The following is a 107,656-nucleotide window of genomic DNA, read 5'->3' on the forward strand; positions in this document are numbered from 1 at the left end:
GGTCCCCATCCCCCGGCGGCACTCGAGGCGGTCTTCGGGGCCGCGTGGCCGGCGGCCACCTTCGTCACCTTCGCCTGGATGATCGCGACGCGCGCCGCGCGCGACGAACCCCGCGACACCCGACCGCGCGACGTCGTCGCCGCGGCGATCGTCGCCGACGGCCGGGTGCTGCTGGCGCAGCGGTCCCGTCCCGCCGAACTCGCCGGTCTGTGGGAACTGCCCGGCGGTCGTGTCGAGTCGGGGGAAACCCATGCGGCGGCGCTGGTTCGGGAGATCCGCGAGGAGCTCGGAGCCGAGGTCGAAGCCGGCGAGGGCGTCGGCTCCCCGGTCGCGCTGCCCGGTGTCCTGACCCTGCACGCCTACGTGGCGCGGTTGCGCTCGGGGACTCCGACCGCGCTCGAGCACCTCGACGTGCGCTGGTTCTCCGCCGACGAGCTACGACACCTCGACGCCGCCGAGATCGTCCCGGCAGATCGCGACTGGATTCCGGAGCTGTGCGCCGTCCTGGACGGCACCCGCGTCGGCGACGCCGGCTGACCGACTGCGGCGGGTGCTCCCCGAGGAGTGCCCGGAGGGCGCAACCAACCACCGCTCCCTGAGGAGCGCCCGGAGCTTGCGGAGGGCGCAACCAACCACCGCTCCCTGAGGAGCGCCCGGAGCTTGCGGAGGGCGCGTCACGAAGGGTCCTGGTGAGATGCGTCGCCAACCCTTCGTGGCTCGTCGCTAGCGCTCCTCGCACCTCAGGGAGCAGAGGGAGGTCAGAGACTTCCTCAAGCGGCGGCGTCGGCCGCCGGGGGCTCGACCGGCGGGGCCTGGTTCTTCAGGCTCGCGGCGTAGACGTCGACGTACTGCTGACCCGAGAGCTGCATCAGCTCGTACATGATCTCGTCGGTGACTGCGCGTTCGATGTAGCGGTTGCCCTCCATGCCCTCGTAGCGCGAGAAGTCCAAGGGCTTGCCGATGCGCACCGACACCCGAGTGGGTCGCGGCAGGATACTGCCCGGCGGGTTGAACTTGTGAGTGTCGATCATCGCGACGGGGATGACCGGCACCCCGGTGTCCATGGCCAGCCGGGCGAGACCGGTCTTTCCCTTGTAGAGGCGTCCGTCGGGCGATCGGGTGCCCTCGGGGTACATCCCCATCAGCTTGCCCTTGTCGAGCTGGCGGCGTGCCGCGGTGAGCGCACCCTCGGCGGCCTCGGCCCCCGACCGATCGATGGGGATCTGACCGACCGCGGTGAAGAACCAGCGCTGGAAGCCACCCTTGAGCCCCGTACCGGTGAAGTACTCGCTCTTGGCGAGGAAGTAGATGCGGCGATCCACCATCAGCGGCAGGAAGAAGCTGTCCATCACCGCGAGGTGATTGCTCGCCAGGATCGCCGGGCCGTCGGTCGGGATGTTCTCGTGTCCTTCGATCGTCGGCCGGCCGAGGACCCGCAGGATCGGACCGAGAAAGATGTACTTGAACGCCCAGTACCACATGAGAATCTCCTCGCCGCGCACACCGACCCGATGACCACCGCCGGACAACCGCGCCGCGGAGACCGCGGAACCGAGGAGTGTCCCGACGCCAAGACCTTACCCGCGTCGCACTCTACCGTCCGGACGGGACCGCTCGGGGTCTCGCCGGGAGCACTCAGAGCCCGGAGACCGGCCGTGTCTCGGGGTGCGGGTCGACCAGAGGGCGTGCGGCCGTCCGGATCGCCTGTCGCGCAACCTCGGCCGCGCCCACGACGCCGGCGGTCTCGCCGAGCTGGGTACCGCGGATACGCGCGAGCTGACGGTGTCCGGCACCGGTGACCTGGCGGGCGTAGTGCTCCCGGGCCTCGTCGAGGAACAGCCCCGACGCCGCGCCGACGCCGCCGGCCAGCACGATGAGGTCGGGGTCGAAGATGTCGGCGATCATCGCGAGCCCCTGGCCGAGCGACGTCGCGAACCGCGCGAACGCGGCCAGCGCGACGGCGTCCCCGTCGGCGGCCGCGCGGGCGACCCGACGGCCGGTCAGCGACCCGGGGTCCGCGGCGACATCGGCGGCGAGTTGGCTGCGCCCCCAGTCGCCGTCGGCGAGCAACTCGACCACGGTGTCCACGAGTGCTGTGCCGCTGCAGTACCGCTCCCAGCAGCCGCGTTTGCCACAGGCACAGGCGCGCCCGTCGGGGACGATCGTCAGATGTCCGAGTTCCGGTGCGACGCCGTAACTTCCGCGATAGATCTCCCCGTCGATCACGAACCCGGCGCCGATCCCGGTCCCGATCGCGAGGACGACGGTGTTGTGTCCACGGGCGGCCGCGCCGAACCGCCATTCGGCCACCGCGGCGGCGTTGGCGTCGTGTTCGGCGAAGACCGGGATCCCGACGCGGCGGGTCATCTCCTCGGCGACCGGCGCCTCGCGCCAGGGCAGATGCGGCGCGAACCGGACGATGCTGCGGTCGGTGGTCAGGAAGCCGGCGATCGCGAGCCCGACGGCCTTCGCGTCCCAGCGCGAGGTCAGTTCGCCGACCAACCGGTCCAGACAGTGTTCGAGCGCGGCCGCGGTCGGCGGGGTCTGCGCGCGGAGGGTGTCGAGCATCGTCCCCCGGTCGTCGACCACCGAGGCGCGCACGCTGGTGCCGCCGATGTCGATGCCGATCGTCAGGTCGCCCATCAGTTCTCCTGCCCGGGGCCGGGTCCGGGGGGCGGCGTGGCCCGCCGTGAGGCATCACCGCGTCGCGGTGTGCCGGCCTCGCGCCCGGCGGCCGGTCCGTTGAGTCGCACTGCAATCGGTTCGTACTGGCGTGGTGTCGCCGATGAGGTCGGCGACGAACGCAGCGCCTCGGCGATGGCCTCGAGTACGGCGATGACCGCCGCGATCAGCCGGGCGACCAGATCGCCGATCTCGGCGAGCAACGAGGTGATCTCCCCCGACGCCCCGGAGAGCGCATGCCCGAGCGGACCACCGTCGGCGAAAGCGGCGAAACCGGGGCGCGTCCCCGTTGCATCCGCACCACCGGCGGTGGCCGACTGCGGAGCCGGCGCGAAGAGCGCGGCCAGGTGGTCGATCTGGGCGGCCAGTCCGAGCAGCAGGTCGCGCACCGGATCGGCGGGTCCGTCGCGACGCCCGTCCGCGGACCCGTCACCGGCCTGCCGGAACGTCTCGTCGTCCGTGCCCATCGCCAACTTTCCCCTTTCCCGGCCCCGCGCGAACACCCACCCGCGTGTCTGTCGTCGGGGTCATCGGCACCGTACCCTGCCGTCTCGAACAGTGCGGTCTGGCGAACGTACCCCGCCCGGGCGGAATCATTCCACCACCGCCGTCCCACCTGGCCGTCGGGAACTGGGCGGCGCCGACGTACCGGGCCGAGGAACCAGCTCAGTTCTGCGGCCGGGGCCACACCGCCGGATCGGGGACGAAGCCGATGCCCAGGGTCGTGCCGTCCCAGTCGGCGTCGACGACCGTGCAACGTCGTAGCACCGACGGCAGCCGCACCGGATGGCGGAACCCCGCAATCGTCACCAGGAGGTCGTCTCCGCTGCGCCCGAGAGCCAGCGAATCCGGATCCGGTAGGCGCTGCGGCCACGACAACCGGTACACCGGACCAGCCGGCTTTCCGCTCACGCGCCCCTGGCCCGCCTCGACCTCGGCCGCCGCCGAACCCCGGGGGACGCCGTGCGGTGCCGGCAACGAGACCGAGAGCTTGCGGAGCCGCGCCATGCGATCGATCGCACCAGGCGATTTCTCGACCACCTCGACGACGACGGAACGCGAACCGTCGGAACCGGCGAGTTCGGCCCGCACCATGTCCGCGACCTCGGCCGCCGGTTCGGCGCCGACGCCCGCGTTGACCTGGACCGAGGCCAGCGGCAGGCCCATGAGGTCGGCGGCGGCGAGATGGTGGCCGGTGAGTCGTCGGCTTCGGTCGTCGGCGGCGAGAACGAGGTGCACCGCCACCGCATGCGGATCGGCGAACAGTTCGGCGATGTCGAGGCAGTCCCGGTCGATGGCGTCGACCGCGGCCGTCAGTTGCGCGACCATCGGACGCTCGGAAGCCATCGCGAGGCGTCGGTGACGCGGCCAGAACCGGTTGAGGGCCTGGCTGAGAACTGCTCCGCCACGGAGGAACTGGAGTGGGTCACCACACCCGGAACAGTCGACGACGATCCGCTGCCACCGGCCGCTGATCGCCTCGTCCCGGATACGGCGCAGGAGCAGGAAGTCGTCGATCCCGGGCAACGAGGTGAGCTCGGCGGCGTCGATCCCGGCCAGGGTGCCGACGCCGGGCAGGGCCGTCTTGCTGCGGCTCACGGTGTGCTCGAGCACCTCGACGAACGCCGACCATGTGCGTTCGGTGAGGTCCAGTCGGTCCAGGGTCAACAGGTGCAGGTATTTGGACACCGCGACGGGCTCGCCGGGCCGGCGGTACACCCGTGCCCAGTCGGGAACCGGCGACCAGCGGTCGACGGTGATGAGGAGCGTGTCGGATTCGGCTGCCGACAGGCCCGACCGGGGCACGGCCTTGGCCGCCCGGGAGGTGCCGGGACGCTGGGTCGCGCCGGCGGCCGCGACCGCGGAGACACCGGAACCCCCCGGCCCGAGCACGATGTGGATGGGTGTGAGATCGATCAGCCTTCGACCCTCTTCTTGAGGTCGTTCAGCGCGGCATCGGTGATCGCCTTCTCGGCTCGCCGCTTCAGCTGCCCGATCATGGGCACCTGCAGGTCGACCATGAGTTCGTAGGTCACCTTCGTCGATCCCGGGACCTGTTGGGTCAGCACGTATCGTCCGCGCTGATCCTTCTGCAGATCGCTCGACACCAGGCGCCACGACACCGCGGGGGCGTTCCGATCCCATTCGTAGGCAAGCACATACGTGTCCTGGAGGACGCCGGCGTCGAGCACGAACCGGACCTCGAGAGCGCGGCCGGCTTCATCCGTGCGCAGCACCTCGACCTCGCGGGCGGCGGTCACCCACTCCGGGTAGTGCTCGAAGTCGGCGATGACGGCGAGGATGGCGTCGGCGTCGGCGCCGATGACGATGTCGCGTTCGGTGTGGTCGGCCATCACCGCATCCCGGCCGACTCGAGACCGGCGGCGGGACCACCGACGACACGGCCCTTCTCCAGCAGTCGTTTGACCTCGAACGAGACCTCTTTGCCCGTCACGCGGCGCAGCTTGTTCTCCTCGGCCAGCACGTCGGCGCGGGTGCGGGGGTCGTCGGGCAGCGGACCGGTGGGTTCGGCGTGGAGGAAGTAGTGGAGCACGAAGCCGTCGAGGACCGCCTCGTTCCAGATCTCCATCGTCCCCGACACCGGACCCGCGACCTGCCAGCGCACGCCCTGCTCGCCCCGGTCCTCGGTGACCGCCAGACGCAGGTCCGGCCACCACCGGCGCCAGTTGGCGGGGTCGCCGATCACGGCGGTCGCCGACGGCGGCGCCGCGGCGACGAAGACCTCGTCGGCCACCTGGATGCTCGTCACGCCCACTAGCTTCACATACTCGTGTCGGCGCAGGGTAGTGCACCCGAAACCGACGTCGCGATGAGTCCGATTCCGTGTCGGGGATACGATTCGGTGACTGATGTCTACTGGAGGGTAACCACGATGGGCGAGTACAGCGTGCCCGCGAAGTTCTCGATCGGCGACGACGAGAACTGCACGAACATCATCTTCGGCCTGGCGCAGCGATCACCGCAGCACATCGTGTTCCGCCACAAGCAGGGCGACCGGTGGGAGCCGGTCACCGCCGCCGAGGCCGCCTCCCGCATCTCCGCCATCGCCAAGGGCCTGATCGCCTCCGGGGTCAACCCCGGGGACCGGGTGGCGCTGCTGTCGCGCACCCGCCTCGAGTGGAATCTCTTCGACTTCGCGATCTGGTCCGCGGGCGCGATCACCGTGCCCATCTACGATTCCTCCTCCGCCGGCCAGATCGAATGGATCATGCAGGATTCCGGTGCGGTCGCGATCGTCCTGGAGGACGACGGACATCGCGCCGAGTTCGAGTCCATCGACTCCCTGACCACGCCGGTGACCGTCTTCCAGATCGACCGCACCGACGGGCCGGGTGCCGTCGGCGAGCTCGTCGCCGCCGGTGCCGACGTCCACGACGACGAGGTCGCGGCCCGCCGGGCCACCGTCAAGGCCGCCGACCCGGCGACGCTGATCTACACCTCGGGGACCACCGGACGCCCCAAGGGCTGCGAACTCACCCACGCCAACATGCTGTCGGAGGTGCGGGCGGTCCTCGCCGGCGACATCCTCGATCAGGTCATCGCCCGCGACGAGAAGCGTCTGCTGATGTTCCTGCCCCTCGCCCACGTCCTCGCGCGCGCCATCACGCTCGTCGCGATCGAGGCCGGCGCCGAAGTCGGGCACACGAGCGACATCCCGAACCTCGTCGACGAATTCGCCGTCTTCAAACCGTCGCTCATCCTGTCCGTGCCGCGCGTGTTCGAGAAGGTCTACAACACCGCCCGCCAGAAGGCCCACGACGGCGGCAAGGGCAAGATCTTCGACGCCGCGTCCGAGACCGCGATCGCGTACTCACAGGCGAAGGAGAAGGGGCAGGTCGGACTCGCACTGAAGGTCAAGCACGGCGTCTTCGACGCGCTCGTCTACAAGAAGCTCCGGGCCGCCCTCGGCGGCGAGTGCCAGATGGCGATCTCCGGTGGCGCGCCGCTCGGCGCCCGACTGGGCCACTTCTTCTCCGGCGTCGGCGTGCCGGTGTACGAGGGCTACGGCCTCACCGAGACCACGGCCGCGTTCAGCGTGAACACGCCGTCGGCGTCGAAGATCGGCAGTGTCGGAAAACCGTTGTCGGGCAATGTCGTTCGGATCGGTGACGATGGTGAGGTGCTGTTGCGCGGCGGGGTCGTCTTCACCGAGTACTGGCAGAACCCCGAGGCGACCGCATCCGCGGTCGTCGACGGCTGGTTCCATACCGGCGACCTCGGCACCGTCGACGCCGACGGCTTCATCACCATCACCGGCCGCAAGAAGGAACTGATCGTGACCGCGGGCGGCAAGAACGTCTCCCCCGCCGGACTCGAGGACGTCATCCGCGCCAACGCCCTGATCTCGCAGGCCACCGTCGTCGGTGACGCGAAACCGTTTGTGGCAGCCCTGATCACGATCGATCCGGAAGCGTTCCCGGCGTGGAAGGAGCGCACCGGCAAGCCCGCGTCCGCGACGGTCGCCGACCTCGCCGACGACGCCGACCTGCGCGCCGAGGTCCAGTCGGCCGTCGACCTCGCCAACAAGACGGTGTCACATTCAGAGGCCATCAAGAAGTTCCGCATCCTGCCGACCGACTTCACCGAGGAGACCGGCGAGATGACGCCGACCCTCAAGGTCAAGCGCAACGTCGTCGTGGAGAAGTTCGCCGGCGACATCGAGGCGATCTACCAGCGGTGAGCTCCCCGCCTGCGCCGGTTGCTCCTCAGAGCAACTGGCGCAGGCGGGCCGCCATCTGGCTCCACTGCCAGTTCTCGACGACGTAACGCCGTCCGGCCCGGCCCATCTCGGCCGCGGCCGCGCGATCACCGAGGATCGCCAGGATCGCCAGGGCGACCGCGTCGACATCGGTCCCGTCGACGGCCGTGCCGGTGACCCCTTCCTCGATGGTCTCCGGCGCCCCACCGGACAACCCGGCGACCACGGGCACGCCCGACGCCGATGCCTCCAGGTAGACGATCCCCAGGCCTTCGACGTCCAGCCCGCGTCCCCTCGTCCGGGACGGCATCGCGAAGACGTCCGCGATGTTGTGGTACGCCGCGAGGTCGTCGGCGGGCACCGAGCCGGTGAAGATCACATGGTCGGCCACCCCGGTGTCGGCCGCGAGGTCGCGCAGGGTCTTCCCGTAGGGACCACCGCCGACGATGACCAGCGTCGCGTCGGGGATGGTGCGTCGGATCAGCGGCAGGGCGCGGATCAACACATCCTGGCCCTTGCGGGGCACCAGCCGCGACAGGCAGAGGATCGTCGGACGTTCCCCGAGGTCGAGACGTTCGCGAAACCGCTGTCGCAGCACCGGATCCGGGGCGAACCGCTCGGTGTCGACGCCGGGGGGCAGGTGTTCCAGGGCCGCGCGGGCGCCGAAGGCCGACGCGAACCGGCCGCGGGTGTATCGGCTGACGAAGGTGATCACATCGGTGTGGCGGCCGATGTGCCCGAGCACCTGCCGCGCGCCCGGCAGCATCGACCACCCGACCTCGTGACCGTGCGTGCTGGCGATGATCCGCTGGGCGCCCGCGCGACGCATCGCCGGCGCCAGCACGGCCAGCGGCGCGGCCGCGCCGAACCACACCGTCGAGATCTGTTCGCGGCGCACGATCTCCGCGGCACGCCGCGCCACGAACGGGGTGGGGAGCATGAGCGTCGTCGGGTGCCGGTACACCCGATACGGGGCGGCCGCGTCGAACTTCTCGTGCGAGTCACCACGCCAGCGCGGCGCGTAGACGACCACGTCCTCCGGCGGCAGCAGGTCCACCAGATTCTGCAGGTAGGACTGGATCCCGCCCGGACGGGGCGGAAAGTCGTTGGTGAGCAACAACGTTCGAGACATCAACGGGCCTGCACTTCGAGCCACCGCTGCCATCCCGCGACCAGTTCGGCACGCGTCAGCCCGACACTCGAGGCGATCGCCGCGTCCTGCGCCGCGGGCAGGGCGGACGCCGCGACCCCCATGTACATCTTCTTCAGCCGCGCCTCGTCGAATCGATCGGCGACGTAGGCGGCCAGCGACCACGCACTCTGATAAGCCACCTGTGAAGTCTGACCGTCCATCGCGAAGTCGGTGTCGGCGGGTGGCCCGGTCGGAACCCGACCGGCACGCACGGACGCGATCAGGTCGGGTGCGGCATCCGCGATCCTCGTGTGAGTCCCTTTGCGCCCGACGTATTCGGCCACGCCCTCGGTGATCCAGAGCGGCGCGTCGAGCGCGGTGTGAACGCGGGCCGCGACATGGGTCAACTCGTGCCGGAGAACCACCGCGAGCGTCGGTGCGGCGAGTTCCCGGGCCGCCGGGGTCAGGATGATGCGCTGTCCGGTCGCGGTGCGCTGGACCAGGTCGAGGCTGCTGAACACGGTCGCGGCCGCCGCGGTCCCGGTCGCCGCTCGACCCTCGGGTACGAGGGCGGCGAACTCGTCGTCGGTCGCCGTGGCGACCACGACGGCGCGGCGATCCCAGTCGTCGCCCCAGAAGTCACTGACGGCATCCACCGCCCCGGGCAGCTCCCGCTGCAGCGTCGCCACCGTCGAAGACGTTCGGGGATACGAGGCGACCACCGACGTGCCGCCTGCGGTCGCGGTGTCGGCCACCTGGAGTCCGGGCAGCTCCCACATCTGAGTGGGTGCGGGTTCTCCTCCCAGGGCCGTGGCGTCTCCGACGAGGCGCCAGGCCTCGCCGTAGCGGGCGACCACGAACTGGGTGCCGACGACCACCTCGGCCTCGTCGACTCCCGGGACCCCCTCACCGCCGAGCGCATAGCGCAACTCCACCGGAGCGACCCACGAGTCCGAACTCCCCCCGGCATCGAGGAGCTCCTGCAACTCACCGGGTACGAGCACCTCCGCCTCTTCGGTGGGCGCAAGCTGATAACCGAACCGTGCGAACCGCAGGGTGCCGCTGCGACCGTTCCGCGGCGTGAACCGGCTGGGCGCGAAACCCGCGGCGGCCGTGACGAATCCGTCCTTGAACGCCGGGGTGGCAGCGGTGTCGACGAGGGTGCCGATCGCGCGCACATCCCCGGAACGCACCGCTTCGGTGAGCGCGTCGAGCAACCGCGTCACGCCCGCCGCTCGATCACGCTCGTAGACGTTGACCGCGGGGCTCGACGACACGGGCGCGGCGGACGAGCCGGGCCCGCCGGGCACATCGACCGTGCCGCACGCGGTGGCAACTGCGATGACCAGAACGACCACGGCCGAGACGAGGCCGGCGCGCCCGCGCGGTGAGGTCACCGGTGGGACTAGAACCGGCGGGCAGAGTTGTACGGTCCGGCCTCGTCGAGCGGCTCGACCTTGACCGGAACGCCGAAGGTCGAGGCGTGGATGACATAGCCGTCACCGACGTACATACCGACGTGATGGGCATCGGGATAGTAGATGACCAGATCACCGGGCTTGAGATCGTTCTTCTCGACCGGCTGACCGCCGGCCATCTGCGCCTGACTCGATCGCGGGATGGTCTTGCCGGCCTGCCGGAACGCCCACACCATGAGTCCCGAGCAGTCGAACGAATTCGGTCCGGTGGCGCCCCACACGTAGGGGTCACCGATCCGGGTGAGCGCGGCGTGGGTGGCGATCAGCCCGGCGGCGGTGCCCTTGGGCACCAGTCGCGGATCGAAGTCGAAGGTCGGACCGCGCAGAGCCGCCAACTGCTTGCCGGTCATCGACTTGTAGATCGACCGGATCTGGATCGCCTGGAGCTGCAGGTCGGCTTGCTTCGTCTGAAGGTCACCACGGACCCGTTCGGCGCGGGAGACCGCCTCGGAGGCGGCCACCGCCGTGCGCTCGGCATCCTTCTTCGCGATGGCGGTCCTGGCCCGTACCTTCTTGATCGCGGTCAGGTCCACCGACGCCTGACGCGAGATCATGTCGAGTCCCGACATCTGGTCCAGGAGCGCCTGCGGGGAGTCGCTGACCATCACGGCGTACAGCCCGCTGACCCGCGCGCCCTGATAGCTGGCGCGAACGATCGCGTCGACACGATTCTGGTGCACGGCGAGCTGGGCGCGGCTGGCGTCCAGCGTCTGCTGCGCCTCGGCCGCGGCCTTCTTGGCCGCCGCCACGATGCCGCGCTGCTTGTCATACTCGATCTTCGCGTTGTGCATCGCCTCGGTGGTCTTCTCCGCGTCGATGCCCAGTTGCTTGTAGCGGTCGAGCAGCTGATCGGCCGAGCGCGCGGGCACCGCACGGGCGTCCCCGACCCCGCCGGCGACCGTCGGTGCCAGGACGGCGAACGCCGACAGCACACAGAGCGCCACCATCAGCGGGCCCGAACGCATCCTCGGCCGCGTCGCGCGACCACGCCCCTCCCCGATCAGCACGGTCTACTCACTCCCTCGTGTGTGCTCGTCGATCCCTGAGCATCCCGGTCCCCTGCACCCGTACCCCGCGTCCCGTCGACCACCCTAGGCGGCCGACCGGCCCCCGGGACTGGTTCGGGCGGATCGCAATCCACGCGATCCGCCCGTCCAGAGACCTTCGTGCTCAGTCTGTTCGTGTTCAGTTGTCGTCAGTACCGACGGATGCCCGTCAGGGTCCACTCCTTGACGGCGTCGCGCTTGACCGGCGTGCCGTAGTTGGACGAGTGGACGAACTGACCGTTGCCGACGTAGATGCCGGCGTGACCGCCACCGTTGAAGATCATGACGTCGCCGGGCTTGGCATCGGAGTACGACACCGCGCGTCCGCCGCCGAGCTGGCCGTAGCTGTCGCGCGGGATGTTCTTGCCGGCCTGCTTGTAGGACCAGTAGACGAGGCCCGAGCAGTCGAATGCGTTGGGGCCGGCGGAACCGTAGGAGTACGGCGCACCGATCTTGCTCTCGGCGGCCTTCACTGCCTTCTGACCGGCGGTCAGCTGCGGCTGGCCCAGGGGCGCGCCGCCACCCTGGGGGCGGAACTGCTGCGGGATCTGCTCCGGCGCGATACCCGGCACGGTGAACTGCCCCAGGTTGGGGATCTCGACCGTGGCTGCGGGCGACTTCTTCACAGGCGTGGCCTCAGGCGCGGGCTTGGCCTCCGGGGCCTTCGCACCGGGCAGGGCCGGGATCTCGAAAGTGCCCAGCGGGGTGTGGACCGGGGCGGCGAGAGCAGGGCCGGCGGCTGCGGCGAGCGAACCGAGTGTGATCGATCCAGCGATCACCGCCTTCTTGGCGACCGTGCTGCCACGATTGGGCTGTTCCAAACGATGTTTGGCCACGAAGCGAGTTCTCCTTCAGATCTTCCTCTACCGCCGACCGAGTTAGCTGTCGGGTTCGGGCCGGAAGAGTGGCCCTACACGTTTTTCGCGCAAGAGGTATCCACTGGACACTCATGCGTGGCAACGCGATTCACCCCGATTCGGATCGGCTTCGGCTGAGTCGCACCAGTCTGATGCGCTCCGACGATCCCGTCCGAAGGTTGTGGTTCCCCGGTTCGCCCGCGAGGGCGATTGAGCGGTGACTACTGCGGACCACTTCTGTTGAAGCGGGACGCTCCGCAAAGGTCTCAGAAAGGTTACGAAATCGGATGCGCTCTGTCCACTAGGCGACAGACAGCCAAACCTGGGCCGCTTCTCAGCCTGCCCTGAGGACAGTCACAGAGGCGCGTCGATCCGGTGCCTGAACTGCGGTTTTAGCGGATCTTGCAGATCGTGCAGCGCTGCTGGTCACCATTGCAGCAGCCTGCAGGACGTCGATGGCGAGGTCCAGCTCGGTGTCCGCGTCTGAGGTGGACGCCGTTACCGAAACTCCACCTTCGTCCGGCATATCGTCCCAGCTCGGGCCACCAAACAGCACTGTCATCATGCACCCGTCGCAAGCGACGGGACGAGCCGGGCAGCGCGCACAGTCGACGTACATAATGTGATCTCCATCTCATCTGGCGAGGGCGGGCCGCGTCGGCCCCGTTACGGGTCGGTGACCGTGAGAGCACCGCATTTCTCACGTCCAGGTGGAGACTAGGGGCGCCCACCGACAAGTCCGTCGAACAGCGATCGACACAGCAGTCACACGGGTCACACGACACACAGTCGGAGCGTCGCGGTCGTGATGTCGGTGGATCGAACTAGTGTTCGCCGGGTGACGCAGACCAGCGTGGACGGCTCGCCCGCGGGGCAGCTCACCTTCGCCGACCTGGAGGCCGCCGACCAGGGGGCCACGGGTGAGACGTCGAACGAGTTCAGCGACCGCTCGCTCTTCGAGACGACCCTCGTCGTCGTCGACCTCGAGACCACCGGGTCCGACCCGGTCCGTGACCGGATCACCGAGATCGGCGCGGTCAAGATCCGCGGCGGCGAGGTCGTCGGCGAGTTCGCCACGCTGGTCGACCCCGGCCGGCCGATCCCCCCGCAGATCGTGACCCTCACCGGCATCACCACCGCGATGCTGACCGACGCCCCCCGGATCGAGTCGGTGCTGCCGTCGTTCTTCGAGTTCGCCCGCGGCTCGATCCTGGTGGCCCACAACGCTCGTTTCGACATGGGTTTCCTTCGGCAGAACGCGATCCGGCTCCACCTGCCGTGGACGTTCAGCCTCAGCCTGTGCACGGTGACCATGGCCCGGCGCATCCTCAGCCGTGACGAGGCGCCGACGGTCAAGCTCAGCGCGCTCGCCGACCTGTTCGACGTCTCCGTGCGGCCCACCCACCGGGCGCTCGACGATGCGCGCGCCACGGTGGAGGTCTTCCACCGGCTCCTCGAGCGCGTCGGCAATCAGGGCATCGCGACCGTCGGCGACCTGACGTCGTATCTCCCGAAGACCAACCCGCGCCTGCGCGCCAAACGCGCACTCGCCGACCATGTCCCGGCCCGGCCCGGGGTGTACCTGTTCCGCGGCCCGTCGAACGAGGTCCTCTACGTGGGCACCGCGGTGGACCTCCGCCGCCGGGTCCGGTCGTACTTCAGTGGCAACGACCCGCGCCGCCGCATCGCGGAGATGGTGCTCCTCGCCCAGCGGGTCGACGTCGTGGAGTGTTCCCACGCCCTGGAGGCCGCCGTCCGCGAACTCCGGCTCCTCGGCGCGCACGCACCGGCGTACAACCGACGATCGACCCAGCCGCACAAGGGTTGGTGGGTGACCCTGACCGAGGAACGCTTCCCCCGGCTCAAGGTCAGCCGAACACCCACCGACGAGTCGATCGGCCCGGTGGGCAACCGCAACAACGCGGCGACCGTCGCCGACGTGATCTCGGCGGCCGCCGGTCTGCGCACGTGCACGACACGGCTCGGCGCGACGGGCTACCACTGGTGTCCCGAGGCCGATGGGAGGCGGCGGCCGGGGTCCTGCCGTGCGGCCACGGCGCAGCCGCAGACGGTGCCGGACTACTCTCCCCGGGTCACCGCGGCCCGCCGGCTCATGCGAGGTGAGGCCGACGAACTCCTCGACGGCCTCACCGCGCACCTCACCGACCTTGCCCAGGCCCACATGTTCGAGACCGCGGCGCGGCATCGGGACCGTCTCGCGCTCACGATCGACGCCCTCGCCCGCTGCCAGCGACTGGCCGCGCTGTGCGCGATCGCCGAGATCGTGGTCGCCCGGCCCGACGGTGAACGCGGCTGGCAGTTCGCGGTCATCCGGTACGGACGTCTCGCCGCCGCCGGACGCGCCCGACGCGGCGTCTCGCCCATGCCCGTCGTCGACGCGCTCGTCGCAGCCGCGGAGACCGTGTTACCGGCCCCCGGTCCGCTGCGGGGCGCGCCGGCCGAGGAGGTCGGCCTCGTGTACCGCTGGATGACCGAACCGGGCGCGCGCATCGTGTCGACGAGTGAGCCGGTCGCCCTGCCCGCCGGTTCCGCCGAACGCCGGCTCGGGTGGTCGCAGTCGGCGCACGACGCACGTGCGGCCAGACCCGTCGCCGACTCTCGCACACGGCAGGCGAGCTGAGGGCCACGCACCACTAGGCTGGCGGCATGATCACCGCCATCGTCCTCATCCAGGCCGACATCCACCGGATCCCGGAGACCGCCCAGGCCGTCGCCGACATCCCCGGGGTCGAAGAGGTGTACTCCTGTGCGGGCGACGTCGATCTGATCGCGAAGATCCGGGTCCGTGACCACGAACAGATCGCGACGGTCGTCACCGGCCAGATCAACCGGCTACCGGGGGTTCTCAAGAGCGCGACACACATCGCGTTCCGCAGTTACTCCAGCTCCGACGTCGAGGGTGGTTTCTCCATCGGCGAGAACTGACCCGCCGAACACTGAGCCCCACAAGGATTTCGGGGCAGCGTGACCGTCAGGCGGGCGCGGCGAGCCGGCCGCTGAGCTCAGCCCACCGCTGCAGCAGGTCGGCGGCGGCACCGTCGTCGATCGCATCGGCCGCACGCTCCTTCGCGGCGCCGAGGGCATCGGTCAGTTCCGCCGAGCTCATCGGGGCCTCCTGCTCGAACGCGACGATGGCGCCGGCCGAGTTCAGCAGCACCGCGTCCCGGACCGGGCCCGTGGTCCCGGCCAGCAACTCGCGGGCGATCGCGGCGTTGACCGTCGCGTCTCCCCCCTGCAGGGCGGAGAGTTCCACGCGCGCGATCCCCAGATCCGTCGGGTCGACGGTGAGTTCGTTCACCTGCCCGGCGACGACCTGCCAGACCGTCGACGTGGTGGTGGTCGTCAGTTCGTCGAGACCGTCGTCGCCGCGGACCACCAGCGCGGAGCCGCCGCGCTCGGCGAAAGCCCGCGCCAGAACCGGCGCCAGGTCGGCAAAGGCGCAGCCGATCAGCCCCCGGCTGGGTGTCGCCGGATTGGTCAGCGGCCCCAGCACGTTGAAGACCGTCGGGATGCCGATCTCCTTGCGCGGCGGACCGGTGAAGCGGAACGCCGGATGGAACACCGGCGCGAAGCAGAAGCCGATCCCGAGTTCTGCCACGCACTGCGCGACCGCGGCGGCATCGAGGGAGATGTCGACGCCGAGCGCCTCCAGCACATCGGCACCGCCGCTCTTCGACGACGCCGCACGGTTGCCGTGCTTGACCACCGCGACGCCCGACGCAGCGATCACGATCGACGTCATCGTGGAGATGTTCACCGTGTGCGACCGGTCGCCGCCGGTCCCCACGACGTCGACGGCCGGGCGACCGACGTCCACGAGCGTCGCGTGGTCGAGCATCGCGCGCGACAAGCCGAGGAGCTCCGCCGGTGCGGCGCCCTTCATCTTCACCCCGACGCCGAACGCGGCGATCTGGGCTCCGGTCGCACTGTCGGTCATGATCTCGTTCATCGCCCACGCGGCCTCGTCGGCGTCGAGGTCGAGGCGATCGGTGACCTTGCCGAGGATCTGCGGCCAGCTGAAGTCAGACTGTGCGGTGCTCACGGGGAGTCAGCATATTCGTGTTCAGAGCGGCGGACGCTGGAGGACGGCCCACTCGCGTGCGAATCCGCCGTGCCGCGAACCGAGGCTCGCCATCCGGGACCGTTCCTGCGACAGATGCATCGCGTCGAGCAGCTGGACCCGCGCCAGGACCAGGACCACGAGCCGATCGTCGCGCGGCGCCGGCCTCGGCCCCCAGCGTTCGTCGTCGACGGACTCGTAACCGTCGAGCGCGGCCACCGCGGCCGCGGCGGCCCGCCGGTCGGGTGGCACCTCGACGACATGCCGGAGGATCACCTCGTCCGCGGCTCGCCACGACGACGCGTCGAGCGCCACCGAACTCGCGATGGCGTCATCGTCGGACCGCGCCACCACCTCCACCCGCTCGTCCAGCGTCAGGGGACCGGCGCCGGCACGCGGGCGCAGCCGTGAGCGGAGCCGCGCCAGGCGACCCTGCTCGACGACTCGGCCGTTGAGATCACGGGGGCCGGGCGGCGCCGAACTGGACATGAACACACGGTAGCGAGCCGGGCGTCCGCCACACCCTTCCCGGACACGCCGAGGGTCACCCGATTCGGGCGCGGACCTGCGACGAGAGAAATAGTCGGGGGCAATTTCCGACCCGGGTGGCCACGGCTTACTACGAACCGTCATACTTCACTTGTGACAAGCGCTGTAGGTACCTCAGGAACAGCCATCACCTCGCGCGTGCACTCGCTGAACCGGCCCAACATGGTCAGCGTCGGCACGATCGTGTGGCTGTCCAGTGAGCTCATGTTCTTCGCTGGCCTCTTCGCGATGTATTTCGTCGCCCGTGCCAACTCCGCCGTCGGCTGGCCGCCGCCACCGACCGAGCTGAATCTCGCCCTCGCCATCCCGGTGACGACGATTCTCATCCTGTCGTCGGTGACGTGCCAGATGGGTGTCTTCGCCGCCGAGCGCGGTGACGTCTTCGGCCTCCGCCGCTGGTACGTCATCACCCTCATCATGGGAACGATCTTCGTGATCGGGCAGGCGTACGAGTACACCGTGCTGGTCGGCCACGGCACGACCCTCGCGTCGGATGCGTACGGCTCGGTCTTCTACATGACGACCGGGTTCCACGGCCTCCACGTGATCGGCGGTCTGATCGCGTTCGTGTATCTGCTCATCCGGACCAAGCTGTCGAAGTTCACGCCGGCGCAGGCAACCGCGGCCATCGTCGTCTCCTACTACTGGCATTTCGTCGACATCGTGTGGATCGGGCTGTTCGTCACGATCTACTTCATCCGATGACGCCGGCCCGTTCCACCACGACCGAGCGCAGCTCGATCTAACAACAGTCCGTCCCGCTTAGTAGAGAGTCACAGATGAGTTCATCTCCACCGCGTCCGTCGGATAGCGGCACCGAGGTCGGACCCGATGCCTCGGCCCGACGCTCCTCTGCACGCGACGCCGGCCGCCGCGCCAAGGCCCGACGCAAGCTCCGTCGGCGCGCAGGCGGCACCATCGTGCTGCTGGCCGGCCTCGTCATGGCGGGTGTGCTCGCCTCGGTGCTGACCCCCGAGCCGCAGGTCGCGGTCGCCGACGAGAGCAACGCCGCGATGATCGACGACGGTCGCAAGCTCTACGAGACCTCGTGCATCACCTGCCACGGCGCGAACCTCCAGGGCGTGCCCGAGCGCGGTCCCGCACTTCTCGGTGTCGGCGACGCCGCCGTGTACTTCCAGGTGTCGACCGGACGTATGCCGGCGGCGCGTGGTGAGGCGCAGGCCCAGCGCAAGCCGGCCAAGTTCACCACCGAGCAGATCGACCAGCTCGGCGCCTACATCCAGGCCGAGGGTGGCGGACCGCAGGTGCCGCGCAATGCCGACGGCACCGTCGCGATGGAGTCACTGCGCGGCGACAGCATCGGACGCGGCAGTGAGCTGTTCCGATTGAACTGCGCGTCGTGCCACAACTTCACCGGTCGCGGTGGCGCACTGTCCTCGGGCAAGTTCGCGCCGAACCTCGACGGGGTGAACGAGGCGCAGATCTACACCGCGATGCTGACCGGTCCGCAGAACATGCCCAAGTTCTCGAACCGTCAGCTCGATCCGGAAGAGAAGCGGGACGTGATCGCCTACGTCAAGTACGTGAGCGAGGCCAAGCCCAGTGGTGGTCTGGGCCTCGGTGGTTTCGGCCCGGTCAGTGAAGGCATGGTCATGTGGTTCGTCGGCGTCATCGCCATCGTCGCCGGCGCCATGTGGATGGGATCTCGAGCATGAGCGCGAACGACAAAGCCGTCCCGTCGCGGGACGAACTCGAACAGATGAGCACCGATGAGCTCGTCAAACTCGGCACCAATCTCGACGGCGTCGAGATCATCCACCGGTCCGAGCGTTACTCGGTGCCGGGCACCAAGGTCGAGAAGCGGGCCGAGCGTCAGGTGGCCATCTGGTTCACCGTGGCCGGCGTGTCCGCCCTCGCGTGCCTCGGGATCTTCCTGTTCAACCACTGGGAATTCGCCCTCCCGGACGATCCGAACTACTGGTGGTACACGTTCAACACGCCACTCCTCGGCGTGACGTTCGGTCTGTCGGTGTTCGCCATCGGCGTTGCGCTGATCCTCATCACCAAGAAGTTCATCCCGGCCGAGATCTCGGTTCAGGATCGTCACGACGGCGGATCGGCCGAGGTCGACAAGAAGACGATCGTCGGTCTGCTCCAGGACACCGGCGCCACGTCCACGCTGGGTCGTCGCAAGATGATCATCGGCTCTGCCGGTTTCGGTCTCGGCGCCTTCGCGGTCACCGGACTCGTGGCCTTCCTCGGCGGCTTCATCAAGAACCCGTGGGCCGAGGGCCCCGACTCGCCGCTGTGGCACTCGGGCTGGTCGCCGATCTACAACCCGCCGGAAGCGCCCAACGAGACCATCTACCTGCGGCGTGACACCGGCAACCCGTTCCAGGTCGCCCTGGTCCGGCCGGAAGATCTCGACGCCGGCGGTATGGAAACCGTGTTCCCGTGGCGTCGTTCGGACGGGTTCGGCGAGTCCGAGCACTCCCGCCATCTGCTGGAGGAGGGCCTGCACCAGGTCCGCAACCCCGTCATGCTCATCCGTCTGCGTCCCGAGGATGCGGCCCGTGCGGTCAAGCGCAAGGGTCAGGAGAGCTTCAACTACGGTGACTACTTCGCCTACACCAAGGTCTGCAGCCACCTCGGCTGCCCCGCCTCGCTCTACGAGCAGCGGAGCAACCGCATCCTGTGTCCCTGCCATCAGTCGCAGTTCGACGCCCTCGAGTACGCCAAGCCCATCTTCGGACCGGCCGCCCGTGCGCTGGCACAGCTGCCGATCACGGTGAACAACGAGGGCTACCTCGTTGCCGCAGGCGACTTCATCGAGCCCGTCGGTCCGGCATTCTGGGAGCGTAAGTCATGAGCATCGCCGAACGCCTCGGCACTCAAGCCGAAGAAGTGGACTCGCGGTATCACCTCGCCGCGGGCATGCGTCGCCAGATCAACAAGGTCTTCCCCACCCACTGGTCCTTCATGCTGGGTGAGATCGCGCTGTACAGCTTCATCATCCTGCTGGTGTCAGGCGTCTACCTGTCGCTGTTCTTCGATCCGTCGATGACGCGCGTGGTGTACGACGGCGCCTACCAGCCGCTGAACGGCGTGATGATGACCAAGGCGTACGAGACGACGCTGAACATCTCGTTCGAGGTGCGCGGCGGTCTCTTCGTCCGTCAGATCCACCACTGGGCGGCTCTGCTGTTCGCCGCGTCGATCATCATCCACATGATGCGCATCTTCTTCACCGGTGCGTTCCGACGTCCGCGTGAGGCCAACTGGATCATCGGTTGTCTCCTGCTGATCCTGGCGATGTTCGAGGGCTTCTTCGGTTACTCGCTCCCCGACGACCTCCTGTCGGGCACCGGCGTCCGCGCCGCCATGAGTGGCATCGTCCTCGGTATCCCGGTCGTCGGCACCTGGATCCACTGGGCACTGTTCGGCGGCGACTTCCCCGGCGTCATCATCATCCCGCGCCTCTACGTGCTGCACATCCTGCTCTTCCCGGGCATCATCCTGGCTCTGATCGGCGCACACCTCGCGCTGGTCTGGTACCAGAAGCACACGCAGTTCCCCGGCCCCGGCCGCACCGAGAAGAACGTCGTCGGCGTCCGCATCATGCCGGTCTTCGCTGCCAAGGCCGGCGCGATGTTCGCCTTCGTCACCGGCGTGCTGGCGATCATGTCAGGCGTCTTCCAGATCAACCCGGTCTGGAACATCGGTCCGTACAACCCGGCACAGGTGTCGGCCGGATCTCAGCCAGACATCTACATGATGTGGACCGACGGTCTGATACGTCTGTTCCCCGCGTGGGAGCTCTACCTGGGCAACTACACGGTGCCGATGTCGAACTGGGTCGTGCTGATCATGACCATCATCTTCGGCCTGATGTTCGCCTACCCGTGGATCGAGAAGAAGCTCACCGGCGACGATGCGCACCACAACCTGCTGCAGCGTCCCCGCGACACCCCGGTGCGGACGGCGATCGGCTCCATGGCGGTCTCGTTCTACATCCTGCTGACAATCGCATGTATGAACGACATCATCGCGTTCAAGTTCCACATCTCGCTGAACGCGACCACCTGGATCGGGCGTATCGGTCTGATCGTCCTGCCGCCGCTGGTCTACTTCATCGCCTACCGCTGGGCGCTCTCGTTGCAGCGCAGTGACCGCGAGGTCTTGGCACACGGTATCGAGACCGGCATCATCAAGCGGCTGCCGCAGGGTGAGTACATCGAGGTCCACCAGCCGCTCGGCCCGGTCGACAGCCATGGTCACCCGATCCCGCTCCCCTACGAGGGTGCGGCACTGCCCAAGCGGATGAACAAGCTCGGCTCCGCCGGTGCCCCGGGTACCGGTTCGATCCTCACGGCGGATCCGCCGGAGGAGCAGCTGCGGAACGTCGAACTCGAGCACGAGATCGAGGCCGGCGAGCGGAAGGCCCTCCGCGAGCTGCAGGCCAAGGGCGGCAACCCCTTCGGCGAGTAGTCGCAGGAAATCGCACGACCCACCGCGGGCCGTCGAGCACCATCTGGTGCGCGACGGTCCGCGGTTCGTTGTGCATAGTGGCCCACGTCGCCGACCGACACCGCTCCCCTCCCCCAGGGTGGCTGCCGGCGTGGGTCCGATGTGGCACGGTGTACCCCATGCACCGGTCACCTCCCCGAAGTTCCGGTCTGTCCCAGATCACCCGCGGGATGGGCACTCTCGATGCCGAGATCTACGATTCGATCGCGCGATCCCCGAGCCCGCTCCTCGACGTGACGATGCCGATGCTCACCCGGGCCGCCGACCATTCGAAGCTGTGGATGACGATCGCCGCCGGGCTCGCCGTGTCCGGCCGTCCCTCGCTGCAGCGCGGCGCCGCACGCGGACTGGTCTCGCTCGCCGTGACGAGTCTGGTCACCAACCAGGGGGCGAAGCGGATCCGCAACCGCTCGCGGCCCTCCCACGGACCGATCCCGTTGTCCCGGCGGGGTCGTCGACGCCCGACCTCCAACTCGCTGCCGTCCGGACACTCCGCCAGTGCTGCCGCCTTCGCGGTCGGTGTGGCCGTCGAAAATCCGCCCGCGGGTCTGTTGTTGTCGGCACTGGCCGGGCTCGTCGGGCTGTCCCGGGTGGCGACCGGGGCACACTACCCCGGCGACGTGGTCGCGGGGCTCGGCATCGGCGCCGTCATCGCCACGATCGGTGCCCGTGTCGTGCCGCCCATCACCGAACCGTCGCTGTCCCTGGCCGCCCCGTCGGTCGTCGATGTGGGACCCAACCCCGACGGGACCGGACTGGTCGTCGTCGTGAACCCGGGCTCCGCGGACGGACGGGGTCGCCGTGTGGTGGATGCGATCCGCACCGGGCTGCCGGCCGCCGAGATCATCGAGCTCGACGACACCGACGACATGGCAACCGTTTTCGCCGACGTGGCGGCCCGAGCGGAGATCCTGGGGGTGGCCGGCGGCGACGGCACCGTGGCGTGTGCCGCCGCTCCTGCGCTGGCCGCCGACATCCCCGTCGCGGTCTTCCCGGCCGGCACGTTCAACCACTTCGCGCGTGACATCGGTTGCGGCACGGTGGACACCACGATCGACGCGATTCGTTCGGGTTCGGCGTCCCGTGTCGACGCGATGTGGCTCAACAACTCCCGCCTGATCCTCAACACCGCGAGCATCGGCGCGCACCCCGACTTCGTCCGGGTCCGCCGGCGCCTCCAGCGGCGGATCAGCCGGCCGCTCGCGACCGCGGCGGCCGTATTGCACGTCCTCCGCAAAGACCCGCACGTCCGAATCGAGGTGGAGGGCCGTGTACTCGATGCGTCCCTGTTCCTCGTCGGCAACTCGATCTACCAGCCCACCGGATTCCTGCCGTCGCGACGCATCCGGCTCGACGACGGCCTTCTCGACGTACGGATCCTCGAGACAAGCCACCGCTGGGCGACCCTGCGACTCCTGGGTTCACTCGCGCTCGGTCGTCTTGAACGCTCTCACCTGTACCACGAGATGCAGGTCCCCGAGTTCCGCTTCACCGCGGTCGACGGCCCCGTCGCGGTCTCACACGACGGCGAGGTCGAGGAGTCGTTCTCGCAGGCCGACTTCCGCGTGGACTACCGCGTCCTGAAGGTCTTCCGGCCGGTCGGCCGGGAGCGTCCCTGACCGCTCACCGAGGGTCGCTCGGCGAAGACACGAGAGCGCCCCACCGGAGATCCGGTGGGGCGCTCTCGTGGTGCGTGCGCGGCGCCGTGCGGCGTCGGCGTCAGTGCCTGTCGCTCAGTGCTTCTCGGGGCCGACGTGGTACTCGAAGACCAGTCCCGCCGCGGTGCCCATGATGACGACGGCCGCGAAGATCGCCAGCCAGAAGTTGCCGGTCGCGAAACCGACCGCGAACGTCGAGGCGCCGAGCGCGATCAGGATGGGCCACCAGGAGTGCGGGCTGAAGAAGCCCAGCTCCCCGGCGCCGTCCTCGACCTCGGCGTCCTCGTAGTCCTCGGGACGGATCTCGACGCGTCGGGCGACGAACCGGAAGAACGTGCCCGCGATGAGCGTCAGGCCGGCCGCGAAGAACAGGCCGACGACGCCGACCCACTCGATGCCCTTGCTGGTGAACGCGGTGAAGAGGGTGTATGCGACGCCCGTCAGAAAGAAGAAGGCGGTCAGCATCTCGAAGAGGCGTGCCTCGATCTTCATCGTCAGCTCACTTCCTTGGTGCAGTTGGCGAGGGTCGGGTTGTCGGGATCACCGGTGGCACCGACGGAGCCGTCGGTCGCGCGGCGGGTGTCGAACGGCACCGTGGTCACCGCTTCGGGTGCCTGGCAGATCGACGCGAGCGCTTCCGCATTGGTGGCGCTGGGGTTCGCCTCGCGGAACCGGATGTAGCTGTCGAAGTCCTCCGGCGAGACGGCGCGGACCTCGAAGTTCATCATCGAGTGGTACGTACCGCACATCTCGGCACAGCGGCCGACGAAGGCGCCGGTCCGGTCGATCGACTTGATCTGGAAGATCGGGTCGGTCGCGTTCTGCTCGGGGAACGGGAAGACGTCGCGCTTGTAGAGGAACTCCGGCACCCAGAACGAGTGGATGACGTCGGCCGAGGCGATGTTGAACTCGATGCGCTTGCCGGTCGGCAGCACCAGGACCGGGATCTCCGACGACGAGCCGACCGTCTCGATCCGGTCGAATCTCAGGTAGTCGCGGATGTCGTCGTCACGACCACCGGCCGGACCGGGCAGCTCACCGTGCTCGCCGCCCTCGTCGCTGCCGGCGTGCTCGGTCTCGGCGCCGCTACCGGTCTGCGCCTGGATCTCGAACGGGTTGCCGTTCTGCTCGAAGCCGTTGTAGGTGGTGCCGTCGGAGAACTCGACCTGGTTGTAGCCGAACTTCCAGTTCCACTGGAACGCGGTGACGTCGACGACGACCTTGGAGTCGTTGTTCTTGCCCTCGACGTTGTTCTGCACGATGACCGTGAAGTAGAAGAGCACGGCGATGATGACGAACGGGATCGCCGTGTAGGTGAGCTCCAGCGGCACGTTGTATGCCGTCTGGCGCGGGAACACGCCCTTCTTGGCGTCGTTCGCGCGGTGGAACGTGATCGTCCAGAAGATCAGCGCCCAGACCAGGACACCCATGACCAGCGCCGCGATGACCGACCAGGTCCACAGATCGACCATCTCTTTGCCGTCGGGCGTGACGCCCTCGGGCCAACCGAAACGCATCGCCTCACTGGCGCTGCAACCCGACATCAGCAGTGCGCCGAGGCCGAGAGCGGCGACGAATCCGAGTCGCTTCATCGTCCGCGACGCTGATGAGACACGCCTCGCTCGGGGCCGTCCACCGTGTGCCAATTTCACGCCTTCCTGCTCGCTCACCGGCGCCCTCGCGCCGAGGTGAGTGCATGCCACATGACCTGCACGGGGCAAGGTCTTGCCGTGGACACACAGCAATTCTTGCACCTAGTACTACGCAGCGTAGACCAACCCGCGGAAGCTGTCGGAATCGGGGCGCGATCGGCGTCGTGTCCCCTTCCCTCGGTCCCGCACCGGCGCCCACGGGTCGCGCGCGACAGTCGCGTTCGCTCGCACGGCCCACCGCGCCACGTAGGAACTCCGCCCGCCGCTTCAGGCATACTCGGACGCGATCCGACCCGGCGTCGGAATCGTGCGTGGACTGGCAACTGAACGGAGAGAACGAGACGTGTGTGGTCTGCTCGGCCTGCTGACATCCGACGGAACGGCCGCCGATGTCGTCGAACCGGTGGCGGTGGCCTCGCACTGCATGCGGCATCGCGGACCCGACGAGCCCGGTACATGGCACGACGACGACATCGTGTTCGGGTTCAATCGCCTCTCGATCATCGACATCGAGCATTCGCATCAGCCGCTGCGCTGGGGCCCGCCCGAGAATCCCGACCGTTACGCGCTGGTGTTCAACGGCGAGATCTACAACTACCTGGAGATCCGCGCCGAGCTGGCGACGGACGAGGGGGTGCTGTTCCGGACCGAGGGTGACAGCGAGGCGATCGTCGCAGCGTTCCACCACTGGGGCCCCGACGCGGTCAAACGGCTTCGCGGCATGTTCGCCTTCGCGATCTGGGACACCGAGAACCGCTCGCTCTTCCTCGCCCGCGACCCTTTCGGCATCAAGCCGCTGTTCGTCGCGTCGGGCCCCGGCGGGCTGATCTTCGGCAGCGAGAAGAAGAGCCTGCTCGAGCTGATCGAACGCGTCGGGCTGTCGACCGAGCTCGATCCCCGCGCGATCGAGCACTACACCGTGCTGCAGTACGTCCCGGAGCCCGAGACGATCCACGCGTCGATCCGGCGGCTCGAGTCGGGCTGCCACGCGACCGCCACGCCGGGCAGTCCCCTGTCGATCCGGCGTTACTTCACCCCGCAGTTCGGTGTCCGCCCGGTCACCGAGGCCACCCGGCAGAAGCGGTACGACGAGATCGCCGACGTCCTCGCCGATTCGGTCGCCAAGCACATGCGCGCCGACGTCACGGTCGGGTCGTTCCTGTCCGGCGGCATCGATTCGACGGCCATCGCGGCGCTCGCGATCCGGCACAACCCCGACCTCATCACCTTCACCACCGGCTTCGAGCGCGAGGGCTACTCGGAGGTCGACGTCGCCGCCGAGTCCGCGGAGGCGATCGGCGCTCGGCATGTCGTGAAGGTCGTCGGGCCGTCGGAGTTCATCGAGTCGATCCCGTCGATCGTCTGGTACCTCGACGATCCGGTCGCCGACCCTGCACTCGTCCCGCTGTACTTCGTGGCAGCCGAGGCGCGCAAGCACGTCAAGGTGGTCCTGTCCGGCGAGGGCGCCGACGAGTTGCTCGGCGGCTACACGATCTACAAGGAACCGCTGTCCCTCGCCGCGTTCGACCGGCTGCCCCGTGCGCTGCGTCGTGCGGCGGGCAAGGTGTCCGAGCGGATTCCGGAGGGGACCCGCGGCAAGAGCCTGCTGCACCGCGGGTCGCTCACGCTCGAGGAGCGCTACTACGGCAACGCCCGCAGCTTCGACGACGCGCGGCTCCGCGCGGTGCTGCGCGACTACCGTCCCGAATGGACCCACACCGACGTCACCGCACCGATCTACGCGATGAGCCAGGGCTGGGACCCGGTGGCCCGCATGCAACATCTGGACCTCTTCACCTGGCTGCGCGGCGACATCCTGGTCAAGGCCGACAAGATCACCATGGCCAACTCCCTCGAGCTGCGGGTGCCGTTCCTCGACCCAGAGGTCTTCGCGATCGCCGAAGGTCTCCCCCACGACGAGAAGATCGCGCACGGCACAACGAAATACGCGTTGCGCAAGGCGCTGGAGCAGATCGTCCCGGCGCACGTCCTGCATCGCAAGAAGCTCGGCTTCCCGGTCCCCATCCGCCACTGGCTGGCCGGCACCGAGATGTTCGACTGGGCGCACGACACGATCATGCATTCGCAGACCGATCACATCTTCGCCAAGGACGCGGTTGTCGCGATGCTCAGCGAGCACCGAGAAGGCGTGGTGGACAACAGCCGTCGTCTCTGGACGGTCCTGATGTTCATGGTCTGGCACGGCATCTTCGTCGAGGGCACGATCGTTCCGGAGATCATCGACCACACCTACCCCGTGCGGGTCTGATTCCCCGACAACCGAAGCCGCCCACGAATCCGGGGCGGCTTCGGTGGCGACGGGATCAGTGCGCGAGCTTGAGACCGATGACCCCGCCGACGATCGTCACCAGGAACAGCGCCTTGAGCAGCGAAACCGGTTCCTCACCGGTGGCCATCGCATAGACGACGGTCAGCACCGCGCCGATACCGACCCACACCGCATAGGCGGTCCCGACCGGCAGATCGCGCATCGCATAGGCCAGTCCGACCATGCTGGCGACCAGCGCGACCCCGAACACGGCCGTCGGACCCAGCTTGCTGAAACCCTCCGACTTGCCCAGCGCGGTTGCCCACACGGCTTCCAGGACACCGGACACGATCAGAACGATCCACGACATGACGCTCCCTCCGGGCCGTCTTGTCGCACACCGGGTACAGCACCCCTCGTCCGGGAGTCCTCGATCGGGACTCCGTTCCAACGTCTCACGCCGGGGCGGGGGTGGCAACGTCAGACGCGTCACCACCCCGGAGAACCGGACTCAGCCGGCGAACGCCGCCTTGATCTCCGCGGCGGCCTCGGCGCCGTAGGCGCCTTCGATCCGAGCCAGGGCCGAGTCCGGGTCCCAGGCCCAGTCCTGTGTCGAGACGGTCTCCAGCACCAGCACCGCGACCATCGAGCCGACCTGTGCGGCCCGCTCGAAGTCGAGTCCGCGCGCCAGCGCGGACAGGAACCCGGCGCGGAACCCGTCGCCGACACCGGTGGGGTCGACCTTCTCCGTCTCCGGCACGACGGGGACGTGGATGCGCGTGCCGTCGCGGTCGACGATCTCGACGCCGTCCTTGCCGAGCGTCGTGACGCGCACGCCGACCATCTCCGCGACCTGCGCCTCGGACAAACCGGCTTTCTGGCGCAGCAGTCCCCACTCGTACTCGTTGGTGAACAGGTAGGCGGCGCCGTCGATGAGCGTGCGCGTCTGCTCCCCGTCGAGGCGGGCCAGCTGCTGCGACGGGTCCGCCGCGAACGGGATACCGGCGGCCCGGCACTCTTCGGTGTGGCGGATCATCCCGGCCGGATCGTCGGCCCCGATGAGGACGAGGTCGGGCGCCCCGACCTCCGCGATCACCTCGGACAGCACGATCTCGCGGCTCTCGCTCATCGCGCCGGCGTAGAACGTGGCGAGCTGGGCCATCGTCTCGTCGGTGGTGCACATGAACCGGGCGGTGTGGTGGGTCTCCGAGACCCGCACGCCGCGGCAGTCGACCCCGTTGGATTCGAGCCACTGGCGGTAGTCCTGGAAGTCGGACCCGACCGCGCCGACCAGAACGGGCGCACCGCCGAGCTGTCCCATCGCGTAGCAGATGTTGCCGCCGACACCGCCGCGTCGAACGACGAGATCCTCCACGAGGAAGCTGAGGGAGATGTGTTCGAGGTGGTCTCCGAGCAGCTGCTCGGAGAACTTGCCCGGGAACTTCATCAGATGGTCGGTTGCGATGGACCCACACACAACGATTGCCACTGGAGATCTCGACCCTTCGATTGGTTGCCCGACGGATGTACCCAGCAGGTGGTCACCTCACCCGGACAGGTGATGACGCAGACAGGTGTCCACGCTACTCACTCATCGGGATACGACACCGGCCGCACCCCAAGTGGGATGCGGCCGGTGCCGGAAGTTCGCTGACGTGTAGGTCGTCAGTTGAACGAGTCGCCGCAGGCGCAACTGCCGGTGGCGTTCGGGTTGTCGATGGTGAAGCCCTGCTTCTCGATGGTGTCGACGAAGTCGATGGTGGCTCCCTGCACGTAGGGGGCGCTCATGCGGTCGACGGCGAGGGTGACGCCACCGAAATCGGTGGTGATGTCGCCGTCGAGAGTGCGGTCGTCGAAGAAGAGCTGGTATCGCAGGCCCGCGCAACCACCCGGCTGTACGGCGATACGCAGCGCGAGGTCGTCGCGGCCCTCCTGGTCGAGCAGCGCCTTGGCCTTCGACGCGGCTGCGTCGCTGAGGATGACGCCGGTGCTCGTGGCTGTGCCCGTTTCGTTCTGCACGGTCATGGATGCTCCTGTAAGTGGTGTGGTCCCGGTGCATCGTGGCCCGATGCCGTGGTTGGGGTGTGCCCTCACGGTCGTTCGGGATTCACCCGCTCGCCGGGAGGTCGACCGGTGTGCCCGTGCGTACAACCGTACTCCTCCCCGTGGTATTCCCGTCCAGTCGGACGGGGGTTTCCGGGAGGTCGGCACCCGATTCGGCGGCACGGCGCGACGCCGAGGTCAGCCCGGACCGTCCGCCGCCCGGAAGTCGGATGCGACCGATGTCGCGAGCACGACGAGCTGGTTCTCCGCATCGTTCATCGCGACCTCGACCGATCCGGCGATGTCGACGATCGCGTACGCGGCCGCGACACCGGCCGCGCGGATCTCGTCGGGGCCCAGTGCGACCTGCCCCGCGAGGACGATCGTCGGCGCACCCGCGCCCCGGGCGCCGATCGTCGAGGCCGCGTCGTGCAGTGCGGCGACCACCTTGCCCCGGAGCGTCTGGGCGTCGAACTTCCCCTCTCCGGTGACCACGACATCGGCCGCGGCCACCTCGGCCGCCAGCCCGGTCGCCTCCGCGACGACGGTGGCACCGGACACCCGGGTACCGCCGAGCGCGAGCAGCGCCGCACCCAGACCGCCCGCGGCGCCGGCGCCGGGCTCATCGGCGACATCCCGGTCGGCGAGCGCACTCAACACCTGTGCCCAGTGGGCGAGGCGCGTCTCGAGCAGTTCGACCGTCTCCGGGTCGGCGCCCTTCTGCGGACCGAAGACGGCGGCGGCTCCCGACGGCCCGAGCAGCGGGTTCTCCACATCGGACGCCACCACCAGATCCACACCCCGGAGTCGCTCCCGGGCGCGGTCGCCGCCGCCGAGGGCTTCCACGAGGCCGGCGCCGCCATCGGTGGTCGCACTGCCGCCGAGCCCGACCACGATCCGCTCGGCCCCGCGCGCCAGCGCCGCCGCGACGAGCTCGCCGACCCCGCGGGTATCGGCTGCCGTCGCCGTACGCGGCGTCGGCGTCCCGCCCAGCTGGTGCAGACCGCACGCCTGGGCGCACTCGATGTATGCGGTCGACGCGTCGTCGAGAAGCCATCGCGCGATGACCCCCGCCCCGAGCGGACCGGACACCGGTTCGGCGATCACGGTCCCGAACCGCGAGGCGAGCACGTCGACGAAGCCGGGTCCGCCATCCGACTGCGGAGCCACGACGAGCTCGTCCCCATGCCGTGCCGCACGCCACCCCCGGGCGATCGCCCGAGCCGCGACCACTGCGGACATGGTGTCACCGAACGAATCCGGCGCGATCAGGATCCGCACCGGGATCCCGCCGTCGGCCCCGTGGGTGCTCCACCGCGCTGCGCGCCGTTCCCGGTCATGAGCACGGAGTGTAAGTGGCCGAACCCGACCCGGCAGCGCGACATCGACGCAGGACGGATCCGCGATACACCGCGCGACGCCGCGGATGCCGAGTCCGCCGGGGTGACCACCCGACAGCGACGACCACGCGTTTGTCTCGCAACATCGATCACCTAGGCTCTACAGCGTGAAGCTGCCATGGAAGAAGGACGACACCCAGGCGGATTCCGGCGACAGCTCGGTCTCCACCTACACCGCCGACGACGAGTCCGGCACCGACGTCGCGCCCTCCACCAAGGGCAGCAAGTACACCCCGGGCAAGGGTCGTCCGACGCCGTCTCGCCGACAGGCCGAGAACAAGCGACGCGGTCCCGTCGCACCGCCCCCGACGAACCGCGCCGAGGCGCGCGCCCGCAAGAAGGAACTGAAGTCCACGCTCTCCAAAGAGGAGAAGCGCGCACTCTCCGCCGAGCGCCGCGAGAAGCGGCTCCAGCAGCGCGAACGGATGATGGCCGGCGACGAGGCCTACCTGATGCCGCGCGACAAGGGCGCCTCGCGGCGCTACACCCGCGACATCGTCGACGCCCGACGCAACTTCGCCGGGCTGTTCATGCCGTTCGCGATCCTGCTGATCGTGCTGATGTTCCTGGTCCCGCAGGCGGCGGCGCTGACCAACCTGATCCTGGTCGCCTTCGTCGTGCTGATGGCGGCCGACGGGGTGATCCTGGGCCGCATGGTCAACCGGCGGGTCGCCGAACGTTTCCCCGAGTCCAGCGACGGCGGTTTCAAGCTGGGCTGGTACGCGTTCACGCGCGCGATGCAGCTGCGCAAGATGCGCGCCCCCAAGCCGATGGTCTCGCCGGGCGACGAAGTCTGATCGATGACCGATCGCGCAGTGCGCACCCTCGTCCTCGGCGGCGTGCGCTCGGGTAAATCCGCGCACGGAGAGTCGTTGCTCGACGGCCACCGTCAGATCCGCTACCTGGCCACGGGCCCGCTGACGTCCTCCGACGGGGAGTGGATGGACCGGGTCCGGCGCCATCGCGAACGCCGCGACGACCGGTACACGACGATCGAGACGACCGATCTCGGCCATGCCCTGCGCACCGCGCCCGACATCCCGGCCCTCGTCGACGACCTGGGCAACTGGCTCACCGCGCAGATCGACGCCGTCCACGGATGGACCTCGGGTTCGGAGATCGACCTGGACGGCCGGATCGACGACCTCTGCGATGCCCTGCGCGCGATGTCGGCCGACGTGGTGATCATCAGCCCGGAAGCCGGCCTCTCGCTCGTACCGCCCACCCCCGCCGGCCGGGTGTTCCAGGACCTGCTCGGGACCCTCAACGTCCGGGTCGCCGAGGTGTGCGAGCGTGTCGATCTCGTCGTCGCCGGCCGGGTCCTCAACCTCCCCGCCGGAGCACCCGCCGACGAGTCCGAAATCCCCCGTGCAACAGCCGGCGCGGACCCGACCGGCAACGCGGGCCCGGCGTCGGCCACCCCGGTTTCGGACACCCCGACGACGACTCCGCCCGCCTCCGACGACCCCATTCCGACACCGCCGAGCACGGCGGCCGCGGTGGCAACCACTTTCGGCACATCACCCGAACCTGTTGCGGGCGTAGGCGTCTCGGAGCGGCCCCGGCCCGACCCCACGGATTCCGAGGTGTTCGCGCCGATCGCGCCGCCGAACGAGGCGGTCGCGCAGGACGCGCGGAAACGGCAGGCGGTACTCACCAAGCCGCCGGGGTCGCTGGGCCGCGTCGAGGAGATCGGCGTCTGGATCGCCGCCTGCCAGGGGCAGTGTCCGCCCGCGCCACTCACCTCCCCCACCGTCGTCGTCTTCGCCGGCGATCACGGTGTCGCACGCGGCGGGGTGTCGGCGTTCCCACCCGAGGTGACCGCGCAGATGGTCGCCAACATCGCCGCGGGGGGTGCCGCGGTGAACGTGATGGCAGGCCGTGTCGGCGCCGCGGTGAAGGTCGTCGACATGTCCGTCGACGCCGACACCCCGCCGGAACTGTCACGGTACAAGGTCCGTCGCAGCAGCGAAGACCTCCGCACCACCGACACCATCAGCCTCGCCGAGGCACGCGAGGCGCTGGCCGCCGGCCGCGCCATCGCCGACGACCTCGTCGACTCGGGCACCGACCTGCTCATCGCCGGCGAGATGGGCATCGGCAACACCACCCCGGCGACCGTCCTCATCGGCGCGCTGACCCGGCGCGAGCCGGTCGAGATCGTCGGCCGCGGCACCGGCGTCGACGACGCCGGATGGATGCGGAAGACGGCCGCGATCCGAGACGGAATGCGTCGCGCGCGCAAGGTCATCCACGACCCCCTCGCGCTGCTCGCCGCCGTCGGCGGCGCCGATCTCGCCGCCACCGTCGGCTTCCTCGCCCAAGCGGCGCTGCGTCGGACGCCGGTCATTCTCGACGGCGTGGTGATCACCGCCGCGGCGATGGTCGCCAACGAACTCGCACCGGGCGCGATGCGCTGGTGGATCGCCGGACACCGATCGGTCGAACCCGCCCATCAGATCGCGCTCGACCACCTCGATCTCGTTCCGGTGCTGGACCTCTCGATGCGCCTGGGCGAAGGCAGCGGTGCCGTCCTGGCACTGCCGATCGTGCAATCCGCCGCCGACCTGCTCGGCTCGATGGCCACCTTCGACGAGGCGGGGGTGTCCGACCGGGAGGCCGAGCACGCCACCGTCGAGACGACCTGACGCCGAACCGATCCGAGATGATCTCGCCGATCCGGGCGCTGCGAACCGCGTTCAGCTGGCTCACGGTGGTACCCGTCGGTGGTCACGCAGGCGCTTCCGCACCCGACCGGGAGCTGGGAGCGGCGGTCATGGCGTCGGTCCCGGCGATCGGCGCTGCCCTGGGCGCGGCGTCGGCTGGACTGGCTTTCGGCCTCGCGCAGACCGACCTCCCGGCGCTCACGGCGGGCGTGCTGATCGTCGTGCTGCTCGGCGTCGCCACCCGGGGCATGCACCTCGACGGGCTCGCCGACACCGCGGACGGACTCGGGTGCTACGGGCCGCCCGATCGTGTCACCGAGGTCATGCGCAGCGGCACCGTCGGACCGTTCGGCGTCGCGACGCTGGTCCTCACGCTGGCCGTGCAGTCGACCGGGTTCGCCGCGCTCGCGGACGGGTCTCGTTGGTACGACCTCGCTTTCGCGATCGCCCTCGGGCGGCTCGGCGCAGTCGTCGGCACCCGGCGGTCCCTGGAACCGGCCCACCACAACGGTTTCGGCGCCCTGGTCGCGGGGACCCAGCGCACCTCGGTCGCCGCGTGGTTCGTGGTGGCCCTGCTCGCAACCGTGCCGCTCGGACTGTCCGCCCACGGAATCGACGGCGGCCACGTCGAGGTGGCCGCCGTCGTCCAGGGGTGTGCGATCGTGCTGGCCGTGACCGCCTTCGCGTGGTGGTTCACGAGGCACTGCGCCCGCCGGATGGGCGGGATGACCGGCGACGTGCTGGGCGCGACCATCGAACTCGGGGTCGCGATCGGCGTCGTCGGTCTCCTGCTCTGAGGCGTCGTGGCGCCGCTCAGCGGCGGTAGAGCTCCGTCATCCACCCGTGGGTGTCGGCGAACGTCCCGCGCTGGATGCCGGTCAGGGTGTCACGCAACGCCTGCGTCACCTCACCGGTCTCACCGTTGTTGATGGTGTAGTCCTCGCCCTCACCCTTGACCCGACCGACCGGGGTGATGACCGCGGCGGTGCCACAGGCGAACACCTCGGTGATGTCGCCCGACGCCACGCCCTTGCGCAGCTCCTCGGTGGTGATCTTGCGTTCCTCGACCTCGAAGCCGGCATCGGTGGCCAGCGTCAGCAGCGACGAACGGGTGATGCCGGGCAGCAGTGAGCCCGACAACTCGGGGGTCACCAGCCGGGCGTCGGCGCCTGAGCCGAACACGAAAAACAGATTCATGCCGCCCATCTCCTCGATGAAGCGGCGTTCGATCGCGTCGAGCCACACGACCTGGTCGCACCCCTGCTCGGTGGCCTGCCGCTGGGCGAGGAACGCGGCGGCATAGTTGCCACCGCACTTGGCGAATCCGGTGCCGCCCGGTGCCGCACGCACATACTCGGTGGACAGCCAGACACTCACCGGCTTGATCCCACCGGCGAAGTAGGCGCCCGCCGGCGAGGCGATGACCGAGTAGATGTAGCTGGAGGACGGGGCGTTGACGCCGAGGCTGGCCTGCGACGCGAACATGAACGGACGGAGGTAGAGCGCCTCTTCGCCGCCGGCGGCGGGCACCCACTCGTTGTCGGCCTCGAGCAGGGCCTTGAGCGAGGCGATGAAATCCTCGACCGGCAGCGCGGGCATCGCGAGCCGCTCCGCGCTGCGCTGGAGACGCGCGGCGTTCGCCTCGGGGCGGAACGCGGCGATCGAACCGTCCGGCTGCCGATAGGCCTTGAGCCCCTCGAACACCTCTTGGCCGTAGTGCAGAACCGTGGCCGCGGGGTCGAGGGCGATCGGACCGTACGGCTTCACCGTGGCGTTGTGCCAACCCACCCCTGCGTCGTAATCGATCATCACCATGTTGTCGGTGAAGTGGCGCCCGAATCCGGGGGCGGACAGGATCTCCGCGCGCCGGCCCTCAGACACCGGGTGCGGATGCTCGGTACGGTTGAACTCCAAGGTCATCACGCCATCGTACCGCCGGGCACAAAAGCATTTCCCCGCCCGGTCGGCTGACCCCCGGGGCTGCGTGGGACGCCGCGCGAGGGCCCGCAGGTCACACGTGCGACGGCACGAACGGCGGGATCACGACCTCGCACGCCAGGTCCCGCCCGCGGACGTCGACGACGACCTCGTCGCCTTTGCGCACCCCGGACGCCGTATCGAGCAGGGCCAGTGCGATGCCCTGTTTGAGGGTGGGCGAGAACGTCCCCGACGTACAGGTGCCGATCTGCTGGTCCGTCCCCGCCAGGCGGACCACACACCCCGCACGCGGTACTCCGCGGCCGGTCGCCCGCAACCCGTACAGACGACGCGTCGGTCCGGCCTCCTTCTCGGCGAGTAGAGCGTCGCGTCCGAAGAACGACGGCTTGTCCCAGCCGACCGCCCAACTCGACCGCGCCTGCACCGGCGAGATGTCGGGCCCCAGCTCGTGGCCGTGCAGGGCGTACCCCATCTCGGTACGCAGGGTGTCTCGTGCGCCCAGGCCGGCGGGCAACCCGCCGGCTGCCGTGATCGCCTCCAGCAGGACGTCGAACACGGCGCCCGCATCGTCCCACCGCGGCACGATCTCGTACCCGCGTTCACCGGTGTATCCGGTGCGGCACACGCGGACCGCTGCCACACCACTGGCGGTCGTCAGGTCGGCATCGGCGAACGCCATGTACTCCATGTCGGCGGGCAGTCCGAGCCCGGCCAGGATCTCGGGCGACTTCGGCCCCTGCACCGCCAGGACGGCGAGGTCGCGGTGCTGGTCGGTGATCGAGATCCCCTCTGGCGCAACCGCTTGCAGCTGGGCGACCACGGACGCGGTGTTCGCCGCGTTGGGCACCAGGAACACCTCGTGCTCGCCGACGAGGTAGGCGATCAGGTCGTCGACGACGCCGCCGGAGTCGTTGCAGCACAACGTGTATTGGGCTTTGCCGGGGACGATCTTGCCGAGGTCGTTGGTGAGCGTCGAGTTGACGAAGGCCGCCGCACCCGCGCCGGACACCAGTGCCTTGCCGAGGTGGCTGACGTCGAAGATGCCCACGCTCTCCCGCACCGCGGCGTGCTCGGCGACCGTGCCGGAGTAGGACACCGGCATGTTCCAGCCGCCGAACTCGGCGAAGGTGGCCCCCAGTGCGGCATGACGGTCGGCGATCGGCCCGGCGAGGAGTTCACTCATGCCGTCCACGCTATCGGGCGACCCCGCCCGCCGGGCACGGACGCGGCGTTCGTCTGCACGTCCTCCCGCTGGGACTCGGCGCCGCCGGAGCTGTGGCAGAGTTGACCGGGTGAGCAAGAACGACACCGTCGACCGCACGCGCGGCCCCGAACTCGAACTGTCCACCTCGATCGGCAAGGACGACTCCGCCCTGGTCATCGGCCTGATCAGCGCCTCGTCCCCCGACGACGCCGAGAAGGCCGACCCCACAGCCGAACCGACCCTTGCCATCGGCGACGGCATCCTCGACGACGCCCAGGCCGCCGCCATCACCGCCGCTCTCACCGCCCTCGGCGCGACCGGGTCCCACGGCGAGGTCACCCGGACCGCGGCCCCGGAGTCGCTGCCCGTCGACATCGTCGTCGCCGTCGGCCTGGGCGATGCCGACAACCTCGACGACGCCGACCAGGTCCGGCAGGCCGCCGGCGTCGTCGCCCGTGAACTCGACGGTCACGAGTCGGTCGCCACCACGCTCTCGGCCGTCGACCTGGCTGCCGCCGCCGAGGGACTGTTCCTCGGCGCCTACCGGTTCGACGAGTTCCGTTCGGACAAGTCGAAGCCCAAGAAGACTCCGCCGCAACGCATCACGCTGCTGGTCGAATCGAAGTCCAAGGAGGCCAAGGCCGCTGTGGAGCGCGCGGTCGCAGTGGCCGACTCGGTGGCGATCGCCCGCGACTTCGTCAACACCCCGCCGAGCCACCTGTATCCCGAGGAGTTCGCCGCCCGCGCCCGCACCCTCGGCAGCAAGGCCGGGCTCAAGGTCGAGATCCTCGACGACAAGCAGCTGGAGGCGCAGGGTTACGGCGGGATCATCGGCGTCGGCAAGGGCTCGTCCCGGCTGCCGCGCCTCGTCCGGCTGACCCACACCGCGAAGAAGTCGCCGAAGAAGGTCGCGCTCGTCGGCAAGGGCATCACCTTCGACACCGGCGGTATCTCGATCAAACCCGCCGCCAACATGGACGCGATGACCTCGGACATGGGCGGCGCGGCCGCGGTCATCGCGGCGACGATCCTGGCCGCCCGGCTCGATGTCGACGTGACGGTGATCGCCACCGTCCCCATGGCCGAGAACATGCCGTCGTCGACTGCGCAGCGCCCCGGCGACGTGCTCACCCAGTACGGCGGTCGCACGGTCGAGGTCCTCAACACCGACGCCGAGGGACGGCTGATCCTCGCCGATGCCATCGTGCGGGCCTGCGAGGACGATCCCGACTATCTCATCGACACCGCGACCCTGACCGGCGCCCAGATGGTGGCACTCGGCACCCGGACACCGGGCGTCATGGGCACCGACGGGTTCCGCGACCGGGTCGCGGCCCGGTCGGCCGATGTGGGTGAGAACGCCTGGGCGATGCCGCTCCCCGCCGAGCTGCGCGCAGACCTGAAGTCCCGCGTCGCGGACCTGGCGAACGTGACCCCCCACCGCTGGGGCGGGATGCTCGCCGCGGGCATCTTCCTGAAGGAGTTCGTGCCCGAGGACGTGCAGTGGGCCCACATCGACATCGCCGGGCCCGCCTTCAACACCGGCGGCCCGTGGGGTTACACGACGAAGGGCGGTACGGGCGTCCCCGTCCGGACCATCGCGGCCGTACTCGAGGACATCGCCGCGAACGGCTGAGAACACCTTCGGCGAGCCGCGGCCGAGACCGGTGCCGCGGCCGCCGGAGAATCGTTACCGACGAGTACGAGCCGAACCGAGTCGGCGGCTCACCGTACGGGTAGGGTTGGCCGCGGGGATGAGCGGCTGATCCGCCACTCATCTGCGCGGTCTTCAACCGCCTCCCGACCCCCGTGCCCACGGCGCACACACCACTGGGCATCACCTACAGACCACCACGTCGAGTTCAGGAGTTCACAACGATGGCCTTCTCCGTCCAGATGCCCGCCCTTGGTGAAAGTGTCACCGAGGGGACAGTCACCCGGTGGCTGAAGGAGGAGGGCGACACAGTCGAGGCCGACGAGCCGTTGCTCGAGGTGTCGACCGACAAGGTGGACACCGAGATCCCCGCCCCCACTTCGGGTGTGCTGACCAAGATCATCGCGCAGGAGGACGACGTCGTCGAGGTCGGCGGCGATCTCGCCCTGATCGGTGACGCCGACGAGGCCGGTTCCGACGACTCCGGTTCGGCCGATTCCGATTCCGACGCCGCCGGCGGCGACGAGCCGACCGAGGCCGCGCCCGAACCCGAGCCCGAGCAGGCCGCCGAGGAGCCCTCCGTCGACGAGGACGCGCCCGCCGAGAAGCCCACCGCCGACACCGGCTCGGGCTCGGCCGAGGGCACCGACGTGCTCATGCCCGAACTCGGCGAGTCGGTCACCGAGGGGACGGTCACCAACTGGCTGAAGGCCGTCGGCGACGAGGTCGCCGCCGACGAACCCCTGCTCGAGGTCTCCACCGACAAGGTCGACACCGAGATCCCCTCGCCGGTCGCCGGCACCCTGCTCGAGATCCTCGCGCAGGAGGACGATGTGATCGAGGTCGGCGGCAAGCTCGCCGTTATCGGTGATGCCTCGGCGGCTCCGTCGAAGAAGAAGCCCGAGCCGGAACCCGAACCGGAACCCGAGCCCGAGCAGGAGTCCGCGCCGGAGCCGGAGCCCGAGCAGGCGCCGGCCCCCGAGGAAGAGCAGAAGCCGCAGCCGAAGGCCCAGGAGTCCAAGGCCCCCGAGCCCAAGGCACAGGCCGCGGAGAAGTCCGACCCGCCGACCGTCGAGTCGACCCCGTACGTGACGCCGCTGGTGCGCAAGCTCGCCGCGGAGAACAACATCGACCTGAACGCCATCAAGGGCACCGGTGTCGGTGGCCGCATCCGCAAGCAGGACGTGCTCGCCGCGGCCGAGGAGGCCAAGGCCCCGGCGCAGGAGTCCGCCCCGGCCGCCAAGCCCGCGGCATCGTCGGCGCCGGCCGCGTCGTCGGGCTCGCCGGAGATCCGGCCCGAGCTCGCCGAGCTGCGCGGGACGACGCAGAAGATCAACCGCATCCGTCAGATCACCGCGAAGAAGACCCGCGAGTCGCTGCAGCAGAGCGCACAGCTCACCCAGGTCTTCGAGGTCGACATGACCCGCATCGCCGGGCTCCGCAAGGCGGCGAAGGAGAGCTTCAAGGCGTCCGAGGGCGTCAACCTGACGTACCTGCCGTTCATCGCGAAGGCCGTCGTGGAGGCGCTGAAGGCGCATCCCAACGTCAACGCGTCGATCGACGAGGACAAGAAGGAGATCACCTACTACGACAAGGTGCATCTCGGCATCGCGGTCGACACCCCGCAGGGGCTGCTGTCGCCGGTCATCCACAACGCCGACGACCTGTCGATCGCCGGTCTGGCCCGCGCCATCGCCGACATCGCGTCCCGGGCGCGCTCCAACGGCCTCAAGCCCGACGAGCTCGCCGGCGGCACGTTCACCATCACCAACATCGGAAGTCAGGGCGCGCTGTTCGACACCCCGATCCTGGTGCCGCCGCAGGCGGCGATGCTGGGCACCGGCGCGATCGTCAAGCGCCCGGTCGTCATCACCGGTGAGGACGGTTCGGAATCGATCGCGGTGCGGTCGATGTCCTACCTGCCGCTGACCTACGATCACCGTCTGATCGACGGCGCCGACGCGGGCCGCTTCCTCACCACGGTGAAGAAGCGTCTCGAAGAGGCCGCCTTCGCCGCGGACCTGGGCCTCTAGCCCAGATCTCCTTCAGACGGCACACCGAGGACACAGAATGCGCATCGCCGTCGCCGGATCATCGGGACTCATCGGCAACGCCCTGGTCAACTCGCTGCGCGCGGCGGGCCACACGGTCACACGTCTGGTCCGCCGCGAGGCACGCGCCGATGACGAGTTCAGCTGGGATCCCGAGACGATCGGCGTCCCGCCGGAGAGTCTCGACGGCGTCGAGGCGGTGGTCTCGCTGGGCGGTGTGGGAGTCGGCAACGGTCGGTGGACCGGCCGATTCAAACAGGAGCTCCGGGACTCGCGGATCACCCCCACCGAACTGCTCGCCGAGGCCGTCCGCGATCTCGGCATCCCGACGTTCGTGAGTGCCAGCGCCACGGGCTACTACGGGAACACCGGTGGCCACGCCGCGGTAGAGACCGACGGCCCCGGCGAGGGGTTCCTCGCCGACCTGGTCGTCGACTGGGAGCGCGCCGCCACCGCCGGCGTCGGCGCGGACACGCGTCTGGTCCTGCTCCGCACGGCGCCGGTCCTCAGCACGCACGGCGGCCTGCTGGGCAAACTCCGGCCGTTGTTCAAGCTCGGGCTCGGCGGACCGATAGGTGACGGCAAGCAGTACTTCTCGTGGATCAGCCTGATCGACGAGATCCGCGCCATCGAGTTCCTCCTCGACTCCGACGTGTCCGGGCCGGTGAACCTGAGTTCGCCGGGCGCCGTCCCGTTCGGTGAGTTCACCTCGGCTCTGGGCCGGGCCGTGCACCGCCCGACGATCCTGCAGGTACCCGCCTTCGCGGCGCGTCGGGTCGGCGGCGAGATGGCCGAGGAAATGATTCTGTTCAGTCAGCGCGTTACACCCAAGGTGCTGACCGATCACGGATTCACCTTCACCCATCCCGGTGTCGACGAGGCCCTGGCCTACGCCACCGGTTCCACCAGTCATGACTGAGCGTCCGATCCGCGGGAGTGCGGAACCGGTCGAGGTCCGCCATCTCGGCGTCGTCGACTACCAGACGGCCTATGACCTGCAGCACGGGCTGGCGACCGACCGCGCCGACGGCGTCCTGGACCACGACGTGCTGCTCCTGCTGGAGCATCCGTCCACCTACACCGCGGGCAAGCGCACGGAGGACGCCGACCGGCCCACCAACGGGGCGCCGGTCATCGACGTCGACCGCGGCGGCCGGATCACCTGGCACGGACCGGGACAACTCGTCGGCTATCCGATCGTGAAGCTTGCCGAGCCGCTCGACGTTGTCGAGTACGTCCGTCGCCTCGAGGCGGCCCTCATCTCGGTCTGCGCCGCTCTCGGCGTGACCACCGGCCGCGTCGACGGACGTTCCGGCGTGTGGATCACCGACGACGCCGGTGAACGCAAACTCGGACAGATCGGTATCCGCGTGGCACGCGGGGTGGCCCTGCACGGATTCGCACTCAACATCGACCCCGACATGTCGGCGTTCGAGGCGATCGTCCCCTGCGGGATCGCCGACGCCGGGGTCACGTCCCTGGCGCGCGAACTCGGCCGGCCGTTGTCGGTGGCCTCTCTGCTCGACGTCACCGCCGATGCCGTACTCGCCGCCCTCGACGCCACCGCGAACCCGGTCGCGTCGGCACAGTCCTCTCCATCCTCTACTGCGAGCGTAGGATCGATCCAGTGACCGCGTCCCCCATCACCCCCGGACCCGGTGCCCCCGAAGCCACACCCTCGGCCTCGGCATCCGCACCACAGACCCCGACCCCGGCCCCCGAGGGCCGCAAGCTGCTCCGCCTCGAGGTGCGCAACGCGCAGACCCCCATCGAGCGCAAGCCGGAGTGGATCCGCACCCGCGCGACGATGGGCCCGGAGTTCACCGAACTCAAGGGCCTGGTCAAGCGCGAGGGTCTGCACACCGTCTGCGAAGAGGCCGGCTGTCCCAACATCTACGAGTGCTGGGAAGACCGCGAGGCGACGTTCCTCATCGGCGGCGAGCAGTGCACCCGACGCTGCGACTTCTGCCAGATCGACACCGGCAAGCCCGCCGAACTCGACCGCGACGAACCCCGCCGCGTCGCCGAGAGCGTCCAGGCGATGGGCCTGCGCTACTCGACCATCACCGGCGTCGCCCGCGACGACCTACCCGACGAGGGTGCCTGGCTCTACGCCGAGACCGTCCGCGCGATCCACCGCCTCAACCCCGGTACCGGTGTGGAGAACCTCATTCCGGACTTCCACGCCAAGCCCGACCTGCTGGCCGAGGTCTTCGACGCCCGGCCCGAGGTACTGGCGCACAACCTCGAGACCGTGCCGCGCATCTTCAAGCGCATCCGCCCGGCCTTCCGCTACGAGCGGTCCCTCGAAGTCCTTACCGCCGCACGCGATTTCGGCCTGGTGACGAAGTCGAACCTCATCCTCGGGATGGGCGAGACCCCGCAGGAGGTGCAGTCGGCGATCGTGGATCTGCACGAGGCGGGCTGCGACATCCTGACCATCACGCAGTACCTGCGTCCCTCGCCGCGGCATCATCCGGTTGAGCGGTGGGTCAAGCCCGAGGAGTTCGTCGATCACTCCGAGTTCGCCGAGGAGGTCGGATTCGCCGGCGTCATGGCGGGTCCGCTGGTGCGGTCGTCGTACCGGGCGGGCCGCCTGTACGCGCAGGCGATGGCCCATCACGGTCGCGAGATCTCACCGGCTCTCGCGCACCTGGCGGCCGAGGGATCGGCCAGCCAGGAGGCCTCCAGCCTGATGGCACGCCTCGCCCGCTGACGCCCCGCGCGTCCGGTGATCATCGGACGGTCACCCGATGCCCCGATCGCTCGATCCACGTACGTAAACTGGCCTCATGGCAAAGGCGCAGGTGAGCAAAGAGGTCAAGGCCGAGAAGAAGAAGGCCCGTAAGGCCGCATCGAAGGAACGGCGCCAGCAGCTCTGGCAGGCCTTCCAGATGCAGCGCAAAGAAGACAAACGACTCATCCCCTACATGGTGGGTGTCATCGTCCTGTCGATCGCGGTCTTCACCGCTCTCGGATTCGTTCTCGGTTCGCCGTGGCTGCTGATCCCGCTGGGCGTGGTGCTGGGCATCCTCGGCGCCTTCATCCTGTTCGGCCGTCGCGTCCAGAAGAACGTGTACACCAAGGCCGAGGGACAGCCCGGCGCCGCCGGATGGGCACTGGGCAACATGCGCGGGCAGTGGCGGGTCAAGCAGGCCGTGGCCGGCACCTCCCAGCTCGACGCCGTGCACCGCGTCATCGGCAAGCCCGGCATCATCCTGGTCGCCGAGGGCTCCCCGACTCGCATCAAGTCACTGCTCGGCCAGGAGAAGAAGAAGGTCGCGCGGGTCGTCGGCGACACCCCGATCTACGAGATCATGGTCGGCAACGACGACGGCCAGGTCCCGCTGTCGAAGCTCGAGCGGCACCTCAACAAGCTGCCCAGCAACATCGACCGTAAGCGGATGGAGACCCTGGAAGGCCGGCTGTCCGCCCTCGGCAGCAAGGCCCCCGGCCCCGGCATGCCGAAGGGTCCCCTGCCCGCGAATGCCAAGATGCGCAGCATGCAGCGCACGGCGCGCCGCCGCGGCTGACGCCTCCGCGTGGCCCGACTCAACCCATACGGGTCATCGTGGGTGATGAGCGACCCGAGCGCGTCTCAAGGACGAAAAGGTACGGCCCCACGATCTGCACGTCGACGTCGTCCGCGTCTCGCGTCTCTTTCAACCGCCACGCCTGCTCACCGCTCTGCGGGTCATAGGCAACCAACGCCCGCGGGCCGGGTTCGTCTTGCTCTCCGTCTCCTTCGAAGATCAGGCGTGTGCCGTCAAAGGCCTTGTACCGCTGGTGAGTGCTCATCGGGATCGTTGCCCCGGCGACGCCGGAAGCGGCCTCGATGAAAGTCCACCGGTAGCCGACATCGGCCAGCGCCTGCACGCCGACGTAGCGGCCAGCCAGGAGGGAGACGTCGTCGACGATGTTGCCCTCGACGGACCAGAGCAGCTTCCCGTTCACGGTGGACACTGCGCCGGCGATCGGGCGGTCGGATTTGTTCTCGCCCTGGACGGGCAACAATGCGCCCTCGGTCGCGGTCGGGCGCCCGTTCGGGAGTTCGAGATCCGCCAACAGGCCGTGTTCGATACCCTGCCGATCGAAGAGCCTCAGGGATCGGCGCGGATAAACGGTGTGACTGACCGCAAAACCGGTTCCCGTCGCCGCGACCCTGATCCAGGTGTTCGCACTTCCCTGCGCGTCATCATCATCGGCCGCGCCTCCCGGTCCGCGAAGTTCGTCGTCGGCGGCGGAGTCGTAGAGGACGTCGCCGGTAGGCAGCGACAGGACTCGAACTCCTACTTCGCTGTCGCCGACGACAATCACGTCGCCGGCCTCGGACAACGCCGGGTCACCTATCTGCTCGGGAAGCACCTGGGTCCACCGCTGTCGCCCGTCGGATTCGAACGCCGTCAGGGTGGTCGTGGCCCGATAGCTCACAGAGTCGTACAACACCGACGTGACCAGAAAGCCGTCTGCTGCGCGGACGATCTGGCTCCGGCCAGACCGCACGGTCGCGGTCGCCGAGACCGCGCCCGTGGCAGCCTCGAGAAACGCCACTTCGGTCTGTCGGTCACTCACCGAGGCGACACAGGCGAGTCGTCGGTCCCGACTCAACGCGCAATCACTGGCCAGGAACGTTGACGGGTTGCGCCACAGCGCTCTTCCGTTCGTCTGGTCGAGCGCCACGACCCCGCCTGCCGACGTGAGGTCCGATGACGCACCAGCGATGACCATCCGGTCGTCGGCGGCGAGGGGAATCACGTACGTCGCGGGTTCCGGCGAGCCGAGAGCGAGTTCCTCCGACGTTTCCCACAGCGGTTCGGGTTGCGTGGGTAAGGCGCGGATGACCGGGTCCTCGCCGTGCTCCCCCGTCGGCGCACCGAGCACGGTACCCGATCCTTCGACCGTGCGTGGTACCGCCAGCGTCACGGTCAGCACAGTCGCGAGCGCGAGCGTCCCGAGTACGAGGATCGCCAGTCCGGTCGTCGTACCGGTTCCGCGACGGGCCCTCGGGGATCGCGAGGGCGGCATTCCGACCGAGTGATAGTCGCCTGGGTACGGCCGGGTCAAGGCTTCGCATCCAGCAGACGAAGCGAACCCGACTCGCCGGCCACACCGGTGATGACTTGAAAGAGGTACGGTCCGACGAAACGGTATTCGCGCTCGCCGTCCGGGTTTCCAAGCGTCCATACCTCACGTCCGCTCGACAGTTCGTAGGCGACCATCTGCGGAACACCGTAGTTCGAACCGAACCTGTCTGCGAAGACGGCCCGAACTCCGTCGAAAGCGAGGAGACGGTTGTTCCCGGCGGCCATGGTCGTCGCGCTCTGTGGTTTGTCGAGATCGAGAACCACCCATTCCTCGGAGTTGCTGCCCGTCGTCTCAGAACCGGCCACATACTGCCCACCCAATAGTTCGGTACCGAGAAGGCTGCCGGCGAACGCCGTCAGAGCGACGACCTCGAGCGTCTCCAATGAGGCGGCACCGATGGCCTGACGGTTGTCCACATCGGTTCCGGTGACGGGGATGAGGTCTCCTTCTGAACCGGACGGCGCGAAGGGCAGCACGACGCCGTCGATCGTGCCGCGTAGGGTGCCGCTGTCGTCATAGACGGTGGTGGTACGGGCGCTCGTCAGGATGCTGACCGCGAAGCCGGGCCGGGCCACGGCGACCTGGATGATGGCCGACCCGCCCGGACCGCCGTGGGGCTCGAGGTCCTGGGCGGAGTCGTACAGCACAGTTCCAGTGTCGAGGGCGTACACCCGCGCTCCGCGCTTGTAGTCAGAGACCGCCACCACGTTGCCGGACTCGGACAGTTCCGGATCGGACAGCCCCACGGGAGGACGCTGCACCCAGGAATGCGAACCGTCGGAACTGAACCAGTTCAAGGTCGCCGCATAAACGGCCTCGGTTTCGACGAACCGCCGGCTCGTGACGAGGAAGCCGTTACCTGCGGAGGCGAGGGTCGGGTCTTGTGGACCGTCTGCGATCTCGAACGATTTCGTCGCCGTCACCGCACCGGTGCCGACCGCGATGAACCCGAGATCGACGGTGGTCGGCGCACTCCCGCGACGGAGGCAGGCGAGCCTGCCATCGCGGCTGAGAGCGCAGGTCTCGGCTCGAAACGCCGATGTCTCGGGCCAGAGTTGCCTGCCGTCCGCAGCGTCGAAGGCCATCAGTTCGGTGACGGATGCGCTCGTGGGACCGCCGACGACGATCTGCCGATCAGCTGCGAGCACCGTCGGCACCCGGGTGGTGTCCGGGGTTCGCAGCCCGGCGATGTCAGACATGTCCGCCGACCACCGCGGGGTCGGGGTGGTTGCCAGGGGGTCGACATCGGGATACCTGTCGTCGACCGCGCTGCGGTCTGTGGTCGCCGCGCTGTCTGCCACCACCGCGGCGTGCCCGTCAACAGACCGAGGCACCGCCAGAGTGACGATCACCCCCATCGCAACGATCACCGTGCCCATGAAAAGGGCCACGACGGCCCCCGACTTCCCCCGCATGCGACCACTAAATCACAGCGACGATGGCCATCCCGCCCCTAGTTCCACAGCGAATCGATTAGCGTATGGAGAACGACCTGCCGCCCCGGGTCAGCGGGTCCGGACGAGCGCGGTACCGGTTGCGCGGTCGTGCAGGGCGCGTCCGTTGTAGTCGTTGATCAGCGCCGGGACCAGGAAGATCATCAGCAGCTGGCGGAAGAAGGCCCGGACGATCCCGACCGCCGCCGGGCTCTGCTCGCCGGTCGCTTCGGCGGTGTTGCGCTCGACGCCATAATCCACTCGGGCGACGCGCATCCCGATGACGAGCTGGCCCGGGGTGAACCCGAACAGCGTCACCGCGAAGATGCCCATGACGAACCACACGCCCATCTGCGCGGTGCCCAGATGCGGCGAGTTGAAGCCACCGAAGAACGCCATCGCGAGCCCGCCGGCGATCAGCCAGTCGACGAGCAGGCCGGCCACCCGCGGCCAGCCGGTGGCCAGCGACCCGGGACCGCTCTCCGGCAGGCCGAGATCCTGTCCCCGGTACTCGTTGTCCACGCCGTCCGCGGGACCGATCTGCGGTCCCGACAGCCAGGAACCCGTGACTCGTCCCATCGGTGATGACTCCTCTCACGCGACCGCGCAACCCCCTCGGTCCGCGTCGTCGCCGCACTGGGAACCATCGTAGTCGCTGGTTGTCGTGACCCGTCCCGCCCGTTGGCCCCTGCCGCTAGGGTTGGGATGCGCCGAGTGCGACGGCCCCCGATCACGCTGTGTAGCCAACACCACTGCGCGTGTAACACGGGGGAAACACGGACTTGACGCATGGGCAACTTCGCCTCCATACGGTTGCCGCTGAGATCCGCTGCTGTTTCTCAGTGGCGGATGTGGCGTGTCCCCATACACGGACCACCGATCACGAAGGAGTCACCGCACGGTGTACAGCAGTAAAGAAGAACTACTCGAGGGCATCAAGAAGGAAGGTGTCGAGTACGTCGACATCCGTTTCTGCGACCTGCCCGGTGTCATGCAGCACTTCTCGATCCCCGCGTCGGCCTTCGACGAGGACGTCTTCGAGGACGGGCTGGCGTTCGACGGATCGTCGGTGCGTGGCTTCCAGTCGATCAACGAGTCGGACATGATGCTGCTGCCCGACCCGGCCACCGCGCGGATCGATCCGTTCCGCAAGGCCAAGACGATGAACCTCAGCTTCTTCGTCCACGACCCGTTCACCCGCGAGGCCTACAGCCGCGACCCGCGCAACGTCGCCCGCAAGGCCGAGGACTACCTCGCCTCCACCGGCGTCGCCGACACCTGCTTCTTCGGTGCCGAGGCCGAGTTCTACATCTTCGACTCGGTGTCCTTCGGTTCCGAGATGAACGGCACCTTCTACGAGGTCGAGTCCGAGTCCGGCTGGTGGAACACCGCGTCGCCGACCGATCCCGACGGCAGCCCCAACCTCGGCTACAAGGTCCGCCCGAAGGGTGGGTACTTCCCCGTCGCACCGTACGACCACTACGTCGACCTGCGTGACGAGATGTCCACCAACCTGCAGAACTCGGGCTTCGAGCTCGAGCGCGGCCACCACGAGGTCGGCACCGCGGGCCAGGCGGAGATCAACTACAAGTTCAACACTCTGCTCCACGCAGCCGATGACGTGCAGCTGTTCAAGTACATCATCAAGAACACCGCATGGCAGAACGGCAAGTCGGTCACCTTCATGCCGAAGCCGCTCTTCGGCGACAACGGTTCGGGCATGCACGCCCACCAGTCGCTGTGGAAGGACGGCAAGCCGCTGTTCCACGACGAGGCCGGCTACGCGGGCCTGTCGGACCTGGCGCGCTACTACATCGGTGGCATCCTGCACCACGCACCGTCGCTGCTGGCGTTCACCAACCCGACCGTGAACTCCTACAAGCGTCTGGTGCCGGGCTACGAGGCCCCGATCAACCTGGTCTACAGCCAGCGCAACCGGTCGGCCTGTGTGCGTATCCCGATCACCGGCAACAACCCGAAGGCCAAGCGCCTCGAGTTCCGTTGCCCGGACAGCTCGGGCAACCCGTACCTGGCGTTCGCCGCGATGATGATGGCCGGCCTGGACGGCATCAAGAACAAGATCGAGCCGCACGAGCCCGTCGACAAGGACCTCTACGAGCTCCCGCCGGAAGAGGCCAAGAGCATCCCGCAGGCCCCGACCTCGCTGGCCGCGGTCATCGACCGTCTCGAAGAGGATCACGAATACCTCACCGCCGGTGGCGTGTTCACCGAGGACCTCATCGAGACCTGGATCGCGCTCAAGCGTGAGAACGAGATCGAGCCGGTGCAGATCCGTCCGCACCCGTACGAGTTCTCGCTGTACTACGACTGCTGAGCCCAGGCTCCGACGTCGACTCGGCCCGCTCCGCGATCGCTCTCCGATCGCCGAGCGGGCCGTTTCGTTGTCGGCCGGTTCGATCCATCAATCCGCGCGAGCAGCCGTGTCCGACCGTCCCGCCGTGCGACGATGAGCCGCATGGGCACACTGCTGACGTCCGACGAGTTCGAGATCCGCCTGCTGTTCGCGGAGTCGGTCCCGGAGGTGATGCAGTTCGTCCGCGACGTGGTCCGGCAGCGCGAACCGATCGCCCTCGAGCTCGAGGGGTCGGCGCACATCGTGAATCTCGCCAACGTACGGCACTTCTCGTTGGTCGACGAGACCGACGACGTCGTAGCGGATTCCGACGAGCGGACCACGGTCGTTCTCTCCATCGCCGAGGCCAAGGAGTGACGACCCGAGCCAGCGCCGCCGGACCAGGCCGGACCGTCAGTCGCCGGCGGCGATGATCACCTTGAGCGCGTGCTCGTCGGCAGCGTTCGCGAACGTGTCGTACGCCTCGTCGAACTGATCGAACGTGAACCGGTGGGTGATGAACTTCTCCGGGGAGATGTCCCCGCGTTCGATGCTCTCCAGGAGTTCGGGTGCGGTCGTGGCGTTGACCAATCCGGTGGTGATCGTGAGGTTGTTGATCCAGTCCCGCTCGATCGGGAAGGTGACGCTCTCCCCGTGCACGCCGACGTTGGCGACATGACCGCCGGGACGGACGGAATCGAGCGCGACGCCGAACGTCGCGGGCACCCCGACCGCCTCGATCGCCACGTCCACCCCGAGCCCGCCTCGGCTGAGTTCCTTGAGTTGCGCGACCACGTCCCCGCCTGCGTTGACGTCGATCGTGTCGGTCGCACCGAAGTCGCGCGACTGCTCGAGCCGGAACTTGTTGCCGTCCACGGCGATCACCTTCGACGCGCCGGCCGCCGACGCCGTCATCACCGACGCCAGCCCGACCGGCCCGACCCCGACGACGGCGACGACGTCGCCCTCTGCGACGGCGCCGTAGAGCACCCCGATCTCGTAGCCGGTCGGCAGGATGTCGCTGAGCATCGTGCCCTGCTCGGGAGTCACCTTCTCGGGAAGCGCGATCAGACCGTTGTCCGCGAACGGAACCCGGACGTACTCGGCCTGGGTGCCGTCGATGAGGTGACCGAAGATCCAGCCGATGCCACCCACTGTCTGGCAGTGCGACGTCAGACCCGCTCGGCAGAACTCGCACGTTCCACACTTGCTCACGCAGGACACGATCACGCGATCCCCGACCCGAACCCGCTCGCAGCCCGGACCGACCTCGGTGACCACTCCGACGCCCTCGTGCCCGAGGATCCGACCCGGCGTGACCGCCGCTACGTCGCCCTTGAGGATGTGCAGATCGGTTCCGCAGATGGTGGTCACCTCCATCTTGACGATGGCGTCCGTCGGTTCCAGCAGGACCGGATTCGGAACGTCCTCCCAGGCCTTCTGACCTGGACCGTGATACACGAGAGCTTTCATGGCCGACTCCTTGTGGTTGCGGGTCCTCGCGCGAAGATTAGGCATGGGTGCGCTCGCAGAACGTCTCACCTTGAGACGACTGCCCGGCCGGGAAGAAGTCTCACTTGATGGCGACAGGGTTGACAGGAGAACCGGTGGCCTCGTTGATCTTCAGCGGCGCGGCCACGTAGAAGAACGTGTAGACCCCGTCGTCGGCGCAATCGGCGGCGAGCTTCTCGAGGTCGCAGATCTCGGTGAACGCCACGCCGAGGTTGCGCATGAGCGCGTTGTGCAGCACCAGAGCGGCGCCGTTGTTCGGGTCCACGGTCACCCCGTTCGCGATGGTGTCGGTCACGAGATTCGGTATCTCCATCTCCTGGAACCAGGACACGAGTTCGCGGGAGTAGACGAGGCCGGATTCGCAGAAGTCGCTGTAGAACTCGACGGCGTTCTCGAAGAACAGTTGCAGGTGATTGGTTCGGATCACCACGATGTCGCGCGGCTGGATCTCCGTGCCCTGGTACTCGGCACACGCGATCAGATCCTCGTGGTCGAACGTCTCGTACGGCTCCAGGTAGGCCTTACCCCGGTGACGTGCGATGTCGAGGAGCACGGCGCGACCGACCACTCCACGCTCGGCGATCGGCGCGACGCTGGCCCTCGACAAGCCCCCGATCGTGGTCCTCGAGTCGTACCCGTTCCAGATCTGGCCGTCGTACCAGACGTGGCCGAGCGCGTCGTACTGCGTGGAACCCTGGAGCGATGCGGTGAGCTTGTCGTCGGCGCAGTGCATGCCTCCGGGGAAAGCAGGCCCTTTGCCGTCATCCCAGTGCGATTCGTCAAGGGTCATCTCGCGAGTGGCAGGGCTACGACCCGGCCACACGGGGTCACCGTGGGGATCGCCGATCAGGCGCTGAAGCGTGAACACCGCGCCCCGCCTGATCTGCGCCGCGCCCGCCAAGACCTGTGCGGCCGTCAGATGGTTCAGGCTGCCCACCTCGTCATCGGGTCCCCATCTGCCCCAATTGGTGGGCGAGTCGGCGAGGATCTCGCTGAGATCGGGCACGGCGGCATCTGCCATCGATTCACCTTCCGCAGGGTGTCAGCGCGCGACGCGCGCTGGATGTGCAATCGGGTGCCGAGCGGCAACGCTGACGTGCGTCGAAACAGCACCCGCAATACGGCATGTGATCCGTAACACTTTTGGGACTTGTTACCCTGCCGACTCACCGAATACGACCGTAGTTTGGACGAATGACCCGTGATGTATACGTCGAAGACCTCGTACCCGGTGACCGGATTCGCCTCGAAGGCACCCCGCGAGTGGTTCGCACCACCAGCCGTCTCGACGACAACCAGCTACGCATCGAGCTCGTCAAGGGCCACGACGACCTGAGTGAGGTCATCCTGGACCGCACCGTCAAGCTGCAGGTCAACTGACGCCTGATTCGACGATCCCGACGTTCGGGCGGACCTATGGGTCAGGCCGCCCGGGCGCCGTCGAGATCGCCGAACACCGCCTGATTGTGGTCGAAGGCCGCGATGGCCTCGTCGACGAGCCGTTCGATCCCCTCGGCATCGAGCGGTAGCGCGTCGAGCCGTGCCCGGTAGGCGTCCTTGTAGCGCTTGAGCTTGTCGATCCCGTCGAACGAGTAGAAGCTCAGCGCCGCGTCGTCGACCCCGTAATGCTCTCGCATGCGGTGGGCCACCACCTGGCCACCGCTGAGGTCGCCGAGATAGCGGGTGTAGTGGTGTGCGACATATCGTGCCGGGTCGTCACGCGTGGACTCGATCGCGGTCACATAGCGCGCGACCGCCGGCAGCGGCGACGCCGTCGACGGGTCGATGCCGAAGGAGGCGAGGTCGGCGCCGAGGCGTTGCAGGCGAAGCAGTTTCGGGTCGAGCACGGCGTCGGCCACCGGGTCCCCCGCCAGGTCGGCACCGACACGCTCGAGCGCCTCGTAGACGAAGTACAACTGGACCGCCAGGCGCTGATACTCGCCGGAGTCCAACCGGCCCGACATCAGATCGTCGATGAACGGCGCATGCTCGGCGCGCTCGTGCGCCACCGCTGTGGCCGAACGCAGACGTTCGGAGATACTCGGGCGGTCGTGTGGTCCGACGTTCTCGGGATCGGGCGTCATGATGCCACCAGTGTTACCACCAGAGTCCGGTGATCGGAACCCGGCAGGTAGTGGGTGTCCATCGACGTGGCCACGAAACCGCGCAGGATGACCCGGTCGATGGCGACCAGCGGCCGGTTGCCGAGCTGCTTGTCGGTGGGATAGCTCGGCAGGAACCCGGCACCGGCCATGTCGGTGCCGTCGACGAGCCCGTTGGTCAGCAGGCTGCGGTACTTCGCGTGATTCCAGGTGGAGTTGTAGTCCCCGATCGCGATCACCCGGCCGGGTGGGAGCTCGGCGAAATGTGCGGCGAGCGTGTCCATGTCGTCGTGCCAGTCCCAGTTGCGACCCCACAGCGGCGCCGCCGGGTGGATGGCCAGGACCTGGGTCCCGGCGGCGCCGGGCAGGTCGGTGCGGGCCTGCAGGTTGTGCAGCACCGTCCCCGGGATGTTGTATCGCTCGTCCAGCGGGCGCTTGCTGAACATCGCGGTGCCGGCCGCGTAGGTGTACGGAATGGCGAACTCGTGCGGCAGCGAGCGGCCGATCTCACTGCGCCGCAGACGTTCCAGCGCCTCGGGGGTGACCTCTTGGAGGGACACGAGGTCCGGATCGGCATCGGCGACGATCTTCTCGAGCGCACCCAGGTCGCCTCCGCCGAAGAGGAGGTTGGCGGAGACGACGGTGAACCGCTCGCCGGACGGCGCCGCGTTGGCGATGACCAGCGGCACCTGGGTGTAGGCCAGACCGCCGACGGCCACGAGCGCAATCGCCAGCATGAACCAGCGCCGCAGGACCGCGAAGACGACGATCGCGATCACTCCGGGGATCAACGCGAACTGCACGGCGCTGGTGAGGTACAGCGCGACGTCACCGCGGGACGGGTAGAAGTGCAGGAACACGCCCAGCACCACGCCGGCGAGCATCGCCCACCCCAGGACGTACGCGGCCGCCCACAGAAATCTCGTCATCGCTCCCCCATGTGATCCGGTGTTCCCCCGCCGGAGTCAGCTGCGCCCTTCCACGCCCGTCCGCTTCTCTCCGCGCTCAGGCCCCGAAGACCTTCAGCACCACGGCCTTGGCCCGGCGCGTCACCCGGAGATAATTCTCCAGGAACTCGTTGGCCTGGTCCTCCGGCCATCCCGCGGCAAACGCGATCTGGCGCAGTTGTGCACCCGGCCCAGGTAGTTGATCGATCGGCTTGCCACGCACCAGGACCAGCGCGTTGCGCGCCTTCGTCGCGGTCGTCCAGGCGTCCTTCAACAGCGCGACGTCGTTCTCCGACAACAACTCCGCCGCGCCGATGGCATCCAGTGAGTCCAGCGTCGACGTGTTGTGCAGGCTCCGATAGCGGTGCGCATACTTCAGCTGCAGGAGCTGCACCGTCCACTCGATGTCGGCGAGACCACCGCGGCCGAGCTTGGTGTGGGTGGCCGGGTCGGCTCCGCGCGGCAGTCGCTCGGCGTCCACGCGGGCCTTGATCCGGCGGATCTCCCGAACGGCGTCGTTGCTGACACCGCCGGCCGGATACCGCACGTGGTCGATCATGTGCAGGAAGTCGATGCCGAGCGCCTCGTCGCCTGCGACCTGGTGCGCGCGCAGCAACGCCTGGACCTCCCAGGGCTGGGCCCATTGCGCGTAGTACGCGGCGTAGGACGCGAGGGTTCGCACGATGGGGCCGTTCCGGCCCTCGGGCCGTAGTCCGGTGTCGACCTCCAGCGGCGGGTCCGCGCTGGGGCTGCCGAGCATCGACCGCACGTTCTCCGCGATCGTCTGTGCCCACTTGAGTGCCTCGGACTCCTCGGCGTCTCGATCGGGCTGGCAGACGAACATCACGTCGGCGTCCGAGCCGTAGCCGAGTTCGCCGCCACCGAGCCGGCCCATGCCGATCACCGCGATGCGCGCCGGCGCCCGAGTTCCCCGCTCGCGCTCGGAGATGTTGATAGCCACGGTGAGCGCTGCGTTGAGCACCGCCGCCCACACGCTGGACAGTGCCTTGCAGACGGCAGGCACGTCCAACAGTCCCAGTACGTCGGCGGACGCGATGCGGACGAGCTCGGCGCGCCGATGCGAACGCGCTACGGCCACAGCGCGTTTCATGTCCTGCTGGCGGACCGTCGAGGCGACGAGGCCCTTGGCGACGTCCTCGGGGCGCACGTTGCACAGCTTGGGCCCGTCCGGCCCGTCGGAGTACTGGTGGATCACCTCGGGGGAACGCATCAGCATGTTCGCGATGTACTCCGACGTCCCGAGCACCTTCATCAGCCGCGCCGCCACCACGCCGTCGTCGCGCAGCAGTCGCAGGAACCAGTCGGTGTCCTCCATCACGTCGCACAGCCGGCGGTAGTTCAGCAGGCCGGCATCGGGATCCGGTGTGTCCCCGATGTGTTCGAGCAACTGCGGCAGGATGAGCAGCTGGATCTGACCACGGCGTCCCGGCGCGTTCGACAGCGCGCGGATATGGCTCAGTGCCCGATCGGGTTTCGCGTAACCCAGTGCGGCCAGCCGCCTCTCGGCGGAGGTGTCGGTCAGGGTGAGCTCGTCGGTCTTGAAGCGCGTGACCGCCTCGAGCAGCGGGCGGTAGAACAGCTTCTGGTGCAAGCGGCGGACCCGCAGGCTCTGGTGGCGGATCTGTTCGCGCAGCACCCCAGTCGCGTCGAGTTCGCCCTCTCGCCGGATGTGCGCGGCGCGGGCGAGCCAGCGCAACGCCTCGTGGTCGTCGGGCTGCGGCAAGAGATGCGTCCGGGACATGCGCTGCAGCTGCAGCCGATGTTCGAGGAGACGCAAGAACTGGTACGACGCACTGAGATTCGCGGCGTCGTCGCGTCCGACGTAACCGCCCGCGGTGAGCGCGGCCAGCGCGTCGACGGTCGGCATCACGCGCAGGTTCTCGTCCACCCGGCCGTGCACCATCTGCAGGAGCTGGACCGCGAACTCGACGTCGCGCAGACTGCCGCGCCCGAGTTTGAGGTTGCGCTCGCGCTCGTCCTCGGGGAGCAGGGATTCGACGCGGCGTCGCATCTTCTGCACCTCGGGCACGAAGTCGGGCCGCTCGGCCGCCTTCCACACCATCGGTTTGACCGCGGCGATGTAATCGTCGGCGAGCTGCATGTCGCCGGTCATCGCCCGGGCCTTGAGCAGCGCTTGGAACTCCCAGGTCTTGGCCCACCGTTCGTAGTAGGCCACATGCGATTCCAGGGTTCGGGTCAGCGCTCCGGACTTCCCCTCGGGCCGTAGCGCGGCATCGACCTCGAAGAACGCGAGCGAACCGATGCGCATCATCTCGCCCGCGATCCGCGCCGCGGTACCGTCGGCCGGGTCACTGACGAAGATGACGTCGACGTCGCTGACGTAGTTCAGTTCGCGCGCACCGCATTTGCCCATCGCGACCACGGCGAGCCGGACCGGGATGGGATCGTCCCCGCAGACCTCGGCGAAGGCGACGGCGAGGGCGGCGGTCAGGGCGGCGTCGGCGCAGTCGGACAGGTAGGCACCCACCTCGGGCAACCACATCACCGGTTCGTCCTCGACGGTCGAGGCGACGTCGTGGGCCGCGAGTTGCAGGATCAGGTTGCGGTAGGCCAGGCGGAGTGCGATGACGGCCTTCGGGCCGGTGAGCGCCGACCGGTACACCCGGTTGCCCTTCTCGACCTCGCCCGGAACGGGCTCGGCACCGACGGAGGCGAGCATCAGACGGTCGACCTCGGCACGGTCGGGCAACTCGTCGGCGAGCAGGAGCCGCCAGCTCGACGGTTCGGCGACCAGGTGATCGGCGAGCGCGTCCGACGAACCGATGACCGCGAACAGGCGCCCACGGAATGCGCGCTCCGCGCGCACCAGGCCGTCGATCTCGGACCACTCGTCGCCGACGGCGCTGCGCAACCGCACGAGCGTACGGAGGGCCAGGTCGGCGTCGGGAGACCGCGACAGGGCCCACAACACGTCGACCGATTCTGGCGTGTTCCACCCGAGATCGGCGAGGTTCCGGGGTGCGGAGTCGTCGAGCAGACCCAGCCGGCCCGCGCTGGGGACGGTGCTGCGTCCGGCTCGCCCCGGGGGTCCCGATCGTGTTGTCACATCACAAAAGTAGCGACCGGATCCGATCGGCACGACATCGCGGTCCCCGACCGGGCAAGGCAGCCCTTACAGCGGCAGGTAGTTCTGCAGCTCGAACGGGGTCACGAGGCTGCGGTAATTGGTCCATTCCGTCCACTTGTTGCGCAGGAAGTAGTCGAACACGTGCTCGCCGAGGGCCTCGGCGACCAGCTCCGAGTTCTCCATCTCCTTCAGCGCGTCGGCGAGGCTGCCGGGGAGTTCCTTGTAACCCATCGCGCGACGCTCGGCCGAGGTGAGTGCCCAGACGTCGTCCTCGGCCTCGTCGGGCAGCTCGTAGTCCTCGTTGATGCCCTTGAGCCCGGCGGCCAGCAGCACCGCGAAGGTCAGGTACGGATTGCAGGCGGAGTCGGGGCTGCGGACCTCGATGCGGCGTGACGACGCCTTGTTCGGCGTGTAGAGCGGGAGGCGGATCAGCGCCGAGCGGTTGGCGCCGCCCCAGGTGGCCGCGGTCGGCGCCTCGCCACCGTGGATGAGCCGCTTGTAGCTGTTCACCCACTGGTTGGTGACCGCGCTGATCTCCGAGGCGTGATGCAGGATGCCGGCGATGAACTTCTTCCCGGTGGCCGAGAGCTGCATCGGGTCGTCGGGGTTATGGAAGGCGTTGAGGTCGCCCTCGAACAGGCTGAGGTGGGTGTGCATCGCCGAACCGGGGTGCTCGCTGAACGGCTTGGGCATGAACGTCGCCCACACGCCTTCGTTGATCGCCACCTCCTTGATGAGGTAGCGGAACGTCATCACGTTGTCGGCCATCGACAGCGCGTCGGCGTAGCGCAGGTCGATCTCCTGCTGACCGGGCGCACCCTCGTGATGGGAAAACTCGACCGAGATGCCCATCGACTCCAGGGCCTCGATCGCATGCCGCCGGAAGTTGGGCGCGGCGTCGTGGACGGCCTGGTCGAAGTACCCCCCGGAGTCCGCCGGAGTCGGCACCGACCCGTCCAGGGGCGCTTCCTTGAGGAGGAAGAACTCGATCTCGGGGTGGACGTAGCAGCTGAAGCCGAGGTCGGCGGCCTTGTTGAGCTGCCGGCGCAGCACATGCCGTGAGTCGGCCCAACTGGGAGTGCCGTCGGGCATCGCGATGTCGCAGAACATGCGTGCGGAATGGTGCCGACCGGCCGAGGTTGTCCACGGCAGCACCTGGAAGGTCGACGGATCAGGCTTGGCCACGGTGTCGGCTTCCGAGACCCGGGAGAATCCCTCGATGGACGAGCCGTCGAAGCCGATACCCTCGGCGAACGCGCCCTCGAGTTCGGCCGGGGCGATCGCCACGGACTTCAGATAACCGAGGACGTCGGTGAACCACAGTCGGACGAAGCGGATGTCGCGCTCCTCGAGGGTCCGCAGCACGAATTCCTTTTGGCGATCCATGGTCGCCGACATTAGAAGTACGCTGTTAAATCCGTGTTACACGCGCAATTCCAACTCGATGTGCTGCAGTTTTACGGACTCAATCCCACATCGTGAGACGTCCGACCAGTAGCTGGGACGCGGGGCCGGGCACGAAATCCCAAGTGAACTGCCGACAGAGTCGCACACGGCGCTCTCGACCCCGTCCGCGCGTGTGACCAATCGCATACACATGGCAGGTCACAACAGGTCGTCCTAGTGAAACAATGGCCTACGTCCGTGTTCAACCCGGGTACCCGCCGCGCCTCTCCGGCCAGTCGGGACTCGAGGCAGAAAAGAGACAACGATGTCCGATTCCTCGGTTTACGGCGCGTCCGCCCCCGCCCAGTCCGCCAAGCGACGCGTGACCCGCATCCACCATCTCGCGCAGATGAAGGCCGAGGGCGAGAAGTGGTCGATGCTCACCGCATACGACTACTCCTCCGCCCGCATCTTCGACGCCGCCGAGATCCCCGTCCTGCTCGTCGGCGACTCCGCCGCCAACGTCGTCCTGGGCTACGACACCACCATCCCGGTCACCGTCGACGAGATGATCCCGCTCATCCGCGCCGTCGTACGCGGCGCACCGCATGCACTCGTCGTAGCCGACATGCCGTTCGGCAGCTACGAGATCGGCCCGCAGCACGCCCTCGAGAACGCATTCCGGATCTTCAAGGAGACCGGTGCGCACGCGGTGAAACTCGAAGGCGGTGAACGCGTCGCCCCGCAGATCGCGGCGCTGACCGCGGCCGGCATCCCGGTCATGGCCCACATCGGGTTCACCCCGCAGAGCGTCAACGGGCTCGGCGGCTTCCGTGTCCAGGGCCGCGGGGACGGCGCCGATCAGCTCGTCGCCGACGCCATCGCCGTCCAGGAGGCGGGCGCCTTCGCCGTGGTGATGGAGATGGTGCCGGCCGATCTCGCCGGTCAGATCACCCGCAAGCTGACCATCCCGACCGTCGGCATCGGCGCGGGCAACGAGACCGACGCGCAGGTCCTCGTGTGGCAGGACATGGCCGGACTCACCCACGGCAAGACCGCGAAGTTCGTCAAGCGCTTCGCCGATGTCGGAGGCGAATTACGCTCGGCCGCCGAGCAATACGCCGACGAGGTGCGCCGCGGAGTGTTCCCCGGCCCCGAACACAGCTACTGAGAGCCCGGACGTCAGCACTACGCTGACGTCCATGCGGAACTTCTACCCGGAGATCGAGCCCTACGCCTCCGGCCATCTCGACGGCGGCGACGGCCAGCAGATCTACTGGGAGACCTCCGGCAACCCGGACGGCAAACCCGCCGTGTTCGTGCACGGCGGGCCCGGGGGCGGGACGTCCCCGGCGCAGCGCCGGTTCTTCGACCCGGCGAAGTACCGGATCGTCCTGTTCGACCAGCGCGGCTGCGGACAGTCCCGGCCCCACATCGCCGACGGCGCGAACCTCACCGTCAACACGACACCGCACCTCATCGCCGACATGGAGCGCCTCCGTACTCATCTCGGGATCGACCGCTGGCAGGTCTTCGGCGGTTCCTGGGGTTCGACACTCGGTCTCGCCTACGCGCAAGCCCATCCCGACCGCGTCACCGAACTCGTGCTGCGCGGCATCTTTCTGCTGCGGCGCAGCGAGATCGACTGGTACTACAACGGCGGGGCCGCCCACATCTACCCCGACCTGTGGGAGAGCTACCTCGAGCCCATCCCCGTCGACGAACGCGACGGCGACCTCGTCGCCGCCTATCACCGCCTGCTCACCTCCGGGGACGCCGCGACGGCCCGCGCCGCCGCCCGCGCCTGGACGGGTTGGGAGCAGGCGACCAGCTATCTCCTCCCCCGCCCCGACGAGGAGTCGGACGGTTCCTCGGCGGACGACCCCCAGAAGAAGGACACCGACCGCTTCGACCTCGCCTTCGCATCGATCGAGAACCACTACTTCGTCAATCACGGATTCCTGCGCGACGGTCAGCTCCTCGACGAGATCGACACGATCGCCTCCATCCCCGGCGTGATCGTGCAGGGCCGCTACGACGTCGTGTGCCCGATGCGCAGCGCCTGGGACCTGCACCGCGCCTGGCCGGCTGCCGATCTCCGCATCGTCGCCGACGCCGGGCACGCATCGTACGAGCCGGGTATCAGACACCACCTGATCGAGGCCACGGACCGGTTCGCGCGGTAGCCGACGCCAGTACTCCGCACGCACCACTAAGCTCGACGGACAGCCGTCGAGAAACCAGGAGGAACAGGTGGCCGCATCCGAGCAGGTCGAGGTGGAGCTGAAGTTCGACGTGGACGCCGGACACGTGGCCCCCGACCTGCGGGTGCTGCCCGGTGTCGTGTCGGCGACGACCCCGGAGACGTTCTCACTCGACGCCACCTATTTCGACACCGAGAACCTCGACCTCGCCGGCAACAAGATCACCATGCGTCGGCGTACCGGCGGAAGCGACCAGGGCTGGCACCTCAAGCGCCCCACGGGCATTCCGGGAACCCGGCGAGAGCTGCACGTGGGCTTCGACGAGGCGCCCGCGGACGGCGACGTCCCCGACGCGCTGTCGACACCGGTCCTGGCCCACATCCGCGAACGCACCCTGATGCCGGTCGCCGTCATCTCCACGACGCGCACCGTGACCCGGTTGCTCGGCGCCGACGACGAGCCGCTCGCCGAACTCGCCGAGGACCTCGTCACCGCCCAGTCGCTCCTGCCCGGCGGTCACAGCCAGCAGTGGGCGGAGTGGGAGTTCGAGCTCCTCGCCGGTGGCACGCCGAAGCTCCTGAAGGCCGCCGACAAAGCGCTGCGTGCCGGGGGCGGCCGCGAGGCGTCGAGCGCGTCGAAACTCGCCCGTGCGATCGGCGCCACCCCGACCGTGCACGAACCGCGCCTGTCCAAGCGACCCACCGCACTCGAACTCGTCGTCACCGACATTGCGCTGCACCGCAATTCGCTGGTCGCCTACGATCCCCTGGTGCGCGTCGACGCCCCCGACGCGGTGCACCAGATGCGCGTGGCGTGCCGCCGCCTGCGCAGCGTGTTGTCGGGCTTCCCCACCGTCCTCGACGCCGAGCGCACCGCCCACATCGGCGCCGAGCTGAAGCTGCTCGCCCAGATCCTCGGCGACGCACGCGATTCAGAGGTGCAGCTCGAGTTGAGCGAATCACTGCTGCGTGGCGAGAACGCCTCGCCGGAGCTGCTCGCCGAGCTCGCCGGCACCGAGGTCACCGCCCACGATCGCGCCCTGCGCGCGGCACACGCCGCGATGTCGTCGAAGCGGTACTTCGCCCTGCTCGACAGCATCGACGGCCTGATCGCGTCGCCCCCACCGGGCCCCGACGCCGACATCCCGGCGACCACGGTCGTCGACAAGGCGATCGCCCGCAGCCGCAAGCACATCCACCGCGCACAGGCTCGTCTCGCCGGCTTCGCCGAGGGTTCCGACGAGTGGGAGGAGCAGCTGCACACCATCCGCAAGCGCGCCAAGCGGCTGCGCTACAGCATCGACGCGACCGAACCGCTCGGGAAGAAGAAGTATCGCGAGGTCGGCGTGGCGGCCAAGAAGATCCAGTCCGCGCTGGGCGATTTCAACGACACCCGGATCAACCGGACGCGACTCGCACAGATCGCCTCGGCCGGCACCCTCGGCGGCCCCGACATGTTCGTACTCGGCCGGATCGACGCCCGGCTCGAGGCCGACGGGCACCGCGCGATCGCCGCGTACCGCCGAGTCGCCAAGGAACTCTGACCGAACACCTCACACCTTGCGGAACTCCACCGTCCGGGTCACTTCGTCGGCTTTGGTGAGTTCGACGACCACGCGGTCGCCGGGGCGTAGATCACCCGCGCAGCGCGCGACCACCGGCGGATCGGACAGGAAGATCTGCGCCTGCCTGCGCTCGGTCGCGCCCGACATCACCAGCGCGTCGAACCGCTCACCCACCCGTTCCCGCAGAATCACCGCTTCGGCGAGGTCGATGCTCGCGCGATCCGCGGTGGCGCCGAGCGTGTCGGCCGACCGCAGGATCTTGGGCAGCGTCGGCAACGCGCGGTGCACCCAGTCCGGTACCGGCGTACCGGATGCGATCGCCAGACACACCTCGGTGGCGAACCGGTCCCCGAGCCGCCGCAGCGGTGCGGTGACATGGGCATAGAGCCCACCGATCGCCGAATGCCGCATCAGCGCGTCATCGACGGGCTCGTCGGGTCCGGTGAGGGCGAGGTAGTTGGCACCCCGCATGAGCCCGGCCGCGGCCGATTGCAGGGCGAGCGTGCTCGGTTCGCCACCCGGTAGCCCCGCCAGGAACCGGCCCACCGGCAAGCCGGCCGGCCACTGCACCCCGAGGGCCCGGGCAGCGGCGCGCAGATCCTCGATCGCGTCCTCCTCGGCCGGCGGCAGGGTGCGCAGCAGCCCGACACCGGCCTCGACCATGATCGTGCCCGCGCACATCCCGGCCAGCAGCGACACCTGCGAGTTCCACATGTCGGCGGGTGTGTGTGCCTCGAGATCAAGACGCCACCCGTCGGCCGTGCGGACGACCGTCTGGTCGGGCAGGTCGAGTTCGACCGCGCCCCGCGCCAGCGCGACCTCGCGTCGCAGTTCGCCGAATGCGGGCAGGGCGGCGATGGCGGGATGCAGCCGGCCGGCGGCGGCATCGGCCGAGACCCCGGCGTAGTCGAGGCGCGCAACCGAGGCGATGCGGGACCGCCGCACCCGGACATCGGTCACCGATCCGTCGCCGGCCACCCGGATGGTCCACAGCACACACAGTCTGACCTGCTCCGGCAGAAGGGAACCCGCGCCCTCGGACAGTGCGCGAGGGTGCAACGGGACCGACCCGTCCGGGAAGTACACGGTCGCGCCGCGTCGCCGGCTCTCCTGGTCGAGAGCACCTTCGGGGGTGATGAGTGCCGCGACATCGGCGATCGCGTAGTCGACGACGAACCCGTCGCCGTCGGCGGTGAGGTGCACCGCCTGGTCGAGATCTCGGGAGGTCGGCGGGTCGATCGTGACGAAGGGGACGCCGGTGTGGTCCTCGCGGACGTCGGCGTACCGGTCGGCACCCGGAGCGCCGGAGTCGATCATCTGCGCGGTGGCCCGGGCTTCGGCGAGGGCATCGTCGCCGTACTCCTCGTCGACGCCCAGTTCGGTGCGTATACCGGCGAAGTCGATGTCGGGGGCGGAGAGGATGCGCTTCACTCCCCCAACCCTAGAGAAGAGTGAGGCGAACGAGTCGGCACGTAAGCCGGATCCTGTTCCCGCACGGTCGTGAGACCGCGTGGGCGGCGACCATCCATCTGGGCACACCGTCGCCGGGTACCTCGAGCGGCCCACCCGCGGGCTGGGGCGAGCAGCCCTCGTGACGCCCGCGCACACGCACCGCGAGGTGCGTGCTTCGGCCTTGCTCCGGGTGGGGTTTACCGAGCCGGCACGGTCACCCGTGCCGCTGGTGCGCTCTTACCGCACCGTTTCACCCTTACCGACCTCGCGGCCGGCGGTCTGTTCTCTGTGGCACTGTCCCGCGGGTCACCCCGGGTTGCCGTTGACAACCACCCTGCTCTGCGGAGTCCGGACTTTCCTCGATGCGCGGCGTGACGGGAGACCGCCCGTTCCGCGCACCGCGGCCGCCCGGCCGACTCGTTCGCGCACCCAGGATACGGCAGGCGTCGGGCGGACCCTCGACGGCGGCGTCAGACGCGCCAGTGCGCGGCGTCGTTGACGAGCCGCACGACGGAGCCGCCGTCGTCGAAGTACTCGGCGATCGACACCGACGCGAGGTCGAGGTGCAGCCGGAACAGCAGTTCGGGTCCGACGCCGAGCGCGTCCTGCAGCAGCGTCTTGATGGGCGTGACATGCGAGACCAGCACCACGGTCTGACCCGGATACCTCTCCAGCAGTTCGGCTTTCGTCCGCGAAATGCGTTCGGCGACCTGCGCGAAGCTCTCCCCGCCGGGCGCGGGCACGGTGATGTCGGACAGCCACGCGCGGTGCAGATCCGGGTCACGCTGCGACGCCTCGGTGAACGTCAGACCCTCCCAGTCACCGAAGTCGTTCTCGATCAGCCCGGGATGTTCGACGACGTCGATCCCGGTCAGGGCGGCGACCTCCTCGGCCGTCGACCGTGCACGCCGCAGCGGCGAGGTCACGATCGCGGCGATCCCCTCCTCGCGCACCACGCGCGCGGCGGCGGCGCGGGCCTGGCGTCGGCCCTCGTCGGTGAGGTCCGGGTTGCCCCGCCCGGAGTAGCGCCGCTCCACCGACAGCGGCGTCTGGCCGTGCCGGAGCAGGATCAACCGGGTCGGATCGCTGCGCCGACCCTGCCACGACGGCGCCTTGGTCGCCGAATCATGCTCGGGGACTGACTCTTCGGCGGTCGCGGTCACGAATCTAGATCCCGGACTCGGCGGTGCGCACGAGGATCGCGCCGCACTCTTCGCACCGGATCACCTCGTCGGACTGTGCCGCGGCGATGGTGGCGATGGTCCCGCGGTCGAGTTCCATCCGGCATGCACCGCATCGGCGTGCACGCAGCAGGCCGGCGCCGATGCGGCCGCCGGCGCGTTGCTTGTCGTACATCGCGAGCAGCGGCGCATCGATCTCGGCTTCGAGGGTCTCGCGGCGCTCCCGCGCGCGCGACAGGTCCTCGTCGATGGTCTCGAGGGACTTGTCGCGCCGGACCTGTGCTTCGGCGACCTTCTCCTCGAGGTGGCTGATGGTCGCCGCGGCGCGGGTGCGTTCGGATTCGACGGCCTCCTGCTGCTCCATCAGCGACAGCATCTCGTCTTCGAGCACCGCTCGCCGGCGACCCAGGCCCGCGAGTTCGTGTTGCAACTCCGACAACGCTTTCGGCGCCAGGCCACCGGCGGTCAACAGGGCCGAGTCCTTGGCCTCACGGTTGGCCATACCGGTCACCTCGGAGTCGATCCGGCGGTACTCGCGTCCGAGGTCCTCGGCGGCGATCTCCGCGCGCACCAGATCGTCACGGGCGGCATCGATCGCGGAGTTGTGTTCGGCGATCTCGGCGTCCTCCGGCAGGGTCTTGCGGCGATGGACGAGACGATTGATCTCGGCATCGGAGTCCGCGAGATCGAGCAGCAGTCGCTGCACGGCGGCGTCGACTTTCATTGCGGTCTCCTCTTCGGCGAAAGTCCCCCCACCGTACGCGGGGGGCGCGCGAGTGCCGGCGGCGGCTCGGTTTCTCCCGAGTCAGCCCGCACTGTGCAGCGCGAACGGATCGGTCGGCGCCTCGAAGACACTCACCGGCGTGCCCAATTCGGCCTCGAGCAGCGCATCGACCTGCGCACACCACGGGAACTCGGTCGCCCAGTGTCCGGCGTCGACCAGGGCCGGCCCGCCGTCGCGCAGACTCTCGTCGACCGGATGATGACGGAGATCACCGGTCAGGTAGACGTCGACGCCGAGACCGCGGACACGTCCGAGCAAGGAGTCCCCGGCTCCGCCGCACACCGCGACGGTCCGTACCAGCGCGTCCGGGTCTCCCGCGGCGCGGACACCCGCCGGGGTGCGCAACACCCGGGCGGCCTCGGCGACGAAATCGCGCAACGTCATCGGCTCGGTGAGCGACCCGACGCGGCCCAGCCCGACATCGCTGCCCAGGTCGGCCAGTTCGAACACGTCGAAGGCCGGCTCCTCGTACGGGTGCGCGTCGCGCAGAGCGCGCAGGACGCCGGCCCGCAGTCCGCGCGAGGCGACCATCTCGACCCGGGCCTCGTCGACGTGGGTGCGCATCCCGATCTCGCCGATGGTCGGTGAGGCGTCCTCGCCGGCCTCGAATTGCCCGGTTCCGACGACCGTCCACGAGCAGTCCCGGTAGTCGCCGATCGCCCCCGCACCCGCGGCGAACATCGCCTCGCTGACCTGCTCGACGTTGCCCTCCGGCACCATCACGACCCACTTGTCCATTGCCGCAACCGGTTTCGGGTCGATGGGGACGGTGCCGCGCAGCCCGAGCCGGTCGGCCAGCGCGTCGGAGACGCCGGGCCGCGCACTGTCGGCGTTGGTGTGTGCGCACAACAGCGCGATCCCGTTGCGGATCAGCCGATGGACGATCCGGCCCTTGGGGGTGTCGGCGGCCACGGTGGTGACACCGCGCAGGAGGAGCGGGTGATGGGCGACGATGATCCCTGCGCCGGCCGCGACCGCGGCGTCGACCACCGCATCGGTGACGTCCACGCACACCAGCACGCCGCGCGCCGGGTCGGCCCGGTCGCCACACACCAGACCGACCGCATCCCACGATTCGGCGAGGGCGGGCGGATAAGCCCGCTCCACGACGTCGACCACGTCGCCCACCGTCACAGTCGCGTCAGACGCGTTCGCCGGTTCCACTGTCGATCTCCTCTCGTACCAACTCGATCGCCCGCGTGAGCGCGCGGACCTGCGGAAGTGCCCGGACGGCAAGACGAAGATGCGAGTCGCCGAGGCCGACGAAATTGGCGCAGCTGCGCACCGCGAATCCGTGGCGGATCAGCCGCTGCTTCACCTCGGTGGCGTGGGCCATCTCGACGAGCAGGAAGGGCGCCGCGGGCTCGGCCGCCACTCGGAGCCCGATCCGCGTCAGCTCGGCGACCATCTCGCTGCGCTCGTCGGCGACCCGCCGCGCGACCGCGGCGCAGTATCGCTGCCCCTGTTGCTCGACACAGGCGGTCAGCGCGGCCAGCGCGGGGGTCGACACGGCCCACGGTCGTCGGCCGGCACGGAGTCGATCGAGCAGGTCGACCGGCCCGAGCAGATAACCCGCGCGGAGTCCAGCGAGACCGAAAGTCTTTGTCACACTGCGGATCACGAGAAGGTCGGGCCAGTCGACCGAGGCGAGGGACTGGGGTTCGAGTGACCCGTCGGCGCCCAGGGTGAGGTCGGCGAATGCCTCGTCGACGACGAGGATCCGTCCCGGCCTGCGCAATGCGGCGATGGCCTCGACCGGGTGCAGCACCGACGTCGGGTTCGTGGGATTGCCCAGGATGACGAGATCGGCGTCGTCCGGCACGGCGGTCCCGCCGTCTCCCGGACCGGGCAGCTCCCAGGGTGCGGCCAGCGCGACCTGCGTGATCGGGATGCCCGCGGCGCGGAGCACGACCTCCGGCTCGGTGAACGACGGTTGGATCAGGGCCGCGTGACGAACCCCCAGCCGCGGGAGCATCTCGAACCCGTCGGCGGCTCCGGAGAGCAGCAGCACTTCCTCGGGGCGACGGCCGTGTGCCGCGGCGATCGCGTCGACGGCTCGTCGCTCCTGCGCTCCGGTCGGATATCGCGCAAGATCGTCGAGTCCCGACCGGATGGCGTCGAGGACGAACGCCGGAGGTGTACCGCGGACGTTCACGGCGAAGTCGACGAGCCCCGGCGTGGCGTCCTGGTCGCCGTGACGTTCCGGGTCGGTCAGATCGGCGCGCGGCGGCGGTGTCCCGGCCGGGCCGGTCTCGACGTCGAGCGCGTCGTACCCAACTGTCATGTGTTCAGACCTTACGTGCACGATGGAGAGGTGACGACGACGCCGGATCCCCGCCATCCCGAGACCGTCCTACTCGTCGACCTCGACGGCACGGTCACCGACAGTTTCGCAGGTATCGAGAACAGCTTTCGGCATGCTCTCGCCGTGGTCGGGGCGCCCGAGCCCGACCCGCGCATCGTGGCCGGCATCGCCGGGCCGCCGATGATCGACACGCTGAATGCCCTGGGCCTCTCCCCCGAGACGGCCGACAAGGCGATGCGCGCGTACCGAGAGCGATACACCGAGGTGGGCTGGCTGGAGAACTCGGTGTTCGACGGGATGGCCGAGCTGCTCGCCGATCTGGCCGCCGGCGGCCGGACCCTGGCGATCGCGACGTCGAAGAACCAGACCACCGCGCGTCGGATCCTCGAGCACTTCGATCTGGCCGGACACTTCCGCTACATCGCCGGGGCCAGCGACGACGGTACCCGCCGCGAGAAAGCCGACGTGATCACCTCCGCCCTCGCCGAACTCGGACTGCCCACCGACCCGCAGACCGGGCACGTGACCACTCCGGTCGTGATGATCGGCGACCGCAGCCATGACGTGCTGGGCGCGGCCGAATTCGGCATCTCAGCGATTCTCGTGCGGTGGGGTTACGCTCTGGGCGGGGAGGACCAGGGTGCGACCTGGGTGGTCGAGTCCGTGGCCGAACTCCGCGACGTCCTGGGTGCGTGACCTCGTACCCGACGACCGGCTGAGGCGCACATCGACTTGTTGAGGTAGCAGTGTCTGACGAACTTCACATCTGCTTCGTGTGTACGGGCAACATCTGCCGGTCACCGATGGCGCAGAACATCTTCCGAACGGCACTCGACGACGCCGGACTCGGCGGCAAGGTGCGTGTGTCCAGTTGCGGGACGAGCGGCTATCACATCGGTGAGCCGGCCGACAATCGCGCGCGAACCGAATTGGTCGCGCACGGCTACTCCGACGCACATGTCGCCGCGTTGATCGGACCTGAACATTTCGAGGCCGACCTTCTGCTCGCGATGGACGAGGGCCACGTGCGCGAACTCGAACGCAAACGTCTCGGCGACCGCACACGACTGCTGCGCTCGTTCGATCCGTCCGCGCCCGCCGACGACCTCGATCTCGCCGACCCGTACTACGGCACCCCCGACGACTTCGTGGTGACACGCGAACAGATCGAGGGTTCGATGCCGGGCCTGATCGACTGGGTGCGGGCCGAAATAGGGGTGTCCTGATCCGAAAGAACCACAAAACCGCCGGTCTGTCCTCTGCTCCCTGAGGAGCGCTCGGAGCTTGCGGAGGGCGCGTCACGAAGGGTCTGCCGACCGAGGTTGCGAAGACCCTCGTGACGCTCGCAAGTGTCTCGCGTACCTGCGCCGATTTGTGACCGACAGACTTCAACTCGACCCCTGGACCTCGATCGAAGTCTAGGAGTCGAGTTGAAGTCTGCCGGTCGCCGGCAACGCCCTCTCCTCAGCGGCCAAGCAGTGCGGGTGCCGGGAGCCCAGATCTCAAGCCGCCGGCGCGATGAGATTGTGCACGAAGCGGATCTTGGTCAGAACCGTCTCGGGCAGCACGAATGGGTAGAGGTCGGGATGGCCCATCGACCGGTTGATCTGGTTGAGCGCCCACGTCAGCGGTAGCCACTCGTCGATGACCCGGTCGAATCCCACGTCCCCGGGCGGCACCCCGTCGAAGGTCGTGCCCGCGGGCGCCATGGCGAACGCCGCTGCGGTGTCGAGCGTGTCGCGGATGTGCAGGTAGTGCGCGAACGTCTCCGCGAAATCCTCCGCCGGGTGCATCGTCGCGTATGAGGACACGAAGTCCTGCCGCCAGCCCTCGGGAGCGCCCTCGCTGTAGTGGCGGTCGAGAGCCGCCTGATAGTCGTCGTCGGGGTTTCCGAACAGCTCCTCGAAGCCCGCTCGTCGCTCGTCGGTGATGAGGACGAGTTGGTAGTAGTGGCCGATCTCATGCCGGAAGTGCCCGAGGACGGTCCGGTACGGTTCGGCGAGTTCGACGCGCATCTGTTCGCGGTGGACGTCGTCCCCCTCGGCGAGGTCGAGGGTGATGACGCCGTTCGCATGACCGGTGATGACCGACTGCTTCGCACTGGAGAGCAGGTCGAAGGCCAGCCCGGACTCCGGGTTCTCCTCCCGGGTCTCGATGGGGAGCCCGAGTTCGTCGAGTTCCAGGATGAGGCGACGCTTGGCGGTCTCGGTCTGGCCGAAGATGACCAGCGCCTCGGGATCGTCGTCGCCGGGACGGGTACGGGTGAGGCGGCACGACTCACACATGGTCGGCTTGCCGCTCCACTTCACCAGCCAATTGCATTGCGCGACCTTGGTATTGGCACAGCGTTCGAGCAGCACGCCGTCCACCTCCACGCGCGCCTGGTCGTCGAGGACGTGGATAGTCCTGGTCTTCAGCCAGAAGCCGAGCGGGCTCCGGCAGTTCAGACACAGACTGTTCTCGAAGGAGAGACGCTGACCGCACTTCAAGCAGAGGAAGTCTCGCATTTCGATCAGGCTACCCCCGCTCGGTAGCCTGGGCGGTGTGCACGTACTGCGAACGATCCTCCGGCCCGGGTGGATTGCCCTCGGTCTCGTGGTCGCGGCGTTCGCGGTGGCCTGCTTCACCCTGCTCGCGCCCTGGCAGCTGGGCAAGAACTCCGACACCGAACGCCGCAACGACCTGATCCGCACTGCCACGTCGATCGAGACGGCACCGTTGGCGGAGGTGGCGCCGTCGTCGACCTTCGTGCCGTCCTCGGAGTGGCGTTCGGTCGCGGTGACCGGGCGGTACCTGACGGACCGGCAGGCTCTCGTCCGGCTCCGCAACGTCGATCAGCGCCCCGCGGTGGAGGTGCTCACCCCGTTCGCGGTCAGCGGGTCCGACCGGGTCATCCTCGTCAACCGCGGTTTCGTCCGCCCGGTCGAGGGAGCGGTCCCCGACATCCCGGCCCCGCCCGTCGGCGAGCAAACCGTCGACGGCCGCATCCGGGCCGCCGAGAGCGTGAGCACCGACCGCGGCACACGCGTCGAGAACGGCGCACTGACCGTCGCGACCATCAACCCGGGGCTGGTGTCCGCGGCGACGTCCACCCCGATGGACGACTTCTACCTGCAGCTCTCCCCCGACCAGCCGGGCTCGCTCGGCGAGATCCCGCTGCCCCAGCTCGACACCGGCCCCTACCTGTCGTACGGCCTGCAGTGGCTCGCCTTCGGCGTGATGGCCCCCCTCGGCGTCGGCTACTTCCTCTACTCCGAGATCCGCGCCCGTCGCCGGGCTGCCGCTGCGGCCACCGAGACATCGGCGACCGCGGCCGCCGGCACCGCCGTCGACCAGCCGTCCGACCCGGTCGCCGCTGCCACCACGACCGTCGAGTCCCGCTCCCAGCGCCGGCAGCACCGTCGAGAGGAATTGCGGGCCGCCGCCGGGACGACGGTGACCCAGCAGGTCGGCGACATCGGCCATGGCCCGCGCGCCGGTGACGAATCCGGCGACGTCCGCGACAAGCTCACCCGGCGATACGGCGGCTGAGCCGCCTCGCCGCGGCTCCGACGCCCGGTCGTACCACGGCGACGACCGCGCAGGTGAGCACCGTCGCGCGTTGCACGCGCCGCGACAAGGCGACCGCGGCTCGGAGATCGGCCGGCCCCGGCGCCGGTCCGGAACCGAGCGTCGGACGCATCTCGACGCCGTACGGGTAGACGGTCCGACCGCCCAGCTGCACCCCCAGCGCCCCGGCGAACCCGGCTTCGACGACCCCCGCGTTCGGACTCGGGTGGGCACTGCTGTCCCGGCGCCACGCCGCGATCGTCCGCCGCGGGGCGCCGCCGATCACCACCAGCAGCGAACCCGCCAGCCGCGCGGGCAGCAGGTTCACGAGATCGTCGAGGCGCGCGGCCGCCCAGCCGAAGTTCCGGTAGCGCTCACTCCGATAGCCGACCATCGCATCGAGCGTGTTGACCGCCCGATACCCCAGCACTCCGGGGACACCCGCCAGTGCACCCCACACCAGCGGACCGACGGTCGCATCGGAGGTGTTCTCGGCGATCGACTCGAGAGCTGCACGGCAGAGCCCCGCCTCGTCGAGTGACTCCGGGTCCCGGCCGCACAGGCTGGGAATGAGCGCTCGCGCACCCTCGAGGTCCTCGGCCTCCAACGCTTGCGCGACCGCATCGCCGACCCGACACAGCGACGTGCCGCCCAGCGCCACCCACGTCGACGCCGCGGTCACCGCGACGTCGACAACGCCTGCAGATCGCCGACCGGGCAACGCCGCGAGCGCCACCGTCGAACCGACCATCACCCCGACCAGCCCGACGCCCGCCGCCCGCGAGTCCCGGTACATACGCCGCTCGACCGCACCCGTCAGCCGTCCGAATCCGGCCACCGGGTGACCGCGCGACGGATCACCGAACAGCTCGTCGAGCACGAACCCGGCCACCAACCCCGCCGCGGTGACGTCACCACGACGGCGATCGGGGTGCGGACTACGGAAACGCGACGGTCTGGGCACCGCGCGATGGTATCCACCCGGGCTCGTGTGCCTCCGGCCCGCTCGCTTCGCTCCCGGCGCCGGCACCCATTCGGCCCGCTCGCTTCGCTCCCGGCGCCGGGCCCGTGCCACACTTGGCCCCCGTGGCCCGGACAACCGCACACCCGACACCCGGTCGGTACGACATCGACACCGGCGTCGCCGAGTTGAGCCCCGACACCATCGCGGGCGGGTGGCTGCTGACCATCAACGGGGCGCACAGCTCGCACATCCACCCCGACGACCCGACCGCGCTCGACTTCGACTACCTGCGGCAGATGGCGGCCGTCATCGACGAACGGCACCCGACGACCGATCGACTCCGGGTCCTGCATCTCGGTGGGGCGGCCTGCGCATTGGCGCGCCACCTCGACCACCGCTACCCGGACGCCCGCCAGGTGGCCGTCGAGATCGACGCCGAACTCGCACGCCTCGTACGGGAGTGGTTCGACCTCCCTCGTGCGCCGAAACTCCGGATCCGGGTCGGCGATGCGCGGCAAGTCGTCGAGTCGCTGCAGCCGGGCACCCGCGAGGTCGTCGTACGGGACGCGTTCGCCGGCGATCGCACCCCACGGCACCTCACGACGCGCGAATTCACCGAACGCGTCCGCGACGTTCTCGTCCCCGGCGGCCTGTATCTCGCCAACTGCGGCGACAGCCGGGACCTCGCCGGCGCCCGCGCCGAAGCCGCGACCGTCGGATCGGTGTTCGACCATCTCGCGCTCATCGCCGACGCCGCGATGTTCAAAGGTCGACGCACCGGCAACATCGTGATCGCGGGCAGCGACACCCCGCTCGATCCGTCGGCCTCCCTCGTCCGCACCCTGCTCAGCGATCCGCTACCGGCGCAAATCCTCTCCGGTGACCGGGCCCGCGAGTTCGCCCGCGGCGAGGCCCTGACCGACGAGCCGTGAAGCACCGGGGTGGTCGCGCGGCCGCCCGCCGGACGCGGTGTCGTGACCCGGCTGCCGGCACACGCTGCACACCCGTTGTCGCCAATGGATAGGGTTGGGTTCGATCCCGACGCCGAGGAACCGAGGATGACGTGAGCGATCCATCGTCGCGTGCGGGTACGACGCTGGGTCCGTACCGCATCGACAGACTCCTGGGTCGTGGCGGGATGGGTGAGGTCTACGAGGCCTACGACGCCGTCCGGGAACGCCGCGTCGCCCTGAAACTCCTGCCCCCACACTTGGTGCACGACAAGGACTTCCGCGAGCGCTTCGAGCGGGAGTCGAAGACCGCGGCGAAGCTCTCCGACCCGCACGTCATCCCGATCCACGACTGGGGCGAGAAGGACGGCGTCCTCTTCATCGACATGCGGCTCGTCGACGGGCAGGACCTGCGCAAGCTGCTCGCCGCCGGTCCGCTGCCCGCCGCCCGGGCGGTTGCGATCCTCGGCCAGGTGGCGTCGGCTCTCGACGCCGCGCACCGCAACGGCCTCGTCCACCGAGACATCAAGCCGGACAACATCCTCGTCGACGCCGACGACTTCGCCTACCTCGTCGACTTCGGCATCGCGCAGGGCGCGAGCGACAGCCGCCTCACCCAGATCGGGACCGCGCTCGGGACACTCGCCTACATGGCGCCGGAGCGGTTCGGCGACGACCCCGCCGGGCCGAGTTCGGACAACTACGCGTTGGCCTGCGTGTTGTACGAAAGTGTCACCGGTCAGACCCCGTATCCGGTGAAAACCGACCAGGGTCTGATGGCCGCGCACATCACCAAGGAACCGCCGACGATGGGCGGTCCGCTCGACCCGGTCATCGCGCGTGGACTCGCCAAGGATCCGGCGCAGCGCTATCCGACGGCGCGCGAACTGATCCGGGCCGCGGCGTCGGCGCTGACCGAACCGCCCGCGTCGTCGGCACCGCCGACGGTGACACCGCGCATCGTGACACCGCCCCCGATGGCCCCGCCCACCTACGCGCCCGGAGGGGCCGGCGCCGACGCGTTTCGCAAGCCCGGGAGTCCGGTCCCCTCGGATCGCACGGTCATCTCGCCCGGCACACCCGCGCCCGGACAGCCCGGCAGCGCCCCCGGGTTCGGGCCACCGCCGGGACAGTCCGGCCCGCAACGACATTCGGGTCCCCAGTCCTATTCGGGCCCCCAGTCGCATTCGGGCGCGCCGTCCTACCCGGGTCCCCAACGCTCGGGTCCCCAGTCCTATTCGGCTCCCCAGCGCTCCGGCCCGCAACAGTTCTCCGGCCCGCAACAGTTCGCGGGCCCGGGCCAGTGGGGCACCCCGACCGCCCCGCCGCGGAAATCGAACACCGGACGGAATGTGGCCATCGCGGTGGGTGCCGGGCTGGTCGTGATCGCGCTGGCGGTCACCGGCATCATCGTGGTCCTGGCCGGTTCGGGCGGCGGCGACCCGGCCCCGCCGAGCACGTCGACCAGCGCGATCCCGGCGGGCACCGTTGCGTGCGACTACCCGACACGAACCGCGGTCGGCGGCATCACCCAGCCCGCTCCCGCCCCGAGCCAGCCGAACACCGGAACGGTCGACGCGCAGATCCCCATTGCCGGCCAGGGCACGATCGACCTGACGCTCGACCGTGCCGAGGCGCCCTGCAACGTGGGGGCGATGGTGTCGTTGATCGAGTCCGGTTTCTACGACAACAGCAAGTGTCACCGCGCGTCGCGGCAGTACCTCATCTGCGGCTCGTCCGGCGGCCGGGAGGGCACCAACCCGGGCTGGACCAGCCCGGACGAGCTGCCCGAGAACCTGCCGTCGGCGGGCACCGACGACGACGGCGTACCGCAGGTCACCTATCCGCGCGGCACCGTCGGCATCCTCGATCTGCCAGACGACGAAGGCGCGACCGGCTCGACGACGTTCTTCCTGCTCGCCGACGACACCGACCTCCCGCTGACCTACTCGACCGTCGGCACCATCGACCCGTCCGGACTCGCCGTCCTCGACAAGGTCCTGGCAGGCGGTTTCACCCCGAATGCCCCGGGTGCGGCGTCGGGCCCGCCGAAGCAGAACCTGCTGATCCAAAAAGCGACCGTCGGCGGGTGACCCGCGGAGTCCATGTGGATCCAGTTGCGGTTTGTCCCGGCAACCGGGACAAACCGCAACCGGAATTCTGGGCCATCACCGATCGGCGCGCGCACAGGCACGGATCGCGGTGCTCTCCGTGAGCTCGACGCCGCGTTGGGTGGGGTTGCCGCCGCTTGGTGGTTGGGCCTCCACCCGAAAGAGCCCCGAAAACACCTCGTGGCCACCGGTTCTCACAGAGCGCATACGCGCTCGTCAGCGACTGCGGTGGTCCGGCACCGCCGCTTGACCGACGCCGACGTCACCACGCACGCCGACCTCAGGGTCACCGCAGCGGCGCTCACCGTCCTCGACGCCTCCGCCGAACTCGGAATCGCTGTCCTCGATTCGGCTCTTCTCTCCGGCGCGGTGAAACTCACCGACCTGCAGGCCGCACACTCGCGCTACCCCGGGCGGCATGGTTCTCCGGCCATCACTCAGTACTTGCGACTCCTCGGCGACGGCGCGCGATCGGAGGCGGAGCGAATCGTGGCCACGTTGTTTCGCGAGTCGGGCATAGTGAGCTGGACACCGAACGTGAGCGCCGAGGGATATGTCATCGACGTGGCCTTCACCCGGGAGAAGCTGGCTGTCGAAATCGACGGATTCGACTATCACCGCGATGTCACGACGTTTCAGCGAGACCGGACAAAGCGCAATGCGCTCATCGCCGCGGGCTGGACCGTCGTGAACTTCACCTGGGCCGACATCGTCGAACGCGGCGATCAGGTGGTGACCACGGTGAGAAATGCGTTGAGCCGTTCGGCCGCCTGATCCGGTTGCGACTTGTCCCGCAAAGCGATACAAACCGCAAGCGGATCAAGACGAGCCGCAAAGGGCCACCCGACTAGATCACGTAGTTCATCCGGCTCAGGATCGCTTGTCCGAGAGCCTGATCGCCGTGCAACTCGACCGCGGACGGATCGGCAATCCGTCGGCCGCCGGCGTACCGCGCAAGATTCATCGCATCCAGCCGGATACGCACGTCGGCAGCGTCGTCGCCGCCGTCGAACTCGTCGACGACGCCCGCCCGGTCCCCGACGGCGATTCGCACGGTCCGCGGAGACACCCCGGTGATGTCGAAGAGGACGGTGCTGCCCTTCGGTGCATCGGCTCGCTTCCCGACGACGAAGGGCAACGACGCGCCGATCTCGTCGAGTGCGAACGACGCCGGGCCCGGCTCTGCCACGGCGGAACGATCGGTGCCGTCACGCAGGTCGATCTCGTGCACCCAACAGTCGAAGATCCGAATCCGCATGAATCGCCCGTACGTGTCCGGCCCGGCGGGCGTCATCGCCTCGGCATCGAAGTCGTTCTGCGACATGGATTTCAACGCCTCGGTCCGGACGCCGATGATCTCGTCGAGGGCGGCAACCACCTCGGCACGCGGCTTCGGGCGGTAATGGTCGACCCACTTCTCGTTGAGTTCGCCGATCGGGTTACGGACGTGGTCGAGGGCGCTGACCGTACGGGTGGCCTCGACGTCGCGGCCGTCGAGCATGCTTTCGGTCCCGACGATGTGGGCGACGATGTCGGCATTGGTCCAGCCGGGCAGAACCGACGGGGCCGACCACGCGTCGTCGTCGAGCGCGCGGGCCAGTTCGCCGATCACGCCCCACTGCGCGATCAGAGCCTCGGTCACCTCGTCGATCGGCAGGATCGTCGTCGCCATCGTTTCTCCTCGGGTCTGGATCGGCGATCAGGGTCGCCGGCGGGTCACTCGGTTCAACCGTATCGGGGACCGATCTGCGGATCCCGGGACCCGCCGAACGGAGGACAATGCGCGGTGTCGGCCCCGGCGAACGACCCGGGCACCCTACGCTTGTCCGCGTGTCTGCATCCGTGCGCGCCGGCGACCGGCTCGGTCCGTACCTCATCGACGGGTTGATCGGCCGGGGCGGGATGGGCGAGGTGTACCGCGCGACCGACACCCGCAAGGACCGGGTCGTCGCCCTGAAGTTGCTCAGCCCGCAGGTCGCCGACGACCCGGCTTTCCGTGACCGGTTCCACCGCGAGTCGCGCGTTGCCGCCCGCCTCAACGATCCACACGTCATCCCGATCCATGACTGGGGAGAGATCGACGGGCGCCTGTTCATCGACATGCGCCTGGTCGACGGCCGCGACCTCCGCACCCTGCTCCTGCAGGACGGACCTCTGCCGGCTGAACGCGCGCTGCGGATCGTCGGTCAGATCGGTGACGCCCTGGATGCTGCGCATCGATCCGGCCTGGTCCATCGGGACGTCAAACCCGACAACATCCTCGTCGACGATCGCGACTTCGCGTACCTCGTGGATTTCGGTCTCGCACAGGCCGACACCGACACACGGTTCACGAGCACCGGCACCGCGGTCGGCTCCTTCGGCTACATGGCGCCGGAGCGATTCGGCGACGATGCCGTCGGGCCGCCCGCCGACATCTACGCGCTGGCGTGCGTGCTGTTCGAATGTCTCGCCGGAGTGCACCCGTTCGCCTCGGCGACCACCATCGAGCGGTTGATCGCCGCCCACCTCACCGCCCCGCCGCCGCGCCTCGGTGCCGCGATCGATCACGTCATCGCCCGCGGGATGGCGAAAGATCCGTCGCAGCGCCAGCTCTCGGCGGCAGCGCTGGTCGCCGACGCCGGCGCCGCCCTGCGGTCGGAGCCTCTCGGTGGCGCGCCGACGATCGTCCCGGCCGGAACCCCCACCGTCGTGCCCGCCACCCCGTCGGCATCGACACCCGCCGCTCCAGCCGGGCCGTGGGACGCCACCCGGGCCGCGGTCTGGACCACACCGCCCCGCCGCCGGTCACCTCTGGTTCCCATCGTCGTGGCGACGTCCGTCGTGCTGCTGATCTGCGCCGGCGTCGTCGCCTGGGCGATCATCACGACCGAGCGGGACAACCCGGCGACCACAGCCGCCGACGCATCCGCAGTGTCCACGACCACCGAGGCGGCGCCCCAGCCGACGACGCCGACGCCGGCCGAACCGACACCCCTTCCCGGACCGACTTCGCAACCGGGCCCCGCGTCGCAGCCGGGTCCGGCACCCCGGCCGTCGGCGAGTCCTCAACCCGCAATCGTCCCCGGCGATCTCGGTCTCACCGTGCCGATGACCCGACCGGCGTGTGACGGCACCGGAATCGTCGTGGTCGCGAACGCGATCGCGCCCGGAAACTACCCCGGTGAAGTGCAGTCCTATCTGAACCAGCACCCGGGTGCGGCCTACCTACGCACCGATCAGTCGTGCCCGTCGCTCAAGCAGGAGAGCGATGTCGGCACTCCGATCTATGCCGTCTATTACGTCGCGGGCCGCAGCCTCGAGGACATCTGCACGATGCGCGATCAGATCGGCGGCGATGCGTACGGCCGCTGGCTCGACTACACCACCGACCCGGAATCGCAGATCACCTGCTGACCGCGCCCCTACAGGGACGACGCGACGAACAAGGACCGGACCTGTCCGCATCGTCGGGCAGGATGAGCACATGTTGGAAACCTCCGCGCGATTGCTTGCGTTGCTGTCGCTACTGCAGACACGACGCGAGTGGTCGGGTCCCGAACTCGCCGAGCGCCTGGACATCACCACCCGCACCGTCCGGCGCGACATCGACAAATTGCGCGAACTGGGCTACCCGGTGGACGCCAACGTCGGCTCGCGCGGTGGCTACCGACTGGGCGCCGGCGCGGAGATGCCGCCGCTGCTGCTCGACGACCAGGAGGTCCTCGCGGTCGCCCTAGGTCTCGACGCGGTGACGACCGGTGCGGTCGCCGACATGGCGGAGGCCTCGGCGGGCGCGCTCGCGAAGCTGCGTCAGGTCATGCCGTCGAGGCTGCGCCACCGGCTCGACGCCCTGCGGATCGAGGCCGTCCCGCGTACCGCACCGGCGAGCGCGGTGTCCGCGGACCGGCTCACCGAAATCGCGACCGCATGCCATCGGAACGAGCGGCTGCGGTTCGACTATCGGCGCAACGACGGGGAGGAGAGCCGACGCGAGATCGAACCCTATCGACTCGTCCGCAACGGGAACCGTTGGTATCTGGTCGGTTTCGACATCCAACGCGGCGCCTGGCGGTCGTTCCGGGTCGACCGGATGGAACCGAAGGTGCCGACCGGACCGCGTTTCACCCCGCGCGAACCACCCGAGGGCGGCGCGGCGGCGTTCGTACTGCGCGGTCTCGGGTCCGTCTACCGACGCGTCACGGCGCGGGTGCGTATCCATGCCTCGCTCGACGCGGTGTCGGCGATGGTCCACGAATCGTGGGGTGCACTCGAGTCCGGCGACGAGCACAGTTGCGAGATCACGCTGTACAGCACGTCGCTCGCCGAGATCGCTCGCTGGCTGTACGCCTTCGGCGCGGATTTCACCGTGATCGAACCGGTTGAACTCCGGGCCGAGTTGGTGGCCGCCGCGGAGTACCACGACCGGGTCGCCGAACGGTACCGACGGGCAGTCGTCGCGCAACCGTGACCGTCACCGACGCCGTTACCCGACCGTGACATCGGCACCGTGTCTGTCACATGGACGCTCCCGAGCCGACCGACTCCGCCGATTTTCTCTACCGTCGGTGTCATGCGACTTCTCATCACTGGCGCCACGGGGTACGTCGGTTCCCGCTTGGTGTGCGCACTGCTCAAGCAGGGACACGACGTGGTCGTCACGTCGCGGGACACCCGGAAGCTGGCCAAGTTCGGTTGGTCGGACCAAGTCAGCATGGTGACCATGGACGCCGACGACCCGGCTTCGGTCCAGAAGGCGATGTCGGACGCCGGCCAGATCGACGCGATCTACTACCTCGTCCACGCCATCGGCCAGGCCGACTTCGCGAACGGCGACCGCGACGCCGCACGCAACGTCGCCGAAGCCGCACGCGACGCCGGAGTGGGACGGATCATCTATCTCGGCGGTTTCGTGCCGTCGGACGACAAACTGTCCACCCATCTGCAGAGCCGCGCCGACGTCGCCGACGGACTGGGGGTCGACGGCGGGCCCGAACTAGTGTGGCTGCGCGCCGCAGTGGTCATCGGCGCGGGTTCGACGTCGTTCGAGATCATTCGCTACATGGCCGACCGACTGCCGGTGATCCCCGAACCCGACTGGATCACCAACGAGATGGATCCCATCTCCATCCGCGACGCGGTCCACTATCTGGCCGCGGCGTGCGACTCGTCGGTCCTGCCCGCCGGGAACTACGACATCTCCGGCCCCGACAGCGCGCGCTACATCTCGATCCTGCACGAGTACGTGTCGGCGATCCGGATGCCGAGGCTGCGGCTACCGGTCTTCGGGATCTCGACCCGGCTCGCGGGCCGGGTCGGCGGCATGCTCGTGCCGGTCCCGGCGTCGCTCACCGAGGAGCTCGTCACCTCCCTCGACCACCCGATGACGGCGTCCGAGCACCGCATCCGCGACCTCGTCCCGCCGCCCGAGGGCGGACTGACACCGATGCGCGAGGCCGTCCACGCATCCGTGCGGTCGCCGTATCCCCGCTCGGTGTGCGACCTCGACGACCTCCACCACCTCGCCGACACCGACCCGGCCTGGGCCGGCGGCGACTGGCTGCGGGTGAAGCGCAGCGTCGTCGAGACGATCGGTACGTCCCTCGGAGTGGCGACGAAGGTCGTCGGAGTCCTCCGACCGGGTCGCGCCGATGTAGCGTCGTGACCGGTGACCATTGATCGACCGATTTCCTGACCGATCGAACTAGGTGGTGATGTGCTGGTGACCTCACTGGCGCGCGACCTGTACGACTCCGTCGCCGCGGACCGCGACCCCGATCCCGGCGCCCACTACATCCGACGACGCTGGCTGGTCGGCGTCTTCCTCGTCATCGGTGCGGTGGTTCTCGGCATCTCCCTACGGGTGGAGCCGGGTGACGCCGCGTTCTACCCGCTGACCATCGGCCTGGCGGCGGTGTGGATCGTAGGCGCGTTCGTCTCCGGACCGCTGCGCCTCGGCGCCTTCAGCCCCACCCCCTCGCGCCCGCCCGACCGGATCGGGGCGATCGGACTCGGCGTCGTCGTCGGCCTGGCCGTGGGCGGCGCGTTCGTGGTCGGTGGCCTGGTGGCACGGATGATCCCCGGCGTCAGCGACCTCGCCAACCAGGTGCTGGCCTTCGCCGACTTCGGCAGCCTCGCCGTGGTCACCGCGATCACGATGCTCAACGGCCTCGCCGAGGAGCTGTTCTTCCGCGGCTCGGTCTACTCGGCGGCCCGCCCGCACAATCCGATCCTCGTGTCGACGGTCATTTACGTGCTGGTCACCATGGCCAGCGGCAACGTGATGCTCGGCTTCGCCGGCGCGGTCCTCGGCACCGTCTGCGCCATCCTCCGACGCAGTACCGCCGGCGTCCTGGCCCCTGCGATCACCCACGTGATCTGGGGCGCGGTGATGGTCCTGGCCCTCCCGCCCGTCTTCGCCTGACCCTCTGCTCCCCGATCCGCGAGAAGCGACCCCCATTGCTCCCTGACAACCCCCTGCTCCCTGAGGAGCGCCCGGAGCTTGCGGAGGGCGCGTTCCCCTGCTCCCTGAGGAGCGCCCGGAGCTTGCGAAGGGCGCGTTCCCCTGCTCCCTGAGGAGCGCCCGGAGCTTGCGGAGGGCGCGTCACGAAGGGTCTTCGCAACCCGACCCACCAAGACCCTTCGTGACGCTCGCAAGCTCGCTCCTCAGGGAGCAGGGTGACGCTCGCAAGCTCGCTTCTCAGGGAGCAGGGTGACGCTCGCAAGCTCGCTTCTCAGGGAGCAGGGCGACGCTCACAAGCTCGCTCCTCAGGGAGCGTGGTAATCCCGGCCAGACCCGGTTTGAGCGACCGGCATCGGAGCGACTAAATTCGTGTGCGCAGCGCCACGTTCGTCAGCGCGGCACGCGCGTATAGCTCAGCGGTAGAGCTCTGGTCTTACACACCAGCGGTCAGGGGTTCGAATCCCTTTGCGCGCACTCCCCGATCTCGTAGCCCCAACCCGCGCCGAGCTCCGCTCCAAGCCCTGAAATCGCTACCGGCTCAGCCACTCTCGGGTGTACACGTCCTGCCAGCGCACCGAGATGTTGCGTCGGGCCGCGGCGCTGCTCTTGGCCCCGAGGGTGTCGAGCAGCACCTCGTCGACGATGTCGCGCACCTCGTCGGAGAGCGCGGGCAGGTCGTCGGCGTAGCGGGCGATCAGGCCGACGCGCACGCCGTCGACGGTGTCACCAGGGCCGTCGACCGACACGAAGACCGTCAGGCGGCCGAGTTCGCGTCGGGTACGCACGGCGATGAGTTGTTTGACGACGCGGTCGCTCGTGTTGACGCGCAGTTCGTCGGTCGCCACGGTCCGAGCCGGCCGCCGAATCCGTTGCAGGCTGCCCGAGATCGAGGTGATCAGCCGATCGACGTCACCGATGGGTTCGTCGGCGGCGATCTGCTGTGTCGCCTCGACGAGCCAGGCGTCGGCGACGTCGGTGGCCTCGAAGTCGCGTCCGTGCTTGTCAGGCACCGACCTCGCCTCCCTCCGCGTCGTCGACGGTCTCCGTCGGTGTGATTCTCGGTTTACCAGGGTTCCACGGCGCCAAACGGGTCAACAGGAACTTCCGGCTCCGTTGGAGATGACCGCGCACCGATCCCGTGGTGATGCGCAACACCTGTCCGATTTCCTCGAGCGTAAGCCCCTCGACTTCCTTCAGCCACCACGCGGCGCGCGAATTGGCGGGGAGATTGTCCAGTTCGGCGCGCAGGGCATCCATGAGCAGACTCCGTTCGGCCATGTCGGAGGGCAGCGGTCCGGCGGCCTCGAGTTCGGCGAACCGCTCGTCGTCGAACGGGACGTCGCGTCGGCGGCGGTGGTAGTCCACCGCCTTGCGGTGCGCGATGGCGAACATCCAGGTGCGGAAGCTGCTCCGGAAAGCGAAGTCGGGCAGCCCCTTCCACGCGTCGAGCAAGGTCTCCTGCGTGAGGTCCTCGGCGGTCTGCTGACCGTCGACCATCCGCAGCATGTATCGCAGCAGACCCGGGGTCACGCGCCGGACGAGCACGTCGAACGCCTCGGTGTCGCCGACGGCGGCCGCGCCTGCGAGTTCGTCATCACCGAGCTCAGATAGGTCCAGCGCAGACAGGTCGAGCGGCTGCCTGTGAGCTGAATCACCGATATTCATGCGTGCAACTCCCCCCGTCCGTCCCGACTGACCTTACAGACGGATCGTGAACAGCCTTTGCGATCGCGCATCATCCGAACGCGGTCCGTCTACGAAGAAGACACGACGACCGAAGGAGTTCGACATGTCCGCAAGCGCCACCGCCACCAAGGACGCCACCAAGGACGACGCCACCACCGTCGACGCCACGCGCACCGACGGCGCCGCGGGCCGTGCCCTCGCCCGCCGTGATCCGTCGGGCGACCGGGGACGCACCTCCATCGCCGACATCGTGGTCGCCAAGGTCGCCGGCATCGCCGCACGCGAGATCGACGGTGTCCACGACCTGGGCGGCACCACCGAGCGCGTGGTCGGCCGGGTCCGCGACGTCCTGCCCGGCACGACGGTGAGCACCACCCAGGGCATCGAGGTCGAGGTCGGCGAGCGTCAGGCCGCCGTGGACGTCTCGATCGTGGCCGAGTACGGCGTCGCGATTCATCAACTCGCAGCGGCCATTCGACGGAATGTGGTCTCGGCGATCGAGCAGATGACGGGTCTCGAGGTCACTGAGGTCAACATCACCGTGCACGACATCGCGTTCGGCGACGACGAGCAGGAGTCGAACACCACCCCGCGGGTCCAGTGATGACGTCGGACCTCCCGGCGGCGCGGACCGATGACGGGGGCCCACTGGCGGAACGCCTCGCCACCGCCGTCCTCGCCGTACCGGGCGTCCGTGACCTGCACAGCGGCCTGTTCGGGGAGATCGCCACGTACCTCCCCGGGCGTCGGGTCCCGGGCGTGTCCCTCGCCGACGACCACGGCGAGGTCCACATCGTCGTCGACGCAGCGTACGACCTCCACGGCACTGCCGCGCGGGTACGCGATGTCACCGAGGAGCTCGCCGCGAGACCCGTCACGGTGACCGTGGCAGACATCAGCGTCAGCTCGAAGCCCACTCCGAAAGATGGTGAAGCGCAATGAACAACGCGATCGTGGGCCTGTTCGCCGGCCTGCTCCTCGCTCTGGCCGCCGTCGCCGGCGGGCTGGCCGGTTTCCTGCTGGCCATCGTGCTCGGCGCCGCGGGACTCGTGTTGGGACTCAACCGGGACGGCACCATCGATCTGGGCGCACTCCTGCGGAGCCGGGGTCGTGGCTGAGCACGAATCCGGCGGGCCCGCCCGGGATGCTCACCCGACCGCGGGTGACTCGCCGCCCGGCACGCTCACCGTCGCCGATCGCGTGATCGAGAAGATCGCGGCCCGAGCGGCTCTCGACATCCCGGGGGTCGTCCGCCATCGCGGTGGCGTCGGGTCGGTACTGGGAGTCGGTGAGCGGAACTTTCCCGACGCGGCCGTTCATGCGGGCGGCGCCAGGATCACCCTGTCCCTCGCCCTCGAATGGCCGTGCGCGGTCGCCGAGGTGTCCCGCAGCGCACGCGATCACGTCGCCGCCGAGGTCGAGCGACTCGCCGGGATCGTTCCGATTCGCGTCGATGTGACGGTGTCCAAATTCGAGCCACGACAGGCGATCCGGCGCCTGCAGAAGGGATACGTGGACCTGCCGCCGGTCTCCGACGAGCCCGAATACGACGACGCTGACGACCACGTTCGTGACAACGACCCGCTCCCCGACGACCCGGACCCGGACCCGGACAACACCGACGCATTCACTCCGACCATCAGCATCGACACGGGGGTACGACGATGACGCAGACCGCACCCGAATCGGGTACCGCTCCTGTCGCGACCCTACGGAACACCGACGCCCAGAACGTCTTCCCACCTGCAGCTCTCCCGGGCGCTGCGATCGCCGGCGCAGCGTTGGGGCTCGCTCTCCTCGCGTTCGGCGCGGCAGCCGTACGCGACATCGCCGTCGACGCGAGCTGGCTCAATGGTCGTCCGTGGTCGGTCACCGCCGGCGAGTGGGTCGCAGAACTGCAGTGGCAGAACTGGATGTGGCCCGCCGCGATCGGGTTGATCTTCGTAGGCCTCGTCCTACTGTGGATCGCGATCAAGCCTCGTCGCCGGACCCACCTCGAACTCGCCGCCGGCGAGGGGATGTGGACCCGCCCCGGAGACGTCGCCCGACGCTGCAGCGCTGCCGTGTCCGACCTGCCCGGCGTATTCGACGCCGACACCGTGGTGACGCGACGGAAGGTCACCTGCACCGTCGGGGTGCGGAGACAGGTCGCCGACCGCGCCCTCATCGACAGCACGGTCGCCGCCGTGGCGGCCGATCTCGCCTCGTCACCGCGGGTTGTGGTGCGCGTGCGCGATCGAGGACCGAGGAGCGTCCGATGAATCGTCTTCCCGCAACCGCACATCGGCTGTCGGTCGGACTCGTGGCGCTGCTGCTCATCATCGTCGGCGTCGGAGCCGTGGCATGGAAGGTCGACGCCCAACCGGTGGCCGGGTGGGTCGACCGTCTCGACGAGCGTGCCGCTCTCGACGCCGCGCAGGCGTCCCGGTGGGTCTGGGTATTGGCCGGCGTCACCGTGATCGCGATCGGCTGGGGCCTGTTGTTGCTGGCCACCAACGTACGGCCCCGCGCAGTGGACGACGCTCTGCTCGTCGGTTCCGATCAGACCGGAGCGCTCACCGTCGCACCGAAACTGATCGCGGACGCGGCAGCGACGGAACTGGCCGGGAACCCGCTGTTCCAGAAGGTGACCGCGAGAGCGATCGACGACCGGTCGCGCAGCATCATCCGGCTCGAGGTGTCGGCGACGCCGAATCGGAGCTTCGACGAGGTCACCGCGCCCGTCGCGGAGACCGTCGCCGCCATCCGTACCGCGCTCGGAGAGTCCGGAGTCCACGTCCAGGCTCTCATCCACCTCGACAGGTGACCCGAAGAAGCGACCCCGACGGACGGCCTCATCCGAGGCTGTCGTCGAACCAATGAGATGAAGGAGAAGCGAATGGGATTCAGCGACAAGGTCGGCAACAAGGCCGAGGACCTCTCGGGTAAGGCCAAGGAGGCCGCCGGCGATGTGACCGGTGACGACCAACTCAAGAGCGAGGGCAAGGGCGATCAGCTCTCCGCCGCCGTCAAAGACGGCGTGGAGAACGTCAAGGACGCCGCGTCGAACATCAAGGACAAGCTGACCGGCAAGTGATCATCGCCGCCGGCAGCCGAACCTCCCCGCCGGCGGTGACAGGGCGAATCCCGGAGGTGCTCAGCACCTTCGGGGTTCGTCCTGTTGTCGGCCAGGAACGGTCGGTCACGTCCCCTTGACGTTGAGGATCTGTCGCAGGGTGTACTCGATGTCCACCAGATCGACGGCGTCGGCCATGACCTGATCGATGTCCTTGTACGCGTCCGGGATCTCGTCGACCCACTGCTCGCCGTGACGGTACTCGATCCCTGCCATCCGGGCGGCGAGATCGTCGGCGGTGAACCGCCTCCGCGCCTCGCTCCGCGAGAACCGCCGACCGGCACCGTGCGGCGCCGAGCACAGGCCCGCGGGATTCCCCTTGCCGCGCACCACATACGACCGTGTACCCATCGAACCCGGGATGACGCCCCGTACGCCCTCATGGGCGTCGATCGCACCCTTCCGGGTGAGCCAGACGTCTTGGCCCGCGTGCGTCTCCCGCACGGTGTAGTTGTGGTGGCAGTTGATCCGGTCCACCTCCAGGGATTCCGTTTCCTCGACGACGCCGCCGGAGGCGTTGTCTGCGAACCACTTCCCGAACACCTCGACGAAACGGTCCATCATCTCCGCGCGGTTCTCGAACGCGAACTTCTGCGCCCAGGACAGGTCCCGCAGATATGCGGTCAGTTCCGGGGTCCCCTGCGGCAGGTACGCGAGATCGGCGTTCGGCAGCTTGATCCACCACTGGCGGCACAACCGCTGAGCGATCTTGATGTGCTTCTGCGCGATCTTGTTGCCGACGCCCCGCGAACCCGAGTGCAGGAACAGCCACACCACGTCGCCCTCGTCGAGGCACAGCTCGATGAAGTGGTTGCCACCGCCGAGCGAGCCCAGCTGCTCCCGCCACTTCGGCGAATGTGACAGGTCGACACCGTCTTTCGTCGCCTGTTCGGCGAGGGCATCGATGCGCGGCCGGGTGAACTCGAACCGGTCCAGTCCGCGGTTGTAGTTGCCGGGCGACAGCGGGATCGCGTCCTCGATCGTCCTCCGCAGTCGCCCGAGGTCCATTCCGTCGATGTCCGCGGCGCGCAGGCGCGTCTGCACCGCGATCATGCCGCAGCCGATGTCGACGCCGACGGCCGCGGGAATCACCGCGCCGGTCGTCGGGATGACGGTGCCCACCGCGGAGCCCTTCCCGAAGTGTGCGTCGGGCATGAGGGCGATGTGCGGGTGCACGAACGGCAACCGGGCGGTCTCGGCCGCTTGGGTCAGGGTGTTGTCGTCCACGTGCGATGCATAGTTCAGCACCTTGGGCGACACCTTGGTCGGCATGGAGTTCTTCCTCTCGTGTGCGCCCGCGTCGACGGGCTCGCCCATCACACCGTCGAATCCGCTCGGCGGCAAACGCTTTTCCAGTCCACGATGCCACTCGCCGCAGGGGACGGCACCCGTCGGCGTCGATGAAGGATCTTTCATGTGCGACTCACGGAGACCTCATCGGGGTCCGTGACAGTGAGAACCGTTCCGCTCGGGACCGCCGGCGGAACGATCACGACACCCGACGAAAGGTCTTCTCATGTCGCACTCCAACATCCTCTGCGCACTCGCGCCGGCAGTTCCCGGCGCTTGCCGTCCCCACGACACGTCCACGGACAACCGCCGACGCGCGCCCCGCCGTCCGCGTCGTCGCCCGCCGGTCACCACCACCGATTAGGCGGTGCGGCCCGATCTGTTCCCCCGAAGCAGATCGGGCCACCCGCCCGCCCGCTCTCGCAACCGCGAGCACGACCACCACCACGAACCCGGATGGACGTCTCCGTCATGCCCTCGCCGTCACCGTTCTTCGCGCTGCTACGACCCCGCGCCGACGATCAGCCCCTCGTCCAGCACTCCGCGACCCTGACCGTCCTGCAGATCTTCCGCACGTTCTGGCCGCGGTTGCGCACGCTCCGGTGGTGGCTCCTGCTCAGCCTGATGCTGTCGGTGATCCCCGCCCTGATCGCCGTCGCCGAGATCGCGCTGTTCGAGCGTCTCGTCGACGACGTGCTGGTGCCTGCGGACCTCGGCCCCTTCCCCTACATCGCGGCGATATACATCGGGCTCAACCTGCTGGCCGCGGTAGTCGACGGCGCCGACGACTATCTGGGTACCTGGATCTCCCAGAGGTTCCTCACCACGTTGCGGCGCGACGCGTTCGCGCACGTGTTGGCACTGCCCGCACACCGACTCGACCATCTGCGGCTCGGCGATGTGATGAGCCGTCTCACCTCCGACATCGGCACGGTCGAGTCGTTCATGGTCCGTCACCTGACCTGGGGCTTCCGCCAAGCGGCGACCCTGATCATCTATGTGGCCGCCCTCCTCTGGATGGATCTCCTCCTCGCCCTGGCGGCGATGGTCGTCGTACCGCTGTTCTTCTGGGCCGCAACCCGATTCGCCGACTACACCAAGTCCGCATCACGCGAACGGCGGCGTCGGGCCGGGTCCCTCAGCGCGATCACCGAGGAACACCTCGCCAATGCCGCCCTCGTGCAGGGGTACAACCAGGAGGCCACGGCGATCGCGCGCTACGAGCGCCAGAATGTTGCCATCATGGACGCCGAGCTGGTCGCCAGCCGGGTCCGTGCCGTGTTCCTGCCGATGGTCGGCCTGTTCGAACTCCTCGGCGTCCTCGTGGTCATCGGGCTCGGCGTCTGGGCCCTGGCCACCCAGCGGATGACCCTGGGCGAAGTCCTGGCGTTCCTGGCCCTCCTGGGGAGCTGTTATCGCCCGGTGCGCGACCTCGGCAACCTCCTGCCCTCGCTGTTCGCCGCGACCGCCGGCATCGAGCGGGTACAGGAACTGCTCGACGAGCCCACCATGGCCGATCCGCCCCACGCCGTCGCACTGCCGGCCGAGGCCGCGGGCGTCGCGCTCCGAAACGTCCACGCGCGCTATCCCGGCCGGGACGTCGACGCCGTGCACGACCTCGACCTCACGATCGAACCCGGTGAACGCGTCGCAGTGGTCGGCGGCAGCGGGGCGGGCAAGACGACGTTGACCCGCCTGCTCGACGGTTCCCTGCAACCGCATTCGGGAACGGTTCGATTGGGCGACAACGATCTCGCTCTCGTGACGCGAGAGTCGATCCGCGCCTCGGTCGCCGTCGTCGCCCAGGAGATGTTGCTGTCCGACGCGACCGTCGCCGAGAACATCGCCTTCGGCGAACCCGGCGCCACCCGTGCGGACATCGTCGCGGCCGCTCGACGCGCCGACGCCCACGACTTCATCACCCGGCTCCCAGACGGGTACGACACCCGCATCGGACAGCGGGGCCGCACCCTGTCCGGCGGACAACGACAACGGCTCAACGTGGCACGCGGACTTCTCCACGGTGGCGGATTGCTCATCCTCGACGAGCCGACCACCGGACTCGACCCGGCGGGCGCCCATCGCCTGATGCGCTCGCTGACCGAGCACCGGGATCGGAGTCTGTTGATCCTGACCCACGACCCGGTCGTCCTCGACCACGTCGATCGGGTGATCGAGCTGCCCGCCGTCGAATCCGTCGGCACCCGACTGATCACATCGGCGCGTGACGTTCGATGAGGCAACTGTCAGACCTGTTGCAGCGCAACGGCACCGACGACCCGACACCACGTTTCCCCGGTGTCGAACCACTTGCCCCGTTGGCCGTCGGCAAGCGCACCGTCACCTGGGACGCGTTCGACACCGACCGCCGCACACGATGCATCCTCAAGGTCATCCGACGGCATCGACGCCACGATGAGGAGGTCGCGGAGTCCGTCCGTCGGGAGGGACGCGCGCTCGCCGAACTCGCCCACCCGCATCTCGTGCGCGGCTACGGCATGCTCCCCCGGGACGAGTCGGGTCTGATCGGTTTCACCATGCAGACGATCCCCGGCGCCCACCCTGGATGGGGTGATCGAGGACGGCCCGCTGAGTGTCGACGACGTGGTGCAGCTCGGCGTGCAGATGGCATCCGCGCTGCGATACCTGCACTGCCACAGCTGGATTCACCTGGATGTGAAGCCCTCGAACATCATCGTGCACGGCGGGCAGGCGATCCTCATCGATCTCGGGCTGCTCGGCCGTCCCGGAGAGCGCCGAGACGGCTCGGGCACGCGCGGTTACCTGCCGCCCGAGCAGGCCGTCGACGTCGCCCTGACCCCGGCGGCGGATGTCTTCGCCCTGGGCGTCACCCTCTTCGAGGCATTGACGGGGCGACGACCATACGGCGCGGTCCCGCCGTGGTCCGAACGGGGCATCCGACGCCTGCGCACTCTGCGTCGCGCGACGTCGGCCACGACGCGCGACTCCGGGTTTTGGACGAACCGCGCTCTACCCGATGTTCTGGCCGAACTGCTCGACCGGATGCTGGATCTCGAACCCGAGCAGCGACCTGGGATGGACTCCGTATGGCACCGACTCGACTCGATCGCGCGGGATGCGGAGAAGCGCCGACTCAGCCGATGACGCCGAGTGCCTTGTCCCAGACGGCGTTCTCGCGCACCTCGCCGGGACCGACCATGTCGGCGAAGACGATCGTGCCGTCCCGATCGACGAGAAAGGTCCCGCGGTTCGCGTAGCCGCGGTCCTCGTTGAACACCCCGTAGGCGCGCGCGGTGTCGCCGTGCGGCCAGAAGTCGGACAGCAGCGGGAACAGGAAACCCTGCGCGGCGGACCACACCTTGTGCGTGGGAGAGGGTCCGACCGAGATGGTCACCGTGGTCACGTCGTCATTGTCGAAACGGGGCTGCTGGTCGCGGATGTAGCCGAGCTCGCCCTGGCAGGTACCGGTGAACGCGAGCGGGAAGAACACGACGAGCACGTTGCGGTCGGCTCGCAGGGTCGACAGCGACACGAGCTGGTTGTTCTGGTCGCGCAGGGCGAAATCCGGGGCCCGGTCACCGACGGTCAGGGGCGCAGAAGGCAGAGCACCGCTCATGCTTTCTTGCCCGCGCGGGCCTTGGGCTGGACCAGTCGGGCCGCCGACCAGTCACCGAGGCTGATGGCCGACGTCTGGGTGAGTCCCGCGGTCGGGGCCGCCTCGGCGATCTCACTCGGATCGACGTAGCCGGACTTGCCGGTCTTCGGCGACAACACCCACACGAAACCGTCTTCGGCGAGCGGACCGATCGCATCCATGAGGGCGTCGACGAGGTCGCCGTCGCCGTCGCGCCACCAGAGGACCACGACGTCGACGACGTCATCGGCATCCTCGTCGACCATCTCGGCGTCGATGGCGTCCTCGATGTCAGCGCGCAGTTCGTCGTCGGTGTCCTCGTCCCAGCCGAGTTCCTGCACGACCAAACCTGCGGTCAAGCCCAGTTTCTGGGCGTTGCTACCGTCTGTGGCGGCTACCACCGCGCGTGACCTCCTGAAGATTCGTGGATCGTTCTGTGCGTCGTCTGTGGCGAATCCGCGTGCGCTCCCGCACGCCGTTCGCCTGTCAGCATAGGCAACAGCCTAGAGCCTCACATTGCAAGCCGAACGCCGTCAGGGATTTCGGGCGTTTCGCACCGGTTCCGTGGCCGACCCGCCCGATCGTTACCCACAGCGGGGCGGAACAAACCGTACCCAGCGGCGCAAGGCGGACGGCGCCGTCAACCCCCGGGTCGCTCGGCCGACGTCGTGGCGGGAACCGACGGTCGAGGTGTGGCCGAGGACGTGGCCGGGAGCGGCGTGTAGGTACCGCACACATCGAGCAGGCGCTGTTTGGTGCGAGACCACTCGCTCGACACCGGGTTCAGGCCGGCACGCAGTTCGCGACTGATCGCGTTCTCGAGGCGTGCGGTCGACGCGAGGAACGCCCGCGCCGGCGTGGAGACGGCCGGTGGCGACGTCTCGGTGATCTTGGGGCGGATCTGGTCGGCACCGGCAATGAGACTGGCACGTGCCTTCTCGTCGAGATCCCCGACCCCGGCGTAGGTCTGTGCCGCGTTCAGCCGGGCGACGAAGGCGTTGAACCCGCGGACCATCACGACCATCGACGCCATCGACTCGCGGCAGAGTTCGACACCCTCGGCACGCACCTCCGCAGCCGCCGAGGCGGACAGTTCGGAGCGGTACACCGCCACCTCGCCGGGCGCCGGCGCCCCCGCGCCATCGACGGTCGACGCGCACGCCCCCGACAGGGCCGCGCCGAGTGCGATCGTGGCCGCGGTCGCCGACCGGACGGCACGACCCCGGCGTCGCCCGTCGGCCGCGCCTCCTCGATCCGGCATCCACTCCCCCTACTGGTCAGTAACCGTTTCTGGACGCTACCGCATCACGCCGATCGGGACACGCGACACGGATCCACCCGGTGCCAAGCCACCCCACATGGGGCACGATGAGGGTAGGCGCCGCACCACATCGGAGTGCGGTGCCGACGCCATGCGGTCGGACCACCACCCCGAGTTCGGCCTGTCAGAGGGAGTAGGCATCACCGTGACCAACCAGATGGACCAAGCGACACAGGACGTCTCGCCGGGCGCCGCCGGGAACACCGGCCCCAGCTCGAACGGACGTGCCGCCGGACAACGAGTCCGGGTCATCCGTGAAGGAGTCGCGTCCTATCTGCCCGACATCGACCCCGACGAGACCGACGAGTGGCTCGACTCGTTCGACGCCCTCCTCGACGCCGCGGGCCCCGGTCGTGCCCGGTACCTGATGTTGCGTCTGCTCGAACGCGCCGGCGAGAAGCGGGTGTCGATCCCCGCGCTCACCTCCACCGACTACGTCAACACCATCCCCACCGAGGCCGAACCCTGGTTCCCCGGTGACGAGGACGTCGAACGCCGTTTCCGCCAGATGATCCGGTGGAACGCCGCGATCATGGTGCACCGCGCACAGCGCCCGGGCGTCGGTGTGGGCGGCCACATCTCCACCTACGCCTCGTCGGCGTCGCTGTACGAGGTCGGCTTCAACCACTTCTTCCGCGGCAAGGACCACTCCGGCGGCGGCGACCACATCTTCATCCAGGGCCACGCCTCCCCGGGCATCTATGCCCGCGCCTACCTCGAGGGCCGCATCGACGAGGCCCGCATGGACGGGTTCCGGCAGGAGCACAGCCACGCCGGCGAGGGCGGCGGCCTGCCGTCGTACCCGCACCCGCGACTGATGCCGGACTTCTGGGAGTTCCCGACGGTGTCGATGGGCATCGGCCCCATGAATGCCGTCTACCAGGCGCGGTTCAACCACTACCTGCACGACCGCGGCATCAAGGACACCTCCGACCAGCACGTGTGGGCCTTCCTCGGCGACGGCGAGATGGACGAGCCGGAATCGCGCGGTTTCGCCAGCTTCGCGGCCACCGAGGGCCTCGACAACCTGACCTTCGTCATCAACTGCAACCTGCAGCGTCTCGACGGCCCCGTGCGCGGCAACGGCAAGATCGTCCAGGAGCTCGAGTCGTTCTTCCGCGGTGCGGGCTGGAACGTCATCAAGGTCATCTGGGGCCGCGAGTGGGACTCGTTGCTGCACGCCGACCGTGACGGCGCGCTGGTCAACCTGATGAACACCACCCCCGACGGCGACTTCCAGACCTACAAGGCCAACGACGGCGCGTTCGTCCGCGAGCACTTCTTCAACCGCGACCCGCGCACGAAGGAACTCGTCAAGGACCTCTCCGACGCCGACATCTGGAATCTGAAGCGCGGCGGCCACGACTACCGCAAGATCCACGCCGCCTACGCCGCGGCGATGACCCACAAGGGACAGCCGACGGTCATCCTGGCCCACACCATCAAGGGCTATACGCTCGGCAAGCACTTCGAGGGCCGCAACGCGACGCACCAGATGAAGAAGCTGACGCTCGACGACCTGAAGGCCTTCCGCGACAGCACTCGCATCCCGATCACCGACGAGCAGCTCGAGAAGGACCCGTACCTGCCGCCGTATTACAACCCCGGCAAGGACTCGCCGGAGCTGCAGTACATGCTCGACCGGCGCAAGACCCTCGGCGGCTTCCTGCCGAGCCGCCGCACCAAGGCGAAGGTGCTGAAGGCCGACATGAGTTCGGCACTGAAGGCCACCGCGAAGGGCTCGGGCAAGCAGCAGGTCGCGACCACCATGGCGCTCGTGCGCGTCTTCAAGGATCTGTTGCGCGACAAGGAAGTCGGCAAGCGGATCGTGCCGATCATCCCGGACGAGGCGCGGACCTTCGGTATGGACTCATGGTTCCCGACCCTCAAGATCTACAACCGCAACGGACAGCTCTACACCTCGGTCGACGCCGAGCTGATGCTCGCCTACAAGGAGAGCCCGGAGGGTCAGATCCTGCACGAGGGCATCAACGAGGCCGGGTCGGCAGCCAGCTTCGCCGCGGTCGGCACGTCGTACTCGACCCACGACGAGCCGATGATCCCGCTGTACATCTTCTATTCGATGTTCGGCTTCCAGCGCACCGGTGACAGCTTCTGGGCCGCCGCCGACCAGATGGCGCGCGGCTTCGTCATCGGCGCGACCGCGGGCCGCACCACACTGACCGGCGAGGGCCTGCAGCACGCCGACGGGCATTCGCCGCTGCTCGCCGCGACCAACCCCGCCGTCGTCTCCTATGATCCGGCCTTCGCCTACGAACTCGGCCACATCGTGGAGAGCGGCATGGAGCGGATGTTCGGCGAGGACCCCGAGAACGTCTTCTACTACCTGACCGTCTACAACGAGCCGATCAGTCAGCCGGCGAAGCCCGAGGGACTCGACCCGACCGGCATCGTCAAGGGCGCCTACCGGTTCCAGAGGGCGCCAGAGGGCACGGAACACCCGGCCAACATCCTCGTGTCCGGTGTGACCATGCCCGACGCACTGCGCGCCGCCGACATGCTCGCGGAGGAATGGAACGTCGGCGCCGACGTCTACTCGGTCACGTCGTGGAGCGAGCTCGCCCGGGACGGGATCCGCGCCGACCGCGAGGTACTGCGCGATCCGGCCGCCGAGCCGGCACCGGCGTACCTGACCGAGCTGCTCGCCGACGCCGCCGGCCCGTTCGTCGGTGTCAGCGACTACATGCGCGGCGTGCAGGAGCAGATCCGGGCATACCTCCCGGGCACCTACCTCACGCTGGGGACGGACGGGTTCGGGTTCTCCGACACGCGTCCGGCGGCGCGACGGTTCTTCAACGTCGATGCCGAGTCCATCGTCGTCGCGGTGCTCGTCGCGCTCGCCCGGGACGGCAACATCGAGATGTCGGTGGCCAAGCAGGCCGCCGACAAGTACCAGATCGACGACGTCTCGGCCGCACCCGAGCAGACCAGCGATCCAGGAGTCGCCTGACCGGTCGCGCCGACGGACACGGCCTCCACTCGTCCTCGGTCGGGGAACCCACTCCGGCCGAGGGGCTAGATTGAGGTCGTGTCCGATGCGCGCGTGAACAGGAAGCAGCCACCGGCTGACGTGTTCGGTGAGCGGGGCGCGCACGTACCGGCACCCGCCACCGTGCACGACGCGCTGCCGGACACGCTTCTCCGGCGGGTCAAGCAGTACAGCGGCCGACTCGCCACCGAGGCGGTGCATTCGATGCAGGACCAGCTGCCCTATTTCTCCGACCTCGACGCCGCGCAGCGCGCGAGTGTGCAACTCGTCGTGCAGACCGCGGTGGTCAACTTCGTCGAGTGGATCCAGGACCCCGAGGGCAATGTGAAGTTCACGGTCCAGGCCTTCCAGGTGGTCCCGCAGGATCTCGCCCGCCGCATCACGCTGCTGCAGACCGTCGAGATGGTCCGCGTGGCCATGGAGTTCTTCGAGAAGTGGCTGCCGCTCCTCGCCCGCAACGATGCCCAGCTCCGTGCGCTGACCGAGTCGGTGCTGCGCTACGGACGCGAGATCGGTTTCGCCGCGGCGGCGATCTACGCCTCGGCCGCGGAATCACGTGGAGCGTGGGACTCCCGGCTCGAGGCCCTCGTCGTCGACGCGGTGGTCCGCGGCGACACCGGGCCGCAATTACTCTCTCGCGCAGCGGCGCTCAACTGGGACTCGGATGCGCCGGCCACCGTGATAGTCGGGACGCCGCCGCCGGAACAGAACGTGTCGGTGCCACTGGCGATCCACAACACGGCCAAGTCCTTCGACCGGTCGGCCCTGTCGGTGGTGCAGGGTTCGGTGCTGGTGGCCATCGTGAGCGGTCCCGCCCGTCCCACCGAGAAGTTCGTCGGCGCACTGCTCTCCCACTTCGCCGACGGTCCGGTGGTGATCGGTCCGACCATGCCGAACCTCGGCAGCGCGCACTCGAGTGCCACCGAGGCCATGGCCGGGATCGAGGCGGTGGCCGGGTGGCCGAGCGCGCCGCGGCCGGTCCACAGTCTCGAACTGCTACCCGAGCGCGCGCTCAACGGCGACGAGTCAGCGATGACCGCTTTGATCGAATCCCTCGTCCAGCCGCTCGCCGAGGGCGGTGCGACGCTGACCACCACTCTCGAGGCCTACCTCGACTCCGGCGGCTCGGTCGAGTCCTGCGCCCGAATTCTGTACATCCATCCAAATACGGTTCGATACCGACTGAAGAAAATTTCGGAAATCACAGGACGTGACCCAACTAACCCGCGCGACGCCTACGTTCTGAGGGTCGCGTCGACGGTGGGTCGACTGACACACTTCCGGCACAAATCGCCAACATCTGCCACATGAGTCACACGGGTTTCATGTCCGATTCACCGTTTGTGCTGATAGGAGCCTCAAGAACACGGTTCGGTAACAAATCTCAGACTGATGACGAACCAGGTGACCTCTAGGTCTCCTTTGTGGGAACCCCACAAAAGCCCGCGACAAGCTTCATGCTTCTCCACACCCACATCCCACGGGTAAAGGGTGTTCTCTGGTCACGTGCTTTCGATGCTTGCTCCCGGACAGGGATCTCAGACACCCGGCATGCTCACGCCGTGGCTCGAATTGCCGGGCGCGCGTGACCAGATCGCCACCTGGTCCAAACAGACCCGTCTGGACCTCGAACGCCTCGGCACCACCGCCACGGCGGAGGAGATCACCGACACCGCAGTGACCCAGCCGCTCGTCGTCGTCGCCGCACTGCTGGCCTACGACGAGGTGCGCAAGCACGGTGAACTGCCCGCCGACGCCGTGGTCGCCGGCCACTCGGTCGGCGAACTCGCCGCCGCCGCGATCACCGGTGTCATCTCGGCCGACGAGGCCGTCACGCTGGCCGCGCTGCGCGGCTCGGAGATGGCGAAGGCGTGTGCCCTGCAGCCCACGACCATGGCCGCGGTCCTCGGGGGCGACGAGGCGGCCGTCCTCGCACGTCTCGACGAACTCGATCTCGTCCCCGCCAACCGCAACGCCGCCGGGCAGATCGTCGCCGCCGGCGCCGTCGCGCAGATCGACGAGCTGATCGCCTCGCCGCCGGAGAAGGCCCGGATCCGAAAGCTCGCGGTCGCCGGGGCGTTCCACACGCACTTCATGGCCCCGGCGCAGGACGCCGTCGCCGCAGCCGCCGCCCGCATCACGCCCGCCGATCCCACCCGGACCCTGCTGTCGAACTCCGACGGACAGCCGGTCACGAACGGCGCCGACGCGCTGGCCAAGCTGGTGGGACAGGTGACCAGGCCGGTCCGCTGGGATCTGTGCTCGGCGTACCTGCGAGACCACTCGGCACACGCCCTGGTGGAACTGCCCCCGGCAGGGACGCTGGTGGGCATCGCGAAGCGCGAGCTCAAGGGCACCCCCGCGCTGGCGCTCAAGGAGCCCGGCGACATCGCGAGGATCACCGAACTTGGATAGCGGTCGCGGGTAGTCCGCGACCCCCGGAACGTCGGCTTCACGTCGACGTGTCCAAGCGCGCGGACTTCTCTGTCCGTGCTGCGCTCCGGAAATCTCACATCCACGTAGGAAGACGAAAGGGAACCACACAGTGGCTGCCACCCAGGAACAACTCATTGCCGGCATCGCCGAGATCATCGAGGAAGTCACCGGCATCGAGCCGTCCGAGGTGACCCTCGAGAAGTCGTTCGTCGACGACCTCGACATCGACTCGCTGTCCATGGTCGAGATCGCGGTCCAGACCGAGGACAAGTACGGCGTCAAGATCCCCGACGAGGATCTGGCCGGCCTGCGCACTGTCGGCGACGCGGTCGCCTACATCCAGAAGCTCGAGAGCGAGAACCCCGAGGCCGCAGCTGCCATCAAGGCGCAGGTCGAGGCAGACGAGGCCTGATGACCCCCTCTTCCCTCCGCGAGTACTCCACGCTGGGTGGGAACTTCCCGAGTGTGGTGGTCACCTCCATGGTGGCCACCACCTCGTTGGGTGGGGATCTCGACTCGACCTGGAAGAACCTGCTGGCCGGCGAATCGGGCATCCGTGAGCTGACCGACGACTTCATCACCAAGTACAACCTCCCGGTGCGCATCGGTGGTCGTCTCCTCCAGGATCCCGCCGAGGAGGTCACGCGCATCGAATCCCGGCGGATGGCCTATGTCGAGCGCATCTCCCACGTGATGAGCAAGCGCCTCTGGGCGCAGGCCGGCGAACCCGACGTCGACAAGGACCGCCTCGCGGTCGTCATCGGCACCGGTCAGGGTGGCGCCGACGCGATGGTCGACGCAGTCCAGGCCATGGAGGGCACCGGCAACTACCGCAAGGTGTCCCCGCTCGCCGTCTCGATGGCGATGCCGAACGGACCGGCGGCCGTCGCGGGACTCAACGTCGGCGCACGCGCCGGCGTGATCACTCCCGTCTCGGCCTGTTCGTCGGGCGCCGAGGCCATCGCGCACGCCTGGCGGCACATCGTCATGGGTGACGCCGACATGGTCGTCACCGGCGGCGTCGAGGGTCACATCGACGCGGTGCCGATCGCCGCGTTCTCGATGATGCGGGCGATGAGCACCCGTAACGAGGACCCCGCAGCGGCGTCGCGACCGTTCGACAAGGATCGCGACGGTTTCGTGTTCGGCGAGGGTTCGGCGATGCTGATCCTCGAACGCGAGGAACACGCCCGCGCACGCGGTGCACATATCCACGCCCGCCTGCTCGGTACCGGCATCACCTCCGACGGATTCCACCTCGTCGCCCCCGACCCGAGTGGTCAGGGCAACGCGCGGGCCATGACGCGGGCCCTGCAGACCGCTGGTCTGCAGCGCTCCGACATCACCCACATCAACGCGCACGCGACGTCGACCCCCATCGGCGACACCGCCGAGGCCGCGGGCATCCTCGCCGCCATCGGACAGCACGCTGCGGTGTACGCGCCGAAGTCCGCGCTCGGACACTCCATCGGTGCGGTCGGGGCGCTCGAGTCGGTCCTGACGATCAAGAGCGTCGAGGAAGGCGTCATCCCGCCGACCCTCAACCTCGAGAACCTGGACCCGGAATGCGACATCGACGTCGTGCACGGTGAACCCCGGTACGGGCAGATCGATTACGCGATCAACAACTCGTTCGGTTTCGGTGGGCACAACGTGGCGCTCGCCTTCGGTCGCTACTGAGAATCACCGCCACACCCCCCGACACCCAGGAGACATCGATGACGACCTTGGCTCCCGTTGCCGGCCGCGAAGAAGCCGCCGATCCCCGCGACCCGCTGTTGCGGCTCACCAACTTCTTCGACGAAGGCACGATGTCGCTGCTCCATCCGCGCGACAAGTCGGGCGTCCAGGCCGCCGTCGGTCTGGTGCACGGGGTCCGTACGGTCTCCTACTGCACCGACGGCACCGTCATGGGCGGCGCCATGGGTGTCGTGGGGTGTGCGCACATCGTCAACGCCATCGACACCGCCATCACCGAACAGGCGCCGGTCATCGGCATCTGGCACTCGGGTGGCGCCCGCCTCGCCGAGGGCGTCGAGGCGTTGCACGCGGTGGGGCAGGTCTTCGAGGCGATGGTGCGCGCCTCGGGCTATATCCCGCAGATCTCGGTGGTCGTCGGCTTCGCCGCCGGCGGCGCCGCCTACGGCCCGGCGCTCACCGACGTCGTGATCATGGCGCCGGCCGGCCGGGTCTTCGTGACCGGCCCGGACGTCGTCAAGAGCGTCACCGGCGAAGAAGTGGACATGGAGTCGCTGGGCGGCCCGACCACCCACGGCAAGAAGTCCGGTGTCTGTCACATCGTCGCCGACTCCGAGCCCGACGCGCTGTGGCGTGCACGGCGTCTGGTGTCGACGTTCACCCAGCAGGGACATTTCGACCGCGAACACGCGCGGGCCGGCGACACCGACCTCAAGGCCCTGCTGCCGGAGTCGAATCGACGCGCCTACGACGTCCACCCGGTCGTCGAGCAGCTGCTCGACTCCGGTGTCGCGGCCGACGGCGAGACCCAGATCTCGAGTTTTGAAGAGCTGCAAGCCAAATGGGCACCGAACATCGTCGTCGGCTTCGGCCGGTTGTCCGGACGCAGCGTCGGGATCATCGCGAACAATCCGCTGCGGATGGGCGGCTGCCTCAACTCCGAGAGCGCGGAGAAGGCATCGCGTTTCGTCCGCCTCTGCGATGCCTTCGGCATCCCGCTCATCGTCATCACCGACGTGCCGGGTTACCTGCCCGGCGTCGGCCAGGAGTGGAACGGCGTCGTCCGCCGCGGCGCGAAGCTCCTGCATGCGTTCGCCGAGGCCTCGGTCCCCCGGGTCACGCTGGTGACCCGGAAGATCTACGGCGGCGCCTACATCGCGATGAACTCGCGTGCGCTCGGCGCCACCGCGGTGTTCGCCTGGCCGGGCTCCGAGGTCGCCGTGATGGGCGCGAAGGCCGCGGTGGGCATCCTGCACAAGAAGGCTCTCGCCGCAGCGCCCGACGACGAGCGTGAGGCCCTGCACGACCGCCTCGCCGCCGAGCACGAGGCGATCGCCGGCGGTGTCGGCCGCGCACAGTCCATCGGCGTGGTCGACGAGATCATCGACCCGGCGCACACTCGCAGCATCATCGCCGAGGCGCTCGCCGCGGCACCCGCGCGCCGCGGTCGCCACAAGAACATCCCGCTCTGACGCGTCGCACAGACGACGAAAGTGCCCCGGTCCTCGAGGACCGGGGCACTTCTCGTTGTCGTTCGTCCCCCTGCTAACCCACCCGCTGCTGCAACCAGGTGACCTCGGCGCCGGCACCGCCCATGCGGTACTGCTCGAGCGCGTTGTCCCACGCGGTTCCGAGCGCGCCTTCGAGTTCACCGGCGAGACCGGCGCTGTCGGGTTGCGATTCGATCATCGAACGCAACTGGTTCTCGCCGATGATGACGTCGCCGTTGGCGCTCGTGGAGCCGCGCCAGAGGCCGAGTCCCGGGACGTAGCAGAACCGTTCACCGTCGACACCCTCGCTGGGGTTCTCGGTCACCTCGAAACGCAGCGCCGACCACTCCCGCAGCGCCGTCACCAGACGAGCCGCGGTGCCGACCGGACCCGCCCAGTCGACAGTGGCACGCTGCATGCCGGGTTCGGCATCCTGTGCCGACCATTTCAGGTTGGCGCGCGCATTCAGGGTCGACGACAGAGCCCACTCCACATGCGGGCACAGCGCCACCGGCGCCGAGTGGATGTAGACCACTCCTGTTGTCATGTCCGCAAACTGATTCAGATTGCGCACCTTGTTCACCTCCGTTGTCGACGAGGAACGTCTTCCCCAACACACCTCGCGACAGCGGATATCACATTCGTAGGGTCAATTGTGCCCCATGATGCACGTGTTGCGCTAGTTTCTCCTGCGAGAAAAATTCAGTTCTGTGACGAGAGTTCATCAACGACACGATCGTTGAACTCGCTCCACAGCGGCTTCGCCCAGGGCCCGAAGAGCCGATCCGTCAGCACGACGCAGGCCGCGTCGAGGGCCGGATCCACCCAGAGAAACGTCCCGGCCTGACCGAAGTGCCCGAACGTCCGCGGGGAGTTCCTTGTCCCGGTCCAGTGCGGCGACTTCTCGGACCTGATCTCGAAGCCGATCCCCCAGTCGTTGGGACGGTGCTTGCCGTACCCGGGGACGAATCCGTCGAGTCCGGGGAACCGCACCGACGTCAGCGTCCCGAAGGTCTCCGGCGCCAGCAGGCGCGGATCCAGCAACTCGCGGGCGAAGGCCGACAGATCCGCCACGCTCGAGCGGGCGGCATGCCCGGCCGGCCCGTAGAGCGTCGTCGACGACATCTCCAGCGGCGCGCACACGGCTTCGGAGAGATAGCGGCCGAACTCGATACCGGTCGCCTCGGCCACGACCTCGGAGGCCACCTCGAAGCCCGCGCTCGAGTAGATCCGCTGCTCTCCCGGCGGCGCCTCGACCTCGCGGGTGTCGTAGGCCAGGCCGGACGCGTGCGAGAGCAGGTGGGCGAGGGTCGACCCCGACGGACCGGCCGGGTCGTCGAGCTCGACGGCTCCCTCCTCGACGGCGACGAGCACTGCGTAGGCCACCAGCGGCTTCGTGACCGACGCGAGCTCGTAGACGCGAGCGGGGTCGCCGAACTGGTCGGCGACCCCGTCGCGGGTGATGATCGCCGCCGACACGTGGTCGACGGGCCATTCCGTCAGAGAATCAAGGACAGACACATCGGGTCACGTTACCCGGGTGCTCACCAGTCCTCTTCGGTGTAGCGGATGACTCCGCGGATGTTCTTGCCGTCCAACATGTCCTGGTAACCCTCATTGATCTGGTCCAGACGGTACTGCCGGGTGATCATGTCGGCGATGTTGAGCTTGCCGATCTTGTACATCGACAGCAGCTGCGGGATGTCGAGCTTCGGGTTGGCACCGCCGAAGATCGAACCCTGCAGGTTCTTCTGGAGCAGGGTCAGCATGGCGAGATTGAGGTTGACATCGCTCTCGAGCATGTTGCCCATACCGGTCAGGACGCAGGTGCCGCCCTTTGCGGTGATGCCCATCCACAGGTCGACGTCCTTGCCGTGGACCTCGCCGACCGTGACGATCACCTTCTGGCACATGCCGCCGTGAGTGGTCTCCGCAATCGCCATGGCCGCCTCTTCGACCGTTGCGAAGGCCGCGGTGGCCCCGAACTTGAGCGCCTGCTCCCGCTTCCACTCCGCCGGGTCGATGGCGAACAGGTTGCGGGCGCCGGAGATGACCGCGCCCTGCAGGGCCGCGGTACCGACGCCGCCGACACCCACGATCGCGACGTCCTCCCCCGGTCGTACGTCGCCGCTGCGGGTCGACGAGCCGTAACCGGTGGGGATGCCACAGCCGCAGAGCGCCGCGACCTCGAACGGGATGTCCTTGTCGATCTTCACCGCCGAGGCCTCGTGCACGACCATGTACGGCGCGAAGGTGCCCAGCAGCGTCATCGGGTAGACGTTCTCGCCGGCGGCGGTCTGGATCCGGAAGGTGTTGTCCGACACCGCCTCGCCCTGCAGCAGCATGGCGCCGAAGTCGCACAGGTTGGCCATTCCCGACTGACACGACGGACACTTGCCGCACGACGGGATGAACGACAGCACGACGTGGTCGCCGACCTCGAAGTCGGTGACTCCCTCACCGACCTCGGCCACGACGCCCGCGCCCTCGTGACCACCGAGGATCGGGAACCCGGCCATCGGGATGCCACCGGTCATCAGGTGATGATCGGAGTGGCACATGCCGGCGGCTTCCATCTTGATCTTGATCTCGTGGGCCTTGGGATCGCCGATCTCGATGTCCTCGATCGCCCACGGCTTGTTGTGCTCCCGCAGCAATGCACCCTTTGTCTTCACTGAACTCCTCCGTTCGAACCCGGCGACGTCTCGCACCGGGAGGATCTACTCACTCCGACGGTTGCCGCCATGACGTGACAGTAGTCACTCAACCACAAAATTGGAACGTGTTCTAGTGCGTGTTTCTTGGCGCTTCGATGCCCGAGGCGGTCGGGACGGACGAGACCACGAGGACCTGGGCGCGAGTGCTCGCGCCCAGGTCGGAGGGTGTCGATGTCGCCGAGGATATGCGACGACAGTGGATACGACGGCGTCAGTCGGCCAGGCCGGCGTCCTTGCTGCCGTAGCTCTGGCGCAGCGTCGGCTTGACGACCTTGCCACCGGCGTTGCGCGGCAACTCATCGACGATGACGATGTCCTTCGGGTGCTTGAACCGCGCGAGGTTCTCGTTGAGGTACGGATCGAGGTCGGCGAGCGTCAGGTCCTCGACGCCTTCGGCGAGCACGACCACCGCGACCGGCACCTCGCCCCACTTCTCGTGTGCGCGACCGATGATCGCCGCCTCGGTGATGCTTGGATGCCCGAAGAGGACGTTCTCGACCTCGGCGCAGTAGATGTTCTCGCCACCGGAGATGATCATGTCCTTGGCGCGGTCGACGACGTAGAGGAAGCCCTCCTCATCGGCACGGACCAGGTCACCGGAGTGGAACCAGCCGCCGGCGAAGGCGTCGGCGGTGCCTTGCTCGTTCTGCCAGTACCCCTTCATCATGTTCGGGCCGCGGTAGACGATCTCCCCGACCTCACCCTGCGCGACGTCGTTGCCCTCGGGGTCGACGATGCGCGCGGTCACGGCCGGGACGACCTTGCCGATGGAGCCGATCTTGCGCAGGGCATCCTTGCCCTCGAGTACGCAGGTGATCGGCGACATCTCGCTCTGTCCGAAAACGGCGACGTTGAGCGCCTCCGGGAAGGTCTCGTTCATCGCGTTCAGGACGGTGTCCGACGCCGGGGCCGCACCCCAGCTGATCACACGTAGCTTGAGATCACGCGGCTTGGCCTGCTGCGCGGCACAGACGGCCTGCCACTGTGCGGGCACCAGGAAGATCGAGGTGGTGCCCTCGCGCTCGATGGTGTCCAGCATGTCGTCGGGGTCGAAAGCGCCGAGCGGATGGATCACCGAGAGGGCGCCCATGTAGAACAGGGGCGCCATGGCGCCGAGGCCGGCGATGTGGAACATCGGGGCAACACACGAGCCGATGTCGTCGGAACGGGTCTGCAGGGCCTGCAGACAGGTGACCGCCTGCGCCTGCATGTTCGTGTGGGTGAGCATGGCGCCCTTGGGCTTTCCGGTCGTGCCCGAGGTGTACATGATCAGCGCGACGGTCTCCTCGGGAACGTCGATCTCCTCGAGATCCGACGAATCCTCGGCGACGAGCGCCTCGTAGTCGAGGGAGTTGTCCTTGTCCGAACCGCCGACCACGATGGTGTGCTCGATCGCTCCGGTGGAGGCGGCCGCGGCGTCGGCCAGCGGGGCGAGCAGGGTCTCGGTGACGATCACCTTCGCGCCGCTGTCGTTGACGAGGAACGCGACCTCGGCCGGGCTCATCCGGATGTTCACCGGCACGGGGATGGCCCCGATCAGGTTCGCGCCCAGAACCGCTTCGACGTACTCCGAGCGGTTGAGCAGGACGATCAGCACACGATCGCCGAACTGCACGCCGCGGCGGCTCAGCGCGGCCGCGAAGGCGCGGCTGCGCTCGTCGAGTTCCTTCCAGGTGGTGACGTTGCCCAGGAACTTCAGCGCCGCCTTGTCCGGGGTCATGAAGGCGTGGCGGCGGATCTGGTTGTTCCAGTGGTTGCGGCGCGAACGCAGCGGCTCGGTGGCCAGGTCGCTGAAGGTGTCGACGGTCGCGGTCATACGATCGGTCTCCTCGTTGTCTCTCTGGTGGTGATGGGGTCGGGAACGGTTGTGGTACAGCGATTCCGACGTGTCGCAGTGCTCACTTGGAGGCGCCGGCGAACGCGGTGATGGCCGCCTGGAACTCCGGGGACTGGAGCAGTTCGGTCTGGCCGTCGAGTTCTCGTTCGATCGCGGCCTCGAAACCGGACATCGTGTGCGCGTCGAGCGCGGCCTTCGTGAGCCGGAGCGCCGCGGCGCTCTTGCCGGCGAGCTTGCGGGCGACCTTGCCGACCACCTCGTCGAGCGCGGCACGGTCCTCGACGACGCCGTTGACGAGTCCGGCGTCGAGAGCCTCTGCGGCACGCAGCTTCTCACCGAGCAGCGCCAGCTCGTTGGCTCGCACGCGGCCGACGGCCGTGGCGAACGACATCGAGGCCGCGCCGTCGGGCATCAGACCGATGTTGACGAACGCGAGCAGGAAATACGACCTGGCCGTCGTGTAGATGAGGTCGGCACCGAGTGCGAGCGACGCACCGATCCCGGCGGCCGCACCGTCGACCGAGGCGATCACCGGGACCGGGACCGAACGCACGGCCCGGATGAGATCAGAACCTCCGGAGATGATCTGACGCGCCTGCGTCGGAGTGAACCCGGAGGCGCCGCCCGCGGTCGACTGTCCGGCGAAGCCCCGGACATCGGCGCCCGCACTGAAACTGCCGCCCGCGCCGTCGAGCACGATCACGCGGACGTCGTCGCGAGTCGACCACTCCGCCAACGTGTCCTCGATCGCCTGATGGGCCCCGCCGTCGAGGGCGTTCATCCGTTCCGGACGAGAAATCGTCAGGCGCCCGATCCCGGAGTCGTCCACCGATGTGATGACTCCGCCGCGCGTGATCTCTTCGCTCACTGCTCTCCCCACTCCAGGCCGGCTTCTCGGTAGACACAGCCCCCCGCATCTGTGCCATCGCCTAGACTACTACCACAATGCGACGCAGATCACGAGAATCTCGGTTAACTTATCAGACCCGCAAGCCGGGCTCTCCTGCAGTTTTGCCGGTCGATGCCGAAATCTGTCACGAGAACGTGGTCTCCGGATAGGCTCTGTCGTCATGACCGCACGTCCGCAGACGTCGCGCCCGGACACCGGCGCCCGGCGTCGCCGTCCCGCCGACCGGCGACGCATGATCGTCGACGCCGCGGCGAAGGCCTTCAGCGACGGCGGGTACCACGCGGTGCGGCTCGACGACATCGCCGACGCCGTCGGCATCTCCACCCCGGCGCTGTACCGGCATTTCCCGAACAAGTACGCACTGTTCGCCGAGACCACCGCCGACCTCGCGACCGGCCTGCGCGACGTTCTCGACACCGTCCCGGAGGGGTCGCCCGAGGAGTTGCCCGCACTCCTCGAGGCGATCACCGCCACCTCGTTCGACAATCGCCGCCGCGGTGGGCTGTACCGGTGGGAGTCGCGCTACCTCGAGCCCGCCGACGCCGCGATCGTCCGCGATGTCGTCGTCCACCAGCATCGTCGTGTGCGTGCCGCCGCCCGCCGGCTGCGCCCGTCGCTGACCGATCTCGACGCCAATCTCGTTGCCGCCGCAATGATCAGCGTCGCGGCAAGTCCGACAACGCATCGCGCCTCGTTGCCGGCCCGCGAGGCGACGGCGTTGATGTCGGCCGCCGCGATCGGCCTGCTCGAAGTCGAGCTGCCAGAGCCGACCGACCCCGAGCCGCCGTCGGTGACCGGACTCGCCCCGGCTGCCAAGCGCGAGGTCATCCTGACCGAGGCGATCGAGCTGTTCGCCGCCCGCGGGTTCCGGGACGTGACGATCGAGGACATCGCACACGCGGCCGACCTGCCGGCATCAGGCGTGTACCGCCACTTCCCCAGCAAGGTCGCCATTCTCGAGGCCTCGTTCTGGCGCGCGACCGACCGGGTCACGTCGGCCATCTCCGACGCGCTGGCGGCGTCGACCACGCCCCGCGAGGCGATCGCCGCGATGGTCGCCTCGTACGTCCGGTTATCATCCAGCGCAACCGATCTCATCGCGATCTACGAGACCGAGATCGGGCACACGACTCCACAGGCACGCGAGGAACTACGCAACCAGCAGCGGATCACCGTGGACGAGTTCGCCACCTGGCTCACCCGCGTCCGCGACGAGCTGTCGCTCTCGCAGGCGCGGTTCCTCGTACACGCTTCCCTGAACGTGGTCACCGACCTGTCGCGTCAGTCCCTACCGCCCTCCCCCGACCGGATCGACGCACTGGCGATGCGGATTCTGTTGCACGGCTGACTATCTGATGACCGGCAAGCACGCCGAACCTCGCTCCCTGATCCGAAAGAACTGCAGAACCCGAGAGACGTGCTGTGCCACTGCTCCCTGAGGTGCGAGCGAAGCGAGAGGGTCCTATAGCTTGTCAAGTGCTCCGAGGTCAGTGGTGAGGTCGCGGAACACTTCGCGGGCGATGTAGCGC

General features: G+C 68.6%; 99 protein-coding genes, 1 tRNA gene, 1 other RNA gene, 1 pseudogene and 2 riboswitches (1 of these 104 running past the window's edge). Of the genes and pseudogenes, 52 read left to right on the forward strand and 50 right to left on the reverse strand.

The annotated features are described in order from the left end of the window. Positions 1-537 carry the final stretch of a mannosyltransferase gene (locus KB201_RS11635; RefSeq protein WP_211539361.1) on the forward strand. Its footprint begins 1,035 nt before the window's first position, so 537 of the gene's 1,572 nt are visible here — the last part of the coding sequence; the start codon falls outside the window, past its left edge; its stop codon occupies positions 535-537. 233 nt (positions 538-770) lie between these two features. Here the strand turns inward: KB201_RS11635 and KB201_RS11640 are convergent, their stop codons facing one another. From KB201_RS11640 to KB201_RS11665, 6 genes are all read right to left on the reverse strand, one after another. Next, positions 771-1,481, reverse strand: coding sequence for a 1-acyl-sn-glycerol-3-phosphate acyltransferase (locus KB201_RS11640; RefSeq protein ID WP_058253139.1), 711 nt, complete (start codon positions 1,479-1,481; stop codon positions 771-773). Positions 1,482-1,635: 154 nt separating this feature from the next. Beyond that, positions 1,636-2,643: an ROK family protein gene (locus KB201_RS11645; protein ID WP_211539328.1), complete on the reverse strand. Its 1,008-nt coding sequence runs from the start codon at positions 2,641-2,643 to the stop codon at positions 1,636-1,638. Then, positions 2,643-3,149 carry a hypothetical protein gene (locus KB201_RS11650; RefSeq protein ID WP_058253065.1) on the reverse strand — a complete coding sequence of 169 codons (507 nt, stop codon included), beginning with the start codon at positions 3,147-3,149 and terminating at the stop codon, positions 2,643-2,645. The genes KB201_RS11645 and KB201_RS11650 overlap by 1 nt, the downstream gene beginning before the upstream one ends. Before the next feature lie 199 nt (positions 3,150-3,348). Continuing rightward, complete coding sequence (locus tag KB201_RS11655) at positions 3,349-4,578, reverse strand: ArsA-related P-loop ATPase (protein WP_211539362.1); 1,230 nt, start codon at positions 4,576-4,578, stop codon at positions 3,349-3,351. Between the two features lie 20 nt (positions 4,579-4,598). After that, positions 4,599-5,036: an SRPBCC family protein gene (locus tag KB201_RS11660; protein ID WP_058253066.1), complete on the reverse strand. Its 438-nt coding sequence runs from the start codon at positions 5,034-5,036 to the stop codon at positions 4,599-4,601. Beyond that, on the reverse strand, positions 5,036-5,467 hold the full coding sequence (locus KB201_RS11665; RefSeq protein WP_058253067.1) for a hypothetical protein: 432 nt from the start codon (positions 5,465-5,467) through the stop codon (positions 5,036-5,038). The genes KB201_RS11660 and KB201_RS11665 overlap by 1 nt, the downstream gene beginning before the upstream one ends. Positions 5,468-5,575: 108 nt before the next feature. On the opposite strand from KB201_RS11665, the gene KB201_RS11670 reads away from it, so the two are divergent. Beyond that, positions 5,576-7,384, forward strand: a complete 1,809-nt coding sequence (locus KB201_RS11670) for a long-chain fatty acid--CoA ligase (protein WP_211539329.1) — start codon at positions 5,576-5,578, stop codon at positions 7,382-7,384. Positions 7,385-7,409: 25 nt separating this feature from the next. Here KB201_RS11670 and KB201_RS11675 read toward each other — a convergent pair whose 3' ends face one another. From KB201_RS11675 to KB201_RS11690, 4 genes are all read right to left on the reverse strand, one after another. After that, positions 7,410-8,534 carry a glycosyltransferase family 4 protein gene (locus KB201_RS11675; RefSeq protein WP_058253069.1) on the reverse strand — a complete coding sequence of 375 codons (1,125 nt, stop codon included), beginning with the start codon at positions 8,532-8,534 and terminating at the stop codon, positions 7,410-7,412. Next, a complete protein-coding gene (locus tag KB201_RS11680) occupies positions 8,534-9,931 on the reverse strand; it encodes a hypothetical protein (RefSeq protein ID WP_211539330.1) in 1,398 nt (465 codons plus the stop codon). Before KB201_RS11680 ends, KB201_RS11675 begins: the two co-directional genes overlap by 1 nt. 8 nt (positions 9,932-9,939) lie before the next feature. Next, a complete protein-coding gene (locus tag KB201_RS11685) occupies positions 9,940-10,977 on the reverse strand; it encodes an NlpC/P60 family protein (RefSeq protein WP_211539331.1) in 1,038 nt (345 codons plus the stop codon). 230 nt (positions 10,978-11,207) lie between these two features. Further along, complete coding sequence (locus KB201_RS11690) at positions 11,208-11,894, reverse strand: C40 family peptidase (protein WP_211539332.1); 687 nt, start codon at positions 11,892-11,894, stop codon at positions 11,208-11,210. 16 nt (positions 11,895-11,910) lie between these two features. Beyond that, positions 11,911-12,142: riboswitch (cyclic di-AMP (ydaO/yuaA leader) on the reverse strand. A gap of 581 nt (positions 12,143-12,723) precedes the next feature. On the opposite strand from KB201_RS11690, the gene KB201_RS11695 reads away from it, so the two are divergent. Both KB201_RS11695 and KB201_RS11700 read left to right on the forward strand, forming a co-directional pair. Beyond that, positions 12,724-14,556: a DEDD exonuclease domain-containing protein gene (locus KB201_RS11695; RefSeq protein ID WP_249145345.1), complete on the forward strand. Its 1,833-nt coding sequence runs from the start codon at positions 12,724-12,726 to the stop codon at positions 14,554-14,556. A 26-nt stretch (positions 14,557-14,582) separates the two neighbouring features. Then, on the forward strand, positions 14,583-14,861 hold the full coding sequence (locus KB201_RS11700) for an Lrp/AsnC family transcriptional regulator (protein ID WP_058253073.1): 279 nt from the start codon (positions 14,583-14,585) through the stop codon (positions 14,859-14,861). Positions 14,862-14,907: 46 nt separating this feature from the next. On the opposite strand, the gene trpD is transcribed toward KB201_RS11700, so the two are convergent. Both trpD and KB201_RS11710 read right to left on the reverse strand, forming a co-directional pair. Beyond that, positions 14,908-15,978, reverse strand: coding sequence for an anthranilate phosphoribosyltransferase (gene trpD, locus KB201_RS11705; RefSeq protein WP_078112807.1), 1,071 nt, complete (start codon positions 15,976-15,978; stop codon positions 14,908-14,910). Between the two features lie 21 nt (positions 15,979-15,999). Further along, positions 16,000-16,485, reverse strand: coding sequence for a hypothetical protein (locus KB201_RS11710; RefSeq protein WP_078112873.1), 486 nt, complete (start codon positions 16,483-16,485; stop codon positions 16,000-16,002). A 153-nt stretch (positions 16,486-16,638) separates the two neighbouring features. Between KB201_RS11710 and KB201_RS11715 the strand changes: the two genes are divergently transcribed. From KB201_RS11715 to KB201_RS11735, 5 genes are all read left to right on the forward strand, one after another. Further along, positions 16,639-17,250 (forward strand): heme-copper oxidase subunit III, encoded by a 612-nt coding sequence (locus tag KB201_RS11715; RefSeq protein ID WP_065630046.1) that lies wholly within the window; start codon positions 16,639-16,641, stop codon positions 17,248-17,250. 74 nt (positions 17,251-17,324) lie between these two features. Further along, the gene (locus KB201_RS11720) at positions 17,325-18,221 is read left to right on the forward strand and encodes a c-type cytochrome (protein ID WP_058253076.1); all 897 of its coding nucleotides are present in this window, start codon (positions 17,325-17,327) and stop codon (positions 18,219-18,221) included. Next, positions 18,218-19,375 carry a ubiquinol-cytochrome c reductase iron-sulfur subunit gene (locus KB201_RS11725; protein WP_078112806.1) on the forward strand — a complete coding sequence of 386 codons (1,158 nt, stop codon included), beginning with the start codon at positions 18,218-18,220 and terminating at the stop codon, positions 19,373-19,375. The genes KB201_RS11720 and KB201_RS11725 overlap by 4 nt, the downstream gene beginning before the upstream one ends. Next, the gene (locus KB201_RS11730) at positions 19,372-20,994 is read left to right on the forward strand and encodes a cytochrome bc complex cytochrome b subunit (RefSeq protein WP_058253078.1); all 1,623 of its coding nucleotides are present in this window, start codon (positions 19,372-19,374) and stop codon (positions 20,992-20,994) included. The genes KB201_RS11725 and KB201_RS11730 overlap by 4 nt, the downstream gene beginning before the upstream one ends. A 209-nt stretch (positions 20,995-21,203) precedes the next feature. Then, entirely contained in the window at positions 21,204-22,652 is a 1,449-nt protein-coding gene (locus tag KB201_RS11735; RefSeq protein ID WP_078112805.1) for a bifunctional phosphatase PAP2/diacylglycerol kinase family protein, read from the forward strand. A 114-nt stretch (positions 22,653-22,766) separates the two neighbouring features. On the opposite strand, the gene KB201_RS11740 is transcribed toward KB201_RS11735, so the two are convergent. After that, complete coding sequence (locus tag KB201_RS11740; protein WP_058253080.1) at positions 22,767-23,183, reverse strand: cytochrome c oxidase subunit 4; 417 nt, start codon at positions 23,181-23,183, stop codon at positions 22,767-22,769. A gap of 2 nt (positions 23,184-23,185) precedes the next feature. Beyond that, positions 23,186-24,283 carry a cytochrome c oxidase subunit II gene (locus KB201_RS11745; RefSeq protein ID WP_211539334.1) on the reverse strand — a complete coding sequence of 366 codons (1,098 nt, stop codon included), beginning with the start codon at positions 24,281-24,283 and terminating at the stop codon, positions 23,186-23,188. Between the two features lie 403 nt (positions 24,284-24,686). Here KB201_RS11745 and asnB point away from each other — a divergent pair, with 403 nt between their 5' ends. Beyond that, the gene (gene asnB, locus KB201_RS11750; RefSeq protein WP_211539335.1) at positions 24,687-26,612 is read left to right on the forward strand and encodes an asparagine synthase (glutamine-hydrolyzing); all 1,926 of its coding nucleotides are present in this window, start codon (positions 24,687-24,689) and stop codon (positions 26,610-26,612) included. Between the two features lie 55 nt (positions 26,613-26,667). On the opposite strand, the gene KB201_RS11755 is transcribed toward asnB, so the two are convergent. The 4 genes from KB201_RS11755 to KB201_RS11770 form a co-directional block, all read right to left on the reverse strand. Continuing rightward, complete coding sequence (locus KB201_RS11755) at positions 26,668-26,982, reverse strand: multidrug efflux SMR transporter (RefSeq protein ID WP_211539336.1); 315 nt, start codon at positions 26,980-26,982, stop codon at positions 26,668-26,670. A gap of 9 nt (positions 26,983-26,991) precedes the next feature. After that, a riboswitch (guanidine-III (ykkC-III) riboswitch) is annotated at positions 26,992-27,058 on the reverse strand. Positions 27,059-27,123: 65 nt separating this feature from the next. Next, positions 27,124-28,101, reverse strand: coding sequence for a carbohydrate kinase family protein (locus tag KB201_RS11760; RefSeq protein ID WP_211539337.1), 978 nt, complete (start codon positions 28,099-28,101; stop codon positions 27,124-27,126). 176 nt (positions 28,102-28,277) lie between these two features. Continuing rightward, on the reverse strand, positions 28,278-28,637 hold the full coding sequence (locus KB201_RS11765; protein WP_058253100.1) for an iron-sulfur cluster assembly accessory protein: 360 nt from the start codon (positions 28,635-28,637) through the stop codon (positions 28,278-28,280). A gap of 216 nt (positions 28,638-28,853) precedes the next feature. Continuing rightward, a complete protein-coding gene (locus tag KB201_RS11770) occupies positions 28,854-29,936 on the reverse strand; it encodes a glycerate kinase (protein ID WP_211539338.1) in 1,083 nt (360 codons plus the stop codon). Positions 29,937-30,162: 226 nt separating this feature from the next. Between KB201_RS11770 and KB201_RS11775 the strand changes: the two genes are divergently transcribed. The 3 genes from KB201_RS11775 to KB201_RS11785 are packed head-to-tail and all read left to right on the forward strand — an operon-like array spanning position 30,163 to position 33,518. Next, the gene (locus KB201_RS11775; protein ID WP_058253102.1) at positions 30,163-30,852 is read left to right on the forward strand and encodes a DUF3043 domain-containing protein; all 690 of its coding nucleotides are present in this window, start codon (positions 30,163-30,165) and stop codon (positions 30,850-30,852) included. Between the two features lie 3 nt (positions 30,853-30,855). Continuing rightward, positions 30,856-32,703 carry a nicotinate-nucleotide--dimethylbenzimidazole phosphoribosyltransferase gene (gene cobT / locus KB201_RS11780; protein WP_211539339.1) on the forward strand — a complete coding sequence of 616 codons (1,848 nt, stop codon included), beginning with the start codon at positions 30,856-30,858 and terminating at the stop codon, positions 32,701-32,703. Positions 32,704-32,720: 17 nt separating this feature from the next. Next, the gene (locus KB201_RS11785; RefSeq protein WP_211539340.1) at positions 32,721-33,518 is read left to right on the forward strand and encodes an adenosylcobinamide-GDP ribazoletransferase; all 798 of its coding nucleotides are present in this window, start codon (positions 32,721-32,723) and stop codon (positions 33,516-33,518) included. Positions 33,519-33,534: 16 nt separating this feature from the next. On the opposite strand, the gene KB201_RS11790 is transcribed toward KB201_RS11785, so the two are convergent. Both KB201_RS11790 and gcvT read right to left on the reverse strand, forming a co-directional pair. Continuing rightward, on the reverse strand, positions 33,535-34,641 hold the full coding sequence (locus KB201_RS11790; RefSeq protein ID WP_058253105.1) for a branched-chain amino acid aminotransferase: 1,107 nt from the start codon (positions 34,639-34,641) through the stop codon (positions 33,535-33,537). A 91-nt stretch (positions 34,642-34,732) separates the two neighbouring features. Beyond that, the gene (gcvT, locus tag KB201_RS11795; protein ID WP_159371065.1) at positions 34,733-35,842 is read right to left on the reverse strand and encodes a glycine cleavage system aminomethyltransferase GcvT; all 1,110 of its coding nucleotides are present in this window, start codon (positions 35,840-35,842) and stop codon (positions 34,733-34,735) included. Between the two features lie 109 nt (positions 35,843-35,951). Here gcvT and KB201_RS11800 point away from each other — a divergent pair, with 109 nt between their 5' ends. The 6 genes from KB201_RS11800 (at position 35,952) to KB201_RS11825 (ending at position 43,101) form a co-directional block, all read left to right on the forward strand. Further along, positions 35,952-37,499, forward strand: a complete 1,548-nt coding sequence (locus KB201_RS11800; RefSeq protein ID WP_078112798.1) for a leucyl aminopeptidase — start codon at positions 35,952-35,954, stop codon at positions 37,497-37,499. Between the two features lie 242 nt (positions 37,500-37,741). Further along, positions 37,742-39,550: a 2-oxoglutarate dehydrogenase, E2 component, dihydrolipoamide succinyltransferase gene (sucB, locus tag KB201_RS11805; RefSeq protein WP_211539341.1), complete on the forward strand. Its 1,809-nt coding sequence runs from the start codon at positions 37,742-37,744 to the stop codon at positions 39,548-39,550. 37 nt (positions 39,551-39,587) lie between these two features. Then, the gene (locus KB201_RS11810) at positions 39,588-40,487 is read left to right on the forward strand and encodes a TIGR01777 family oxidoreductase (protein ID WP_211539342.1); all 900 of its coding nucleotides are present in this window, start codon (positions 39,588-39,590) and stop codon (positions 40,485-40,487) included. Next, positions 40,480-41,199 carry a lipoyl(octanoyl) transferase LipB gene (gene lipB / locus KB201_RS11815; RefSeq protein WP_078112795.1) on the forward strand — a complete coding sequence of 240 codons (720 nt, stop codon included), beginning with the start codon at positions 40,480-40,482 and terminating at the stop codon, positions 41,197-41,199. The genes KB201_RS11810 and lipB overlap by 8 nt, the downstream gene beginning before the upstream one ends. Beyond that, positions 41,196-42,284 carry a lipoyl synthase gene (lipA, locus tag KB201_RS11820; RefSeq protein ID WP_068971687.1) on the forward strand — a complete coding sequence of 363 codons (1,089 nt, stop codon included), beginning with the start codon at positions 41,196-41,198 and terminating at the stop codon, positions 42,282-42,284. Before lipB ends, lipA begins: the two co-directional genes overlap by 4 nt. 76 nt (positions 42,285-42,360) lie before the next feature. Continuing rightward, positions 42,361-43,101: a DUF4191 domain-containing protein gene (locus tag KB201_RS11825; protein ID WP_058253111.1), complete on the forward strand. Its 741-nt coding sequence runs from the start codon at positions 42,361-42,363 to the stop codon at positions 43,099-43,101. A gap of 19 nt (positions 43,102-43,120) precedes the next feature. On the opposite strand, the gene KB201_RS11830 is transcribed toward KB201_RS11825, so the two are convergent. From KB201_RS11830 to KB201_RS11840, 3 genes are all read right to left on the reverse strand, one after another. Beyond that, on the reverse strand, positions 43,121-44,593 hold the full coding sequence (locus KB201_RS11830) for a PQQ-binding-like beta-propeller repeat protein (RefSeq protein WP_078112794.1): 1,473 nt from the start codon (positions 44,591-44,593) through the stop codon (positions 43,121-43,123). Between the two features lie 35 nt (positions 44,594-44,628). Then, on the reverse strand, positions 44,629-46,068 hold the full coding sequence (locus tag KB201_RS11835) for a hypothetical protein (protein WP_078112793.1): 1,440 nt from the start codon (positions 46,066-46,068) through the stop codon (positions 44,629-44,631). Between the two features lie 90 nt (positions 46,069-46,158). Continuing rightward, the gene (locus tag KB201_RS11840) at positions 46,159-46,665 is read right to left on the reverse strand and encodes an RDD family protein (RefSeq protein ID WP_078112792.1); all 507 of its coding nucleotides are present in this window, start codon (positions 46,663-46,665) and stop codon (positions 46,159-46,161) included. A gap of 322 nt (positions 46,666-46,987) precedes the next feature. Here KB201_RS11840 and glnA (KB201_RS11845) point away from each other — a divergent pair, with 322 nt between their 5' ends. Together glnA (KB201_RS11845) and KB201_RS11850 are read left to right on the forward strand one after the other, a co-directional pair. Then, entirely contained in the window at positions 46,988-48,421 is a 1,434-nt protein-coding gene (glnA, locus tag KB201_RS11845; RefSeq protein ID WP_010841141.1) for a type I glutamate--ammonia ligase, read from the forward strand. Positions 48,422-48,562: 141 nt separating this feature from the next. After that, a complete protein-coding gene (locus tag KB201_RS11850; protein ID WP_068971686.1) occupies positions 48,563-48,817 on the forward strand; it encodes a hypothetical protein in 255 nt (84 codons plus the stop codon). Between the two features lie 36 nt (positions 48,818-48,853). Here the strand turns inward: KB201_RS11850 and KB201_RS11855 are convergent, their stop codons facing one another. Together KB201_RS11855 and KB201_RS11860 are read right to left on the reverse strand one after the other, a co-directional pair. After that, the gene (locus tag KB201_RS11855) at positions 48,854-49,912 is read right to left on the reverse strand and encodes a zinc-binding dehydrogenase (protein ID WP_165629879.1); all 1,059 of its coding nucleotides are present in this window, start codon (positions 49,910-49,912) and stop codon (positions 48,854-48,856) included. Positions 49,913-50,012: 100 nt separating this feature from the next. After that, complete coding sequence (locus KB201_RS11860) at positions 50,013-50,972, reverse strand: cyclase family protein (RefSeq protein WP_165629878.1); 960 nt, start codon at positions 50,970-50,972, stop codon at positions 50,013-50,015. 173 nt (positions 50,973-51,145) lie between these two features. On the opposite strand from KB201_RS11860, the gene KB201_RS11865 reads away from it, so the two are divergent. Beyond that, a complete protein-coding gene (locus KB201_RS11865; RefSeq protein WP_165629877.1) occupies positions 51,146-51,331 on the forward strand; it encodes a hypothetical protein in 186 nt (61 codons plus the stop codon). Positions 51,332-51,372: 41 nt separating this feature from the next. Here KB201_RS11865 and KB201_RS11870 read toward each other — a convergent pair whose 3' ends face one another. The 4 genes from KB201_RS11870 to glnA (KB201_RS11885) all read right to left on the reverse strand — a co-directional run bounded on the left by KB201_RS11870 (position 51,373) and on the right by glnA (KB201_RS11885) (position 57,495). Continuing rightward, positions 51,373-52,035, reverse strand: a complete 663-nt coding sequence (locus KB201_RS11870; protein ID WP_165629876.1) for a heme oxygenase (biliverdin-producing) — start codon at positions 52,033-52,035, stop codon at positions 51,373-51,375. After that, entirely contained in the window at positions 52,032-52,982 is a 951-nt protein-coding gene (locus tag KB201_RS11875; RefSeq protein ID WP_165629875.1) for an endonuclease/exonuclease/phosphatase family protein, read from the reverse strand. The genes KB201_RS11870 and KB201_RS11875 overlap by 4 nt, the downstream gene beginning before the upstream one ends. Positions 52,983-53,058: 76 nt before the next feature. Further along, on the reverse strand, positions 53,059-56,088 hold the full coding sequence (locus KB201_RS11880) for a bifunctional [glutamine synthetase] adenylyltransferase/[glutamine synthetase]-adenylyl-L-tyrosine phosphorylase (RefSeq protein WP_211539343.1): 3,030 nt from the start codon (positions 56,086-56,088) through the stop codon (positions 53,059-53,061). Between the two features lie 66 nt (positions 56,089-56,154). Next, entirely contained in the window at positions 56,155-57,495 is a 1,341-nt protein-coding gene (gene glnA, locus KB201_RS11885; protein ID WP_065630066.1) for a type I glutamate--ammonia ligase, read from the reverse strand. Positions 57,496-57,820: 325 nt separating this feature from the next. Here glnA (KB201_RS11885) and panB point away from each other — a divergent pair, with 325 nt between their 5' ends. The 3 genes from panB (at position 57,821) to KB201_RS11900 (ending at position 61,242) form a co-directional block, all read left to right on the forward strand. Then, complete coding sequence (gene panB, locus KB201_RS11890) at positions 57,821-58,666, forward strand: 3-methyl-2-oxobutanoate hydroxymethyltransferase (RefSeq protein ID WP_058253120.1); 846 nt, start codon at positions 57,821-57,823, stop codon at positions 58,664-58,666. A gap of 31 nt (positions 58,667-58,697) precedes the next feature. Further along, a complete protein-coding gene (gene pip / locus KB201_RS11895; protein WP_068971680.1) occupies positions 58,698-59,681 on the forward strand; it encodes a prolyl aminopeptidase in 984 nt (327 codons plus the stop codon). Positions 59,682-59,748: 67 nt separating this feature from the next. Then, positions 59,749-61,242, forward strand: a complete 1,494-nt coding sequence (locus KB201_RS11900; RefSeq protein ID WP_068971679.1) for a CYTH and CHAD domain-containing protein — start codon at positions 59,749-59,751, stop codon at positions 61,240-61,242. A 9-nt stretch (positions 61,243-61,251) separates the two neighbouring features. Here the strand turns inward: KB201_RS11900 and KB201_RS11905 are convergent, their stop codons facing one another. From KB201_RS11905 to cobC, 6 genes are all read right to left on the reverse strand, one after another. Beyond that, complete coding sequence (locus KB201_RS11905) at positions 61,252-62,694, reverse strand: RNB domain-containing ribonuclease (protein WP_068971678.1); 1,443 nt, start codon at positions 62,692-62,694, stop codon at positions 61,252-61,254. 26 nt (positions 62,695-62,720) lie between these two features. Then, positions 62,721-63,135: RNase P RNA component class A (gene rnpB, locus KB201_RS11910), an RNA gene on the reverse strand. A 50-nt stretch (positions 63,136-63,185) separates the two neighbouring features. Further along, a complete protein-coding gene (locus KB201_RS11915) occupies positions 63,186-63,878 on the reverse strand; it encodes a histidine phosphatase family protein (protein WP_068971677.1) in 693 nt (230 codons plus the stop codon). Positions 63,879-63,882: 4 nt separating this feature from the next. Then, positions 63,883-64,620: a zinc ribbon domain-containing protein gene (locus KB201_RS11920; RefSeq protein ID WP_058253125.1), complete on the reverse strand. Its 738-nt coding sequence runs from the start codon at positions 64,618-64,620 to the stop codon at positions 63,883-63,885. Positions 64,621-64,701: 81 nt separating this feature from the next. Then, positions 64,702-65,844 carry a Nif3-like dinuclear metal center hexameric protein gene (locus KB201_RS11925; protein WP_068971676.1) on the reverse strand — a complete coding sequence of 381 codons (1,143 nt, stop codon included), beginning with the start codon at positions 65,842-65,844 and terminating at the stop codon, positions 64,702-64,704. Next, the gene (cobC, locus tag KB201_RS11930; RefSeq protein ID WP_211539344.1) at positions 65,822-66,964 is read right to left on the reverse strand and encodes an Rv2231c family pyridoxal phosphate-dependent protein CobC; all 1,143 of its coding nucleotides are present in this window, start codon (positions 66,962-66,964) and stop codon (positions 65,822-65,824) included. The genes KB201_RS11925 and cobC overlap by 23 nt, the downstream gene beginning before the upstream one ends. Positions 66,965-66,994: 30 nt before the next feature. Here cobC and KB201_RS11935 point away from each other — a divergent pair, with 30 nt between their 5' ends. Both KB201_RS11935 and KB201_RS11940 read left to right on the forward strand, forming a co-directional pair. Continuing rightward, the gene (locus tag KB201_RS11935) at positions 66,995-67,681 is read left to right on the forward strand and encodes an HAD hydrolase-like protein (protein WP_068971690.1); all 687 of its coding nucleotides are present in this window, start codon (positions 66,995-66,997) and stop codon (positions 67,679-67,681) included. 50 nt (positions 67,682-67,731) lie between these two features. Continuing rightward, a complete protein-coding gene (locus KB201_RS11940) occupies positions 67,732-68,211 on the forward strand; it encodes a low molecular weight protein-tyrosine-phosphatase (protein WP_068971674.1) in 480 nt (159 codons plus the stop codon). A 276-nt stretch (positions 68,212-68,487) separates the two neighbouring features. Here the strand turns inward: KB201_RS11940 and KB201_RS11945 are convergent, their stop codons facing one another. Beyond that, on the reverse strand, positions 68,488-69,492 hold the full coding sequence (locus KB201_RS11945) for a putative zinc-binding metallopeptidase (RefSeq protein ID WP_058253129.1): 1,005 nt from the start codon (positions 69,490-69,492) through the stop codon (positions 68,488-68,490). A 37-nt stretch (positions 69,493-69,529) separates the two neighbouring features. Between KB201_RS11945 and KB201_RS11950 the strand changes: the two genes are divergently transcribed. Beyond that, on the forward strand, positions 69,530-70,516 hold the full coding sequence (locus KB201_RS11950) for an SURF1 family protein (RefSeq protein WP_171011517.1): 987 nt from the start codon (positions 69,530-69,532) through the stop codon (positions 70,514-70,516). Here KB201_RS11950 and KB201_RS11955 read toward each other — a convergent pair. After that, on the reverse strand, positions 70,494-71,498 hold the full coding sequence (locus KB201_RS11955; RefSeq protein ID WP_137808466.1) for a cobalamin biosynthesis protein: 1,005 nt from the start codon (positions 71,496-71,498) through the stop codon (positions 70,494-70,496). The two genes, KB201_RS11950 and KB201_RS11955, sit on opposite strands and share 23 nt — an antisense overlap. A gap of 122 nt (positions 71,499-71,620) precedes the next feature. Here KB201_RS11955 and KB201_RS11960 point away from each other — a divergent pair, with 122 nt between their 5' ends. From KB201_RS11960 to KB201_RS11970, 3 genes and pseudogenes are all read left to right on the forward strand, one after another. Continuing rightward, complete coding sequence (locus tag KB201_RS11960) at positions 71,621-72,430, forward strand: spermidine synthase (RefSeq protein ID WP_058253131.1); 810 nt, start codon at positions 71,621-71,623, stop codon at positions 72,428-72,430. 131 nt (positions 72,431-72,561) lie between these two features. Continuing rightward, positions 72,562-74,541: a protein kinase gene (locus tag KB201_RS11965; RefSeq protein WP_068971558.1), complete on the forward strand. Its 1,980-nt coding sequence runs from the start codon at positions 72,562-72,564 to the stop codon at positions 74,539-74,541. A 64-nt stretch (positions 74,542-74,605) separates the two neighbouring features. Next, a pseudogene (locus KB201_RS11970) lies at positions 74,606-75,333 on the forward strand (endonuclease domain-containing protein). 73 nt (positions 75,334-75,406) lie between these two features. Here KB201_RS11970 and KB201_RS11975 read toward each other — a convergent pair. Then, positions 75,407-76,231: a maleylpyruvate isomerase family mycothiol-dependent enzyme gene (locus KB201_RS11975; protein ID WP_211539345.1), complete on the reverse strand. Its 825-nt coding sequence runs from the start codon at positions 76,229-76,231 to the stop codon at positions 75,407-75,409. 158 nt (positions 76,232-76,389) lie between these two features. Between KB201_RS11975 and KB201_RS11980 the strand changes: the two genes are divergently transcribed. The 5 genes from KB201_RS11980 (at position 76,390) to KB201_RS12000 (ending at position 81,475) form a co-directional block, all read left to right on the forward strand. Continuing rightward, the gene (locus KB201_RS11980) at positions 76,390-77,955 is read left to right on the forward strand and encodes a protein kinase (RefSeq protein WP_307848065.1); all 1,566 of its coding nucleotides are present in this window, start codon (positions 76,390-76,392) and stop codon (positions 77,953-77,955) included. A gap of 70 nt (positions 77,956-78,025) precedes the next feature. Beyond that, positions 78,026-79,009 (forward strand): YafY family protein, encoded by a 984-nt coding sequence (locus tag KB201_RS11985; protein ID WP_065630075.1) that lies wholly within the window; start codon positions 78,026-78,028, stop codon positions 79,007-79,009. Positions 79,010-79,111: 102 nt separating this feature from the next. Further along, on the forward strand, positions 79,112-80,203 hold the full coding sequence (locus KB201_RS11990; protein WP_159371088.1) for an NAD(P)H-binding protein: 1,092 nt from the start codon (positions 79,112-79,114) through the stop codon (positions 80,201-80,203). Between the two features lie 51 nt (positions 80,204-80,254). After that, positions 80,255-80,962 (forward strand): type II CAAX endopeptidase family protein, encoded by a 708-nt coding sequence (locus tag KB201_RS11995; protein WP_078112776.1) that lies wholly within the window; start codon positions 80,255-80,257, stop codon positions 80,960-80,962. A gap of 441 nt (positions 80,963-81,403) precedes the next feature. Continuing rightward, a tRNA-Val gene (locus KB201_RS12000) sits at positions 81,404-81,475 on the forward strand. Positions 81,476-81,531: 56 nt separating this feature from the next. Here the strand turns inward: KB201_RS12000 and KB201_RS12005 are convergent. Both KB201_RS12005 and KB201_RS12010 read right to left on the reverse strand, forming a co-directional pair. Next, positions 81,532-82,011: a hypothetical protein gene (locus tag KB201_RS12005; RefSeq protein WP_078112775.1), complete on the reverse strand. Its 480-nt coding sequence runs from the start codon at positions 82,009-82,011 to the stop codon at positions 81,532-81,534. Next, on the reverse strand, positions 82,004-82,666 hold the full coding sequence (locus KB201_RS12010) for an RNA polymerase sigma factor (protein ID WP_078112774.1): 663 nt from the start codon (positions 82,664-82,666) through the stop codon (positions 82,004-82,006). Before KB201_RS12010 ends, KB201_RS12005 begins: the two co-directional genes overlap by 8 nt. 124 nt (positions 82,667-82,790) lie before the next feature. Between KB201_RS12010 and KB201_RS12015 the strand changes: the two genes are divergently transcribed. The 7 genes from KB201_RS12015 to KB201_RS12045 all read left to right on the forward strand — a co-directional run bounded on the left by KB201_RS12015 (position 82,791) and on the right by KB201_RS12045 (position 85,763). Beyond that, positions 82,791-83,291, forward strand: coding sequence for an Asp23/Gls24 family envelope stress response protein (locus KB201_RS12015; protein ID WP_078112773.1), 501 nt, complete (start codon positions 82,791-82,793; stop codon positions 83,289-83,291). Next, positions 83,291-83,629 (forward strand): hypothetical protein, encoded by a 339-nt coding sequence (locus KB201_RS12020; RefSeq protein WP_058252040.1) that lies wholly within the window; start codon positions 83,291-83,293, stop codon positions 83,627-83,629. Before KB201_RS12015 ends, KB201_RS12020 begins: the two co-directional genes overlap by 1 nt. Beyond that, positions 83,626-83,805, forward strand: coding sequence for a DUF2273 domain-containing protein (locus KB201_RS12025; protein ID WP_065630080.1), 180 nt, complete (start codon positions 83,626-83,628; stop codon positions 83,803-83,805). Before KB201_RS12020 ends, KB201_RS12025 begins: the two co-directional genes overlap by 4 nt. Continuing rightward, entirely contained in the window at positions 83,798-84,355 is a 558-nt protein-coding gene (locus tag KB201_RS12030) for an Asp23/Gls24 family envelope stress response protein (protein WP_078112772.1), read from the forward strand. The genes KB201_RS12025 and KB201_RS12030 overlap by 8 nt, the downstream gene beginning before the upstream one ends. After that, on the forward strand, positions 84,352-84,948 hold the full coding sequence (locus KB201_RS12035; RefSeq protein WP_211539347.1) for a DUF6286 domain-containing protein: 597 nt from the start codon (positions 84,352-84,354) through the stop codon (positions 84,946-84,948). Before KB201_RS12030 ends, KB201_RS12035 begins: the two co-directional genes overlap by 4 nt. Beyond that, positions 84,945-85,493: a hypothetical protein gene (locus KB201_RS12040; RefSeq protein WP_211539348.1), complete on the forward strand. Its 549-nt coding sequence runs from the start codon at positions 84,945-84,947 to the stop codon at positions 85,491-85,493. Before KB201_RS12035 ends, KB201_RS12040 begins: the two co-directional genes overlap by 4 nt. Positions 85,494-85,565: 72 nt before the next feature. Further along, entirely contained in the window at positions 85,566-85,763 is a 198-nt protein-coding gene (locus KB201_RS12045; RefSeq protein WP_058252045.1) for a CsbD family protein, read from the forward strand. A gap of 105 nt (positions 85,764-85,868) precedes the next feature. Here KB201_RS12045 and KB201_RS12050 read toward each other — a convergent pair whose 3' ends face one another. Further along, the gene (locus KB201_RS12050) at positions 85,869-87,074 is read right to left on the reverse strand and encodes an RtcB family protein (RefSeq protein WP_211539363.1); all 1,206 of its coding nucleotides are present in this window, start codon (positions 87,072-87,074) and stop codon (positions 85,869-85,871) included. 489 nt (positions 87,075-87,563) lie between these two features. On the opposite strand from KB201_RS12050, the gene KB201_RS12055 reads away from it, so the two are divergent. Then, complete coding sequence (locus KB201_RS12055) at positions 87,564-89,330, forward strand: ABC transporter ATP-binding protein (RefSeq protein ID WP_211539349.1); 1,767 nt, start codon at positions 87,564-87,566, stop codon at positions 89,328-89,330. Between the two features lie 8 nt (positions 89,331-89,338). On the opposite strand, the gene KB201_RS12060 is transcribed toward KB201_RS12055, so the two are convergent. Next, positions 89,339-89,566, reverse strand: a complete 228-nt coding sequence (locus tag KB201_RS12060; protein ID WP_211539350.1) for a hypothetical protein — start codon at positions 89,564-89,566, stop codon at positions 89,339-89,341. Positions 89,567-89,663: 97 nt separating this feature from the next. On the opposite strand from KB201_RS12060, the gene KB201_RS12065 reads away from it, so the two are divergent. Further along, complete coding sequence (locus KB201_RS12065) at positions 89,664-90,218, forward strand: protein kinase (RefSeq protein ID WP_211539351.1); 555 nt, start codon at positions 89,664-89,666, stop codon at positions 90,216-90,218. Here KB201_RS12065 and KB201_RS12070 read toward each other — a convergent pair. From KB201_RS12070 to KB201_RS12080, 3 genes are all read right to left on the reverse strand, one after another. After that, complete coding sequence (locus KB201_RS12070; protein WP_068971527.1) at positions 90,208-90,690, reverse strand: peroxiredoxin; 483 nt, start codon at positions 90,688-90,690, stop codon at positions 90,208-90,210. The two genes, KB201_RS12065 and KB201_RS12070, sit on opposite strands and share 11 nt — an antisense overlap. Continuing rightward, positions 90,687-91,109 (reverse strand): DUF3052 domain-containing protein, encoded by a 423-nt coding sequence (locus tag KB201_RS12075; RefSeq protein ID WP_058252048.1) that lies wholly within the window; start codon positions 91,107-91,109, stop codon positions 90,687-90,689. The genes KB201_RS12070 and KB201_RS12075 overlap by 4 nt, the downstream gene beginning before the upstream one ends. Before the next feature lie 239 nt (positions 91,110-91,348). Further along, positions 91,349-91,969, reverse strand: coding sequence for a hypothetical protein (locus KB201_RS12080; RefSeq protein WP_211539352.1), 621 nt, complete (start codon positions 91,967-91,969; stop codon positions 91,349-91,351). A 151-nt stretch (positions 91,970-92,120) separates the two neighbouring features. Between KB201_RS12080 and aceE the strand changes: the two genes are divergently transcribed. From aceE to KB201_RS12110, 6 genes are all read left to right on the forward strand, one after another. Then, on the forward strand, positions 92,121-95,000 hold the full coding sequence (aceE, locus tag KB201_RS12085) for a pyruvate dehydrogenase (acetyl-transferring), homodimeric type (RefSeq protein WP_211539364.1): 2,880 nt from the start codon (positions 92,121-92,123) through the stop codon (positions 94,998-95,000). A 78-nt stretch (positions 95,001-95,078) separates the two neighbouring features. Beyond that, complete coding sequence (locus tag KB201_RS12090) at positions 95,079-96,350, forward strand: CdaR family transcriptional regulator (protein ID WP_058252051.1); 1,272 nt, start codon at positions 95,079-95,081, stop codon at positions 96,348-96,350. A gap of 195 nt (positions 96,351-96,545) precedes the next feature. Further along, positions 96,546-97,454, forward strand: a complete 909-nt coding sequence (locus tag KB201_RS12095; RefSeq protein WP_211539353.1) for an ACP S-malonyltransferase — start codon at positions 96,546-96,548, stop codon at positions 97,452-97,454. Positions 97,455-97,584: 130 nt separating this feature from the next. Next, positions 97,585-97,887 (forward strand): meromycolate extension acyl carrier protein AcpM, encoded by a 303-nt coding sequence (acpM, locus tag KB201_RS12100; RefSeq protein WP_058252053.1) that lies wholly within the window; start codon positions 97,585-97,587, stop codon positions 97,885-97,887. Then, positions 97,887-99,155 carry a KasA/KasB family beta-ketoacyl-ACP synthase gene (locus KB201_RS12105; protein ID WP_065630088.1) on the forward strand — a complete coding sequence of 423 codons (1,269 nt, stop codon included), beginning with the start codon at positions 97,887-97,889 and terminating at the stop codon, positions 99,153-99,155. Before acpM ends, KB201_RS12105 begins: the two co-directional genes overlap by 1 nt. 38 nt (positions 99,156-99,193) lie before the next feature. Then, positions 99,194-100,645, forward strand: coding sequence for an acyl-CoA carboxylase subunit beta (locus tag KB201_RS12110; RefSeq protein WP_058252055.1), 1,452 nt, complete (start codon positions 99,194-99,196; stop codon positions 100,643-100,645). Between the two features lie 73 nt (positions 100,646-100,718). Here the strand turns inward: KB201_RS12110 and KB201_RS12115 are convergent, their stop codons facing one another. The 5 genes from KB201_RS12115 to KB201_RS12135 all read right to left on the reverse strand — a co-directional run bounded on the left by KB201_RS12115 (position 100,719) and on the right by KB201_RS12135 (position 106,085). Continuing rightward, a complete protein-coding gene (locus tag KB201_RS12115; RefSeq protein ID WP_010841193.1) occupies positions 100,719-101,237 on the reverse strand; it encodes a DUF3145 domain-containing protein in 519 nt (172 codons plus the stop codon). A 128-nt stretch (positions 101,238-101,365) separates the two neighbouring features. Next, entirely contained in the window at positions 101,366-102,184 is an 819-nt protein-coding gene (locus KB201_RS12120) for a serine hydrolase (protein ID WP_211539354.1), read from the reverse strand. A gap of 23 nt (positions 102,185-102,207) precedes the next feature. Further along, complete coding sequence (locus tag KB201_RS12125; RefSeq protein WP_211539355.1) at positions 102,208-103,338, reverse strand: NDMA-dependent alcohol dehydrogenase; 1,131 nt, start codon at positions 103,336-103,338, stop codon at positions 102,208-102,210. A gap of 253 nt (positions 103,339-103,591) precedes the next feature. Then, positions 103,592-105,196: a fatty-acid--CoA ligase FadD5 gene (gene fadD5 / locus KB201_RS12130; protein ID WP_211539356.1), complete on the reverse strand. Its 1,605-nt coding sequence runs from the start codon at positions 105,194-105,196 to the stop codon at positions 103,592-103,594. A gap of 82 nt (positions 105,197-105,278) precedes the next feature. Next, complete coding sequence (locus tag KB201_RS12135; RefSeq protein ID WP_159371100.1) at positions 105,279-106,085, reverse strand: enoyl-CoA hydratase-related protein; 807 nt, start codon at positions 106,083-106,085, stop codon at positions 105,279-105,281. Positions 106,086-106,287: 202 nt separating this feature from the next. Here KB201_RS12135 and KB201_RS12140 point away from each other — a divergent pair, with 202 nt between their 5' ends. Continuing rightward, positions 106,288-107,475, forward strand: coding sequence for a TetR/AcrR family transcriptional regulator (locus KB201_RS12140; protein ID WP_078112763.1), 1,188 nt, complete (start codon positions 106,288-106,290; stop codon positions 107,473-107,475). The last annotated feature ends 181 nt before the right edge of the window (positions 107,476-107,656 follow it).

Origin of the sequence: Gordonia sp. SCSIO 19800 (genome assembly GCF_018132775.1) — a bacterium.
Lineage (GTDB): Bacteria > Actinomycetota > Actinomycetes > Mycobacteriales > Mycobacteriaceae > Gordonia > Gordonia hongkongensis.

Excerpts from the sequence above, each read along its gene's own strand:
- KB201_RS11640 (WP_058253139.1), bottom strand. The coding sequence starts at position 1,481 with ATGTGGTACTGGGCGTTCAAGTACATCTTTCTCGGTCCGATCCTGCGG.
- KB201_RS11645 (WP_211539328.1), bottom strand. The coding sequence starts at position 2,643 with ATGGGCGACCTGACGATCGGCATCGACATCGGCGGCACCAGCGTGCGC.
- KB201_RS11650 (WP_058253065.1), bottom strand. The coding sequence starts at position 3,149 with ATGGGCACGGACGACGAGACGTTCCGGCAGGCCGGTGACGGGTCCGCG.
- KB201_RS11660 (WP_058253066.1), bottom strand. The coding sequence starts at position 5,036 with ATGGCCGACCACACCGAACGCGACATCGTCATCGGCGCCGACGCCGAC.
- KB201_RS11670 (WP_211539329.1), top strand. The coding sequence starts at position 5,576 with ATGGGCGAGTACAGCGTGCCCGCGAAGTTCTCGATCGGCGACGACGAG.
- KB201_RS11675 (WP_058253069.1), bottom strand. The coding sequence starts at position 8,534 with ATGTCTCGAACGTTGTTGCTCACCAACGACTTTCCGCCCCGTCCGGGC.
- KB201_RS11685 (WP_211539331.1), bottom strand. The coding sequence starts at position 10,977 with ATGCGTTCGGGCCCGCTGATGGTGGCGCTCTGTGTGCTGTCGGCGTTC.
- KB201_RS11695 (WP_249145345.1), top strand. The coding sequence starts at position 12,724 with ATGTCGGTGGATCGAACTAGTGTTCGCCGGGTGACGCAGACCAGCGTG.
- KB201_RS11700 (WP_058253073.1), top strand. The coding sequence starts at position 14,583 with ATGATCACCGCCATCGTCCTCATCCAGGCCGACATCCACCGGATCCCG.
- KB201_RS11710 (WP_078112873.1), bottom strand. The coding sequence starts at position 16,485 with ATGTCCAGTTCGGCGCCGCCCGGCCCCCGTGATCTCAACGGCCGAGTC.
- KB201_RS11720 (WP_058253076.1), top strand. The coding sequence starts at position 17,325 with ATGAGTTCATCTCCACCGCGTCCGTCGGATAGCGGCACCGAGGTCGGA.
- KB201_RS11725 (WP_078112806.1), top strand. The coding sequence starts at position 18,218 with ATGAGCGCGAACGACAAAGCCGTCCCGTCGCGGGACGAACTCGAACAG.
- KB201_RS11730 (WP_058253078.1), top strand. The coding sequence starts at position 19,372 with ATGAGCATCGCCGAACGCCTCGGCACTCAAGCCGAAGAAGTGGACTCG.
- KB201_RS11735 (WP_078112805.1), top strand. The coding sequence starts at position 21,204 with ATGGGCACTCTCGATGCCGAGATCTACGATTCGATCGCGCGATCCCCG.
- KB201_RS11740 (WP_058253080.1), bottom strand. The coding sequence starts at position 23,183 with ATGAAGATCGAGGCACGCCTCTTCGAGATGCTGACCGCCTTCTTCTTT.
- KB201_RS11745 (WP_211539334.1), bottom strand. The coding sequence starts at position 24,283 with ATGAAGCGACTCGGATTCGTCGCCGCTCTCGGCCTCGGCGCACTGCTG.
- KB201_RS11755 (WP_211539336.1), bottom strand. The coding sequence starts at position 26,982 with ATGTCGTGGATCGTTCTGATCGTGTCCGGTGTCCTGGAAGCCGTGTGG.
- KB201_RS11765 (WP_058253100.1), bottom strand. The coding sequence starts at position 28,637 with ATGACCGTGCAGAACGAAACGGGCACAGCCACGAGCACCGGCGTCATC.
- cobT (WP_211539339.1), top strand. The coding sequence starts at position 30,856 with ATGACCGATCGCGCAGTGCGCACCCTCGTCCTCGGCGGCGTGCGCTCG.
- KB201_RS11785 (WP_211539340.1), top strand. The coding sequence starts at position 32,721 with ATGATCTCGCCGATCCGGGCGCTGCGAACCGCGTTCAGCTGGCTCACG.
- KB201_RS11790 (WP_058253105.1), bottom strand. The coding sequence starts at position 34,641 with ATGACCTTGGAGTTCAACCGTACCGAGCATCCGCACCCGGTGTCTGAG.
- gcvT (WP_159371065.1), bottom strand. The coding sequence starts at position 35,842 with ATGAGTGAACTCCTCGCCGGGCCGATCGCCGACCGTCATGCCGCACTG.
- sucB (WP_211539341.1), top strand. The coding sequence starts at position 37,742 with ATGGCCTTCTCCGTCCAGATGCCCGCCCTTGGTGAAAGTGTCACCGAG.
- KB201_RS11810 (WP_211539342.1), top strand. The coding sequence starts at position 39,588 with ATGCGCATCGCCGTCGCCGGATCATCGGGACTCATCGGCAACGCCCTG.
- lipB (WP_078112795.1), top strand. The coding sequence starts at position 40,480 with ATGACTGAGCGTCCGATCCGCGGGAGTGCGGAACCGGTCGAGGTCCGC.
- KB201_RS11825 (WP_058253111.1), top strand. The coding sequence starts at position 42,361 with ATGGCAAAGGCGCAGGTGAGCAAAGAGGTCAAGGCCGAGAAGAAGAAG.
- KB201_RS11830 (WP_078112794.1), bottom strand. The coding sequence starts at position 44,593 with ATGCCGCCCTCGCGATCCCCGAGGGCCCGTCGCGGAACCGGTACGACG.
- KB201_RS11835 (WP_078112793.1), bottom strand. The coding sequence starts at position 46,068 with ATGCGGGGGAAGTCGGGGGCCGTCGTGGCCCTTTTCATGGGCACGGTG.
- KB201_RS11840 (WP_078112792.1), bottom strand. The coding sequence starts at position 46,665 with ATGGGACGAGTCACGGGTTCCTGGCTGTCGGGACCGCAGATCGGTCCC.
- KB201_RS11850 (WP_068971686.1), top strand. The coding sequence starts at position 48,563 with ATGGGCACACTGCTGACGTCCGACGAGTTCGAGATCCGCCTGCTGTTC.
- KB201_RS11855 (WP_165629879.1), bottom strand. The coding sequence starts at position 49,912 with ATGAAAGCTCTCGTGTATCACGGTCCAGGTCAGAAGGCCTGGGAGGAC.
- KB201_RS11860 (WP_165629878.1), bottom strand. The coding sequence starts at position 50,972 with ATGGCAGATGCCGCCGTGCCCGATCTCAGCGAGATCCTCGCCGACTCG.
- KB201_RS11865 (WP_165629877.1), top strand. The coding sequence starts at position 51,146 with ATGACCCGTGATGTATACGTCGAAGACCTCGTACCCGGTGACCGGATT.
- KB201_RS11870 (WP_165629876.1), bottom strand. The coding sequence starts at position 52,035 with ATGACGCCCGATCCCGAGAACGTCGGACCACACGACCGCCCGAGTATC.
- KB201_RS11875 (WP_165629875.1), bottom strand. The coding sequence starts at position 52,982 with ATGACGAGATTTCTGTGGGCGGCCGCGTACGTCCTGGGGTGGGCGATG.
- glnA (WP_065630066.1), bottom strand. The coding sequence starts at position 57,495 with ATGGATCGCCAAAAGGAATTCGTGCTGCGGACCCTCGAGGAGCGCGAC.
- panB (WP_058253120.1), top strand. The coding sequence starts at position 57,821 with ATGTCCGATTCCTCGGTTTACGGCGCGTCCGCCCCCGCCCAGTCCGCC.
- pip (WP_068971680.1), top strand. The coding sequence starts at position 58,698 with ATGCGGAACTTCTACCCGGAGATCGAGCCCTACGCCTCCGGCCATCTC.
- KB201_RS11920 (WP_058253125.1), bottom strand. The coding sequence starts at position 64,620 with ATGAAAGTCGACGCCGCCGTGCAGCGACTGCTGCTCGATCTCGCGGAC.
- cobC (WP_211539344.1), bottom strand. The coding sequence starts at position 66,964 with ATGACAGTTGGGTACGACGCGCTCGACGTCGAGACCGGCCCGGCCGGG.
- KB201_RS11945 (WP_058253129.1), bottom strand. The coding sequence starts at position 69,492 with ATGCGAGACTTCCTCTGCTTGAAGTGCGGTCAGCGTCTCTCCTTCGAG.
- KB201_RS11975 (WP_211539345.1), bottom strand. The coding sequence starts at position 76,231 with ATGGCGACGACGATCCTGCCGATCGACGAGGTGACCGAGGCTCTGATC.
- KB201_RS11985 (WP_065630075.1), top strand. The coding sequence starts at position 78,026 with ATGTTGGAAACCTCCGCGCGATTGCTTGCGTTGCTGTCGCTACTGCAG.
- KB201_RS11990 (WP_159371088.1), top strand. The coding sequence starts at position 79,112 with ATGCGACTTCTCATCACTGGCGCCACGGGGTACGTCGGTTCCCGCTTG.
- KB201_RS12010 (WP_078112774.1), bottom strand. The coding sequence starts at position 82,666 with ATGAATATCGGTGATTCAGCTCACAGGCAGCCGCTCGACCTGTCTGCG.
- KB201_RS12015 (WP_078112773.1), top strand. The coding sequence starts at position 82,791 with ATGTCCGCAAGCGCCACCGCCACCAAGGACGCCACCAAGGACGACGCC.
- KB201_RS12020 (WP_058252040.1), top strand. The coding sequence starts at position 83,291 with ATGACGTCGGACCTCCCGGCGGCGCGGACCGATGACGGGGGCCCACTG.
- KB201_RS12025 (WP_065630080.1), top strand. The coding sequence starts at position 83,626 with ATGAACAACGCGATCGTGGGCCTGTTCGCCGGCCTGCTCCTCGCTCTG.
- KB201_RS12035 (WP_211539347.1), top strand. The coding sequence starts at position 84,352 with ATGACGCAGACCGCACCCGAATCGGGTACCGCTCCTGTCGCGACCCTA.
- KB201_RS12040 (WP_211539348.1), top strand. The coding sequence starts at position 84,945 with ATGAATCGTCTTCCCGCAACCGCACATCGGCTGTCGGTCGGACTCGTG.
- KB201_RS12045 (WP_058252045.1), top strand. The coding sequence starts at position 85,566 with ATGGGATTCAGCGACAAGGTCGGCAACAAGGCCGAGGACCTCTCGGGT.
- KB201_RS12050 (WP_211539363.1), bottom strand. The coding sequence starts at position 87,074 with ATGCCGACCAAGGTGTCGCCCAAGGTGCTGAACTATGCATCGCACGTG.
- KB201_RS12055 (WP_211539349.1), top strand. The coding sequence starts at position 87,564 with ATGCCCTCGCCGTCACCGTTCTTCGCGCTGCTACGACCCCGCGCCGAC.
- KB201_RS12070 (WP_068971527.1), bottom strand. The coding sequence starts at position 90,690 with ATGAGCGGTGCTCTGCCTTCTGCGCCCCTGACCGTCGGTGACCGGGCC.
- KB201_RS12080 (WP_211539352.1), bottom strand. The coding sequence starts at position 91,969 with ATGCCGGATCGAGGAGGCGCGGCCGACGGGCGACGCCGGGGTCGTGCC.
- aceE (WP_211539364.1), top strand. The coding sequence starts at position 92,121 with ATGCGGTCGGACCACCACCCCGAGTTCGGCCTGTCAGAGGGAGTAGGC.
- KB201_RS12105 (WP_065630088.1), top strand. The coding sequence starts at position 97,887 with ATGACCCCCTCTTCCCTCCGCGAGTACTCCACGCTGGGTGGGAACTTC.
- KB201_RS12110 (WP_058252055.1), top strand. The coding sequence starts at position 99,194 with ATGACGACCTTGGCTCCCGTTGCCGGCCGCGAAGAAGCCGCCGATCCC.
- fadD5 (WP_211539356.1), bottom strand. The coding sequence starts at position 105,196 with ATGACCGCGACCGTCGACACCTTCAGCGACCTGGCCACCGAGCCGCTG.
- KB201_RS12140 (WP_078112763.1), top strand. The coding sequence starts at position 106,288 with ATGACCGCACGTCCGCAGACGTCGCGCCCGGACACCGGCGCCCGGCGT.